Below are 115,343 nucleotides of genomic sequence, written 5' to 3' on the forward strand. Positions count from 1 at the left end.
TAAGGCGAAGTTCTATTTAGAAAAAGTAGGTTTAAAAGAACATATGCATAAAACACCGGACGAGCTATCAGGTGGACAACAGCAGCGAGTCGCAATTGCAAGAGCGTTAGTAGGCGAACCAGAATTAATTTTGGCCGATGAGCCGACCGGAAATTTGGATAGGAAAACCGGAGAAGAAATTATGAATCTACTGTTACAACTGAATGAAGAAGGACGAACAATTATTATTGTAACGCATGATATGGAAGTAGCGAATAAGTGTAATAGAATTATTGAGTTAGTTGATGGGGAAGTTGTGCGGAGTTAGTAATTTAACAATTATATCCAATTTAAGAATCCATATTGATTAATTTTTCAAGACGGATTCTTTTTATTTGTAGGATTAAAGTAAAATAAAAAATCCCCCCGTAACTTTTTATGATAGAAAATCGTTTAACAAAAGAAAGGATTTTTAATGATGAATGGGGGAGAACCATGAAATTTCTAATACTAGGTGGTACACGATTTTTAGGCAGAGCATTTGTAGAAGAGGCTTTGAACAGAGGGCATGAAGTTACATTATTTAACCGCGGAACAAACAAAGAAATCTTTCCTGAAGTGGAGCAGCTTATCGGTGACAGAAATGGTGATGTATCAAGTTTAGAAAATCGTAAATGGGACGTTGTCATAGATACATGTGGATTTTCTCCACATCACATAAGAAATGTTGGAGAAGTACTTAAAGATAATATTGAACACTATATATTCATCTCAAGCCTTTCCGTATATAAAGATTGGATTCCGCATCATATAAAAGAAGACTATATATTACAACCTGAACCAACGAAAGAGCAAATAAAGGCTGTAGAGAATGGTGAAATATCTCCTTATGAGCATTATGGTGCGCTAAAAGTATTATGCGAAAAAGAAGCAGAGAAGTATTGGCCGGGGCGTGTTTTACACGTAAGAGCAGGACTTCTATCAGGAATGTTTGATTATACAGATCGACTTCCATACTGGATTCAGCGTGTAGCAAAAGGAGGTAAAGTGTTAGTTCCAGGAAGAAAAGACCGTCCAGTGCAGATAGTTGATATAAAAGATGTTGCATACTTTGGACTCAACATGGCAGAAAAAAATAAAGCAGGTATATTCAATGTAACAGGTCCGAATGATGAATTGACGATGGAAGAGCTATTAAATACGTGTAAAAAGGTTACGAATAGTGATGCTGAATTTGTTTGGGTAGACGAATCGTTTATGAGTGAACATAATGTGCAGCCGTGGACAGAAATGCCTTTATGGATTCCAGAAACTTTTCCGTTAGAAGGGGAAACGAAGCCGTGGAAAGGCGGGTTTTCTATTAGTGTTGAGAATACTGTGAAAGAAGGGCTTACTTTTAGAAGAATAGAAGAGACAGTTACAGACGTGTATGAGTGGATGAAGAGCACAGACGAATGGGAATTAAAAGCAGGTATTTCAAGGGAAAGAGAAAAAATGTTATTGGATAAGTGGTATGAAATAAAGAGAGTTTAAATACGAATCTTGTGAAAAAAGGACTCTGTTTATTGATTAAACAGAGTCCTAATATGAATCTACCACTCAATCGGTTCTTCTCCGTACATCTCCCATAGTTTAGGAAACATCTTTTTTAAACCTTCTTCATCGTCTTCATCCCAGTCAAATTCAAAATCAACATCGTCGAATTCTTCGTTAGATAAGACATGGTAAAGTGTAAAGTAAGTATCATCATGTTTTTCTAGTGTGCAATGTGATTGTAACATATGTATATACACTTGTAATGATGAAAAATGAGAGTTTGGAAAATTCGAAAATGATTGAATGAAGTGAATAAATTTAGTAACCTTATTTGTACAGTAATTACATAATTGTTTTGTGATAATTTGATATTTATATAAAGGGGCGTTACGGATGGATCTTACGTTTAAATTAGAGGAAACATGTTTTAATTACCGAGTCGGAGCAATTTGTAAACATGATAATAAAATACTTATTCTTCAAAACAAAGGGGAAGATTATTGGTACGTACCCGGCGGTAGAGTGAAAATGCTAGAGAATAGTGAAGATGCGTTAAAACGAGAGCTTGCTGAAGAGTTAGTGGTTTCTATTGAGATAAAGAGATTATTATGGTCAGTAGAAAATTTCTTTACGCTTTCTGAGCGAAAGTTTCATGAAATTAGTTTTTATTATGAAGTAGAGCTACATGAGTTACCTGCGAATGGAGCGGATCAATATATTTTGGAAGAAGAGGGTAGAACGTATTTGTTTAGATGGGTGTCAGTAGAAGAACTGCATACATATAACTTACAGCCTGCATTTATAAAAGAGAAAGTAAAGGATATAGCAGTACATACAGAACATATCGTTTTACAAAAATAAACGTATTCGGAGGGAAAAAGGGTGAAGGGGACTAAAAAAGAGGTACATATAAATGACAAAGTAATTCGTTACACACATATCGAAAAAGGTTCTAGTACGGTTTGCTTTATGTTCTCAGGTTCAGGATATAATTACGATAAGCCGTTATTTTATTACGCGACGATGCTTATGCTTGAACATAAAATTGATGTTGTACATATTCATTACTCTTACGATGAACAGGTAATGAATAAACCAATAGAAGAACTAACGAAAGTAATGATGGATGATATTAATCCCGTAATAAATGAAGTGTTGAAAAATGAACAATACAGCAAATCGATGTTTTTAGGGAAGTCACTCGGAACAATTCCGATTGCAAATGATTTAATGAAGAGAGAAGAATTCACGCAGTCAAAAATGATAGTGCTTACACCTTTACTAACTTTTGAATCTATTTTTGATTCTATTTTACATAGTAGTCACGAAGGGCTTTTAGTTATTGGGGATAAAGATCATCAATATAATGCAGATCAAGTTAAGCAGTTATATAAAACGAATTTAACGATTGATGTTATCAAAAATGCAAATCATTCTGTAAATGTTGGGGAATTTGAAACAGAGAATTCAATTGAAGCGATAGCGAAAATAATAGAAAAACTTAAAGAAATTGTTAGGGAAAACTAACTTATCAATACATGCAAAAAGAGGTGCGAATTGCACCTCTTTTACTTTAATAAGCCTTCAACACATGAAGCAAATAATCTTTCCGGTTCAGCGGATTATAATCAACACGTTTTCGAGTAGGGAAGGGAGCCAAAATCTTTGTGAAACCAGCTGGCTTCGTTGTAAATATGCCTTCTCCTTCTGTAAAGGAATGGAGCATGCGTTTAAAATTCTCTGTTTTTGCAACAGGTAATGAACCTGTTAATTGATAAGAATCATTATTGAATATAGGCTCTGCAAAAGTTGCTGGAATGGCAGCGAGCTTATACATTGCGGTACTAATTGCCTGCTCCGGTACAGTTAATTCAAACTTATTTACTGGTTCATATACATATGTTTCAGCTTGCTTTAAAGCATCCATTAAAACGAGTGGCGTTACGTTTCTAAAGTCACTCGCTGTTGTAACAGGACTAGCATAACCTGTATGCGTTAACGTGACAGAAATGTCCGTAACTTCCCAACCGTATAAACCTTGTTTTAACGTTTGAAATACAGTATCTTCAATCGCTTTATGAAATGCTAAAGGTAGTGAGCCAAGTTCAACGCCTAATTTATATGTTATGCCAGAATTAAGTTCACCACGTTCGACTTTGAATCCAACTGTTGCGTAAAATGGATTCGTTTTTTCGCCCATTACTTCAACGGAAATCCCAATGCCAATTGGCTTCTCAATACATACAACTCGCGTATTTGAAAAAGTAACCTGCAAATTATATTTCTCAAAAAGAGTCGTTTCAATTACTTCTTTTTGTACTTGACCGAAAAGGCGAATGTATAGTTCATTATGAACATCATCTTTCCAAACTTTAATGAGTGAATCTTCTTCACATAGTTCCATAAGAGCAGCGTATAAATCATGAATTCGTTCTTTAGGTACTGCATCGATGGCAGCTTCCATTTGTGGTTCGGCAAAGTGAATATCTTTTATATAATCAGTCCGTGCACCGATAATATCACCAATTTTAATATCACTTAGTCCCCACACTTTGCAAAATTCTCCGCTAGGAACGGTAGAAGTTTGAACAGCATCTCCATTATGAAACATGCACATTTTTTTAATCTTTTCCTTATGTGGTAGAGACTGATCGCGCTGTATATCAACATATTTTCTAACGTGTAAGTTACCAGAAAAAACTCTTACATATGCAATCTTTTCTCCAGAAGGTTCACGTTCAATTTTAAAAACAATACCGGACAATTTTTCGTCTTGAGACAGATTATTAGCTGGAAGTAAGGTTGAAATATTTTCAAGTAGTTCAGATACTCCTATACCCGTCATTGCGGAACCGAAGAAAATCGGATACACATTTGCTTGCGCTATTTGTTTAATGAGTTCTTCTCTTAACATTGTGTCCGTTACGATTTCGTTATTTACATATGACTCAAGTAACGATTCATTATATGGTGCTAATCGTTCTATACAATCATCATATGATTTATATTCAATAATACGAGCTTCCTTTGTTCCTTCGTTTAGGACAGAGTAAAAGGGGAATGCTTCATTTGAAAGAATCGTTTTTATTTGCTTTACAACTTTTTCACTATTTGCACCACGACGATCAATTTTATTTACAAATAAAATAGTCGGTATGTTTAGTTTCTGTAACGTTCGCATTAAAATCTTCGTTTGTGCTTGCACACCTTCAACGGCAGAAATAACTAAAATCGCACCGTCTAAAACACGGAATGATCGCTCCACTTCAGCGATAAAATCAGCGTGTCCCGGTGTATCGATGACATTTACTTTTAAGTCATCAATAAAGAAAGAAACGACGGATGCTTTAATCGTAATTCCGCGCTGCCTTTCTAATTCCATTGAGTCTGTTTGCGTACTTCCGCCATCAACTCGGCCAATTTCTTTAATCACATTCGTTTCATAAAGAATACGTTCAGTCAAACTCGTCTTGCCAGCGTCTACATGCGCGACAATCCCTATATTTATTGTTGTCATATATCAATATCCTCATTTCATTTTCCATTTTCATTTCCTCATTTCTATTTGTGTATTGCCGCATTACAATCACTCTCCAGTCATTTAAATTATTACTATTATAATGTAATTTACATTTTTTGTAACGCTACAAAGCGCCTTAATTTGGAAAAAATAAAATGAAAACAAAATGCTTGCATTCTTAATCGATATAGATTATATTAATTGACGTATCAACTATTGATATATCAAATGTTTTTTAATTGGATGTAAAGGAGGGGTAATTTGACAAGTTCATGCTCAAAAGAAGCGATTATTTTATATAAATTACACTTTCTAAACAAGGAAGTAAGTTCGAAGTTTGAAGGGTGTACGGGTATGAGCCAATCTCGTTTAGAGCTTATACTTCAGTTATATGAAGTAGGTGAAATTAGTCAAAAAGCACTTCAGCAAGAAGTGAATATTGATAATGCGGCGATTACGAGGCATTTAAAGCAGCTTGAGGCTAATGAAATGATTGTAAGACGTAAAAATCCAGATGATAACAGAATTACGTTAGTTTCTCTAACTGAAGAGGGACGAAATAAAATTCAAGCGTTTCAAGAGGAAAAAGAACGTTTTGCAGCATCGGCATTTAAAGGATTAAGTGAAGAAGAACGCGATAATCTTTTAAATATGTTAAATCACATTCAAGAAAATATAAAAGAATTATAAAAAAGGGAGAATACAACTATGACTAACTCAGTAAAAACAAATGATTTTAACGAAATTTTAACAGGACGTCGTTCCATTCGTAAGTACGATCCTTCAGTGAAAATTAGTAAAGAAGAAATGACAGAAATTCTTACAGAAGCAACACTTGCGCCATCTTCAGTAAACATGCAACCATGGAGATTCGTAGTGATTGAAAGTGACGAAGCGAAAGCAACACTTGCACCACTTGCGAAATTTAATCAATCTCAAGTAGAAACTTCTTCAGCAATGATTGCTTTATTTGGTGATTTAAACAACTTTGATAACGCAGAAGAAATTTACGGTACAGCAGTAGAGCGCGGTTTCATGCCAGCAGAAGTAAAAGAAGACCAGATGAAAAAACTTTCAGCTTACTTCTCAATGGTTACACCAGAAGTAATGAAAGATACTGTACTTATTGACGGTGGTCTTGTAGCAATGCAATTTATGCTAGCAGCTCGTGCTCACGGTTATGATACTTGTCCAATTGGTGGTTTTGAAAAAGACCAAATCGCTGAAGCGTTCGGATTAGATAAAGAACGTTACGTACCAGTTATGTTAATTTCAATCGGAAAAGCTGCTGATAGTGGTTACCAATCAGTACGTCTTCCAGTTGAAAAAGTTGCTGAGTGGAAGTAATTTCAAAAGAAATAAGTGAAATATGAGAGGGGAAACACCATGATTATTATTCACGCAACATTTCAAGTAGATCCAGCGAAACAACAAACATTTTTAGAAGAAGTTCAACCATTACTTCATGGTTCAAGAGAAGAAAGTGGAAATGTATCTTATGATCTTTATAAAGATGTAGAAAAAGAAAATGTGTATACGATGGTAGAAGTATGGAAAGATGAAGTAGCAGTTGCGAGTCATAATACGAGTGAACACTTCACATCTTTCGTTAGCAAAGTAAAACAGTTGTTAACTGCTCCTCTTGATATAAAAGCTTATAATGGAGAGTTAGTAAAATAATGAGAAAGATGACTTTAGCTTATAGTGCTAAGGTCATCTTTTTTATTTTGACAGGAATATATTTACTTTTATCGTAATGTGTTATAATTTGGAAAATAATAATTCTTAATTTTCAGAACAAAAGAAAATGAGGGGATAAATAGATGAACACATTAAAGAAAATCACTAATAATATTTCGAAAGTTATTATAGGAAAAGATGAATCCATAGAACTTGCAGCCATTGCTCTAATAGCAAAAGGACATATTTTATTAGAAGATGTACCGGGGACAGGAAAAACAACACTTGCGAAAAGTTTGGCTAAAAGCGTGGACGCAAAATTTCAAAGAATACAATTTACAGCGGATACTTTGCCCGGAGATGTTATTGGTCTTGAATATTTTAATGTGAAGGAATCGGATTTTAAAACGAGGTTAGGTCCTATTTTTGCAAATATAGTATTAGTGGATGAAATTAATCGGGCTGTACCGAGAACGCAATCTTCATTACTGGAAGTTATGGAAGAGCGTACTGTTACGATTGCGAAACAGACACATTCATTACCAGAACCTTTTTTAGTAATTGCAACGCAAAATCCTCTTGAATCTGCGGGTACATTTCCTTTACCTGATGCTCAATTAGACCGATTTTTACTTACGATTCGCCAAGGTTATCCTACGAGAGAAGCTGAAAAGGAAATGATGAATCGGTTTCAAACGAATGATCCGTTAGAAACATTACACTCTATTATTTCAAGTGAAGAAATTATTATGATGCAAAAACGTGCAAGAGAAGTGTTAGTAGGAAATGATGTGCAAGATTATCTTCTTGAAATTATTGAAGCAACTCGTAAGCATGAGCTAATTGAAATTGGTGTAAGCCCGCGGGGAACGTTGGCATTTATGAGAGCGATTCAAGCACGGGCAATATTAAATGAAAGAGATTACTGTACGCCAGATGATATAAAACAACTTGCTGCTTCCATATGTGCTCATCGTTTAACGTTAACGATTGAGGGAGAGATGAAAACGACGAAAGAACAAATTATGAAAGAAATTCTTCATACGATTAATGTGCCAGTGGAGAATGTACGATGAATCAACAACTTGTGTATACACCTTTAGCGGAGCCTTTCGTAATAGGAGTTATGTCAGTTGCAGCCGTTATTTTAAGTGTATTTTCAAGTAATCTACTCATATTATCTCTCGTATTTTTATATGTAATTTTAATAGGTGCTATGTATGTATATATACGTAAAGTATCTCGTGTTCAATGGGAATACAGTCAAGGGAATTCGAACGTTTTTATAGGTGAAACGAACAGATGCAAAATAAAAATTTCAAACAAATCAATTTTTCCTATTTTTAATGTTGTATTTCGATTTAAATGTGAAAATAAGCTAACTTGGAATCATGATGAAATAAACAAAAATCATAGTACAGGTTCAAATTATTATATGAATTTTAATTTAAAAGGAAGGGAGTCAGTTTCATTTGATTTGCAAGTTGTAGCGTTAAAAAGAGGCATCACGAAATGGGAAGAAGTTGAAATTGTGATTACCGATCTCTTTGGATTTATAACGAACCATATCACATATAAACAAGTTGATACGCCCTCTTATTTAGTCTTACCAGCTGTTCCGAAAATACAAGTTCCGGAATTACAAGAATGGTCACGAGGATTTCGAAAAGCGATGTCTTCACCCTTATATGATGAAACGAAAGTAATGGGAGTAAAGTCTTATGAAAATGAAGATTTTCGTTCCATCCACTGGAGTGCAACGGCGAAAACGGGGACGATAACTGCGAAAAAGTATGAGCGAACGCAATCAGATAAATACGCGATTTATCTCAACTTGCAAAATAAAAGTGGTGTTTCTTTGCGAAATGATACAGAGGAACTAATCGAATTAACGGCGGGTATATGTAAACAATTGCTCATGCAAAACTGTTCATTTGAAGTATGGATCAATAGTGTAAAAGATAACGGTTTGCTACATATAAAAAATGGGGATAATCGGAAACACTTGCAAAATGTATTAAGGGTACTTGCCTCGATATCAGACCAAGATACGCCTGTATCTTCTTCTTATTTTTACACAGCAGGCTTTCGTCGAAAGGAACTGGATGCGGTTCCTTTAATTATTGGTACTTCACCAAAGAAATACAGTAGAACGAATAAATGGATTGTAATGAAAGAATAAGAAGGGGCTTATGTCATGGCGAATAAAAAGCGACATATGAAAGTGAAATTATGGGGTGTAAGAACTTTAATCATACTTTTCTTTGCGATTAGTGCGATAACGTTATCACAAGGTGTTGTGTATGTACAAGACATAGTAAAAGGGCTTTTTTCTAGTAAGACGGAGATAATATCAGAAAGAAATTATGATTTTACTAGTGTAGACGCACAGTTTGATGAATCTGAAAGAATTATAGATGAAGAAACAGGAGTTGTAGATACAAGAACGAAAATAGATAGGGAAATTCCACTTTTTGTACGAAAAAATTCATGGACTGATGTGTTTTCTGTTCTTTCAAATTCATGGATTAGTGTCATTTTTTATGTAATTATTGCAGTGGTCATTTTATATGCTGTTTATAAATTAATGAGGAAAAAGGTAACGAAATCAGAAATAGAACAGGATAAACAATCGATAACAAAAGAAAATACGGATAGAACCGAAAAGAACAAGAAAGTGATGCATCAGTTTGAACAGCCGTTACCTAAAGATACGATAAGGAAAACATTAGTTGAATGGGAAAGAACTTTACCATTTCACGAACAGAGAAGGTCCTATGAAACGATGCAACAATGGTTAAGCAGAATTTGTAGAACGAGGGATATTATTCCGATATATGAGTCTGTCCGATATGGAGAAAAGACGTATACGGAGTTAGATGTGGAAAAGACTGTGCAATGGATAGAGCGAGACGGGAAGGTTTGAAGTTAATATAAGTAAATAAAATTAACTGTAAATTAATTTTATTTACTTATATTTAATTACGTGGTAATGTATACTTACTTTTTTATATCGCTACCAATGGAAAAAGGTTACTTTAGTAGAGTATTGCTCGTTACATTTTTTGTGAGGCTATCTTCATTTCATCAATATAGAATGAAAAACAGATGAAATAATTACGAGTAGCATATAAATAAAAAATTATTATTTATGTTTAAATTTTTGTAAGGGTGTGAAAATAGAATGAAACCGGTATTGAAAAACATACTCCTTTCCTTTATTTTTTCTGCAGCAGGGATGTGTTGGTTTCTGTTTATATTAGTTAGAGGAGGCGGAGACTGGTTATTGTCTTGGGTAGGTGTATTAATGGCATTTTTATCTTTATACGTGTTAATAGATTTATATTGTAAGTATACATACGATAAAAAATTAAGTAAATTGTTTATTAAAGCAACAGTTACTACTTTTAGTTTTGCAGTATTGGGAATCACCTTTGGTATTGTACACGAGCTATTGCAGCCATGGAGTCTCAGTCTAATGGTTTGGTATTGGTTGTTAGTATTACTTTTATTTGTAATGACGATAATATTATTAGTGATTTTAGTATTTGTTAATCGTAAAAATCACCATATTCCTAGGAGATATAGAATACTTATACTGCTAAATTTATTTCTTACGTTAGGACCAGTATTATGGCCACTATTACTTTCTATTATCGGAAATGGTATGAACGCTAGTGCAGGATGGTAAAGGTGAATATAGATTAGTTGTTTAAATAAAAGAGAACGTGTTTACATAAAAAATGAAAACACGTTCTTTTTTATTCATTTTAATACGAACACAATGAAACATCTTAAAATAATTAAGATAAGGTGAAATAAAAACGGGGGAGGTTAAGGGACTTTCCTTATTTTTTATGCCCTTTTTATTTTCATACATAATTCTTTCTCAGCAGATTGTATCAAACTTTAAACGTAAGTATTTTGTAAGGAATGGATAAGAAAAAAGAGAGTTTTATCATATAGGATAAAAGTATATTTCGAATCAAAATGATATGAATAGGGGAGAGAGAATCTTATGAAAAAACGTAATCCAATGAAGTTAGCAAGTTTGGCAGTTTTATTAGCGGGTACCACTGTATTCACACCAGGTTTTACTGTAAAAGCAGAGTCTACTCAAAATATTTCTAATTCGTCAGAAGCACATGACCAAAAGAATCGGAATGGTTGGAAAAGGGTCATGCAGGAAACAATTCAAATTGGAACGCCAGGGGTATTAGCTAAGACGTCTAATAAAGGGAAAATTAGTAGTTATACTGCTGGCGTAGCAGATTTAAGCACAAAGAAACCGGTGAAATCAGATTATCGCTTTCGAATTGGTAGTGTGACGAAAACTTTTACCGCCACGACGGTTCTTCAATTAGTTGGAGAAAATCGCGTACAACTTGACGATTCAATTGAGAAGTGGTTACCGGGTCTCGTTCAAGGAAATGGGTATGATGGCAATCAAATTACGATACGCCAACTTTTGAATCATACAAGTGGTATCGCTGAATACTTAAAGTCAAAAGATGCTGACATAATGAATTCGAAAAAAACGTATACAGCTGAAGAAATAGTGAAAATAGGTCTTTCTCTACCTCCAGATTTCTCGCCGGGTAAAGACTGGTTGTATTCAAACACAGGATACGTAATACTAGGAATGCTTATTGAAAAAATAACTGGTAATAGTTATGCGGAAGAAATTGAAAAGCGAATTATTGAACCTCTGGACTTGCCAAATACGTTTTTACCAGGAAATTCACCCGTCATCCCAGGAAAGAATCATGCTCGTGGATATGTGAAAATGGACGAAGCAGGCGAGTTGAAAGACATTACGTATTATAATCCGAGTTTAGCTAATGCAGCTGGAGATATGATTTCTAATGCGGATGATTTAAACAAGTTCTTTTCATCTTTACTCGGTGGTAAGTTACTGAAGGAACGCGAGTTAAAAGAAATGCTTACTACAGTTCCTATAGAAGGAAAAGGGGTTGGTGATGGATATGGTCTTGGAATCTATGAGACTAAACTTCCAAATGGTGTCTCAATTTGGGGGCACGGAGGATCAATTCCTGGGTTTATGACTTTTGCTGGTGGAGTAATTGGAGGCAAGCATACATTTGCTGTCAATGCTAATTCTTTAGGTCCGGTTGATATTCTTACACAGTTTAATAAAATGATGCAAGTTGAATTTAATAAATAGATGAAAAGAAAGTGAATGGGAATTAACTATAGTTGGATCATATAGGGAGCTATTAACGAGGCGGAATATTTCGGTATTAATTGCTAGTGTTCGTATGATTTTAAACGACCATAATATCATTAGTTCGTCTCATATTTGTTAATCGTAAAAATCTTAATTTTACCGGAGGATATAGTATACTCATACTTCTAAATATATTGCTTACGTAAGAACCAGTATTATGGCCGCTATTTATTTAAATGGTAAGAATGCAAGTGCAGATTGGTAAAGTGAATATAAGTTATAAAATATTTGAAAGAACGTGTTTATTAATAAACACGTTCTTTTTTGATATAAATAAGAATTTAATTTCAATCGTTCTGAATGACTTTCACAACTTTTGCAGGTACTCCGGCAACGACAGTATTTTCAGGCACATCTTTCGAAACAACTGCACCTGCAGCAACAACTGAATTGTTTCCTATAGTCACACCAGGTAGTATGGTTGCACTAGAACCGATCCATATATTTTCACCAATTGTAACAGGGGAGGCGTATGTTGTGTTTCTAGTTTCTAAAGTTAGTCCGTGATTAAGTGTGGCAATTGTCACATTCATACCGATCATACAATTATCTCCTATATGAATTCCACCTCTATCTTGAAAGGAACATCCGGTATTAAAAAATACGTTTTTTCCAATCGTAATATTTTTACCGAAGTCTGTATGAAACGGCGGAAAGCACATAAAAGATGAATCAATGTTGTTACCTGTCAATTCACTAAAAAGCGCTACAATTTCTTCCTTAGGATGATGGGATGTATTTAATTTCATTGTTATCTTCTGAGCTTCATAACTACATTGAACTAGTAAATCATGTAAGTCTTTATCCTCGCCGGAAATCGGATTGCCTGCCTTACAAAAACTTATAAAATCTTTCATATCCATTATATTACTCCTCCTCTAATGAATTAATCTTTTCAATGCAATCATAAAATGATACGATTCCGATATCAAATACCTATATTAAATACATTCATATGCTTATTAGCTATATGAAAAAGGAGACTTTTGTGGAAATTCGAGTGTTACGTTATTTTATTGCTGTAGCAAATGAAGAGAGTATTTCAGCAGCTGCAAAACAATTACATTTGTCGCAGCCTACATTATCAAGGCAACTGAAAGATTTAGAAATGGAATTAGGTACAGATTTATTTATAAGGGGAAATAGAAAAATCTCATTGACAGAAGAGGGGAAATACTTATTTAAGAAGGCGAAGGAAATTGTTGATTTAGCAGACAAAACGGAAGCGAACTTAAAAGATTCAAAAGAAATGATAAGCGGGGAAGTTTATATTGGTGCTGGTGAAACGGAAGCGATGCATCTTATTGCAAAAACATTAAAAGTATTAATAAAAGACTATCCAAGTATTCGATTTCATTTGTACAGTGGAAATGCTGATGACATTAAGAATAAATTAGATAGTGGATTATTAGATTTTGGTGTCGTTATAGAGCCAACAGATAAGCAAAAATATGAATATTTACAATTGCCAGCAAAAGACACTTGGGGGGTATTAATGTGTAAAGATAGTCCTTTAGCTGATAAACAAGTTATTAGCCCAGTGGATTTAATAGATAAACCACTATTCATTTCACGACAAGCTACTGTTAGTAATGAATTAACAGGATGGTTTGGACAAAATATAGATAATTTAAATATCATCGCAACCTATAATTTGCTTTATAACGCAGCACTTATGGTTGAAAAAGGTATTGGATATGCATTATGTATAGATAAAATAATCAACACGTCAGGAAACAGCAAACTTTGCTTTAAACCATTACAACCTAAATTAGAAGCAAACTTAAATATTATTTGGAAAAAGAATCAAGTATTTTCAAATGCAGCTCATGCATTTATCAATCAGCTCCGAAATAGTATGAACTAATCATAATGTAAAATGCAAAACGTGCCATCGTAATAAGGTGACACGTTTTTGCCCTTACGAAATATTCAATATCCTTTCAAAGGTTCCAGTAAAACAACTTCACAGAAATGTTTATGTTCAAATGGGGAAGAAGTGAATAATAAAATGATGTAGATTCTGAAAATTGTAATTTTTATGATTGTTAAATATAATAGGGGTACATATCGAGTGGTCTTGAATGAAAAATAGTTTAGTTTATTAATTGTTTTTCATCTTAAATAATATAGCATTGGAGTTGAATACAGTGGAACAAAAGTATTTCAGATGGAGTAACGAGCAATTACGAGAACATGTTGAAATAATAGACGGTACAAGAAGTCCACACAAATTATTAAAGAATGCAACATACTTAAATTCCTATATACGTGAATGGATGCAAGCAAATATTTGGATCTATGATGACCGTATTATATATGTAGGTGAAAAACTACCAGAGCAACTACATGAATGTGAAGTCATTGATTGTGATGGAAAGTATGTCGTTCCTAGTTACATAGAACCGCATGCACATCCATATCAATTATATAATCCAGAGACGTTAGCGAATCATGCGATGCAATCCGGGACAACAACTTTTATTAATGATAATTTAACTCTATTTTTCACATTAAAGCGTGAGGAATCATTTCATTTATTAGATAAATTTAAAAAGCTTCCAGCTAGTATGTATTGGTGGTGCCGTTTTGATGGACAAACTGAATTGCAAAATGGGCAATCTTTATTTAATAGTGAAGAAATAATAGAATGGCTACAGCATGAAGCAGTTCTTCAAGGAGGAGAGCTAACAGCATGGCCAAAATTATTACATGGCGATGATGAAATGCTAACTTGGGTGCAGGAAACGAAACGATTACATAAAAAAGTGGAAGGACATTTTCCAGGTGCATCTGAAGCAACGTTAGTAAAATTAAAACTGTTAGGTACAGACTGTGATCATGAAGCAATGACGGGTCAAGAAGCGTTAACTCGTCTTATGCAAGGTTACACTGTTTCTCTTAGAAACTCTTCCATCCGACCAGATTTAGAAGTTTTATTAAAAGAATTACTGGAATTAGGTGTGAAGCAATTTGATAGATTCTTTTTCACAACAGATGGTTCTCATCCGTCCTTTTATGAAAACGGAATGACGAATGTAATGATTACTACTGCTATAAAGCAAGGTGTTCCAGTAATAGATGCGTATCATATGGCAAGTTATAATATTGCTCGTTATTATAATATGGAGCATATACATGGTTCAATCGCGACAGGTAGAATTGCTAATATCAATATTTTAGAAAGTAAAGAAAACCCAGTACCAGCCAGCGTTATTGCAAAGGGGAAATGGGTGAAGCGTGACGGTGTAAATACGCATGAAGGATTACATATAGACTGGGGTAAATGTAAAGTAACTCCATTATCATTAGATTGGTCCATAGAAAAAGAGGATATGATTTTCTCTAATAAAACGGGTATACACTTATTAAATAACGTTATTACAAAACCATATATTAGCGAAATCAACATAGAATGTGATGAATTGTCAACAGATCATGATGAATGTTTCCTTATGATGATTGCTCGTAATGGCAGTTGGCGAGTAAATACAGTTGTGAAAGGTTTTGCGAAAGAACTAGGTGGGATTGCTAGCTCTTATTCTGGTACGGGTGACATCATTCTTATTGGAAAGAGTAAAGGAGATATGCTTACAGCTTTTCATAGGATAAAAGAGCTTGGCGGGGGAATGGTAATAGCTGAAAAGAATGAAGTATTACACGAAATAGCATTGCCATTGCTCGGGATTATGTCTAATTTAAAAATGAGTGAATTAATACAGGAAGAGAAACAGATGGTGAAATTACTACAAGAGCGTGGCTACGCGTATGATGATCCAGCATTTACAATTTTATTCTTTTCTGCGACGCACTTGCCTTTTATACGGGTAACACCTATAGGGCTATATGATGTGAAAAGTGGAAAGGTAGTTGCTTCGCCGGTGAATTTGATAAAGTAATATTAGACGGAAAGATCCTATAAAAGATTTATTTTATAGGATCTTTCTCATTTCCAGCATAAGAATATTGTAAGCCTCAAATGATACAGTATATAAATCATTTGAGGTGATATGTAAATATGAAAAAAACATTATACATTTTAAGCGTATTTATGTTGTGTGTATCAATACAACACGTTGTACATTCCCAATCAGATGCACCAAGGTTATCTTCGGATTGTCTTGAAGAAAGGAAAATTCGAGATGAAAAGTATGTGAAGAATATAATACAGGACATTAAATCCACATTTAATTTAAATATTGATGAGCATAGTTTTTGGGAAGTAAGTAAAAGAGATCTGGAGGCTGCCCATTTGATGTATGGTGGAAAAGAAAATGATTCTTATTATAATTCGCTAACTAAAATTTATGATAGTGGTGGATTTAGCGAGGAGCCTAGCTTATTTGTGAGAGCGCAAGAAGCATTTTTACTTTATAAAGAAAAAGATAATATTAATGTAATGAAACGCCTAAAACTAGACGTTGAAAAAGGGGAATGGCTCGTTATAAAAACGAAAAAGAAGAAAGGGAAAAAAGTGAAATTTAAGCCGTTACAATGTGAAAAAGATTATTTAAAAAAGAGAAATGAGTACCATAATCTAAAATGAAATAACGGGAATTTTGAAGGAGAAAAATTTCGTTAATACTTGTAATTTCGCCATAAAAAAACGTCATTTTAATGATTAAAAATGACGTTTTTTTATATTCTCAAAGCTTTTGCATCGCACTTTCAATCTTTTTCACCAAATCAGCAGATACGTTATGAAAATACCCTAAAACGACCTTTCTAATATCATCGGATATAACTTTCAAGTCACTAGCTAAGTTTTCTGCAAGATGTTCTTTTTCTATCGGTTTTAACTTCGTATAAAATTCACCAGCCTGCGTAAAGTCATCTTGTTTCGTTATTGAAGTTCTTTCAATTTTACCTTCAACGTATCTTCCGTCACCGCTCGTTATTTGATTAGCAGGTGTCCAATTTTGTTGCTTGTTAATCGTTAATTTCCGAAATTCGGGACCAATTCTTCTTCTTTGAGAATCACTATAAATGTTCGCACGTCCTTGCAACATTTTATCATCTGATAATTCAGCACCGTCAAGTAAATTAGAAGGGGAGAAAGCGATTTTTTCTACTTGTTCCATATAATTTTCAGGATTTTTATTTAATACCATTTTGCCTACCGGTATAAGAGGATACACCTTTTCATCCCATACTTTTGTATCATCTAGGGGGTCATAATAAAGATGCGCTTCATCTTTCGGGTCCATGAGCTGGACATATAAACCATATTCCACTGGTTTACCGTTTGCAATTGCATCATATAAATCTTTGCCGCTATAATCAGGGTTTTCGGCAGCCAGTTTATTTGCTTCCTCGCTAGTAATGAATTGTACACCTTCAAATGGGTACCAATGATACTTTACATACTTTCGATTGCCTTCTGCATTTCTCCAAACATATGTATTTACACTATGTCCTGGGATGTGGCGAAGGCTTTTGGCCGTACCATTATCAGAGTACAAACGGACAACGAAATGTATGGATTCAGGTGCTCTAGCGACAAAGCTCCAAAATCTATTAGGGTCTAATAAGTTATTTTTAGGTGAAGGTGACAACGCTTGAATGGTTTCAGGGAAACGCATTGGATCGCGTACAGAAAAGACAGGAATGTGATTACATAATAGATCGAAAATACCTTCTTTTGTATAAAATTTTGTAGAAAAACCGCGTACATTTCTAGAAGTATCAGGTGTTCCTTTCGTGCTAACAGCTAATGAAAATCGCACCATAACAGGAACTTTCTCATTAGAATGTTGTAGAAAACTTAGTTTAGTATGTTCAGACATTGGATAGATCGTTTGAAAATAACCGAATGCACCAAATCCTTTTACATGAACAGGTCTTTCTAAAATTTTTTCGTGAATAAATTGTTGTAATGCCTCGTGAAGCACACTATCTTGCTCTAAAACAGGTCCACGTGAACCAACTGTTTGAGAGTGAAGGATTGCTTGTTCATTACGTTCTCCATTTTCATTAAAGTCTTTCCCTAGTAAAGATTGCCTCTGTTTATCATGGTTTTCACCCATCAATATAGCCTCCAAATCTTTTTTGTTCATTGTTACTAAATATGATTTTATAGCCTTGATTATGTATAACACGCTAAGTTCAAACTAGTTACAGACCGCTAGATGAGAAAAACGCGTATGTAGTGGACCTGTTGAAATAGAAGAAATTATGGAAAAATGAATATCGGGAAGAACATTACTATTAAAATTTCAATCTTAAAAATGAATTTATACATGACTTTATAGAAAATGAACATAAATAAAACAGGGAAAATAACTAGGAGGAATGTAACATGTCGGATTGGTTTCAATTAGATAAAGAGTATATGATGTCAACGTACTGTCGTACAAAGCTTGCGATAGAAAGAGGAGCAGGTTGTAAACTGTATGATGTGGATGGTAAAGAGTATATAGACTTATTTTCTGGTGTCGGAGTAAATGTATTAGGATACAATCACCCGAAAATCGTACAAACAACAATGGATCAAGTTACGAAGTCGTTGCATTTACCGTTTCATTTTTTAAATCCAGTTGCGATTGAATATGCAAAGAAATTAGTTGATTGCTCTTTAAAAAACGGAAAGGTCTTTTTTACAAACTCAGGTACGGAAGCGACAGAAACGACGTTGAAATTAATTGATAAATATAGAGCTATTATGCATGAAGAACGTGAAGGAATTGTAGTGTTGAAGAATAGTTTCCACGGGCGTACGTTGGGGGCACTTCATTTTACGAGACAAGAAAGTGTATATCAAAATTTCCCGAAAACATCGATCCCAGTATATGAAGTTGAGCGCGAGAATATAGAGCAATTAGAAGAGACAATAATTCATGAAAATCCAATTGCAATTATGTTAGAACCTGTATTAGGAAGCGGGGGAATTTATCCATTATCGGGTGAATTTTTACATGGTGTTCAAAATTTATGTGAGAAATATAATGTATTACTTATCGTTGATGAAGTTCAAAGTGGTATGGGGAGAACAGGAAAACTATTTGCTTATCAAAATTTCAATATTACACCACATATTATTCAAATTGGTAAAGGAGCAGGAGGCGGGATACCACTTGGCGGAATTATTGTAGGTGAAAAGTTATGTGATGTATTTGCACCAGGAGATCACGGCACAACATTTGCTCATTCATCAATGGGAACGGCTTTAGGTTTAACTGTATTAAATACATTACTTGACGATGGTTTAATGCAAGAAGCATATGAAACGTCACTATATTTGAATGACAAACTACAAGACATTCAGAAAGAAAATTCTTATTATATTCAGGAAGTGCGTCATGCGGGGATGATGTTTGGGATAAGTGTGAATGACACGAATGAAAATGTGAAGAAATTACAGATTGAGTTAATGAGTAAAGGAATGTTGGTCGATGTAACACAAGGGAATATTATTCGATTACTTCCGCCGTATATTATTACGAAAGAGGAAATTGACGCATTCATTTATGAGTTTATTTCCTGTATTCATAACATAGCTGCTACAGCAAGTATTTAAAAAAAATATAAAAAAATATAAAAAGCTGAAGAAGTCGCTATTTTAGCGGCTTCTTCAGCTTTTTAAAATAGTAAATTACTTAACCTAGAGAGCATCTCATTGGACAAATAATTAATTATGTGAAACAATAATAACAGATAAGGAGACGTTAATTTTCCTTAAGTGCTTCGAATTAATTTTATTCAATAAGAGAAGGTGTGCTTAAAGAAGTTAAATTAAATAAGGAGCTGTTTTATTATATGCAACAAAATAATGATTTAAATTTTGAACCTCAAGACGTTAATATTGTTAATCCTAAACAAGCCAGGAAAGCAGTAGTTGCTACTGGTATAGGGAACGCAATGGAGTGGTTTGACTTCGGATTATACGCGTATTTAGCGGTAATTTTAAGTCAATTATTCTTCTCAGGTGTTGATAATAGTGGATTGCAACTTGTACTTACATTCGGTACATTTGCAGCGGCCTTCCTCGTTCGACCAATCGGAGGTGTATTCTTTGGTAGAATAGGAGATAAGTACGGCCGAAAAATCGTGTTAAGTACTACTATTATTTTAATGGCACTTTCTACATTATTCATCGCATTACTACCAACCTATGAACAAATTGGTGTATGGGCACCAATACTACTTTTAGTTGCCCGAATGATTCAAGGCTTCTCTACAGGCGGCGAATATTCAGGAGCAATGGTTTATATCGCAGAATCTTCTCCAGATAAAAAGCGTGGTATACTCGGTAGTGGTCTTGAAATTGGAACACTCTCAGGTTACATTGCTGCATCGGTAATTGTTACCATTTTGACGTTATTGTTAACAGATGAACAAATGCTCAGCTGGGGCTGGCGTATTCCTTTCTTAATAGCTGCACCAATTGGTTTGGTCGGTTTATACTTACGCCGTCATTTAGATGAATCTCCCATCTTTGAAGAGATGGAAAAAGCACAAGAGGAATCTGAAGACAATGAACAATTTTCATTTATGGATATTATGAAATATCACAAAAAAGACTTCTTATTAAGCACAGTAATTGTCGCCTTCTTTAATATTACAAATTATATGATTCTTTCGTATATTCCTTCTTATCTAACTCAAGTACTTAAAGTCGAAGAAACAACAGGCTTACTAATTATTTCTATTACGATGGCACTTATGATTCCACTAGCACTATATTTCGGTAAATTAAGTGATAAAATTGGTAATAAACGCGTCGTGCAAATTGGTTTACTTGGTTTAACTGTATTTGCAATTCCAGCATTTTTACTAATAGGTAACGGGCATATTGCAGCTATATTTGCAGGTATTTTCGTATTAGGTTTCTTCCTAAGTGTATATGAAGGAACATTACCTTCATTATTACCATCACTCTTTTTCACTGATGTACGTTATCGAGCACTTTCGATCTCATTTAATATTTCTGTATCAATATTCGGTGGAACAACACCGCTCGTATGTTCATACTTAGTTCATGCAACCGGTAACCCACTTGCACCGGCATTTTATTTAACAGGTGTAAGTATTATTGGATTAGTTGTATTTAGTGTACTATTCGTTACAACATCAGGACGTGCGCTAAAAGGTTCATATCCTACAGTAGAATCGAAAAAAGAAGCACACCAAATTGCTAAAGAAGATCCTGAAGAAACACTTTGGTGGCATGAAGAGTCATTAGAGATTGAAGCAGGAAAAAACGCCTCAATTTAAAAAGTAACGTAGAAGAATAAAAAGACTCCTATGAAAATAGGAGTCTTTTTGTTGTATTATTTTTTCCTTTTCTTTAAATCCTTCTGATACATGTAAAGCTTATGAATTTCATCCTTAAATTCCTGCAAAAGTACGATGTTTTCCTCATTTGAATAACGCACAGTATTATAAGCATTAATAATAATATGACTCTGAATATTTACATCTTCTTCACTATTTATTCTATCTAACCATGCCTCAATAGTTTCTCCTCGATTTCTATTTAAAGGGGGAGTTAACTTACTTTCAAGCTTAAAAATCTCTTTTCGAATTTCGTTATGTGGCGGTTTGTTTCGTTTCAAACGTTTTTGGCTCATTCCTTCTTTATCAGTGATGATAGTAGATTCAAAGACAGGTATATTTGGTAAACTGAATTGTTTTCGTTTTTTTATTATTTTCCAAACGACATAAATAGCAATGAGTGTACAAACTAATATGGTAATGCTATTTATAAGAGTTGGATCAAAAGAACGTGGCTCCAAATCATCCTTAATTGTAGGATCTTTTAGATTTCCTTTATTCGACCAAAAATCATCTGTTTCTTTTAACACGGCTGCTGAAAATAATGGATTGATAGCGTATCCGAACCCTAATGCAACTGCTTCTATGATAAATGAAAAAACAAGCCGAATGAAAGGAAACACTTGAATAAGTACTATACTCATTACACCAATCGTAATAATAGAAGCGAAACGTAATAACTGTTGATTACGATTTGCTCCAGTTAACCAAAATGTAATCATAATGTGTATAACTAATAGTAATAGTTTCCCGAGTGGTGGAAAAGGCGCATAAAATATAGCTGAAACACCAAACCAAACAATACCACCTAACGATTTTTGAACTGGGTATCCTGGTCCGACTACATGTACGATAAAGAAGAAAAGTGGTAACATAATTGTGCCAAATAGAGAGAAAGGGAGAAAGATAGAACAACCGATTATTTGAGTCATTAACAGTATGACAAATCCAGTCGTTTTTTTCTTCATTAATTTATGAATAAGAAATACGGCAATATAGCTCGTTGCTAAAAATATAGTAATAGCTATAAGTTCGTCCCTTTCTGTTAATAACGAAAGGAGGAGCAGCAGAATAAAGTCATTAACGTGATAGAGCCAAGTTTTCAAGCTTTTCCACCATCCCTTCGTTATTTATGAGAAACGTAGGTTGCGATAGAAGAGAGAGGTCATTCTTCTGCAAGCCAATGTAAATCATTGTAGACGATCGTTCTCCTTTTCTATTTGTATAATGGAGAAATCCTTGTTTCGGAATTAGTGTGCTATCGTCTGAAATACGTGCCAATTCCTCTAAAGCTTTTGCGTAATGTGTTTGTCCTTCATTTAATGGTAAGTGCAGAGGGCCACCTTCAGCTAATACACTAATAAATAATTCAAACGGTATTTGATGCTTCGTAGCATATTGACAAATGTATGTTGCAAATGAAATAAGGTCTTCTATATTATCTTTCCAACCAAACCCGCGATCAGCAGCTAATGAAAGACAAATTGTCCAACTATAATTTTTAACAGGTTCATATTGCTTTGCTTGTAATTCCTGCATTTTGGCAGATGCTTTCCAATGAATGGAACGGAAAGACTCACGTTCGTACCGTTTCACACCGATAATAGATGTTTCATCATTGTAAAAAGAAAAATTCGTTCGATAAGATCCATTTAAAAGTTGCTGAAGTTCTTGCAAACCTGCTACTTCTTTAGGTGATGGATACACAATAATTTCAGTTCTTAATTTATCAAATACAGGTAAATGTACAGATAATAAATGAAAAGGATCTTTCAAAACACATTCGAACTGTTCAATTTGAAACACGCCACGCTTCGTTGCAGTTAATGATAAATCCCATTTTTGCGCTGAATGAGCAGGTTGTGAAAATGGGAAAGAGAATAGTGTTTTTGATATTTGTTCAATTCCTTGATCTTTATTCGGTAGTAGGGACGGGGCTAAATGAAAATAACAAACACCGTTAACGAGTGGTATGTTTGCTCCGTTTTTTAAATGAATAAAAAATTGTCCAGATTCATTAGGAAATAAACGAGTTGTTTGTTTCTCGTTTAGCACTTGAAACTGTTTTTCTATATATGCGACATATTTATAAATGAAAATCGCAAATAAATAGTAGAAGAAAAAGAAAAACATAATGATTCGTTGCGGCATAAAAAATGTAAATAGTATCGCGCCTGGAACAGATAGTTGAATAATATGAAGTTGAAAAAATAAAGGTACAGTTACAACGCGCTGTCCATTCATGTTTGCTCAATCTCCACTGGTACGTCAACCTCTTTTAAAATCTTTTGCATCATTTCATTTTTTGTCGTACGTAATGCACCTTCCATTGATAAGACGATACGGTGATTCCAAACAGAAGGAACTAACAATTGTATATCTTCTGGTGTGCAATATTCTCTCCCGCGTAAAAAGGCTAAAGCTTGAACAGCACGTACTAAAGCTAGTGTGGCACGTGGACTTACACCGTTAGCGATATAATCATGATTTCTTGTAGCATGAGCAAGTTTAATAATGTAATGTTCTAACGGTTCTGATACGAAAATCTCTTTTACTCGTTTCTGTGCCTCTAAAATATCATCTAAAGTAATAACAGATGTGACACTTTCTAGTGGTGCATCGTTACGAAAACGTCGCATCATTTGTAGTTCATCTTCAGAATTCGGATAACCTATAGAAATTGTCATTAAAAAGCGATCAAGCTGTGCATCTGGAAGAGGGAACGTTCCTTGTGATTCAATTGGATTTTGCGTCGCAATAACAAAGAACGGTTTTGGAAGAGGAGTTGACTGCTTTTCAAGCGTCACTTGTCGTTCTTCCATCGCTTCTAATAAACTAGACTGTGTTCTCGGCATTGCACGGTTAATTTCATCTGCCAGTAGAATGTTTGCCACGACTGGTCCGAGTCTTAACTCGAATTCGCTCGTTTTCGGATTGAAATATTCAATACCTGTCACATCACTCGGAAGTACATCCGGTGTAAATTGAACGCGAGAAAAATTACCACCAATACTTTTTGAAAGTGTTTTCGCAAGTAACGTTTTCCCAGTACCAGGTACATCCTCAAGAAGCACATGTCCGTCAGCAAGCAAGGAAACAATTAATAGATCTATAACATTTTCTTTACCTACAAAAACTGATCCTATATTTTCCTTCAATTTATTTATCATATGTATCATTCCTTTCAAAATATAAACGGATATTTCTATATTTTAACAAATTATTCAGAAAATTTATATGATTTTTCAATTCAAAGAAATAAATATTCAATTATTAAATTATACTCTTGCATATTTTAGAGTGTGAATATATAATATCGGTATACGATGTATCGCAAGTCGATATATCATGAGGCGATGTATCGGAGGTGGTTATAATGAATACGAAAGCGAGAAAATATATTCCGTTAACTGAGGCGACATATTACATACTGTTATCACTAGTGAAACCAATGCACGGTTATGGAATTATGCAAATGGTAGAAGAGATGACAAATGGAGAAGTAAAGCTCGGTCCTGGAACTTTATACGGGAATACGACGAAGTTATTAAAAGAGAAATTAATTGTTGAAGTTGCCTCAACAGATAGAAAGAAGTGCTATGAGTTAACGCCACTTGGTAAAGAAGTATTAGAGCTAGAGTATAACAGGTTGCAGAGATCTGTAAGGAATGGAAATAGTATATTAGGGGAGTGAATGAGAGATGGAGACAAAAAGGGTATTTAAGTTTTTTACGGCATGGAATTTAGAAAAAGAAGAAGCTTTTTTACGAAAGATGCATCAGCAAGGTTGGGCATTACAAAAATATAATTTAATGTATACGTTTCAGAAAACGGAGCCAAAAGATGTAATATACAAAGCTGATTTTAGATTGGTTTATAGAGATTCGAAAGAACAACAACAAGAGTATTTCGAAATATACGAAATGTCAGGTTGGAAACGCGTAACAAGTTTCACAAGCTGGAATTATTTTTGTAAAGAAGTAGAAGAGGTAAATGAATTGCCTGATATTTACTCAGAAAAGGAGACGAGAATACAAAAACTAAATCAGTTATTAGTATTCTTTGTTATTATGTTAGCAACTATATTACCATCAATGTACAATCTATTTATAAGCCCGATGGAATCAAAAGTGCCAATGTGGGCGAAAGCTATGACGGGTCTTACAGGTTGTATGTGGATATACTTCTTTATAAGACTCACTTGGAAAATTAAGAAATTAAAAAGTGAAATATTATAATAAAAAGTGGAGTTTAAAAGAAGTTGATTTTGTAAAGAGGTAATTGTGTGATATGGGAATCAACTTCTTTTGTTTCTATATAATCGTATTTTTGCTCACTCTTTTTTATATAATAAAAATCTATATGAAGGCACAAAATTAACAATATCAAAGCCGCAATACCCTAAAAATAATAAATGAAGAAAAAGATTCATATTGAGGATCAAAAAATAAAAGATGACTAAAAAGATGTGAGGTGTAACTTATAATAAGGAAGAAACACGTTTTTTATTAAAGTATAAAACGAAAAAATCCCTTATAGAAAAATCTATTTCTACAAGGGATAATCATGTTTTTATTAGAAAGACTGATTTTGCGCAGGTTTAATAAATTGTTCAGGATTTTCAACGAGTCCGCATACAGCACATTGGACGCGATAAGTAGGTCCTTGATAAGCCATATGAAAAGCATTCATCGTTTCATTTGTGTATTCTTCTTCTACTTGACCAGTTTGTGGATTTAACTTAACGGGTTTTACTTGTTGCTCAAGAATATTAAAGCGAGTGCGGTTCGTTTTACAACTTGGACATAGCATTGGTTCCATATGTATACACCTCCATTTGTAGCATTTCTTAAACTCATTAATTTTATGCAAGCAAAAAAACTTTCTCAATATAAATAGGTGTTTAATGTATTTAAAATTCAGAAAAAATAAAATATAATAAGAGTACGAACTGGTTATGTCCAAACCAAATCTCCTGTTTTATGCCAATAAGCTGGGAGGCCGAGAAATCGGCCTCATTTTTTTGTGCTCGTTACTATAGGAAACAAGGTTTTTATGAGACTTTTGTCGAAATTTTAGGGATGGATATAAAGGGGGATTAATAATGGATTTGAAGATGAAGTACATCATTTTATATGTAGAAAAGTTTGAGGAATGTTTAAAATTCTATAAAGATATTTTACAGTTGCCTATAAAAGCAGAGCACGGTACATATATTGAATTTAATACGGGATCTACAATATTAGCAATGAATACGCGGCAAGATGTAAAAGAATTAACAGGATTACCACTTACAGAAGGCGAGTTACAATCTTCTCATTTTGAATTAGGATTCGTTGTTGAAAATGTAGAAGAAACGATTGAGCAATTTAGAGAACAAGGTATTACGATTTTAGTTGAACCAATTGTAAAGCCGTGGGGGCAAACCATTGCATATATTGCTGATCCAGATGGGAATTATATTGAAATTTGCAGTTCATTAGAATAGAAGGAGAAAAAGTGATGGGGTTTCCGAAACTAGAAACAGAACGTTTACAATTAAGAGAATTAACGCTGTTAGATACAGAAACGATGTTCCATTATTTTTCAAAAGAATCTGTTATACGTTATTTCGGAATGGATTCTTTCGAAAATATTGAGCAAGCGAAAACAACGATTCAAACGTTTAAAAATCGTTATGAAGAGGGAAGTGTATTTCGCTGGGGAATAGAGAAAAAGGGGACGGGCCAATTAATCGGAACGTGCGGTTTTCATTTAATTAACCATCATCATAAGCGAGCTGAAATTGGTTATGAATTAGACGATACATATTGGGGACAAGGGTACGCATCGGAAGCGTTACAGGCGATTTTAGCTTACGGGTTTGAAACGTTGCAACTTATAAGAATTGCTGCTGTCGTATATGTAGAAAATAAAGCTTCTCAAAAATTATTAAGTAAAGCAGGATTTCAAGAAGAAGGATTACTTCGAAAACATATGATTCAAAATGGAGTTGCGCATGATACGATTTTATATTCTTTATTAAAAGAAGAGTGGAAGAAGTAATGAGTACAAACGAGCTTATAAATATTATGAAGAAGCATAAAGAAAATAGGTTCATTCTAGGTATTGATGGACTAAGTCGATCGGGTAAAACAACATTTGTAACAAACTTAAAAGAAAATATGAAACAAGAAAGTATTCCGTTTCATATTTTTCATATTGATGATCATATAGTGGAGCGTAATAAACGCTATGATACTGGCTATGAAGAATGGTATGAGTATTATTATTTGCAATGGGATATTGAGTGGCTTCGGCAAAAGTTTTTTCAAAAGTTACAAAATGAAACGAGACTGAAATTACCGTTCTATAATGATGAGGTAGACTCATGTGAAATGAAGAAAGTACAGATTCCCATAGTAGGCGTAATTGTAATTGAAGGTGTTTTTCTACAGCGAAAAGAATGGAGAGATTTCTTTCATTATATGGTGTACTTGGATTGTCCAAGAGAGACAAGATTTCTACGCGAGAGTAAGAAAACACAGAAAAACCTTTCAAAGTTTGAGAATAGGTATTGGAAAGCAGAGGATTATTACTTAGAAACGGAATTGCCGAAGGATTGGGCGGATTTAATCATCAAATGATTTGAAAATAGAAGGTGGGCATAATGAATATTTTATGGGATTTTGATGGTACGTTATTTGATACGTATCCAGTTTATACAAAACTTCTTTCTGAAATATTAGGTGATACAGTAGATAAACAAGAAATATACAAAAACTTAAAAACATCCTATTCTCATGCAATTCAGTATTATAATATTTCATGCGAACAGGAAGAACAGGTTAAAATTTTGAAGGGGAAAATCACTCCAAAAGATATGAAACCTTTTGGAGGTGTTGAAGAGATTTTGAAATATGCGGATAAAAATGTGATTATGACTCATAAACATAGGGCGGGGGTTATGGAAATTTTAGAATATTACGGCTGGTACAAATACTTCGTCGACATGGTTACAATTGACGATGGATTCCCCCGAAAACCGAATTCGTTAGCTTATGATCATCTGCATAAAAAGCATAATATTGATTTAGCTATTGGAGACAGGGAGTTAGATTTAATACCTGCAAAAGAGTTAGGTATTTCAACATGTATGTTTCAAGGGAGTTGTGATGTAGCAGATTATTCTTTATCGTATTACTCGGAATTTTTTCAGGTAGTGATTGATAGAGAGTTTTTTTAAAAAATAAGTGATTATTAAAGACTGTATCTTTCCATTTGAAGATACAGTCTTAATTTTTTAGAGTATTGCATCTTTATTTTCTATACACTTCAATACGTTCGTTCTCCCATGTATTCAACAAGCTTTCTATATGTACCAATTGCCATGGATTAAAAAATGATTGTCCATTTTTATTAAAGAAATAGCCGCCGCCTAGATGAAAAGAGGCATGTAGTACTTTGTTCTTTTCATTTTTCCAAACAAGGATATCGCTAGGTTGTAAAGAATCGATAGAAGCTGATTTTAATCGATACTGTTTTATTTGTAAACCTTTTAGAAAGCTATTATCATGTACCCATTTCGTAATAATCCATTTTGCCTCAGATTTTTCACTACAAATACTCGCTAAAGTAGCTGCAAGACAATTTGCTCCGTTTACACTTGAAAAACTATTAAAATAGGGAGCGATATGGGGGAAACTATTTTCGAATTTTTTGATTTGCTCTTTACTTAATGAAGTTTGATAAACAAATTGTTTTGTTAATAAAAGTAAAAATTTATATTGAAACTCTTTATGTAAGTTATCCCATAGTGATTTTTGCATACTTATATAACGCTTCGAATCATATGTAAATGAATAAGGAGATACATGTTGTAATATGGCCGTTTTACTTGAAGGAGATGGTATATCCTCTAGTACACATTCAATCATATCCCATTCATAAATAGAGCCTCTATTAACTTCAAATTGAATTCGGAAAATACTTTCGCGTGTTTCTTTGTCCCATTGCATAATCAAACTAGGGTTTGCTACACAAACAAATTGAATGTCCTTATGAATATTCCATACTTGATAACTATTTCTGCTATTAATATTGTTAAAAATGGTATGGTTAGAAAATTCCTCTTTAGGCAGTAGTAAAGTATTAGAAGTGAAATGCTTTACTACTGCTCCATACTTTTTAGGGAAAAAGAATAAATCATATTCAGGTAGAAATTGTTTAATCCATTTATTTAGTATATTTATTTCGATTTGTATACTATTCATTAAAAATCACCTCTAATCTATATTCTATACTAGTACTTTAAATGCCTTTTTAATATATAGAAAAAGCGATATTAATTATCATTGGATATGAAAATATAGGGAATATTATTCAGTATTTGTAAGTAGTCATGTTATTCTAATAATAGATTTCAATAAAGCGAGTGATTACATGAGTATTTTCATTTTAGAAGACGATGTCATACAAGCACAGCAAATGAAGCGGCTAGTTGAAGAGATTTGTGAGAAGTATAGGTTGCCTTTTGATTTTATTGAGGTGACTAGTAAAAGTGAGAATATTATTACTAATATTCCGAAGGCGAAGTATGTCCCAATCTATTTTTTAGATATAGAGATTAAAAGGGAAGAGCGTAAAGGGTTACAAGTAGCACAAGAGATACGAAAGTATGATACGCAAGGAATTATCGTGTTTGTAACGACGCATTCTGAATTTGCACCTATTTCATATCAATACATGGTATCAGCTTTAACTTTTATTGATAAAGGGTTGCCATACGAGGAGAGATATAAAGTTTTTGAACAATGTTTACTTCAATATGAAGCAAGAAATAAGCATATTATTCCGTCGGATGACTTTATCGTTGCAAATAGTAATGCCACTGTGCGGGTTCCATTTTATGAAGTTGAATATGTTATGACTGATGAACCGCACCGGTTAGCATTAGTGACGTTAGATCGAATCGTTTATTTTTATGGAGCATTAAAGGAGATAGAAATAATAGATGAACGTTTATTTCGTTGCCATCAGTCATATATCGTGAATACGAAGCAAATGTCTTCTTACGATGCGAAACAAAAAATGATAGTTTTAAAAAGCGGGAAACGCATTCCAGTGTCACGGCGTTTAGTGAGTAAAGTACGTAACATGTTAAAGGGTGAGATGTAATGTATATTTATGATTTATTTGCAATACTGCTTACTAGTATGTGTCATACGTTTTTATATATACAATTAATCCGATACAATAGATTGTCAGTTAGAATGTTAATAGCTTTAAGTACGGTATTCATTATTTTACTTGCTATTGTCGTAACAGTAACGAGATATCCAGAATTGAATAGTACGATTGTGTTATTTTTAATAAGTTTAGGATTAATGCAAAATGAATTGAAATTTAAGCATAATTTATATTTTGCACTGGTGAGTATGGTGGTTATAACGTTAGTGAAAATGTTGCTATTAGATTTAGGGATGAAAATCTTTATGTTAACGCCATTCAATTTATATTTATGGACAGGTAGTATTATTCATCTTATCGTATCAATCCTTACTTTTATCGGTATTTTAGTAGCGCGAAAAAGAATTCAAAAAATCGCTCAATATATAGTAAGTAGTCCGTTATACTATGTAACTTATATATTATTAATGATCGGGTTTATTATTGAACTAATTTTAACTCAGCCGTCAACTGAGTTTTTAGCAAAAATAAATCAACAATACAGTGAAGTAAGTTATAATTCAGCGATTATTATTTTTTTATTATTACTAATCATCGTACTAATAAGCTCACATTTATCGAAAGAAAAGTTACGAGAAGAGCATGAAAAACGTTTAGATAAAGAGTTATTAGATTATGTGGAAAAATTAGAGGATATGCATGATGAGCTTGCTAGTTTTCGTCATGATTATATGAATGTATTACTATCGTTAGAAGAAGGAATACGTACAAAAAATGTGAAAGAAATTGAGCAAGTGTACTACGATGTTATTGCTCCCACATTAAAAACAATAAATGATCATGAACTTGATATCGCAAAATTATCTCGCATACAAATTCCTGAAGTAAGAAGCGTATTAAGAGCAAAAGTTAGCACTGCTCAGCAGCAACAAATAAAAGTAATGCTTGATATACCAGAGAACATTGAAAGTGTTTCGATGACGATTATTTCATTTATTCGTATCATTTCAGTTTTAGTAGATAATGCAATTGAGGAAGCAGTATGTAGTGAGGAAAAGATATTACAAATCGCATTCTTTGAAATGGATTCACGACAATATTTTATCGTGCGTAATAGTTCAAAGGGGGAAGCGATTGATTTACAAAAAATTTATGAGAAAAACCATTCAAGTAAAGAAGGTGCTAGAGGGTACGGGCTATTTTCGTTAAAACGAATCATAAATAAAACAAATAATGCGACGTTAGAAACAACTTATGTAAGTCCTTATTTCACACAAACATTTATATTAAATGAGATGAAATGACCATCTATGATGAAAAGGAAACCGAATAAGAAATAACTACATACTTTCTTCACTCAATTTTATACACTTCAAGTAAGAGGTGAAGCGAGATGAATGGTCTTATTTTTACAACAATGATTAGCTTTGGTTTACCGCTTATAGCACTTTTATATGCTTTTTGGAAGAAACGCTATATTCCATATATGTTAGGTATATTGGCTTTTGTTGTATCACAAATATTGATTCGCATACCAATATTAAATTATTTAAATGAAACTAGCACAGATTTTCAAATGTTTTCTGTTATGCAGCCTATACTATTTGCAGTTTTGCTTAGTATATCAGCTGGAATTTTTGAAGAGATAGCTCGTTTTATCGCAATGCGTTATTTTATGAAGCAACGAGATTGGCAGTCTGGTTTTTTATTTGGAGCAGGGCATGGTGGTATTGAGGCGGTGTTGATAGTCGGTATCCCAGTAATATCCCTATTATTATCACAAACAGTCATTCAAAATGGTGACAGTTATTATCTCGGTGGTATTGAACGCATCTTTGCGATGGTATTGCATGTTGGGCTTTCTTTCATTGTATTGCAAGCTGTTGTCCAAAAGAAATTTCGTTATGTTGTATATGCAATTCTCATCCATGGGACTGTAAATGCATTAGCTGGCATTATATCGCTATATGTGCCAGGGAAAAGCGGGATTATTATGTCAGAAGTTTCAATAGCAATTTTTGCGTTACTCACTTTTAGTTATAGTTTCATTTTAAAAAGAAAGGGTGTATGAAAATGAGAAGAATGTTACTTATTATTATAAGTGCTATCGCGGCGTTCGCGCTCGCAGCATGTACCGGTAATAAAGTAGATGAAAGTACGTCAAAAAAGTTTATTCCAAAGGCGGAAGAAATTGTATCATTATTAAATGAGGCAAAGTATAAAGACGTGCGTGAAAAATTTGATAGTAAAATGAAAGCTGCATTGTCAGAAGAAAGGATGAAAGATCTTACACCTATAATAGAGAAAGCTGGTACATTTGAAAAAATTGAAAAACAATCGATTGAAGAAAAAGATGGCTTATATACTGTTATTCTTGTAGCAAAATATAGTAAAGAACAACGGACATTCATTATAACTTATAATGATAAAGAAGAAATAGCGGGTTTAGTTATTAAATAAAAAAGAGATACAGTGGAAGTTTCCGCTGTATCTCTTTTTTGTTTTAACCAAATTATGGTTATTTGTGCTAATATGAACTTATAGCTATATAGAAGGGGTGAGTTAGTATGAAAACTGAACTAGTTCCTAAAAAGAAGTACAGTATAATAAGCTACATATGTTTACTCATCGGTATTTTATGTTTTCTGTTCGTTTTTATAACGCCAACAAGGATAGCGAATGCAGGTAATATAGTGGGAGATTATATTACAGTTGCCCTGACAGTTGCAGGTATCATACTTTCTATCATTACAATGACGAAAAAAACAGAGAAGAAGGGGATTGCTATTCTTTCATTCATATTGTCCTCATCATTTTTTATATTTTGGATTATCGCAATTATCTTATTGTTTACTGGTCAAATTAGTTTTGCGCCGTAATGTGCAGTAAAAAGAGTCCTTCTCATATGAAGGACTCTTTTTATTCGCTTTCTTCCGGTTGATATTCTAAAATATCTCCAGGTTGGCATTCTAATGCTTTACATATTGCTTCTAAAGTTGAAAAACGGACTGCTTTTGCTTTTCCATTTTTCAAGATCGAAAGGTTAGCCATTGTAATTCCAACCTTCTCCGAAAGCTCTGTTACACTCATTTTTCTTTTCGCTAACATTACATCAATATTAATAATAATTGCCATATTATTCACCTCAGACCGTTAAATCATTTTCTGATTTTATATCTATCGCATCTTTTAATAGTCTTTGGAGTACGGCAGCAAAGACCGCGATTACCATTGAAGCAAAAATTATAATCATTCCAATAATAATAATGCCAGGGGCGTCATCTCTCTCTGCCACAAGATAGAAAAGTGGCATACCTAATACATATAATACACTAATTGCTAGTGCACTGTACTTAATATTTTTTAAAGCTTTAACAGACAACTCTGAGAATGCGTTGTTTTTATCAATATAGTTTAAAAGCTTAAATGTTTGGTACAGTGCGAAGTAATAAGGTATTGCTGTCGCGTATAAATTGATAAATACAAGATATTTAATATATGCCATTTCGGGATATAATTCAGCAGCGAAATTCCCTATTTTAGGGACTAAAAAAATGCACATAGCAAGAACAGGGATACCCATTAGAATCACAGCTGTCTTTAAGAAAAGTGTTGATCCTTGTTTCATAAAAAGCACCTCATTTATTTAATATCTTATTAATTTACCATGAAATTTATTGTTTAACAATAAATTTTTATTTATTTTAATTGGAGATTTGTTGTTAAGCAAGTTAATGATGGGAAATCTTCTTTATAAGATAGATGAACTATACCGACATGTAATAAATGAGAAAGTTACTATTGTTAGCTTTATAAGAATTGGGAACTAATAAAACATATATAGGTTGTGAAAAGTAAAACGAAACCAGAACTTTGTATGTAAATGAATGCGAAACAAATGGAGGCGCAATAATGTCGGAGTTAGCTTTAAAGATGAAGAGATTACTGTTAGTAGGAACAATCATACTAAGTATGTTATGTACTGAAAGTTTGATGAATTATCATACAGTGGAAGCTAAAGTGAAAAAAGTAGAACGGAAGCCTAAAAATGTAATCATAATGGTTATGGACGGAACAAGTTCTACAGCAACCACATTAGCTCGCTTGTATAAAGGGAAACCACTTGCATTAGATGAAATTGTAACAGGAGGAGTTCGTACATATTCGGCGGAATCAGCTATAACAGACTCAGCTCCAGCAGCTACAGCTTTAGCGACGGGGAATAAATCGAATTCAGGATATGTAGGGGTATTACCTACTATTGTGAGTTCACCTGGCTTAAAATCAATAAAAGAAGAGGACAAATTACGTCCAGTTGCCAATGTTTTAGAAGGTGCGAAACGTACTGGTCGCGCAACTGGAATTGTTGCTACAGCTGAAATTCAGCATGCTACTCCTGCTGGATTCTCCGCTCATCATGTGAATCGTAACAATTTCGAAGTGCTCGCGGAGCAACAAGTATATCAAAATATAGATGTCGTATTAGGCGGGGGAAAAGCAGCACTTCTACCTGAGACAGATAGTGGGATTCGAAAAGATGGTGAAGATTTAGTAAAAGTGATTCAAAATAAAGGCTACGACTTTATTGAAACGAAAGAGGCATTATTGAAATCTAAATCTAATAAAATTTGGGGCTCTTTCTCACATAATGCCTTAGCATTTGATATGGATCGTGAAGCAACAAACCCAGAGCAACCAACGCTTTCGCAAATGACGGAAAAAGCAATTGAAACGTTATCAAAAGATAAAGACGGATTCTTTTTATTTGTGGAGGGAAGCAAGCCAGACTGGGCAGCTCATGTGAATGATCCAATTGGGATGATTAGTGATGTATTGGCATTTGATAATGCAGTTGCAGAAGCATTAAGATTTGCAAAAAAAGATGGTAATACGATGCTAATAGCCGTAGCGGACCATGGTAATAGCGGTATTTCTATTGGGAATATGAATACGACAAAAGGATATAATACTACGCCGGTCTCTGCGTACATTTATCCATTGAAAAAAGCGAAGATGACACTTGAAGGGACTATCAATAATTTGAAATCTGATCTATCCAATGTAGAAGAGGTAGCTAAATTATACGGGTTGGACAATTTAACTTATGATGAAAAAGAAAGGTTAAAAGTGGTTAAAAAGAAAATAGACGTAGGTCCAATTTTCACTACATTATTGGCTAACCGTGCGAACATAGGCTTTACAACAGGAGGTCATACTGGTGAGGATGTATTTTTATATTCATACGGCCCTCAAAAGCCAGTTGGTTTGATTCAAAACACGGACGTTGCAAAGACAATAGCGAAAGCGATGGGCTTTAATTTAGAAGAAGTAACAAACAAATTATTTGTAGAGAGTGAATTAGCCTTTAAGCAGAATGGTGCAACTGTAACAATAGATAAAACTGATGTAGCGAATCCTGTACTCATAGTAAAACATAATAATGTAACAGCTCAATTATTTGTTAACAAAAATATAATTCGTATTAAGAATAAAGATTATGAACTAGGAAGTGTTGTTGTAGAAAGCAATGGTAAGTTCTATGTACCAGAAGAAGCAAGTCGTTTATTCATAAAGCATTCTCGTTAAAAAAATGCCAATTCCTTAGCTACTACTTAGGAATTGGCATTTTTGTATAGATGAGATTTCATTCGGAAAAACGAGGAAAGAGAACCACAAATTCTAGAGTGAACTTCCTGTGAATTTACCTATTTTATGTTTTTCATCCTAGAAAAAATATTTCTCAACATTTTAGTGCTTTAAAAAGATTGAATATTCGTATTATAACGAATATTATATTGCTATCGGCAAAAATCGATAATTTGCAGACACTGGGGAGGAAATACATTGAGAAAGAAAAAGAAATTAAAACCTTTAGCGGTATTAACAACAGCAGCAGTGCTAAGTAGTACGTTTGCTTTTGGAAGTCATGCAGCGTATGCTGATACGCCACCATCTCTACCAATTGATGAGCATTTAATACCAGAGGAACGCTTGGCAGAAGCGCTGAAGCAACGGGGAGTAATCGATCAATCTGCATCACAAGCTGAGACATCAAAGGCTGTCGAAAAATATGTTGAGAAAAAGAAAGGGGAAAACCCTGGAAAAGAAATCTTGACAGGAGATAATCTTACGCAAGAAGCTTCAGATTTTATGAAAAAAGTAAAAGATGCAAAAATGAAGGGAAATGAACAAGCGCAGCAGCCCGAAGTAGGACCAGTAGCTGGGCAAGGTCCAGGATTGAACCCAGGAAAATTAAATGGAAAAGTACCGACTACACCAGCGAAGCAAGCTGAGTACAATGGGGCTGTTCGAAAAGATAAAGTACTTGTATTACTCGTAGAATTTAGCGATTTTAAGCATAATAATATCGATCAAGAACCGGGGTATATGTATTCTAAGGACTTTAATCGTGAACATTATCAAAAAATGTTATTTGGTGATGAGCCATTTACGTTATTTGATGGATCGAAGATTAATACATTTAAACAATATTATGAAGAACAATCTGGCGGAAGCTACACAGTTGATGGAACTGTAACAGAATGGCTTACTGTTCCAGGAAAAGCTTCAGATTATGGTGCTGATGCGGGAACTGGTCATGACAACAAAGGTCCTTTAGGCCCAAAAGATTTTGTGAAAGAAGCATTGAAAGCAGCAGTAGCAAAAGGTATCAATTTAGCAGATTATGACCAATTTGATCAATACGATCAAGATGGTGATGGAAATAAAAATGAGCCAGATGGAATCATCGATCATTTAATGGTAGTACATGCAGGCGTGGGTCAAGAAGCTGGCGGTGGTAAATTGAAAGATGATGCAATTTGGTCTCATCGTTCAAAACTAGGGTCGAAGCCATATGCGATTGATGGTACAAAATCTTCTGTTTCGAACTGGGGCGGAAAGATGGCTGCATACGATTATACAATCGAGCCAGAAGACGGAGCGGTTGGTGTATTTGCACATGAGTATGGTCATGATTTAGGCTTGCCAGATGAATACGATACAAAGTATTCAGGACAAGGTGAACCAGTTGAATCATGGTCTCTAATGAGTGGCGGTAGCTGGGCTGGAAAAATTGCAGGTACAGAGCCAACAAGTTTCTCACCGCAAAATAAAGAGTTTTTCCAAAAAAATATGAAGGGGAACTGGGCGAATATTGTTGAGGTAGATTATGATAAACTTCGCACGGGAATCGGTACTGCAACGTATTTAGATCAAAGTGTGACAAAATCAAAACGACCAGGAATCATTCGTGTTAACTTGCCGGATAAAGATATAAAAAATATTGAGTCAGCATTTGGTAAGAAGTTTTATTACAGCACGAAAGGAAATGATATTCATACAACACTTGAGACACCAGTATTTGACTTAACGACTGCAACGGATGCCAAGTTCGATTATAAGGCATTTTACGAACTGGAAGCGAAGTATGATTTCCTTGACGTATATGCGATTGCAGAAGATGGAACGAAGACACGCATTGATCGAATGGGCGAAAAAGATGTAAAAGGCGGTATAGATACAACGGATGGTAAGTGGATTGATAAATCATATGATTTAAATCAATTCAAAGGAAAGAAAGTAAAACTGCAATTTGAGTATGTAACAGATATTGCAGTAGCATATAAAGGATTTGCGTTAGACAATGCAGCATTAACTGTAGATGGAAAAGTTGTTTTCTCTGATGACGCAGAAGGCCAGCCAGCAATGACATTAAAAGGATTTACTGTGTCTAACGGATTTGAACAGAAGAAACATAACTACTATATCGAGTGGCGTAATTACGCTGGGTCTGATACTGCATTACAATATGCACGTGGTCCAGTATTTAATACAGGAATGGTTGTATGGTATGCGGATCAAAGCTTTACAGATAACTGGGTAGGCGTTCATCCAGGTGAAGGGTTCCTTGGAGTAGTAGATTCTCATCCAGAGGCAATCGTAGGAACATTAAACGGACAACCTACTGTGAAGAGCAGTACACGTTATCAAATTGCCGATGCGGCATTCTCATTTGATCAAACGCCAGCATGGAAAGTAAATTCACCAACTCGCGGTATCTTTGACTATAAAGGATTACCAGGAGTTGCAAAATTTGATGATTCTAAGCAATACATCAACAGCGTTATTCCAGATGCGGGACGTAAGTTACCTAAACTAGGATTGAAGTTTGAAGTAGTAGGTCAAGCTGAAGACAAGTCTGCAGGTGCAGTTTGGATCCATCGATAAAATAAAATGAAATGAAGAGGAGCTGCCATAAGCCGGTGAAACTGACTTATGGCAGCTCTTTTCTGCTTGTGAAAAATTTGTAGAAGTTCATTTTATAAATAAAACGCTCCATTTGTCCAATTATAGCGCTATTTGGGGAGTAAGTAATTTGTAAGTATTGAGTAAGAAAAAAGAGATTTTTATAGTATATAATATTTATTACATCTACTTTTAACACCTGATACTAATAGTATGCTATAATATGAATTAGCAACAAAAAGGAAAGGAATTAGTAAAATGACATTAGAAAATACTAAAAATTTAAAAAAACAAGTTGCTCCATATGAAAAATCAACAATTAAAAAAAGTGTGTGGCAACTTATTAACACAGTCGTGCCATTTGTTGTTTTATGGTATCTCGCTTATAAAAGTTTGTCTGTTTCTTATCTGTTAGCATTAGTTCCATCTTTGTTAGCTGCTGGTTTTATGACGCGAATTTTCATAATTTTTCATGATTGTACCCATTATTCATTCTTTAAAAGTCGACGTGCAAATAGAATAGTAGGTACATGTATGGGTGTGTTAACGTTATTCCCATTTGATCAATGGGGGCATGAGCATGCGATTCATCACGCTACAAGTGGTAATCTAGATAAGCGAGGTACAGGAGATATTTGGACGCTTACAGTCGATGAATATGTAGCTGCACCATTTAGACTTCGTTTAGCATATCGTTTATATCGCAATCCATTCGTTATGTTTGGATTAGGTCCGATTTATGTTTTCTTGCTTAAAAATAGATTTAACCGAAAAGGTGCAAGACAGAAAGAACGTATGAATACGTATTTGACGAATATTATAATCGTTGCTGTAGTAGCTATACTTTGCTGGGCAATAGGATGGCAATCGTTTCTATTAGTACATGGTACGATATTCTTAATTGCAGGTTCAGTAGGGATTTGGCTGTTTTACGTACAGCACACTTTTGAGGATTCTTATTTTGAAGAGGATAAAGATTGGGAATATGTAAAAGCGGCAGTAGAAGGAAGTTCATTTTATAAACTTCCAAAAATCTTGCAATTCTTAACTGGTAATATTGGATTCCATCATGTTCACCATTTAAGCCCAAGAGTACCTAACTATAAACTAGAAGAGGCACACAATAATACGCTTCCTTTAAAAAATGTACCAACAATTACACTTGCTACAAGCTTACAATCACTACGTTTCCGTCTTTGGGATGAGAAAAGTAACAATTTTGTTAGCTTTAAAGATGTAAAAAATATAATTAAAAATAATGTTTCTGTTCGGGTGAAATCGGAACTATAATTTCATCGTATATAAAACTCCCCTTAATCATTTTCGATTTAAGGGGAGTTTTTGTTATATATAACGGATATTGAGGACGTGGAATACTCATATGTAGGTATAAATCCAAGAATATGATAATCATATTATATAAATAAGATAAAACATCATTATTTTTTATTATTGTGAAGGATATCATACATATATAATGGAAAGCAAAAGGTGGATGAGAGTAATGATGAGAACAGAAACAACGTAATAAAATAATTCTTTCAAAAGGAAGGGGAAATGAAAGATGTTGAAATTACAAGGAAAATACAATGAAGCGAAAGTATTTACGAATAACGTTGATGAGACTGCGACAGGGCAGATTATTGATCTTTGTAACCAAGAATTTGTAAAGGATAGTCAAATTCGTATTATGCCAGATACACATGCGGGAGCAGGGTGTACGATTGGGACAACAATGACAATACAAGATAAAATCGTTCCTAATCTTGTAGGGGTAGACATTGGTTGTGGTATGGAAGTTGTTGTAATTGATAAGAAAAAAGAAGAAATTAATTTCGATTATTTAGACGAAACAATTCGTAAATTCGTTCCAAGTGGTTTTCGTATCCGAGATAAAGAACATCGATTCTCAAAAATGATTGATTTTGATGGTGTGAGAGCACCATTTACATTACAACGCGCTCAAAAAAGTATAGGTACTCTTGGAGGAGGGAATCATTTCATCGAACTAAATGAAGACGATAAAGGGAATGTATATATTGTCATTCATAGTGGTTCTCGTAATTTAGGAAAGCAAATAGCAGAGTATTATCAGAACTTCGCATATGAACAACTCACTGATGTTACATCAATGAAAGATGAGATTATTAAGAGATTAATGAAAGAGGGGAGAGAAAAAGAAATACAAGAAACTTTACGTGGAATAAAGAAGCCTAATATTCGAAAAGAATTAGCTTATTTAGAAGGACAGGGATTCAAAGATTATATGAATGACATGAATATTGCTCAAAAGTATGCTGCGTTAAATCGTAAAGCAATGATCGATGAAATTGTTACGAAAATGGACTGGAAAGTAACCGATCAATTTACTACAATACATAACTATATAGACATAGAAAATATGATTCTACGAAAAGGTGCTATTTCAGCTCAGAAAGATGAACGAGTCATTATTCCAATTAACATGAGAGATGGTTCAATTATTGCATTTGGTAAAGGTAATCCAGACTGGAATTTTTCTGGTCCGCATGGGGCAGGACGTATCATGAGTCGTAAGAAGGCTAAAGAATTATTGAGTCTAGAGGACTTCCAAAATACGATGACAGAAGTTTGGACTACATCGGTAGCAGAGAGCACAATTGATGAGGCACCAATGGTATACAAGCCAATGAATGAAATTATCGAAAATACGAAAGAGACAATAGATATAAAGCATATTATTAAGCCGTTATATAATTTTAAAGCGAATTAGAATGATAAAAGACCGCACATAAGGTAAAAGCTATGTGCGGTCTTTTATATATAAGTATAGTATTACATAGTCTCGCTAATTTTACTTTCACTACGAGTGTTAGTAGCAAGTCTTTTCTTAACTTTAAAGTGATAGTACGTGTAGCAAAAGATGATAAATGGTACAGTGCAATAGATTCCTAGACGTTGTTCTGGGATAAAGATTAGACTGATTAATATAATGCCATACAATCCAAAACCAAGTATTGGTACAAGTGGATAAAGTGGCGTTTTGAACTTTAAGTCTTCTAATTTTCCGCCGTCTGCTACATAATGTTTACGGAAAAAGAATTGAGAGACACAAATTGACATCCAAACAATGATTGTTATAACTCCAGAAATGGAAATGAGCCATAAGTAAACCGTTTCAGCAGCTACAACGCTTGTTAAAAGAGAAAAAGCAGAAATAGCAATTGTCATAATTAAAGCGTTTAAAGGTATTCCTCGTGATGATAATTTCTTTAAAAAGGCTGGAGCCATTTCATTTTTGGATAATGACCAAAGCATACGAGTTGCCGCGTATAGTCCTGAGTTTGCGACAGAAAGAACAGCAGTAAGAATAACAAAGTTCATAATATCAGCCGCATAGGGAATACCGATATTATCAAAAACGGCAACGAACGGGCTTTTTGTTAATCCTGCTTCTTCCCAAGGAATTAAAGCAACAAGAACAAAGATTGCTAAGACGAAGAAAAACATCGTACGCCATATAATATTTCTAATAGAACGAGGTAAAGTTTTTGCTGGATCTTCACTTTCACCTGCAGCGATTCCAACAAGTTCTGTACCTTGGAAGGAATAATTGACTGTAACCATTGTTAATAGAATAGCTGCAAGTCCATTTGGAAATAAACCACCATGATTCACGAAATTTGATAATAGCGGAGCTGGTTCGTCGCCTTTTAAATCAATAAAACCGAACATAGCGGCGCCACCAAGAATAATAAAAGCGATAATGGCAGATACTTTTATACTTGAAAACCAAAATTCTGTTTCTGCATAACTACGAGCAGATAGTGCGTTAATTGTGAAGATTGTAACGCCAAATATTAAACACCAAACCCAAACAGGAATATCAGGAAACCAGCGCTGCATTGTAATGCCAGCAGTTGTAAATTCAAGGCCGGTCGTATTCGCCCAGCTTAACCAATACAACCATCCGATTGTAAAGCCAGTTGCAGGATTGATAAACTTAGTGGCATATTCCTGGAAAGACCCCGAAACAGGCATGGCTACAGCGAGTTCACCAAGACATAGCATAACGAAATACATTAATAATCCACCGGCCATAAAGGCAAGTACGGATCCACCAGGTCCAGCCTGACTTATAATAAAACCAGATCCGTTAAATAATCCCGTTCCAATCACGCCACCGAGTGCAATCATGAATAAGTGTCTACTTTTCATCGTACGTTTTAATTCATTGTTTGTATTATTTACTTGCGCCATTGTTTTCCTCACTTTCGTAGTTGATAGCATAAATTTTGATGTTTTTCCGTATTGTGGAATATATTCCGTGATGTGAAATCTTCTTATAATTTTCAGATAATTAAAAAGAAAAGTCAATATTTTTTTGTTTGCGCTTTCAAATTATTGTTCGCAACATATTTTTATTTTTAGAAAATTGAATAAATAGATTGATTTCATTTCGAATGTTTGTTAAATTGATAGGTAATTGAGCGTGCTAACATATTACAAGTGAAGTAGAGGTGAGTTATGGTACAGTCCATTGATCGAGCGATAAGTATTATAAAGTTATTAAATTCTACTAATGAAAAAGAGTATTGGGCCATTTCTGATATAGCGGACAGAACACATCTCCCAGTTAGTACAGTACATAGATTACTTAACTCTCTAATCGAGCATGGGCTAGTTACACAAATTTCAGAGACGAAACAGTACAAAATTGGACCAATGTGGATGGAAATAGGATTACGACAATTGGAGAAGGTAGACTACAGATCAGTCGCAAGAGAAGTAATGAAACGATTGGCCTATGAAGTGGAAGAAAGTGTTTATTTGAACATTCCAAATGGAACACATTCTATTATTATTGAAAGAATGGATAGCCCTTTAAAAATTCGAGTTATTGATAACTTAGGGGAACAGATTCCTCTTTCAATTGGTGCTGCAAATAAAACGATGCTTGCCAATATGAAACAGAATGAAATGGAATATATTGTTGAGCAACTACTTTCTGCTTTACCAGAACAAAAGCAAATTCTTCTTGATCAAATAAAGCAAATAAGAAACGAAGGATATGCTGTCAGTTATGGAGAAAAAACAGAAGGGACAGCTTCAGTAGCTGCACCTATTATCGGATTTAATCATAAAGTAGTAGGAGCATTAAGTGTTGGGTTAATTAGTCATCGCATTAATGATGATCGACTATCTTTTCTTATTAGTAAGGTAAAACAAGCAGCACATGAAATATCAATAAAAATCGGCAGTACATCAGAACTATAATTTTGATAACTGTCGTCATTTTTTATTCATATACTGGAATTCATTTTCATAATGCGGAAAAATAGGGGGATTTATATGTCAAAGTGGCAATCAAAAGAACAATTGATTCAATTATTAAGCGGTCTTGTTGAAATTCCTAGTATTACAGGTACAGAAGCTGAAGTGATATTGCCAGACTTCGTTGTGGAACAATTATCTGATTTACAGTACTTCAAAGAAAATTCGCACCATTTGCAAAAAAATCCGACAGGGGACGGAAGATATTTTGTTACAGCACTAGTAAAGAAAAGCGATCGTACAAAAAATACCGTAATTTTAGTAAGTCATTTTGATGTTGTAGATGTACAAGATTATGGAGTGTGGAAAGAAGATGCATTCAATCCTAAAAAGTTAACGTCTATGTTTTATTCTCATAAAGATGAATTACCAGACCATATACGTGAAGATATAGAACAAGGAGATTGGCTGTTTGGTAGAGGAACAATGGATATGAAATGCGGCCTCACGTTACAAATGGCAATGATTGAGCAAGCTTGCGAAGGAAGGTTTGATGGGAATGTTCTTTTATTGGCTGTACCAGATGAAGAAGTAAACTCTGTAGGGATGAGAGCTGCTGTCCCAAGATTATTAGATTTAGCAAGAGAACATGATTTAGATTATAAAACAGTACTAAATTCAGAGCCTATGTTTTCAAGGCATCCTGGTGACCAAAAGAAATATATTTACACTGGTTCTATTGGTAAAGTGTTACCTGGTTTTCTTTGCTATGGAAAAGAGACACATGTAGGTGAACCTTTTGCAGGTTTAAATGGGAGTTATATGGCTTCATTAATAACAGCAGAATTAGAGTTGAATACAGACCTTTGTGATATTGTAGAAGGGGAAGCGAGTCCTCCGCCAACTAACTTACTTCAAAGGGACTTAAAGGAGGAGTATTCTGTACAAATTCCGCATCGCGCAGTCACATTATTTAATTTGTTTTTACTAGAAAAATCAATGACAGATGTCGTTTCATTGCTGCGTCAAAAAGTAACGAAAGTAGCAGAAAAAATAGAAGAATCATATGAGAAGCAAGCTTATCGTTTTTCTAAATATAATCCATTTATACCACCTAACCTCAAAGTAAATGTATTAACATATGAAGAGCTTATCGCTTATGCAATTGAACAACACGGGCAAGAGAAAATAGATGATATTCAATCTAGCATTATTAAAAATAGAGAAGATAAAGATGATCGTGCGGTAACGATTGATTTAGTAGATAAACTAGCTATTTTATGTAAAGAAAAGGCGCCGATGATTGTACTTTTCTTCGCTCCGCCATATTATCCAGCTGTAAGTTCACGCAACAACCAGTTAATTAAAGAAGTAGTCGGAGAAATGGAAAGGTATGCACACTTCAATCATAATATTACATTTGAAAACCAAAACTATTTTGGAGGAATTTCAGATTTAAGCTATGTGGGCTTACAAAATCCATTACATTCAATGAGTTCACTTGTAGATAATATGCCATTATGGGATAAAGGTTACTCAATTCCACTTCAGGAACTAGAAGAATTTGACGTTCCAGTTTTAAATATGGGACCGGTAGGGAAAGATGCACATCAATGGACAGAACGTCTAGATGTAAATTACGCATTTGAAACGCTATTAGATATGTTACCGATTTGCATTGAAAAATTACTTGTTTCTAATAAAATTACACAAGCGTAGTAGGGAAGGGGAAAATGAAATTATTTTAATATAATTAACAACTAAAACGGCCAAACTCAAGTAAATTCGAGTTTGGCCGTTTATCATGTAGTGCATTTCTAATTACATTCATGTGAATTTATAGTTTTACTTTTTCGTTTGACCAGATAGTTCGACAGACTTTTGTGTACAACGTTGCATAGCTGAAATGATAGCTGTTCGTAAGCCTTTTTCCTCTAAAGTTGCTACAGCTTCTATCGTTGTTCCGCCAGGAGAACAAACCATATCTTTCAATTCACCTGGATGTATTCCTGTTTCTAGTACCATTTTTGCAGAGCCTAATACTGCTTGAGCAGCGAATTTATATGCTTGATTTCTTGGCATACCATCTAGTACAGCAGCATCTGCCATCGCTTCTATAATCATATATACGTATGCTGGTGAAGAACCACTTACAGATGTTACAACATCCATTAACTTTTCACTTACAATCTCTGATTGACCAAAACTATTGAAAATGTTTAGCACTTCTTCTAAATCTTTTTCTGTCACCATTTCATTCGGGCATAATGCAGACATTCCTTCTCCAACAAGAGCAGGAGTATTAGGCATTACTCTTACAACTTTTAATTTTTGATTAAAGGCATTTTCAGTACTTTCAATACTTTTGCCAGCAGCGATCGTAACGATGATAGTATCGTTTTTTATTACTTCTTTAATTTCGTTAATTACTAATGAGTATAAGTCTGGTTTAATTGATAAAATTAAAATATCAGCATTTTTAGCGACTTCATTGTTGTCAGTAGTTATAGTTATTCCGTACTTTGTACTAGCATTTTCTAAATTCGTCGTGTTTAAATCTGAACACATGATTTTATTTGAAGACACTATCTTTTTGTTTAGCATCCCGCCAATGATAGCCATCCCCATATTTCCGCATCCGATGAATCCAATTTGTTTATCCATAATAATTCAATCTTGCTCCTTTTTAATAAATTATATCATTTCGAAAGTATTATCTTAATATAACAATAACATCTCTGTGCAATATAAAGAAACATTCTAAGAGAATATATTCCTTTTTGCAACATGAAAAGATAAAAATTAAATTATATTCGACATTATGTAAATGTATACACTATAATGTAAGGTTTATGTTTATAAATATGAGTTGAACTTATATCGATTTGTATTTTCATTCAGTAGGGCAATAACTTCATACAAGTAACTCGCAGCTCTATGTATTTTTAAAAATACCTCTTGACACTAAATCGAACTATATCGCATAATATAAAAAAATTAAACCGAAAATCGTTGAAGGGAAATAGTACATATGTCTTCTTGCGAAAGAGAGTGGAATTCACCGGCTGAAAGATTCCTCGTATAGAATATATCGAACCTATCCCTGAGTCTTAAATGAAAGTTTAGGCGTTCGCCTGCGTTATAGGCACCAAGTGGATATCTATGTATATCAATTAAGGTGGTACCGCGGAACAATGACCGTTTCGTCCTTTTTATTTTATTAAGGGCGAAGCGGTCATTTTTATTTTGCTCTTAAATAGGCTACGTGCAGCACTTATAAGAAAGCTGTATGAATAGAAGTGTAATGTATAAAAAACTTTGATTTTAGACTTGGGGGATAAAAAAGTGAAGAAACAGCGAATAGTTGTAAAGATTGGGAGCAGTTCTTTGGCGGATAGTCATGGAGGCATTTCTAAAGAACAACTTTCAGATCATGTTGCCGCATTGGCTCGATTGAAAGAGGAAGGGCATGAAGTTTTATTAATTACATCTGGGGCCGTTGCTGCAGGTTTTTCTGCTCTAGGATACCCTAGCAGACCTGTAACAATTAAAGGAAAACAGGCTGCAGCAGCTGTCGGACAAAGTTTATTAATGCAGGCATACACGGAGGAATTCCGTAAATATGGCATCGTTACTGCGCAACTATTGCTGACGAGAAGTGATTTTTCTAGAAAAGAACAATATAGTAATGCTTACGCGACGTTAGGAGAGTTACTAAACCGTTCTGCTCTTCCAATTATTAATGAAAATGATTCCATCTCTTTAGAGGAGTTAACGTTCGGTGATAATGATATGCTGTCAGCTTTAGTAAGCGGACTTGTTTCGGCAGATATGCTGATGATTTTTACAGATGTGAACGGTTTATATGATAAAAATCCTCAAAAAAATGAGGATGCGAAAAAATATTATTTCCTTCCTGAAGTTACAGAAGAAATTGCTTCTCTTGCTGGAGATGCTGGCTCAAAACTTGGGACTGGCGGTATGAAATCAAAAATTGATGCTGCAAAGACGGCGCTATCTCTTGGGGTAAGTGTATTTATCGGTACAGGACGTGGACAAGAGAAATTTGTTGATGTTTTAAAGGGGAAAGGTGACGGGACGTATGTCGGAAATGCCCCTCAAAAAGAAATGAAGATGAACAAGCAATGGATTGCCTTGCATTCGGTTGTTAGCGGTCAAATTGAAATAGACGCCGGAGCAACTACAGCTATCATTCAGCATGGCAAGAGTCTTCTTCCTGCGGGTGTTACAAATGTGTCAGGATTTTTCAAAGTTGGCGATGTTGTAGAAGTCATGACGCAACAAGGTCGCGTAATTGGAAAAGGACAATGCACATATAGCGCAGAGGAATTAAGAGAGATAAAAGGTATGCAAAGCCAACATATTCAAGCAAGAGGCGAAAGGCATAATTATGAAGTCATCCATAGGGATCATTGGGTTTCACTTTAAGAATAGTGATGTTAAAAAGGAGGAAATAAAAATGAATGAAGTGTTAGCAAAGGGGAAAAGAGCGAAAGAGGTTGCTAGGGAACTTGTACTAAAATCTACACATCAAAAAAACGAAGCACTTGCTGCAATTGCAAATCAATTAATAAATGAAACAGCTTATATTTTAGAGGAAAACAATCGGGATATAGAAGAAGGTAAGGCAAAAGGGTTTTCTGATTCTCTCCTTGATCGCCTTATGCTGAATGAACAGCGTATTGTTGATATGACAGAAGGGATTAAGCAACTAATTGAATTACGTGATCCTGTAGGAGAATGTGTAAGTGCATGGGAAAGGCCAAATGGACTATCTATTCAGGAAATGCGTGTACCACTTGGTGTTGTTGGGATGATTTACGAGGCAAGACCGAATGTAACAGTGGATGCTGCTACAATTTGTTTGAAGACAGGAAACGCAGTCATATTACGTGGTAGTTCTTCTGCTATTCATTCTAATAAAGCCATCGTTGCCGTTATTCACAGAGCGCTCAAACAAACAAGCTTACCAGAAGAAAGTGTACAGCTTATAGAAGATACAACGCGAGATAGTGCGAAGCAGTTGTTTACAATGAATGATTATTTAGACGTTCTTATTCCAAGAGGTGGCAAGCAATTAATCGATACTGTTGTGAGGGAAGCGTCTGTCCCAGTACTTGAAACAGGTGCGGGAAATTGTCATATTTTCATTGATGAAACAGCGGATAAACAAATGGCATTTGATATTATTATAAATGCAAAAACGCAGCGTCCATCTGTATGTAATGCAATTGAAACGATTGTACTTCATGAGAAGTGGGCAGAGCAATATGGTAGCGAGTTGTTTTCTTCTTTGAAGGCAAGAGGCGTGGAGCTACGTGGTGATCAAAAAGCATTGGCAATTGATTCATCAATTGTACTTGCTTCAGAAGAAGACTGGGGGACAGAATTTTTATCTCTCACGCTAGCAGTTAAATTAGTTTCTTCTATAGAAGAAGCGATTCACCACATAAATACGTATGGATCTATGCATTCTGAAGCGATTATTTCAGAAAACGAGGAAAACGTCAGCAAATTTTTCGTATCTGTTGATGCTGCTGCGCTGTATCACAATGCATCAACTCGTTTTACTGATGGATCTGAATTCGGATTCGGAGCTGAGATTGGCATCAGTACACAAAAGCTACACGTAAGGGGACCAATGGGACTTCCTGCATTAACTTCCACAAAATATATAATTCGTGGTAATGGACAAATTCGAAAATAAAAATAAAAGACACTCAATTCGTTTGGGTGTCTTTTATTTTAAAAATTATTTACCATACAAAAAGCCCAACAAGCATAGCGCTTAATAAGGAAACAGCCATTCCGCTCACAAGAAGCTTCCAAACATTTTTCCCGATGACTGATGATTTTTCGCCGCCAAATAATGAATTGTAAGTTCCATAAATCATACCTACTGTACTAAAGTTAGCAAAAGAAGCTAGAAATGTTGTGGCAACCGCAACCGTATGCGGTTGTAAAGACTTTAAGTTTGATTTTAAATCCATCATTGCAACAAATTCATTCGTCGTTATTTTGATCCCCATTAGTTCAGCTACATACATAGCATCACTGCCCGATAAACCGAGTAAAAAAGCGAAAGGACTAAAGATAATAGAGAAGATTTTTTGAATTGTTAAACCCGTTACAAAAAATCCTAAAATCCCATTTAAACATGCTGTTAAAGCTACATATCCAATTACCATAGCTAAAATAACGATAACCATATTCATCCCGACTAACATACTGTTGGAAATAGTAGAAAAGAAATCCTTTTTTTCATGTTTGGAAGGTGAATAAACAACATCTTCTTCTTTCGAAACTTCCACAGGATTTAATACATTGGCTAAAATTAATGCGTTAATACAGTTTAATGGGATTGCGCTGAAAATATATGTTGCTGGAACCATTGATAAATAAGCACCAAGAATGGATCCGCTGACGCTACTCATACTCATAATTCCAAAAGTCAGCAGACGATTTTCTTTTAAAACAGATAATTGATCCCGAACAACAGCAAGCGCTTCAGTGTTCCCTAAAAACATCATTTGAATCGAAAAGAAGCTTTCTAACTTTGGTAAACGAGAAATCTTTGAAATAATTGCACCTACTTTATCAATAATCCAAGTTAAGATTCCAAAGTAAGAAAGAATATCAAAGAACGTGATAACAAAAATGATAGGAAGTAATGCGCTAAAGAAGAAATCAATTGTTTGATTTTCCATAGCAGAAGGAAATGCAAATCGAATTCCTTCATTCGCACATGCCAGTAGCCAACTGAAAAATGAAGCAATTTTATTAATGATAATACTGCCTAGCTTTGTGCCTAACATAAACCACGTAATAAAAAGCTCCAATATGATGAGAATTACAATTGGTCTCCATTTTATATGTTTTTTATTAGGCGAACATAAGTAAACAATTAATATGACAACGAAAATCCCTAACATATTCAATATGAAATACATGTCAACAACTCCTTGAGGCTTATTATTTGTATATAAAAAAGCTCCTATTCTCCTTAATTTAGAATGAATGTATTTCAACTAAAATTTTGTTGATTCTAAAAATATAGAAGGTAAAATTCGATAAAAATAGAATTTAATATATAGCAAACAAGGAGGGATAAAAATGGAGGTCTATCACATAACGAGTAGAAAGAGGGAAACTTATAACGTTCAAGTGAAATATTCGATACTTTTCGAATGTGCGCTTGGCATTGCAGCAATTACTCATAAGAGGTTAATTGATACACTTGAAAAGAGTCAAAATGAATGGGAAGAAATTAAGAAATCATTAACAGAAGAAATGAGAGAGCATTTACAATTTGTCAAAGAAAATAATACGTGGAAAGCATTGCTTCAGTTGTTGTATGAAGAAGATTTTCACGATGTATCGCAGTTTCACGCTAAAATTGATTCACTTTCAGAAGAAGATTTGAAGTATATATGTTTACCGTTTTTAGGAGAGAAGTACCAAAAAAAAAGAATTTTAGCGGCAAGTGGAAACGTAACTGCAATACATGAACTAATGGAACTGACACAAGAACATCAGTTTTTCTCTACGTATATTCGTTTTATATGTGATGTTGATGTACAAGTGCTAAAATCCCATTTAATTGCTGTTATGACAGGTTGGTATGAGAGCGTTATTCAGAAAGAGGAAGAAGAAATACTTTCTATATTCAAACGAGATTATGAAGCAAAGAATGAAATGAATAAAAAAATGAAACCGGAAGAGTTTGTCGAGTGGGCTACTGGTGGCGTGAACTATATGCCAGAGCCAAGTGTTCATCACGTACTTCTTATTCCGCAAATGACATACAGACCGTGGAATATTGAGGCGGATATTGAAGATACGAAAGTATTTCATTACCCAGTTGCAAACGAAAGTATCCATCCTGAAGATCCATATGAACCGAACTATTTTTTAGTTCAAAAGCATAAAGCTCTTGGAGATGAAGCGAGGTTACGCATTGTAAAAATGTTGTTCGAAAAAGAACGAACATTGCAGGAAATTACAGAAAGATTGCAACTTGGTAAATCGACTGTACACCACCATTTGAAATTGTTACGTGCAGCGAAGTTAGTGGATATACATGATGGGAAATATGTATTAAGAAAGAAAGCAGTACAATCGTTAGCGAAAGAATTAGATGCGTTTTTAAATAGATAATATACAACAAGAAGGTACATAAAGGGAGGAATATAAAAGAAAAGTTGGTGTGTGAAATTGAAACATGTATTGAAAAATCGTTCGTTCTTTTTTATGTGGATTGGTAGTGCAATCTCAGAATTAGGAGGCGGTTTCGGAACGTTATGTAATTCAATTCTAGTATATGAGTTAACAGGATCGGAAATGGCTTTAAGTAGTATGTGGCTATTATATTTCATCCCATCACTCATACTGCAATTAATCAGTGGCCCATTTATTGATAAATGGAGTCGGAAGTGGATTATGATTTTTTCACAATGGATACGAGCGTCCGTATTCTTATTACCTTTGATAATGTTAGTTTCCGGTAGTTTAGAAGTTTGGCACATTTATGTTGTTCAAATTGTAGTGGGACTTATTACACCACTTTATACACCTGCAAGTCAAGCAATTACACCGAGCATTGTAGGGAAAGAACAACTTCAAGATGCAAATGCGTACATTGATGGAATGACTCGCCTTATGATGTTTCTTGCGCCAGTATTAGGCGGAGTAGTCATTCATTTGATTGGAATAGAACTTACATTATCTTTCGTATGCATATGTTTATTTGTTAGTGGTACTGTCTTACTTTATATAAAAGAAAATAGAACGTCACAATCCATTCGGAAAACGTGGCTAGAACAATTTCTTCACGGTTTTACATATTTTTTCACAAAACCAATCATCGTTTGGCTCGGTATATTTCTAACTTTTGTTCAATTTGGAGTAGGAGTAACAATGGTCACAAACCTTCCTTATATCAAAGATGAGCTATCAGCGGGATATGCGGAATTTGGTTATTTTATGGCCGGATTCCCACTTGGCTATGTAGTTGGATCTATACTAGTCGGAAAAGTAACATATAAAAGCCGGCGTATACTTATGCTTGGAGGATTGTTTATAGGGGGGCTCACATACATTTCGCTAGGGTTCAATCATAGTATTATCATTGCAATAATAGTTGAAGTAATAGCAGGGATTTGTATTGCATTTTTCAATGTTCATAACACAACGATATGCCAACAGTCAGTTCCGAACAATATGATAGGACAAGTATTTTCAGTGCGATTATTTTTCATACGATCCGCTATGCCGTTAGGTGTGTTAGTAGGGGGAATATTGAGTGAAATGTGGGGAGTAAGAGCGCTATATTTAATCATCGGTGCAATTATATGTGTCACCTCTTTAATAGGAATGTTACTTCCGTATTTCAAGTTTTTAGATGAGGCGATAGAAGAGAAAACAGCATAATTCGAAAAATCTAAACTTTATAATTGAAAATAATTATCATAATCAACTATAATAGAAGTATAGTAGTATTCGTATTAGAATGAAGGAGTGGGATATATGTTTATCGAAACGAAAACATTTACAGTAAAAGAAGGTACATCAAATATAGTTGTAGAACGTTTTACTGGAGAAGGTATTATTGAAAAGTTTGAAGGTTTTATTGATTTAAGTGTTCTTGTGAAAAAAGTAAGACGCGGCGACGAAGAAGTAGTCGTTATGATTCGCTGGGAATCTGAAGAAGCATGGAAAAACTGGGAAACAAGTGAAGAGCATTTAGCAGGTCATAGAGCGAGCCGTGGTAAACCAAAACCAGATCATATTATTAATGTAGATCATGCAGTTTATTATGTAAAATCATCGAAAGCGGCTTATCAGCAGTCGTAATATATGTAAAGGTAGAGGATATTTGTTTAGTAATAAACAAATATCCTCTTTTATAGCCCCTTATCCAGTTTGGAAAGGGAATAAATCCCATTAAAAACGCTTTTTAATCTAACTGAATTTCAAATTTAAGCACGTTGAATATTCTTATTGAGTAACATACTTTAGTTGAGATATATCCTGTTTATATGTCTAAATGATTTAGACATATTTTTAATAGCTAGTAGTTATTTGTCCGATATAGAAACTTAATATATAGATTTTATAATTAAATGGAAGTAAAATGATAAAAGAAGTGGTTTTACTAAATGAATTTACGGCTAAAAATACATCAAAATAATTAGGAGATACGAAATGAAATTATATTGTGAAAAGGTAAATTTTAATAATAAATTAAAAACATACGATATTATATTGGATTTTAATTCAATGGCGGATTTAGAAAAGGTAGCACAACTTTTAGAGGTGCAAATTTCAAGAGAATCTTCGAAGACACTTTTGCACTTTCAAAAAATGAAATTTGAGGCATATAAAGGTCCGCGAGCAGGGAGTTGGTACGATATACCAGCTTGTATATTTGAGGAATTCAGAATTTTAAATGAAGAAGAAGGAAGGGAAAATAGACTAATCAGATTTTACCTAGAACAAAAAAGTACTGCAAAACTAAATTTTCAACAATTTCTAACGACAAAAGAGATTATTAGGGAAATTGAAATGATTGAAAAATTTACTGAATCTAAGTTATATAAAGACATGAAGAAAAAAGAGAAATTTGGTAATTTGGAGTTAATTGTTAAAGATGTTGGATGCGGAAATTGGAACGAGATAGTTGAAAGAAGACGATGTTATTGTGATGGGGATTTGAAATGCGAGTTTTTTGATTGGTTTTTTAGATATAGTATGTTTCGTTTAATTTATGATTTAGGTGGAGATGTAAAGTTTAGTAATGAAGAAATGAATGAAATCCTTAATAAAGTAAATATAGATAGACCATATTACGCCGTTATTAGTCATTGGGATTTGGATCATTATAGAGGTATATTAGATTTAAATGATGTAGAATTGAAATTAATGAAGAATTTAGTTGCCCCATCTAAAATTCCGAATACTCTACAAGCTAATAAAGCTTTAAATCGTTTAAAATCATCAGGTATAAGAATTGATATCATTAAACCTTCTCCTAAAACGGGAAGAAGGATAGATTTGATCTCTCAAGGAAAGATAAATAATTTTGAGTTATTTCGTTCAACTGATGGAAGTAATATAAATCAAAGTGGTATTGTGCTTTCTGTTGAAGGAAATGATTCTATAGGTTTATTAACAGGAGATCATTCTTATCGACAAATCTATAAAGTAATTTCAAATTCAAAGATAGAAAAACCGTATGTAATGGTTGTTCCGCACCATGGAGGTAATGCTGGGAAATTTGATGAAGCTCTTTGGAGCACTGTTTCATTGGCATCAGGGTGTATATCAACTAAGTCAGCTCGTTATACGAATTTACCACAAAATAAAATACATAATTTCTTTATGAATCAAAAATCATTTCATTGTACGGAATGTCATAAAAGAGATTATGAACAGATGTTGTAAATAAGTACACTCTATCAGCAATGAGTTTTAAGTGTTATACATCAGATTAATTAGTGAAAACGAAGAGACACTTGTTTATGAAAGTTGTAAAGGGACAAACTAATATATAGTCTGTCCCTTTACATTAGTTCTTTACATCATTATAAAGTTCGAACGCCTCTTTCACATTCAACCCATTTTTCACAATACCATGTATCGCTTGAATCATCGCAGCTGGATGTTCGGATTGCCATATGTTGCGGCCCATATCTACGCCAATTGCCCCTTCTTGCAGTGCGTTGTACGTAATGTTTAATGCGTCTTCAATTGAATCTAGTTTTGGTCCACCAGCAATGACGACTGGGGCAGGGCAAGTGCTTGTTATTTTTTCGAATCCTTCGCAGTAGTACGTTTTAATAATGTCAGCACCCATTTCAACGCATACACGAGAAGCAAGTGCTAGGAAGCGTGCTTCTCGTTTTTGTAGTTCTTTGGCAACTGCGGTAATGCCGAGTACTGGCAGACCATAATCGTGAGCTTCTGAAACTACATTTGCGAGATTTGTAACTGTTTGTGTTTCATAGTCTGATCCGACGAAAACAGAAACGCCGACGCCAATTGCATTTTGTTTTACTGCTTCTTTTACAGGTGTAACAATTGTTTCATTCGCTAAGTCTTTACCGACGACAGTAGCTCCGCCTGATACACGCATAACCATCGGTGTGCTGCAGTTTTCAGGAATGCAGGAGCTAAGTACACCTCGCGTTAAAAAGAGGGAATCTGTGTAAGGAAGCAAGTTTTTAACTGTTTCAAGTGGTTGTTCAAGCCCGTGAATTGGTCCTAAAAAGTAGCCGTGATCTATCGCTAACATAACTGCTCTACCATCAGGTAAAATTGTATTTAATCGATTTTTAAATCCCCAAGTCATTCAAAATCACTCCTTCGTTAATGTTGGATTTTCCGTTTGAACAGTATCTTTATTTGGTAAATGTGGTGACTTTATAAAAACCGCTTTAAAAGGTTTGTCAGAATGGTTAATAAGATAGTGAGATTCATGAGGACGAACTTGCAGGACATCACCTTGTTTCATTGGAACTCTTTCGTTATTTACATAGAAATCTATTTCACCTTCTAATGCATAAAAGACCTCTTCGCACGTCGTATGATAATGGTTTTGAAACTCCTGCCCAGGCTGAATGACAACAAGGCCAAGATCAATATTGGGACCTTGTATTAAATATTTTGGCCCGTTATCACCGAAGCGATAGGAGAAGTCATTTTCATTCGCTTTTAGCATACAGTTCACTCCTTTATGTAATGTGTTACAGTGCACCAGGCGCAATCCACATATGTGAGGTGAGCCCGTTATCAGCTAAAGTGAGCTGACTGTCATATACAGTTTTCCATGTTTCATAGAATTCTTTATATAGTTCGTGATTTTCAGTAACTGGTTCGAATGTTTGCTCCCACTGTACAAATTCTTCGGCAGTCTCTTCCATAGATGCATATATGCCAGCACCAACTCCTGCAGCAATTGCAGTTCCTAAAGCAGCTGCTTCTTTCACAACAGGTACTTTTACAGGAATACCAAGGACGTCTGATAGAATTTGTGGCCATAGTTTTCCTTTAGCGGCACCACCAGCAAAAACGACTTCAGAAGGGAATATACCAGTTAGATTTTCTATTAATTGTAAGTTTCCAAGTGTTACGAAGGCGGCATTTTCTTCAATAGCACGGAACAGTTCTTTTTTTCCGCATTTGTCAGCATCTAAACTTAAATTTAAAAAAGAAGGTGCGGCATGACGCCAAGAAATGTAGTTCATAACGTTTGAAAAAGTAGGGATAATACCATGTGAGCCGACAGGTACGTCCTTCGCTTGTTCTTCAAGTAATTCATAGGCATCTACACCGAGTTTGTCAGCAAGTTTCTTTTCCTCTTGGCAAAAAGCGTCTCGAAACCAGCGCATAACGAGGCCAGGGAAAAAGGCAATCGTTTCATATTGCCAAAGGTTCGGAACGACGTGACAATTTATACGTATCGCAGCATGCGGATCCGCTATTGGCTCAGTAACATTCACTTCTTGTTGCCAAAAACTACCTCCGCATATTAATGTTTGATTCGGTTTCACAACTCCAGTTCCGAGCGATGCCATTTGAGCATCTCCGCCCCCGGCTACAACAGGAATTCCTTCTCGTAATCCAGTTAATGCTGCACATTCTTTTGTAACATTACCAATCACAGTGCCAGCTTCATTTACTTTTGGTGAAAATGGCAAAGTTATACCACACTCTTTAGCTACATCGTTATCCCAATTTCTATTTTGTAAATCAAAGATTCCAGACGTACAACCGTTTGAAGGATCAATTTGCAGCACGCCGCTTAGTTTATATAAAATCCAATCGTTTAACATTGTAAAAGAGTGAATAGAATTATAGACGTCGGGTTCATGTTTTTTTATCCAAAGTAGGCGAGGTAAAGCACCTAATGAAAAAGTTTGACCAGACTTTGTATATAAATCTTTTTCAAGATGTGACCGAATTTCTTTTAGTTCACTAACCTCCGCGGATGCACGCCCATCAACATTTGCGCACGCCCATATTTCTTGCCCATCTTGATTATATAAAACAAATCCTTCCCGCATACTTGTAGCGCTAATAGCAAGAATAGAAGAGGCAGGGGTATTGCTTTTTTGAAGAACCTCTTTCGTGCATTCTTGTACTAGCTTCCAATTTTCTATTACATCAAAGTTCATAGAGCCTGGATAACGAGGGTCAGATTTGTGAATCCATTCTTTTTGACTTACTGCAGTTTGATTCCCATGTAAATCAAAAAGAACTGCTCGAATGCTTCCTGTACCAGCATCGAAAGCTAATAAATGGGACATTAACAATCACCATCCTTTCGTAATAAGGAGAGGGCAGTTTCCTCATCGGTAATTAATGTATGAATAAACTTTCCTTTTAAGGCACCATAAATTGCATCTATCTTTTCTATACCTCCAGCAACACCGACGACATGCTTCATATTGCGCAAAACAGAGAGGGGTGTGCCAATTAGACGATTGTGATGCGAGAGCTCTAATAAATCGCCATTTGTATCATAAAACTGTCCTAAAATATCGCCAGCACCGTTTTGACTACGAATATATGTCATCTCACGTAAAGTTAATTTTTCTTCTTTTACAATCGTAGCGTCTTGAGATAATCCTCCAATACCGACAACAGCTGTATGAGCAAGTGAAGCGACATGAAGCATATCTTTTACACTCGGTTCTGATAGAATACTTTGTGCCATTTCGGTTGTAGACGCTAGAAACGGCGTAGGGATAATGTGAAGGTCGCCATGCATGTAGTGTAAATAGTTTTGTTTTCTCGGGAGATAGTGGTTTACTCCGCCTGTTAACGTTACGATTGAAAGATTAATAGAGCTTTCAAAATGAATGTTTTCTAGCATTTTACTAATGGTTTCACCCCAGCCAATGCCAAGTAAATCACCTTGTTGAAGCTGAGTTTCTAAATATTGCGCAGCAGCTTTTCCGAGAGAAGTAGCATAATTGTCTGTTGGAGTAGGGATAATGAATGCATCTTTTAAATGGAATTTTTTTATTAAGTCACGCTCAATACTTAAACAGTGTAAACCAGTCCCTTTTACATGAAATGTAACGATGCCTTCACTCCGCGCCTTATCTAATAACCGGACGACTTTATTTCTTGAAATATGAAGAAGTGAAGCGATTTCCTGTTGTGTTAATTGGTCTTTATAATAGTACCAAGCTACTTTCGTTAATAAATTCTCTTCAAAGTTCAGCTGTGTCATACTCTTCATCCCTTTCAACAATTGACCACTGTTTAAACATATGTGCTGTATATTTTGTTTATTCCAGTTGAAACGATTAATAGTGCCTAGAAAAAAGTGTTCTAGATATAAAAAAAGGAATATACAATGCTACAAAACAAGTAGAACAAATAATCATTTTCTCAAAAAATGTTCTGTATAAAGGCAGGTGACATCATGTGGAGAACGTACCTTTATTACAAGTAAAGAAAATGAGTAAGGCGTTTTTAAATCAACTTGTATTAAAAGAAGTGAACTTACAAGTAGAGCGCGGAAATATATACGCTTTAGTGGGGGGAAATGGCGCCGGGAAATCAACATTAATGAAAATATTAACGGGGTTATATTCGTATGATGATGGAGAGATGTATGTAAAAGGAATGAAGCAACAGTTTTCAAATCCATCAGAAGCACACCGAAAAGGTATGTATTTAATACCGCAAGAACCGCTCATTTTTCCGCATATGACTATTGAAGAAAATATATGTATCGGGTTAAAAGAAAAGAAAAAGAAATTAAGAGTACAGATTGAGCAATTGATTAACAGTCTAGGGTGGGATATTGACCTTAATGAACTAGGAGGATCATTATCGATTGCGCAACAACAGTTAGTAGAAATTGTGAGAGGATTAATACGAGAAGCCGAGATTCTTATTCTAGATGAGCCAACATCGACATTAACAACTCACGAAATTAAGAGTCTTTTTGGGTTGATGAAAAGTTTACAAGAAAAAGGAATAGGGATGATTTATATTACGCATCGTTTTCCAGAAATCTTTGAAATTGCCAACAAAGTAGCAATATTACGAGATGGAATGATTGTAAGTCAAGGAGATGTATGTGACTATACATATGACATGCTGATGGAGGGACTATTGCCAAAAGGGTATAAACAGAAAGAGAAAATAGAAGTAGTTCAAGAGACCACAAGGATGAAAAAAATATTAGAAGTGATTGATATAAATGGTCACGCATTCGAAAATATTTCATTCACTGTACATGCTGGTGAGATTGTAGGTATTGCTGGCGTTGTTGGATCGGGCAGAACGGAATTAGCAGAAGCGATATTTGGATTGAAAACTGTAAAAACAGGGTCTATTTTATTAGATGGGAAATCAATTGATACATGTTCTTTGCATAAAAGGCTAGACGAAGGACTAGTTTATGTGCCGGAGGATAGGGCGAGGAATGGCATTTTCTCAATTGCTTCTGTTAAAGAAAATATTGCAGCAGCAAGTTTACAGCAAAATAATCGCTTTTTTATAAACCAAGAAAAAGAAAGCGCTTTAGTTAATTCGTTTATAGAACAGTTCCGAATTGTTGTACAGGATATGAATGAAGAACTGGCATCTTTATCAGGAGGTAATCAGCAGAAGGTCGTGCTTGCAAAGTATCTCGCATGCAATCCTAAAGTTATTATTCTGGATGAGCCGACTCGTGGAATTGATGCGAAAGCAAGGCTTGAAGTGTATGAGACGATCGAAAAAATGAAAAGGGAAGGACTCGCAATTTTATTAATCTCTTCAGATGTTGAAGAAATTGTTCAATTAGTAAACCGTGTATATGTAATGAGAAATGGACGATTTGTTTCTCATATGGAAAAAGAACAACTGAGTGTGAATGAAGTTACACGCCTTGCATACGGAGGTGTAGCGGAATGAAACGCATGCTAAAAATGCACGAAACGTCTATCATAACGTTACTACTAATTTATATAGCTATTGTAGGAATGATAAATCCTAGTTTTATTCAATTTAACTCGTTATCTTTAATGGTGAAATCAAGCGTTATTTTAGTCGTGTTAGCAATTGGCCAGTCGTTCGTCTTATTTACGAAAAATATAGATGTATCAGTTGGTTCAAGCATGGGGTTAAGTGCAGCAGTTTGCGGAATGTTGTTAACTGATGGATATCATGCATCTCTGTCCATACTTGCTGCTATTATACTTGGCGCTATTCTCGGTTTTATAAATGGAATTGGTGTTGCAAAGTTTCGGGTACCGGCCATTATTATGACATTAGGCATGTTAGGAATTATTAGGGGTGCCATGTTAATTTTTACAGGCGGGAAGTGGATTGAAGATATTCCAAACGATTTTAAGCAGCTGTCATCTATCTTCATTTTTGGTTTACCTATAACTGTATGGTTCGTTCTTATTATTTTACTACTACTATATTTCTTTTTAAGGAAAGTGCCATTTGGAAGATACTTTTATGCGGTAGGTGATAATGAAGATGGCGCGAGACTTATTGGTATACCTGTTAATAAAGTGAAAATATGTGCGTTTATGATTTCAGGCATAAGTGCTGCGCTCGCTGGTTGCATATTTGTTATGAATATCGGGTTCGTTCCGAATCAAACAGGTACAGGATTAGAATTACAAGTAATCGCAGCCGCTGTACTAGGAGGCATTCATCTAAAAGGCGGAACAGGATCTATATTTGGAGCTGCATTAGGAGCATTATTTTTAGAAACAATAAGCAGCTCACTCGTCTTTTTAAAAATACCAGCATTTTGGAATAATGCTATTTCAGGTTTTTTATTATTGCTAATCGTCATATTAGATAGTGTTATGAAAAAGTGGAAGGCAGAAAGGAGGATGAATCTATGAAGTATGTATACAGATGGGAAGGAGTTCTAATTGTATTACTTCTTATAGAATTCATCCTTTTTAGTTTGATAAATAGTGATTTCTTAAATATAAGTAATCTCCTTTTTAGCACAAATGATTTCCTATTTATCGCAATTGCGGCGATACCAATGACTTTTGTTATTGTAACAGGAGGAATTGATGTATCGGTCGGCTCAATAATGGGGCTCACTTCGATCTTGATCGGTGTACTTTGGATGAACGGAATATCTATTTTGTTTGCTGTCATAATAGTCCTAATAATTAGTTGTTTAGCAGGCGCTTTAAACGGACTTATTATAAAAATGACAGATGTAGAACCACTCATCGTTACACTTGGAACAATGTTTTTATACGGAGGAATTGCACTCGTCATTTCAGGAGGGGCAGGTGCTTCTGGGTACGAAGGAATAAGCGGTTTACCTGACGCATTTGTCCAACTGGCAAACGGTAGTTTTGTAGGAATACCAAATTTATTATGGCTACTGATTGTATTAACAGTTTTATGTGCTATATTATTTCACCGAACTATATACGGACGCCATGTAAAATTAACAGGTGCGAATGAAAATGCAGCAAAATACACCGGAATTAAGACGAAGAAAGTAGTCATCATCGCTTACATGCTTTCCGGGTTAGGAGGTGGATTAGGGGGGACTTTCTTAACTGCCTATTTCGGTTCTGCACGTGCTGATATGGGAAGTGAAACAATTTTACCAATCATTACAGCAGTCGTATTAGGCGGGACACTTATTACAGGGGGAAAAGGAAGCATTATCGGTACTGTACTAGCGAGTATTTTTATTGGGCTCATGCAGTATGGTTTGCAAATGACGGGTTTAACAAATGAACAATCCAACGTAGTAATTGGTATGATTCTTATTCTTTCAGTTATTATGAGACATTTCAAATTACATCAATTCACACTGGGGAAAAGAAAGAATTTGCATAAGGGGGAAATGTCATGAAGAGAAAACTAGGGATTGTATTCATTGTATGTATTTGTTTAATCGGTTTAATCGCTTGTTCTAGTCAAACCGCAGATAAGAAAAAAGCTGATGATGTGAAATTTGCATTTATCCCAAAATTAACTGGAGTTGGCTTTTTTACATCAGGTGGTGAAGGAGCAAAAGAGATGGGGGATAAACTAGGCGTACAAGTGAAATATGATGGACCGTCTGAAGCAAGCGTATCTGGGCAAGTGAAATATATAAACAATTTCATTAATCAAAACTATGATGCACTTATGGTTTCTTCAACGTCAGTTGATGGTTTATCGCAATCACTGCAACGTGCTAAGAAAAAAGGGATGACGGTGTTAACATGGGATTCCGATGTGAATCCGAAAGATCGTTCCTTTTATATAAGTCAAGGAACACCAGACCAACTTGCTAACTTATTAATAGAAATGACTTCCAAGCAAATTGGAGATAAAGGGAAAGTAGCATTTTTTTATTCTAGCCCAACAGTAACAGATCAAAACCAATGGGTAACGAAAGCGAAAGAAATTATTAAAGAGAAATATCCGAACTGGGAAATTGTAACGACGCAGTACGGTGAAAATAATGCGCAAAAGTCTCTGTCAGTAGGGGAGAATATTTTAAAAACGTATCCTGATATTAATGCGGTCATTTGTCCAGATGCAACGGCACTTCCGGCAATGGCACAAGCAGCTGAAAATTTAAAAATGGATAAAAAGGTAGTCGTAACTGGCTTCTCTACACCAAACGTTATGCGTGATTACGTAAAACGAGGAACAGTAGCACAATTTGGTTTATGGGATGTAAAACAACAAGGTGCACTCGCAACGTATGTTGCAAATGAAATTGTTGTAAAAGGGAAGAAGTTAAAAGTAGGGGATAGCTTCGAAGTAAAAGGAATTGGAAAAGTGAAAGTAGAGCCAAACTCCATTCAAGGATATGATTATGAGGCAGAAGGAAACGGAATTATCGTATTGCCAGAGCGAGTTGTATTTACAAAGGATAATATTGAAAAATATAATTTCTAGTAACGAAAAAACGTCCGAATGTATCGGACGTTTTTATTTCTTCATTAATTATGAACTGTTTCTTTTTCATTTAATCCAAGGGTACGACCTGTAGAAGTGTGAAGGTCTTGGAATAATCTTGGATTTTCTGTTAATGAAATGCCGTAAGAAGGAATCATTTCTTTTATTTTTCCTTCCCATTCTACCATTCGACTTGGGAAACATTTTTCTAATACTTCAAGCATAACATGAACGGCAGTAGAAGCACCCGGTGAAGCACCTAGTAATGCTGCGATTGATCCATCAGCCGCACTAACAACTTCTGTACCGAATTGAAGTGTTCCTTTACCGCCAGCATCAGTATCTTTAATTACTTGTACACGCTGACCAGCAACTACAATATCCCAATCTTCACTTTTCGCGTTCGGAATGAATTCGCGTAATTCTTCCATACGTTTTTCGTGTGATAACATAACTTGCTGAATTAAGTATTTTGTTAGTCCCATTTCTTTTACACCAGCAGCTAACATCGTTAAGACGTTATTTGGTTTTACAGAACCAATTAAGTCAAGGTTTGAACCGGTTTTTAAGAATTTAGGTGAGAAGCCTGCGAATGGCCCAAACAGTAATGCTTTTTTGTTGTCTATATATCTCGTATCTAGATGAGGTACAGACATTGGCGGAGCCCCAACTTTTGCTTTACCGTACACTTTCGCATGATGCTGCTCTACAACTTTTTGGTTTTTACATACCATAAATAGTCCACTTACCGGGAATCCACCAATATGTTTTGATTCAGGGATACCAGTCTTTTGAAGTAGAGGTAGGCTACCGCCACCGCCGCCGATAAAGACGAATTTAGCAGTGTGATGCTCAATTTTACCACTATTCATATCGTGTACTTTCACTTCCCACAAACCATTTTTCGTGCGTTTAATGTTTTCAACACTATGTTTGTAGTTTAGCTCGACATTTTTCGTTTTTAAGTAATCAAACAACATTCGTGTTAATGCACCAAAGTTAACATCTGTTCCAGAGTCAATTTTCGTTGCCGCCATAGGCTCATTAGATGTACGACCTTCCATAATGAGTGGAAGCCATTTTTTTAATGTTTCAGGAGAATCGGAAAACTCCATTCCTTGAAACAGTGGATTTTTTGAAAGCGCTTCAAAACGGTTTTTTAGAAACTGCACATTTTTTTCACCTTGTACTAAACTCATATGAGGTAGAGGCATAATAAAATCTTGTGGATTACGAATTAATTTGCTTTTTACAAGATATGCCCAAAATTGTCTTGAAAGCTGGAATTGCTCATTCACTTTTACAGCCTTACTAATATCTATAGATCCGTCAGATTTTTCGGAAGTATAGTTCAGTTCGCATAGCGCAGAATGCCCTGTACCTGCATTATTCCATTCATTAGAGCTTTCTTCCCCGGCACTTGCGAGTTTTTCAAAAACTTTAATTTCCCATTCAGGTGCTAATTCTTTTAGTAATGAGCCTAACGTTGCACTCATAATTCCTGCACCAATTAAGATAACGTCTGTTTTTTGCTGCATGTTGCTCATGATAATCTCTCCATCCCCTATATTGGCAAAAAAGAGTAGGTGTTTTCTATGTCTAAGCCGTAAAAGAGAAACACCGCCTAGGCCCCACCTAGGTGTATACCTTTTTTGTCTCAATTATATAACCATCTCATACTCTATTATAATAATTAATAGACTAAAATATCTAGTGTTATCTGATAATTTTAAAATATTTAACGCTTTATTTGCCAAAATTCTTATTTAACAAGCACTTTTCAGTTAATGAATAGAAAAAAATTACAGTTTGAAATTATCTCGAAAAAGCTTACGTATCCAAAAGTGGGTAGAAAGGATACCTTTTTATGGGACTTTTTGAAAATCTATTGTATGATTATTCTGGATATTAAAAAGGGGGATACACATGCGTACACAAGAACAAATCGCAAACTTATTTCGAAATTTTTCAATAAAGGAATGTAAAGGGTCAAGTGACTTATATGAATATTTAGCAATGAAAATTGCTGAAGATGAGGAAGTACTTACACTATCGTCCTATGCTCAGGTAGGTCAACCAGTCCCAAACTTATTATTAGGTGCAGTACATTATTTATTGTTAACAGGGAAAGAACATCATGTGAAAACGTATTATAGTAGCTTAGTTGAACATGCCAATACGGATTTAGATCAAGCTTTTGATCATTTTAAAGATTTCTGTAAAATGTACAGAGAAGAAATGATTAATTTATTACAAACGAAACTCGTGCAAACGAATGAAGTAAGACGATGTGCGTACTTATATCCAAGTTTCAGTTACATATTTAACAAAGTGAATAAACCGTTAGCGTTAATAGAAATTGGGACAAGTTCTGGATTACAACTATTTTGGGACCAATATAGCTATTCGTACGGTACAGATGAAACATACGGAAATATAAACTCGAATGTACATGTAACTTCTGAAATAAGAGGGGAGAATGTGCCTCAACTTTTAAAAGAAAGTCCACCTGTCGTAGAAAGAATCGGACTAGATTTACATGTAAATGATTTACATAGTGATGAAGATTATTTATGGCTACGTGCACTCATTTGGCCAGAACATAAAGAAAGGCTTGAACTGTTTGACAAAGCTGCATCTTTAGTAAAAAATAAATCTGTTCAATTAATAGAAGGAGACGGTGTGGCGTTATTACCATCTATTATTGAACGAATAAGTGAAGATGCGGTTATCTGCATTTTTCATACACACGTCGCAAATCAAATACCTGAACAAGTAAAACGTAAGTTAGAAAAACAAATCCAAGAAATCGGTGCAAAACGTGATGTATTCCACCTATATAACAACATGTGGGACCGGGACCTTCATATTGATTATTATATTAACGGAAACGAATATCGTGAAACGGTTGGAGAAACGGAAGGGCATGGGAGATGGTTTAGCTGGAAGCTTGGGAATGAGACGCTTATTTAGATTAATAGGGGAGCCCTCACTTGTAAAAGGTGAGGGTATAGGTTCAAGCATTGATTAAATGACTAATGAATAAATTTATTAGTACTATACAAAAAACTCTTGGGAGAAATTCTAAGCATTTTTTGTATTACATTTAAACCCCATAATGGATCATGTACTTTTGTTCTGCTGTAGCTTGTGCAATTTTTGAAGCTAACTCATTCAGCTCATCAGAACTTTTGAAGAATTTTGAAGATGTAACTGTTTCATAGAATATTGCTAATGATTCAGGTGGAATAATTGTAATACCGTAATAGATTAAACCGTATTCCTGATTTTTGACTGTATGGAAGGAGGTTTTCATAATTGATAAATTTTGATTTAAACTACTGATAATATCATCATCAACAGAAATACAATGATATTTCTCTGGTGTATAATCCTCGTAATTTTTTCGAGAAGTAAAATCATCAATTATTCCAAAATCATGGACACATGCCATCAATATCATCCTTTCAGCTTTAATAAAGTGAGTTCTATTCAAGTAAAATAGTCATTTTGTTTACGTGTAATAGAAATAGTTATGTAGTTCATTAGTATAGTACTTCATAAAATATCTTCGGTTCTTCTTCGTGAAACCAGTTTATTTATCGATAAACTCATCGGGAGTCCAAGTGGTGATTTCATTCCCAGGTGCAGCAACTACAAGCCATTGCTCATATTGGACACCAGCTTGCCAACATTCATAATAATCATGAAAACCATTTACAAAAATAATTTGTCCACTCTCTAATGTAACAATTAAATAAGGGCTTTCTAAGCCGAGTTGTATATCGGTAACTTTTTGTCTTCTTATCTCAAATATTCTCCCATATTCTTCTTCCTCAGAATAATCTTCAAATTCATTTTCATGTAATGGATATCTTTTTGGAGGTTTATTAAATAAACACCATTTTGATTCGATATTGATATATAATTGTCCGTCATAATCAACGGAGTCGTGAAAGTTTGTGAAATGAATCTTTATAGCGCCTGGAGAAATACCAAATTGTAATCCATCAACTTGTGATCCGATGAATAGATTTTTCAACACTTTCTCAGCGTGAATTTTATCCTCTTTATTCATTCTTGAAATCCTCCTTTTAAAAAAATATATCTTATATTCTTATTGTAATAAATAAATTTTTATGTAAAATGAACTTTTTGCAAAAAACGAGCGAATGTAGTGTGAAAGATCATGAGGGGACTATAGTCGCTCGTAAGTTTATTTTGGTGGGAATTGTGACAACTATTTAGTGTGAAGACGGATATGAAACGTTTATAGAAGATAAGGAGACTTATAATATATAGAATTAGAAATAAGAATTTGATAGTATTGGAGTAAGGAGTTTTAATAACAGTATATTAAGTCGTATTAATATATCTGTTGCGAATGCTTTCATTAAATCTCTTATTTTAATGGGAGTATTTGATAGAATTCAAAAAATATAATGGAGGTTAATATGAAAAAAGTAATTGGCGCAGCAACAGCAACTGTTTTCGGATTGGGAGCATTTACTACAACTGCTACTGCAGAAACGATCGTAACAGCAGATGTACTCAACGTACGTGAAAAACCGACTACAGAATCAAAAGTGGTCGAAAAAGTAAAAAATGGGGAAGAGTTAAAAGTCATCAATACCGAAGATGGCTGGTCAAAAATTGAGTTAAATGGTAAAGAAGTATTTGTAAGCTCGGAGTTTACTAAAGATATTTACCATGTAACAGCAGATTTGTTAAATGTACGTTCTGAATCAAACACAGAATCAAAAATTCTTGGCAGACTGAAAAAAGATGATGTAATTGAATCAACGAAGCAAGTAAAAGACGGATGGCTACAATTTGAGTATAAGGGAAAAACAGCTTATGTAAATGTTTCTTTCTTATCAAGTAAAGCACCAATTGAAAAAAAGGCTGACGAGAAAAAGAAGCAAGTAGCGAAAGTACAAAAATCGGTGAAAGCTAAGGAAGAAGCTAAAACACAGAAGATAACAAAGGCAAAAGAAACAATAAAACCTAAGGAAGAAGTGAAAGTGCAAGAAGTAGCGAAACCTAAGGAAGAAGTGAAAGTCCGAGAAGTAGCGAAACCTAAGGAAGAAGTGAAAGTGCAAGAAGTAGCGAAACCTAAGGAAGAAGTGAAAGTGCAAGAAGTAGCGAAACCTAAGGAAGAAGTGAAAGTGCAAGAAGTAGCAAAGGCTAAGGAAGAAGTGAAAGTGCAAGAAGTAGCAAAGGCTAAGGAAGAAGTGAAAGTGCAAGAAGTAGCAAAACCTAAGGAAGAAGCGAAAGTACAGGAAATAGCAAAGGCTAAGGAAGAAGCGAAAGCGCAAGAGATAGCCAAAGCTAAGGAAGAGGCGAAAGCACGAGAAATAGCAAAGGCTAAAGAAGAAGCAAAAGCACGAGAAATAGCCAAAGCTAAAGAAGAAGCAAAAGCGCAAGAAATAGCCAAAGCTAAGGAAGAGGCGAAAGCACGAGAAATAGCAAAGGCTAAGGAAGAGGCGAAAGCACGAGAAATAGCAAAGGCTAAGGAAGAAGCGAAAGCACGAGAAATAGCCAAAGCCAAGGAAGAGGCAAAAGCACGAGAAGCACTAAAGGCAAAAGAAGAGTCTAAAAATAACGCGCAGTCTGCTAAACGTGAATTAACGGTGGTGGCGACAGCATATACTGCTGATCCGAGTGAGAATGGTACATATGGTGGACGCGTTTTAACTGCGATGGGGCATGATTTAACGGCTAATCCAAATATGAGAATTATCGCAGTAGATCCGAAAGTAATCCCATTAGGATCTAAAGTATGGGTAGAAGGTTATGGAGAAGCAATCGCTGGAGATACCGGAAGTGCAATTAAAGGTAATCGCATTGATGTATTAATGGGTTCAAAAAGTAAAGCGATGAATTGGGGAAGACAAACAGTTAAAGTGAAGATTTTATAATAAATCTAGAATATAACATAATGAAAATAAGACTGACATATTCTGTCGGTCTTATTTTCGTACCATCACATCATTAAGAATTGCATCAAATATATCTTTTTGTGTGAAGTTATCTGTAAAAATAGTTTCTTTAGTAACTTCAATTGTATCGTGCGGATTATACCATTTTTGTAGGGAATCCTCACCAAATTCATGCCGCTTTTCTCTTGTGTTATGTCGTCGAATCGTTTCTTTTAACGATAAATCAAAGTAATATGTATACACGTTTCCTTCAAAAAAATGTATTAATTCTTTCAGCATATCACCGTATCTACGACTGTTTAAAATACCTTCTAAAATAACAAACTCACATTTCCCTTTTCCGTACTTTGTAATTTCAAATAGTAAATCGTGTGATAAATTACCGATCGTGTCGTGTACTCTAAGCATATCTCTACGTACAACATCCTGTGATACTAAAAGTGTGCCTTGTCCGAAATGTTCTTGTAGTTGCTTTGCGATTGTTGTTTTACCACTTGCGGAGTTTCCTCTAAGGATGATTAATGTTGATTTTATAGGATTAGACATAATGTATTCCCCCAACGTGAATGATTATATAGAAAATTTTAACAAATGAAACGTAGAAAGTGTATAATTAATATGATGTAAATAAAAAAGGTGGGGGCGAAATGGAAGCGAATTTAAATAAGGCGCAACCAATTTGGAAACGAACATGGTTTCGCTATCTTGGGGTATTTATAATTGTACAATTGTTGTTTATTATTTGTGAAGTAACTGCATGGGCACCAAACTTTAGACCTGGCGGAGAATTCTTTAATAGAGTATTAAATTCTCAATTTTTCACAGAATGGTTCACGCCATATAAAATTCCTCATTTTAATGTGTTTACAGCATTTTTTGCCATTACATTGTTACCATACGCACTAATAGGGGCAATGAAAGATTTCACTACAAGAAAAAATATAAAGAATTAAAAAGAGGTACTATATGCTATTTCAAAAAGATAATGTATCGGTTAGGTATGTAGTAGAAGAGGATGCACCAATCATTTCAAAATGGTTAACAGACCAAGAAGTACTGCAGTATTACGAAGGACGAGATAATCCGCAATCAGTAGAAATGGTACTGAATCATTTTATACATAATCCAAATAGTCCTGAAAAAAGATGCTTAATAGAGTTTGATGATGTGCCAATTGGTTATATTCAAATGTATCCAGTTGATTCGGAGTGGAAAACATTATATGGCTATGAAGAATCGCATAATGTATGGGGGATGGATCAATTTATTGGAGAACCCGCCTATTGGGAAAAGGGAATTGGAACGAAACTTGTTCAGGCAGCAATTACATATATTATGGAGAACACGGGAGCAGAAGCAATTGCAATGGACCCGAAAGTAAATAATGAACGTGCAATAAAGTGTTATGAAAAATGCGGATTTAAAAAGGTGAAGATTTTAAAGGAACATGAACTGCATGAAGGGGTATTAGAAGATTGTTGGATGATGGAATATAAATAAAAGGGAGCTGCGCGATATGAAAAAAGCATTAATAGTAATCGATGTGCAAGTAGGTATGTATACAGCAGGAATGCCAGTACATAATGGGGAAAAGTTTTTAGAAATATTGCAAGAGCTTATTGGAGAATGCCGTTCAAATGATATTCCGGTAATTTACGTGCAACATAATGGACCGAAAGACCATCCGTTAGAAAAGGGTACAGACGGGTGGAAGATCCATGCAGCAATTGCTCCACTAGAAGGGGAGTGTGTGGTTGAAAAAACGACTCCAGATTCATTCCACAAGACGAACCTAAAAGAAGTATTGCAAGACAAGGGAATCGATCATGTTATCATTTCAGGAATGCAAACGGAGTACTGTGTGGATACGACAACGCGAAGAGCGTTTAGTGAAGGGTATAAAGTAACGTTAGTGAGCGATGCACATAGTACGTTTGATACAGAGGTGTTACGTGCTGAAGACATTGTGAAGCATCATAATGTAGTGTTTGGAGCGTTTGCTAATGTTGTTACGTTAAAAGATTTGAAAGAAACTGTCTCTAAATAAGAGGCAGTTTTTTATTAGAGGAAATCGTGTCAAATAATGTCGGTAAGTCGATATCCTTTGTCGAAATGTCGATATATTGAAATAATCGTTGATATATTTGAAAAATCGTTGATATAATTTCACGTACCATAATGAAAACACAAAAAAGGAGCACCACATAATTAAAAAGGGCGCTCCTGTATCAAAATATTACTTCTTCTTATCTTTATCCAATATATTCTGTTCTTCCGCAAACTCCGTACCATATGCGAAGCGACGATTAATACGAATATTATCGTTGTGGTGCCTTGTGTGAGAGTTAGAGAAGCGATGAACGATTACTTCTGATAATGTGAAGACAATTGCGGAAAGGATGCTTCCCCATGCAATTTGCATATAGTTGTCTAATAAAATATTACCGAAAATCCATACGCTTAAATACGTTAGTAAGAAATCCGACATAATGGCACCGGTATTACCGATTCGATTTAATATGATTTTATCAACGAACATATAAGATACGATTGTAACAAAGAGACTGAACGAAATAATTTGGACGAACGTTGCTGGGAAAAATAAAGCGAGTCCGATACTAAATGCGATAATGCACGATATAAACTTGATAAGCACTACTGTGAAATCATTCAAAATTTACACCTCCGTTTTATCCATAGTTTTGCAATAAATATAGGAGTTCATACATTGTAACGGATATATTTTACATAAAACTTTTTCATGTCGATTATTTGTCTAAATATTTAAAAAAACAAAGGGGAAATGTTATAGTAAAATGAGAGTATATGACATTTTTAGGTAAGGGGGGAATCCTCGGTGTGGATTACTTCAGAAGTAGAAATTCCAGACGAGTTAATTGATCATCTTGAAAAAGGAAAGTTAGTGCTATTTGTTGGAGCGGGAGTTTCTATGAAAGGGAAATCAAACTTACCGAATTTTGATGATTTAGTTGATGAAATTGCAAAAACGTTATATGTCGAAAAACGTGAAATTACAGAACCGCATGATTATTATCTTGGTAAAATTGCGAAAACAAAAGATGTACACCAAGTTGCAAGAGATTTAGTTCATATTGAAAAGTCAAAGCCGAATCCGCTTCATTATGCGATTCCGAGGTTGTTTCCTTTAGATACAGAAGTCCGTATTGTAACAACAAATTTTGATCGACATTTTACAACTGCAATGAAAGAAATGAATAGAGAATTAAACGTATATTACGCACCTGCGTTACCTACAGGTAGAGCGTTTAAAGGACTCGCTTACATACATGGCAATATAGAACAAGAAAAAGAAGCGTTAATTTTAACAGATGGTGATTTTGGAAGGGCTTACTTGACAGAAGGATGGGCAAGAAGATTTTTAGTTGATTTATTCTCGAATTATACCGTTTTATTCGTTGGATATAGCCATAATGACCCAGTAATGAAATATTTAGCAACTGGTTTACCACCAAGTACAAGACGTTATGCATTTGTCGCACAAGGGGAAAATACGTACCACTGGGAGCATTTAGGAATACGGCCGATTGTATATCCGAATAAAGGTAATAATCATCAATCTCTCGTTAAAGCAGTAAAACGATGGGCGGAGTTAATGGGGGATAATTATATTACAAAACGAATGCGAATTCGTGACATAGTAACAGTACCGCCGTCAGTAGAGCAGGAACAATTATCATACATAAAACAATCTATAAAAAAAATTGAAACAGTCCGCTACTTCGTTGAATTTGCTCACGATTATGAATGGGTGGAATGGCTTGAAGCGGAAGGGAAATTACAAAATTTATTTTTAATTACATCAAACTATAATGAGGTAGATGAATTACTTGCAAAATGGTTAGTGGAACAATTTCTTTTTAGTCATCAAAAAGAATTATTTCAATTAATTTTTAAAAATCATTCTAAACTATCTCCGTTATTATGGAGAACAATTTGTAGCTACTTAAACGAAACGAAAATGAAAATGGACCCGTTGTTGTTTGCAAGGTGGACACTGCTTTTATTAGAAACAGCTGAAAAAGATAGTAAATCGATCGAAACAATTTCTTACTTACTGCAAAAATGTTCTTTTCCTGAGCATAAAGAAATCGCTTTATTGTTACTAACGTTTATTTTGGACGGCAAACTTAAGTTGAAGCGTGAAAGAAAGTGGGGAAATGATACCGGGGAATCAATAGAACTTGAGGAATCGAGTCGTTTACCCGTGTCTACATTTTCTTTTGTGGAGCAAATTTGGAATGAAAAGATGAAACCGCATATTTCCTATTATGCCGTTCCAATTATGATGATGGGAATAGAGAAGATGCGGATGTTATCACTAAGGCAAGCGGCGCTGAAAAAAAGGGATAAGGAAAATGTGGAAAAAGAGTTTCAGCAAAATGATCTAGCGTTTTTAATTCAAACTGTAAAAGAATGTTTAACCTATCTATGTGAAAACGATGAGAAAAAAGCAAATTATTATATTACAGAAATGATAGAAGCAAACAGCGTACTTCAAAATCGAATTGCAATTGATGCGATGAATAAAAATGTATTTGTTAGCGCCGATGAGAAAATGAAATGGTTGTTACAGGAAGGAATTCTTTTAGACGTCACGTATAAACAAGAAGTTTTTCAACTTATAAAAAATCATTACGCACTCTCTTTAGAAAAAACAAAGGAAGAAGTCATTCAAATTGTATTAAAGGACCTTGCGGAGGAAAGAGCATTTGATGTTTGTTTCGTGTTGGATTTATTATTCACTTGTGATTCGAATAGTCCATCTACGGCAAAAGGTTACGAGTTAATGAAGCAAAAACATCCTCATTTTCATTCTGAGCGATACAGTGTACAAAAGAAAGAGGCGGCAGAACAAAGTATTACTTGTAATGTGACAGCTGATGGATTATTGCAACTAAAAGACGATGAAATTATGAAGCAAGTTCAGCAATTTTCTCAAGATGGTGTTTTTGAACAACGTCATTTTTTAGAGATGTTATCGAAAGCATGTAAATTGAATACAGAATGGAGTATTTCATTTGCATATCAATTAGTTGGAATGCACGAAATAAGTAATGAAGTATGGTTTGTTTGTATTAGGGAGTGGCGAAATAACCGAGGACTGACAAATGAACAAATACAAAAAGTTATTCCTCTATTACAGAAATTCGTTAGAAATACAGCTTTTCATTGGTTAATTAGTAGCTTTCTATATGAAATTAGTAATCGATTAGAAGAGTTAGAGGAAAATAGTATACGCAATGTAAAGCGGTTTGCTTTTTCGGTATTCCCTCAAGTAATGAAAAGTGACACGGATTTTAAGCTTGGAAAACAAGATTTTTACAATGAATCGATTCAGCATCCTGTTGGGAAAATGACAGCTGTACTATTAAAACTGTTATCATATGATCATTTATACGATCGCAATGTGTATGAATATTTATTTTTATTTGAAGAACAAGTAAGAATTAGTACAGAACGAACAAATTTTATGATAGCTCGTTTAGTAGCAGATATTACATTTCTTTATCATATTGAGAAGCAATGGTGCCGAAAATATTTGTTACCGTACTTAGAGTTAAAGAAGGAAAATGAAATCACGAAATATGCATGGGCCGGCTTGTGTTACACACAAATCAATTTACCTTTATTTACAGAAATGAAGCAATTTATTAAGTATGCAGTAGAACATTTGGAAGTATTACATCCGCATACGAGGGAAGCTTTCTTAAAATGGCTCAGTTTTGTATTTATTAAATGTGTACTGTATTGGGAACAAAAAACAGACTGGTTATACCCTTTACTTATACGAGAAAATGAAGAAAATAAAATTAAGTTTATGCAGTTTTTATGCTATTACGTCAAAACGTTAAGCGCAAAAGAGCAACAAAAATTTTGGGCAGCTTGGCTTAGTATATTTTTGCGAGAACGACCGAAAATGGGTGAAATCACAGCTAGAGAATATGTAATGCTTTTACGTATTATTTTATTTATGGATGAAATAGTAGAAAGAGGGTTATCGATAATTTGTAAATCATTTTCGGACGTAGGTGGAAAGGGAAATCAAACGGAGTTAAAACAGTTATTTAATGAAATACTTGAGAAGACAGAAAGTATAAAAATGTATAAAGAGTTGTATGCAAACGTATTTTTTACTTTACTGCAAACGCTTCAGGAAGCGGATTTACTTGAAACGGAAATCATTCAAATAAAAGAATTATTAATCGGGTATAGAGTAGAAAAATGTGTAATAAATGCAATAGATAATGAGATAATTCGCATCGGAATTGTTATGGAGAATTTACAAGAAGAAATGTAGGGCGAAAGTGGAATTTTAAAAAATATATAAAAAGTTGTTGACAGTGTTTTGAAAAGCGTTCTATAATACGAATCATACTTATTCAATTTCAAAAAACATTTGAATAAACAAAGTGCAATGAAGAGATCACAGTAGTGGTTAGTCTTACTGTAACAGAGAGCTGGTGGTTGGTGTGAACCAGTACAGAGATAATCATGAATTACAGTCTTGGAGCATCTTTTTCGTAGTAAAGATAGTATTGTCTTTATGAAGAAAAAGCGGTCAATTGATCGTTAACAGTGAAGAGAGGTAGACAGAAATTTAGTCTACAACTAGGGTGGTACCGCGATAAATATCGTCCCTACTGATTTATTCAGTAGGGACTTTTTGTATTTTAGTGGCCCAACTTGAAAATTAAATATGTATGCGTTGAAAGGAAAAGCAGTAGTTGTTGTTTCCCTGTAACAGAGAGCTGGTGGTCGGTGTGAACCAGTACAAAAACAAGAGCGAATTACAGTCCTAGAGCATCTTTTTCGTAGTAAAGATAGTATTTATCTTTATGAAGGGAAAGACGGTCAGATGATCGTTAACAATGAAGAGAGGTAGACGAAAGAAGTCTACAACTAGGGTGGTACCGCGATAAATATCGTCCCTACTGATTGCATCAGTAGGGATTTTTTGTACAAAAAAAGTGGGTTTTTAACTAGTAGAGAGTGTCTTTGTACGAATTATTAGTTTAAAATAAGAAGAGGTATCGATTCCACTTTAAATTTGTATAATTGACCAGTTCAGAAAATAGAGAATTTTTCATTCTCTTACTATACTTTTAAAACATTAGAGGAGGATTTCCAAATGGCAAATCATGAATTAGATCAATTACGTAAACAGGTAGATGAAATTAACTTACAACTATTACACCTTTTAAACAAACGTGGTGAAATCGTTCAAAAAATTGGGGAGCAAAAGCAAGTACAAGGTACGAAACGTTTTGATCCAGTACGTGAGCGTGAAGTACTTGATATGATCGCAGAGAATAACGAAGGACCATTCGAAACGTCAACGGTTCAACATATTTTCAAAACAATCTTCAAAGCTAGCTTAGAATTACAAGAAGATGATAACCGTAAAGCATTACTAGTATCACGTAAAAAGAAACAAGAAAACACAATCGTTGATGTAAAAGGTGAATTGATTGGTAACGGCACACAAACGTTCATCATGGGACCTTGTGCGGTAGAAAGCTTAGAACAAGTTCGTCAAGTAGGGCAAGCGATGAAAGACCAAGGCTTAAAATTAATGCGCGGTGGTGCTTTCAAACCGAGAACATCGCCATACGATTTCCAAGGTTTAGGAGTAGAAGGATTACAAATTTTACGCCAAGTAGCAGATGAATTCGACTTAGCAATCATTAGTGAAATTTTAAATCCAAATGATGTTGAAATGGCATTAGACTACGTTGATGTAATTCAAGTTGGTGCACGTAACATGCAAAACTTCGATTTACTACGAGCTGTAGGTAAAGTTAACAAGCCAGTATTATTAAAACGTGGATTAGCAGCAACAATTGATGAGTTCATTAATGCAGCAGAATACATCATTGCACAAGGTAACGACCAAATTATTCTTTGTGAGCGTGGTATCCGCACATACGAAAGAGCAACACGTAACACATTAGACATTTCAGCAGTACCGATTTTAAAGAAAGAAACACATTTACCAGTTGTTGTTGACGTAACGCATTCAACTGGACGTAGAGATTTATTATTACCAACAGCGAAAGCAGCACTTGCAATTGGCGCAGATGCAGTAATGGCTGAAGTACATCCAGACCCTGCAGTTGCATTATCAGATTCTGCACAACAAATGGATATTCCAGAATTCCATAAATTCATGGAAGAGTTAAAAGGATTCAAAAATAAATTATCTTAATTCCATATCATATATGCGCTGAAGAGGAAACAGTAGTGCTTATCTCACTGTTAAAGAGAGCTGATGGTTGGTGTGAATCAGTACAAAGGTAAGCATGAATTACAGCCTTGGAGCATCTTTTTCGTCAAGTTTTGATGGGAAAGACGGTCTAATGATCGTTAAAGAAGAAGAGAGGTAGACGAAAGAAGTCTACAACTAGGGTGGTACCGCGATGAACATCGTCCCTACTGAGCGCTCAGTAGGGACTTTTTTGTACAAAAAAATAGTAAAGGGGCAAGAGAAATGAGATACATTACAGCTGGAGAATCACATGGACCGCAGTTAACAGTTATTTTAGAAGGTGTACCAGCAGGTTTAACGCTGGCGGCGGAACATATTAATAAAGAATTATTAAGAAGACAAAAAGGGCACGGACGCGGAAGACGTATGCAAATTGAAACAGATACAGTTGAAATTGTAAGTGGTGTTCGTCATGGGATGACACTTGGCTCACCCATTACGTTAATCGTAAAAAATGATGATTTCAAACATTGGACGAAAGTAATGGGTGCAGAGCCAATTTCGGAAAAAGAAAGTAAAGAAATGAAACGTACAATTACGAAACCACGTCCAGGACATGCGGATTTAAACGGGGCAATTAAATACGGTCACCGTGATATAAGAAACGTACTAGAGCGCTCATCTGCAAGAGAAACGACAGTTCGTGTAGCTGCTGGTGCAGTTGCGAAACAAATTTTAAAAGAATTAGGCGTAGAAATAGCAGGGCATGTACTTGAAATTGGTGGAGTAAAAGCAAAACATATTTCAAACTTGTCAATTGAAGAAATTCAAACAATTACTGAAAATTCACCAGTTCGATGTTTAGATAAAGAAGTAGAACAAGAGATGATGGATGCGATTGATAACGCAAAAAGTAGCGGAGATTCAATCGGTGGTATAGTTGAAGTTATTGCAGAAGGTATGCCAATTGGCGTCGGTAGTTACGTTCATTACGATCGTAAATTAGATGCAAAACTTGCTGGTGCGATTATGAGTATTAATGCATTTAAAGGTGCTGAAATTGGCGTTGGTTTTGAAGCGGCAAGACAGCCAGGAAGTAAAGTGCATGATGAAATTTTATGGGATGAAGAACAAGGATACACGAGAAAAACGAATAATGCCGGCGGTTTAGAAGGCGGTATGACAACGGGAATGCCAATTGTCGTAAGAGGTGTAATGAAACCAATACCTACATTATACAAACCGTTAGCAAGCGTTGACATTGATACGAAAGAAGCATTCCAAGCGAGTATTGAAAGATCTGATAGCTGTGCAGTACCAGCAGCAGGTGTAGTAGCTGAATCTGTTGTAGCATGGGAACTTGCACATGCACTAGTCGAACAATTCGGAAAAGATCGTATGGAATTAATTCAACAAAACATTACGCAACATAATAAATACGCAAAAGAATTTTAATAAAAAGGTGGTTTTAACATGCAAGTAAAAGATCAACTATCATCATTACAACCATATAAACCAGGTAAATCACCTGAACAAATGAAAGAAGTGTACGGAGATCATTCGTTTGTTAAATTAGCATCGAATGAAAATCCATTCGGCTGTTCACCACGAGTTTTAGATGAGTTGCAAAAATCGTGGTTGGATCATGCTTTATATCCTGACGGAGGTGCTACAACGCTCCGTCAAACAATTGCAAATAAGTTACATGTGCAAATGGAACAAGTACTTTGCGGTAGTGGCTTAGATGAAGTCATTCAAATCATAAGCCGTGCAGTACTTAAAGCAGGAGATAACATCGTAACGGCTGGGGCAACATTCCCGCAGTACCGTCATCATGCAATTATAGAAGGTTGCGAAGTGAAGGAAGTTGCGTTAAATAACGGTGTATACGATTTAGACGAAATTTCTTCAGTAGTAGATAACAATACAAAAATTGTATGGATTTGTAATCCCAACAATCCAACAGGCACATATGTGAATGACCGAAAATTGACTCAATTCATTGAAGGGATTAGTGAAAATACGTTAATTGTCATTGATGAAGCGTACTATGAATACGTAACAGCAAAAGATTTCCCAGAGACATTACCGCTTTTACAAAAACATAAAAACATTCTTGTACTTAGAACGTTTTCTAAAGCGTACGGATTAGCTTCTTTCCGCGTAGGATATGCAATTGGACAGGAAGAGTTAATCGAGAAATTAAATGTCGTACGTTTGCCATTTAACGTATCTTCATTAGCGCAAAAAGCAGCGACGATTGCTTTTGGTGATGAGGAGTTTATTGAGGAAATAGTTCGTGTAAATACAGAGGGATTACAACAATACGAGAGCTTTTGTAAGGAACATGATATTCCATTTTATCCATCGCAAACAAATTTCATCTTTTTGCCAGTGGAGAATGCTGGAGAGATTTATGAAGCTTGTGCACACGCAGGATTTATTATTCGTCCGTTCCCAAATGGCGTCCGTATTACAGTCGGAACAAGGGAGCAAAATGAAGGAGTGATTTCAGTGTTACAACAACACTTTGAAAATAAAAAAAGAAAGTCTCGAGATGAGGCAAATGCATAAGAAGGTAGTATTAATTGGAACTGGTTTAATCGGAGGCTCTCTCGCATTAGCAATTAAGAAAGAGCACGATGTAACGATAACAGGTTATGATATATTTCAAGAACAAGTAGAGCGTGCAAAAGAATTACACGTAGTAGATGAAATAGCAGTAAATTTACAACATGCATGTGAAGAGGCACATTTAATTGTTTTTGCTTCACCAGTTGAAGAAACGAAGAAGTTATTACACAAATTAGCGTCATTTCGTTTACGAAAAGATGTTATTGTAACCGATGTTGGTAGCACAAAAGGAACAATTATGAATGAAGCGGAAGCTTTATTTTCAAAGGAAATTTCTTTCATTGGTGGACATCCGATGGCAGGTTCTCATAAAACGGGAGTTGAAAGTGCAAAAGCGCATTTATTTGAAAATGCATTTTATATTTTAACGCCAATGAATCATGTGCCAAATGAACCTGTGGAAGAGTTAAAAGATTGGTTAAAAGGAACAGGGTCACATTTCCTTGTTTTAAATACAGAAGAACATGATTATGTAACAGGGATTGTAAGCCATTTCCCGCATCTTATTGCCGCTGGATTAGTAAAGCAAGTGGAGAAACATGCAGGAGATAATCCACTTATTCATCAGCTAGCTGCTGGAGGTTTCAAAGACATTACACGTATCGCATCTAGTAGTCCGAAAATGTGGAGTGATATTGTTAAGCAAAATCGAGAGCATTTAATGGTATTATTAAAAGAGTGGATCTCTGAAATGGAAGATTTATATGATACAGTTTCTAGCGGAGATGCAGGCGAGATTCAAAACTATTTTGCGGATGCGAAAGAATACCGTGACTCTTTACCAGTACGAAAGAGAGGGGCAATTCCTGCCTATCACGACTTATACGTCGATGTTTTAGATAAAGTTGGGGCATTGGCTCATATTACGAGTATTTTGGCTCGCGAGGAAATTAGTATTACGAACTTGCAAATATTAGAAGCACGTGAAGGATTGCTTGGGGTATTACGTATTAGCTTCCAACGAGAAGAAGATCGTATGAAAGCAAAGCTAGCGCTTGGAGAAGAAAAATACCAAACGTATGAAACAATTTAAATGAGAAGGTGAAAACGTGAAGGAAAGAACGATACAACCTGTTAATAACGGATTAAATGGCAACATTACAATTCCGGGAGATAAATCGATTTCTCACCGCGCTGTTATGTTCGGCGCGATTGCAGAAGGGAAAACAACTATTAAAGGTTTCTTGCCTGGCGCAGATTGTTTAAGTACAATTTCTTGTTTTAAAGAAATGGGAGTAGACATCGTGCAAAACGGTGATGAAGTCACTGTAGTTGGTAAAGGATTAGAAGGTTTACAAGAACCGAAAGCTGTATTAGATGTTGGTAATTCTGGTACAACTATACGTTTAATGTCAGGAATTTTGGCAAATACACCATTTTTCTCTTGCGTACAAGGTGATGCATCTATTGCAAAAAGACCGATGAAACGTGTAACAAATCCATTAAAACAAATGGGTGCAAACATTGATGGCCGCGAAGAAGGAACGTTTACACCGCTAACAATACGTGGTGGGGATTTAAAAGCAATTGAATACACTTCCCCGGTAGCAAGCGCACAAGTGAAATCAGCTATTTTACTTGCAGGACTTCGTGCAGAAGGTGTAACAGCTGTTACAGAACCACATATTTCTCGCGATCATACGGAAAGAATGCTTGAAGCATTTGGCGTCAAAGTAACTCGCGAAGGGAAAACAGTGAAACTAGCAGGTGGACAAAAGTTAACAGCGACAGATGTTCAAGTACCAGGTGACGTATCATCAGCTGCCTTTTTCTTAGTAGCAGGTGCAATTATTCCAAATAGTAAACTAGTATTACAAAATGTAGGTATGAATCCAACACGTACAGGTATTATTGATGTTTTAGAGAAAATGGGTGCTACGTTTACTGTAGAGCCAATTAACGAAGGAGCATCAGAACCAGCTGCAAACATTACAATTGAAACATCTTCATTAAAAGGAATCGAAATCGGCGGAGATATTATCCCTAGATTAATTGATGAAATTCCTGTAATCGCATTAGCGGCAACGCAAGCAGAAGGAATTACAGTAATTAAAGATGCACACGAATTAAAAGTAAAAGAAACAAACCGTATTGATACAGTCGTTGCTGAGTTAACGAAACTAGGAGCTCGAATAGAAGCAACTGATGACGGTATGATCATTTACGGAAAATCAGCTCTAAAAGGCAATACAGTAAATAGTTATGGTGATCACCGCATCGGAATGATGCTTGCGATTGCCGGCTGTCTAGCAGAAGGAAAAACAACAATTGAAGACGCAGAAGCAGTAGGTGTATCATACCCTACATTCTTCGAAGAACTTCAAAAGTTAGCTAAATAAAGTGAAACTTTAATCAGTGGGGGGTTCTTCATCCCCCACTGATTATTAGTTGAACCAATCGGACTTTAACGGGCAGTTGATCCCCTACCTAAATTCTTTGCTTTCGCTGAATTTTGAGGTGGGGGTCTTACTGCCCGTTAAAGCGGGATAAAGTTATGAGAAGCAGGTACGGGATGTATCTGCTTTTTTATTATGGACTCGTGTCGTTAAGTCTCTATAATTTCATTCACCGTACTGTAATATTGAGAATTATGATACAATTCAAATAAGGAATGGAGGAGAAATATATGAACGTTATACGATTAAAAGAAGATAAATTTAGAGAAGCATTACGCTTATCAGAATACGCTTTCCAATATAAAGTAGAAGAAGAACGAATGCAGCAACAACTTACAAAAATGAAAGAAAGTCATGAAGTATACGGTATTATGGAAGGGGAGGAGTTAGCAGCAAAACTACACCTTATTCCGTTTCATATTTACATAGGAAAAGAAAAATTTAAAATGGGTGGCGTTGCAGGGGTAGCAACGTATCCAGAATACAGAAGAAGCGGTTATGTGAAAGAATTGCTTCAACATTCACTTCAAACGATGAAAAAAGATGGATATACAGTATCGATGCTACATCCATTTGCTGTTGCATTTTACCGTAAATATGGCTGGGAACTTTGTGCGAATCTTCTCGTATGTCATTTGACAAAGAGTGATTTAGTTATGAAAAAACAAGTGAATGGTACTGTGAAACGTTTCAATAAAGAAAATCACTCAGAAGAAGTCGAGAAGCTTTATGAAACATTTGCAGAACGTTTTTCTGGTATGCTAGTTCGAAATGAAAAATGGTGGTTACAAGCAGTTTATGATGATTTAACATTAGCAATTTACTACGATGAAAATAAAACTGCAGCAGGTTACATGTTATATAAAATAGAAAAATCTAAAATGACTGTAGAAGAATTTGTACCACTGCATAATGAAGCACGAAATGGTCTATGGAACTTTATTTGCCAGCATGATTCTATGATTAAAGAACTTGAAATGACAGTAAATGAAAACGAACCGTTGTTATATACATTGCAAGAGCCACGTGTGAAGACAGAAATAAAACCATATTTTATGGGAAGAATTGTAGATGTAGAGCAGTTCTTAAAACAATATGAGTTAAACTGGAACAATGTACAACAAGAAGTCATTTTACATATTACAGATTCATTTGCACCGTGGAATAATGTATCGGTGAGACTTGCAAATTATGAAATAACAATTGTAGAAGAAACAACGGAAAAAGGAATTAAACTGGATATAAATGCGCTATCGGCAATAATGCTTGGATATAAACGTCCATTAGAACTAAATGAATTAGAATTAATTAGCGGAAGCGAAGAGGAAATACGGGCATTTGAGAATGTAGTACCAGTGCACAAGCCGTTTATTTATGATTTCTTTTAATTTGCATATAAGATGGAGTTGTTTCGAACAAAATTTTGGGATAGCTCCATCTCATCTTATTAATTTTTGTCGGTAAGTCGATATATCCTGAAAATCGCTGATATAATTGTATTCACAAACAAGGGAATAAAATCGCAACTATACATTGTCATGCACTTGACTTTTATTCCCTGTAATTTATAATTGAAAACGGAATGAATTTTCATTCCTGAAAATAGAGGTGAAAAAATGGCTAAAAATAAACAAGAAGACATTTTTGATGCTGCGATGCAACTTTTTGCAGAACGTGGTTACGATGGTACGACAATTCCAATGATCGCTGAAAAAGCAAATGTCGGTGCGGGTACTATTTATCGCTATTTTGAAAATAAAGAGGCGCTTGTTAACTCATTATTTTCAAAAAGTATGTTACAGCTTTCTGAAATGATAAAAACGGATTTTCCTGTTGAAGCAAATATTCGTGAACAGTTTAGTCATACGTATAACCGTTTATTTGAATTTGCGAGAAACAATGTGGATGCTTTTTTATTTACAAATTCTCACTGTGATAGTTATTTTCTTGATGAACAAAGTAAGAAAATATTTGACGATTTTATAGGCTTCTTTATGAATATTATTGAAGATGGAATCGCAAAAGGTTTTCTTCGTCCATTGCCTCCAGTTGCTTTAATTATTATTGTATATCAACCGTTAGAAAAATTAACGAAAGTAATTGCAACAGGGCAATTAGAATACTCGAAAGAGTTAGTAAAAGAATTGGAAGAAAGCTCTTGGAACGCTATTAGAATCATTTGATTCTATAGCTTTATAAGGACAGGAATGAATATTCATTCCGGAAATACTAGTTTAATAGAGTTTGCAAAATAATGTAATAAAATGATAGGAATGAATATTCATTCCGTAACTAACGTAAAATTTTAATCGCGGGAGATGATGCAAATGAGCAAGCTAAAAAATTGGAGAAGTTTATCTTTTCTATTATGGATAGTTATTACTATTACAATGATCGTAACGATGCCTAATATGGATAAATTAGTGAAAGAAAAAGGGCACATTACGATTCCTAATACAGAGCAAAGTAGTATTGCTGACAAAATGATAAAAGAAATGGATAAAGGCGGAACTGAAAAGTATGACATTATAGCTGTTTTTAATAGTGGTAGTAAAACAGCTTTAACGACTGAGCAAAAAGAGGAAATAACAAAAACAATCAATGCTTTGCAAAATGAAAAAGAACAATTAGGAATTAAAGAAGTTGTTTCACATTTAGATAATAAAGAATTAGAGAACCAATTCGTTTCTAAAGATAATACGACTATTTTAACGCAAATATCAATAGAAAAAAAGCATGGCGAAATATCAAAAGTTACAAATAATCTTCATAAAAAGGTACAAACGAAAGGGGTAAAAACGTACTTAACAGGAAGTGACTTAGTAGCAGGTGATTTTCTTAAATCCTCTCAAGAGGGAGTGAAAAAGACTGAAGTTATTTCTATCATTTTCATTCTTGTAGTATTAATCATTGTATTCCGTTCACCTGTTGTTCCGATTATTTCACTTCTTACCGTTGGTGTATCGTACTTAGTTTCAATGGGGGTTATTGCCCATCTTGTAGATCAATTTAATTTCCCGTTTTCAAACTTTACGCAAGTCTTTGTAGTTGTCGTTTTGTTTGGAGTGGGAACAGACTATAACATTTTACTATTTACAAGATTTAAAGAAGAATTAAGTAAACAAGAAAACGCATTTTTAGCTACGAAAGAAACCTTTAAATCAGCAGGTAAAACCGTATTATATAGCGGTATAGCAGTGCTAATTGGTTTTGCATCACTTGCTTTAGCAAGTTTTAAACTATATCAATCTACTTCAGCGGTAGCAATTGGTGTTTTCGTATTATTACTCGTTTTAACCACATTAAATCCATTTTTCATGGTGCTATTTGGAAAAGGAATGTTTTATCCCGTTAAAACATTTAAAGGTCATGAAGACAGTCGTCTATGGGGATTCTTTGCGAAAAACTCAGTAGTGAGACCATTTGTAGCTTTAATTATTGTATTCGTGATATCGATTCCTTTCATATTAAAGTATTCTAATACACTTAATTACAACGATTTATTTGAAGTAGACAATAAATATGAGTCGAAAATGGGGATTAACGTAATAGAAGAACATTTTCCACCTGGTTTTTCTTCACCAAGTACGTTAGTCATTCAATCGAATAACAAGTTAGATGAGGCGAGTTCGCTTCAAACTTTAGATGAACTAACTGATAAGATTTTGAAAGTGAAAGGTGTTTCAGAAGTATATTCACCGACACGTCCAACTGGTGATAGGATTAAAGAACTATATATAAATAAACAAGCGGGTGAACTAAATACAGGTTTAGGAGATGCCAATGGTGGTATAAAGGAAATTAATGATGGATTAACTACTGCGAAAGATAAGATGGGTAATAAGGACTCAAATAGTCTTGCAAACGTTCAAAAGTTAATTGATGGAACAAATGAAGCGAAAACTGGTGTATCGGCATTAGGAACAGCTTTAAATCAACTATCAAATGGCATAAATGACGGAGCAAAAGGTGCGCAGCAAATTGAGAGTGGGTTAACTTCAGTAAATGAAAATATAAGTGTATTATCTCATGCAACTTCACAACTTCATGCTGGCTATACGCAGTTAGAAAAAGGTTTAAGTTCTTACGATCAATACTTCGGAAGTATTTCTCAAGCGATTGACGGTGCGAAGAAAGGTTATGAACAAATTGAAATGTTAATGACCAATTTCATTCAAACGAAACCAGAATTAGCAAATGATCCTAACATTCTGCAGACGATAGGAATTGCTAAAGAGGCTCAAAAGCAATTAGGTGGGCTGTCAAATGAATTAAATAAATTGAAAGCGCAGCACAATGCGGCGATGGGATCATTTAAAGAAGCGAATCAATCGTTATTGAAAGTGGATAACGGCTTAAAAGAAATGAGCAATGGAGTTACTAAGTTACAAAAAGGAGCAGCTGATCTTAAAAATGGATTAAATGAAGGAGCAACAGGTTCAAAACAAATTGCAAACAAGTCATCTGAGTTACAAACCGGATTAACGAAAATAAACGATGGGCAAGGTCAGCTATTAACAGGACTGAAAGACTTGCAAGAACAGATGGGACAATTACAATCAGGACTATCTAAAAGTACAGAAGGCCTTGAAAAGGTAAGTAACGGCCTAGGGGATGCTCAGAAATATTTAGGAGAACTAAATGAATCAAAAAGCTCTGAGAAATTTTATATTCCAAAAGAAATTTTGGAGGGAGAAGATTTCCAAAAAGCTTTGAATACGTACATGTCACATGATAGAAAGACTGCTAAAATGACAATCATTTTAGACGTAAATCCGTATTCAAAAGAAGCCATGCCAATTATTCAAGAAATCAATAAAACGATAGATGGTACTTTGAAGGGGACGGAATTAAATCATGCGAAAACAGCAATTGGAGGAACAACAGCTAGAAACGTTGATCTAAAAGAAGTAACAGGTCAAGATTTCTTACGTACAGCTACAATTATGTTAATTGGAATTGCGATCGTACTAATCGTCATTACACGTTCATTATTAAACACCATCTTTATTATTGGATCGTTACTATTAGCGTACTTTGCATCATTAGGGATAAGTGAACAAATTAGTACGCATATTTTACATGTAGATTCATTAAGCTGGAATGTTCCGTTCTTTAGTTTCATAATGATAGTCGCTTTAGGAGTGGATTATAGTATTTTTGTAATGATGAGATACAATGAGTTAGAAGGGGACCCAGCGACGAAAATTGTAACTGCTTCTCGTCATATTGGAGGAGTCGTATTATCAGCAGCACTAATTTTAGGTGGTACATTTGCTGCATTGATCCCTTCAGGTGTATTAACGCTTATACAAGTAGCATCCGTAGTTGGTGTTGCACTGTTACTATTAGCTATTATTGTGATGCCGATATTGCTACCTGCTTTAATAGGTTTAACGAGTAAAATGAAGAATTATGCAAAGAAATTAAGTGAAAGGAAATAAAAGAATCCCCTTTTAAAAGTAACTGTTTCAGTTATGGGAGAGAACATATAAAATAACACACAAATTAGGGATGTAAATCACATATGATTTAGCATCCCTTTTTTAATTGGTATTACATTGTTTAAGTACTTTTATATAGTTAAATTGCAAAGAAAGAGAAAAAGGAAACAGTAAAAACAGCAGCGCAACGATTGGGGATTACTGACAAAGTATTTGATTTAAAAGATATAATTTACTTTAGATAGTTCACTCAAATAATGGTGGACTACCTTTTTTAAAAGATAAATGGAAAATTTATGTTAAAATAATGAGAGAGATTGTGAAAAAATATTATTAAACTAACGGTCAAGTTATTTTAATATTGAAGGGGTGATTGCAGTGGAGTAAGTAATTTTTTAAATCTTGGTTCATTACTTTGAGGGAAGGGATTTATAACTATGAACACAAAACTAATAATAGTAGAAGGTTTACCTGGATTTGGAAAGTCGACCACTGCAAAGCTAATAAATGAAATTCTAAGCCAAAATAAAATTGAAGTTGAACTATTTTTAGAGGGAAATTTGAACCATCCAGCCGACTATGATGGTGTATCTTGTTTTAATAAATTTGAATTCGATAGATTATTATCTAGGAGTGGAGATTTTAAAGAAGTGCTTCTTAAAAGAGTTATAAAAAAAGGAAGCAATTATTTATTACCATACAGAAAGATAAAAAATGAGTTTGGTGACCAGTTTTCGGATGAATTATTTAACGCTATTTCTAAAAATGATATATACGAATTACCATTCGATAAAAATGTTGAATTAATTGCTGATAAATGGAATGATTTTGCTGAAATTGCTCTAGAAGATAATAAGGTTTATATTTTTGAATGTTGTTTCATACAAAATCCATTAACGATTGGGATGATGAAATATGGTGAACAAAAAGAAAAAATAATAAATTATGTAATGAAAGTTGCAAAAATCATAGAGAATTTAAATCCAATGTTATTGTATGTAGAACAAGATAATCTTGAACTTTCATTTAGGAAGGCATTAAAAGAAAGAACTCCAGAATGGTCTACAGGATTTGTCGACTATTACACGAACCAAGGCTATGGGAAAGAACATAACCATTCAGGGGTAGAAGGAGCGATAAAAGTTCTTGAAGCTAGAAGGAATTTAGAGTTAGAAATATTCGATATGTTAAAAATGAAAAAAGAAAAAATCAATAATACAAAATATGAAATTGACTCATATAGGTCAATGTTAAAAGATAAGTTAACAATACAAATGGTGAAATAGCTTTTTACACTAACTGGTGCTTTAGTTGAAGAAAGAAATAAAAACGCTCAGAATATTTTCTGAGCGTTTTAGTTTGCTATTTATAATGCGAAATGCATACAAATTATTGTATTATTTCAATTGATAAACACAATGCTCCAATTATAAATGTTTTTTCAAAATGAATCCTCTTTAAAACGTGTATGTAACTTTAATATAATTAAAAACAAAGGTTTTATTCAAGTTTGGAAAGAAAGGAATAGCAATCAACCGTTGCTATTCATCCAGCTTCTACTATATAATAACTATAGTCTACAATAATTGAGTCGTAATATGCGATTTTTTAAGACAATCGGTGAGAAAACGCTGAAATAAGCGGTATTAGTAGGAGGACACAAATGATTACAGTAAGTAACGTTAGTTTGCGTTTCGCGGATCGCAAATTGTTTGACTCCTCTATAAAACCTATATAAACCCAGTTATAACAACCTCTAGTTTGCGGTTCTGCTTTATTGAATCGTAAACTGGGGGTTTTTTTATGGCTAAAAAAAGTAAAACGAAAAGAAATTTCAGATTGTCTATGGAAGAATTAGATGTTCTCGGAGAATTGGAAGCAGCCGAGGAATATATCGAGAGTTGGGAGGAGGCTTTTGAACTTTTTCATAAAGCGGGCATTTTAAAAGGATTGAGGGAAGCAACTTTATTTCACTATCAAGCCCAATTGAAATCACTTTTAAGGGCATTACCTGTTGGAATTAAGCCATGCGAGGTAACGAAAGAACATATAGAGGATGCTATTGTATTCTGTAAAGAAAAAAGAAATTTGCAGCCTTCAACAATCAACATTGTAATTAGGGCAAACAAAACATTTTTTAAATTTCTATTTGAGAACAAACACATTCCCATAAATCCAATAAAAGATATTAAAAAATTAAAGGCTCGTACAAAAGAAGTTGAAGTCCTTACACCAAAACAACTTAAAACTTTACTTTCTAAGGTAGACAAAAAAACTTGGAATGGTGTTAGAGATTATGCGATTTTATTAGTTTTAATAGAGACAGGATTAAGACAAAATGAAATATTGAACCTTAGCGTATTAGATGTAGTATGGGAACAAGATTTACTATTAGTGAAACACACTAAAACTTTTCATCAAAGAAAAGTACCGATCACAGATAATACTAAAACCGCACTAAAGCGATGGTTACTAATCAGAGGGGAAGTACATACAAAAAGATTGTTTTGCGGAATATCGGGAAGTGCTTTTACAAATAGTGGATTAAGACAAATGATTTATAAGTACGCCAAACTAGCAAACATTCAATCTAGGTGTAGTCCTCATATTTTTAGACATACATTTGCATCCATATATTTAAGGAACGGTGGAGATTTATTTTCACTACAACAAATAATGGGGCATAGCGATATTACGATGACAAGGAGATACACGCATTTTATGTTTGACGATATAACAGAATTACATAAAAAATACAGTCCATTAAGGAAATTAAGAGATTAATTAAAAAGAAAAAAGTCCCCAGCGCCAACTGGAGACTCAAAACATTCAACATTAAAATTTAAAACTAAATAACGGACATTCCGTGTACCTAGCACTTGTATTATACCATTTTTCAAAAATGGATAGCAAGAGGTTTAGTTTCTTATTGTCTTTTACATGCATAAAGAGGTGTAGGTCACGGTAATTTCCGAACGAGGAACGACCTAACACTCGTAAAACTTGAACAGGTGAGCCTAGCCGATGTCGGAAAGTAAGGCGCTACACATTCGACGCATAACCCTTCCATGCGTGTGTAGGCTAGGTGATTGCGACCATTAACGGCAAGGAGAGGACGTACGTTGTCATTACGGTGACAGGGTGTAACGTCAGAATTAACGCATTGTGGGACGTACTGCGATGTAGAAAGACGTTATAGGCGAAAGTCTAAAGTCGGAAGGGGCATGCTTGGAAACCTCAGCTAACGCCTGACGCTAGTATTTGCGCTTTACCTTCTATTCGCACTGATAGTTTTTATCTTTGTGAGTAGGGGTGAAGCCTGCGCCATGTTTCCTAGACCTTCCTCCATCTGCTAGTAAATACGTCATCATAAATCAAGCGTAAATTCGAATATATTAGCCATTGGCGAAAAGTTGCGGAACGATCGGCGTAGGTAAACATAATACGCAGTAAGGAGAAGCGACACAATGGTAATCGAAAGACTAAACGCAGCAGCTATCGAAGCAAAAACAAATGAGGCGGTATTGTGGGAGGTTATAGGACATTACGTACCGCTGATCGAACGGCTAGCATTTGAAAATTGGCACAAGATGAATAACGAAACGCATTTCATTGACGATTGTTACCGCAAAGTTAAATACGCAGTAAGGTCGTTTGATATAAATAAAGGAAATTTAGATAAGAGAGTTAAGGTACTACTATATCAGAGTGTACGACATTATTGTGGGAGTAGAGGAAAGGATCGAGATGTTTTAACGCTGATCGGAGATGTTAGTGGATTGGAAATACTAGGGGATTGTATAGAAAATATAGAAGAGAAGGCGATCTATAATGTAATTACATACGAAGAGTTACATGCAAAGCTATGTGAGAAAGAGGCGGATATTTTGGTATTGGATGCAATGATCTATGTAGCAGAGAATTACGATAAAGTTTCCGAGAGAGCGGTTTCCAGACTGTTATCTGAAAAGACTGGGCGCTCGTTTGATAGCGCTAGAAATATGATAAGAAGCTTTAAGAAGAGACTGCGTAAAAGGAACGTCAGAAGGGAGAATATAGCATGAAAAATAATCGTAAAGTAACGTACCTAATCGTATTCGCATTTTTATTTATGTCCGCAGCGAAGGCATTCGGTAATCTATACGTAGCAGCGTTCGGCGTAGCGTTTGGATTATCGGTAGGTTTGGCGTGTTTAACTGACATCATATTGAGAAGAAGAGGTAAAGATACTCGCAAGTGATCGGATTAATAATTTTAATGTGTGAATGAAAGTGGGGTAATTATGAACGAAGATAAAGTAACTCTAATCATGATAGCGGTTTTGACAGTAGCTTTAATTTTCGTAGGAATCTCATATAAATTTAATAGCCTAGTTGTTGACATTATCGCCGTACTATTCTTATTGATATCTACTACGATAGGTGCAGCGATTCTAACAGAACGTAGGCGACGTAAGAAGAGTGAAAGATAAGTGAGATAAAGAAATACGTTTGTAATGGCGGTAGCCGCTTCGGGTATTACTGCAATGATTGGCGGTTTTATACGCAAGAAGAAAGAAGAAGAGGACGCGTGAAGATTTTACGCGAAGAAAATAAAATTAGGGGATATACAGACGACGCTTGATACATATATCTATGTGCTGCAGACAATGCAGTGTGAGGTGGCGGAGAAGCCTGATGAAATATTTGGGTGACAAAATACCATTATATGCTAAGATGAATATATAGATGCTTGTAATGGGGTGGCTAGAGAATGGATACTATTTTTAAAACAATCAAAGAATACTTAGGCTTACATAAAACAAATTATGCTATTCAACTAAACGGTCCATGGGGAGTCGGTAAAACGTATTACGTAACCGAAATATTAAAACCTGAAATAGAAAACTTACCTGTTCCAGATAGTGATAAGAACTATAAATTTATTTACATATCACTAAATGGGATAAAAAGTGTGGATGAAATCGATGAGATTTTATTTTTAAATTCAATTGATGGAGTTCTAAATGTAGGATACAGGTCTGCAAAATGGGGACTAAGGATTGCATCGAAAATCTCACCTTTGGGGGTAGGACAAGGTGTTGAAGGTGAACTTTCTAATGTAGCAAAAAAATTTACTAATCTAAAGAATACGGTTTTATGTTTTGATGATTTAGAAAGAATTGATAAATCGCTTTCTATTCAACATATTTTGGGTTATATTAATTCGAATTATGTTGAGCATGAAAATATAAAAACAATATTTATATCTAACCAAGAAAAATTAGAAGAAGAAAATTATTTTTATAAAATCAAGGAGAAAATTATTGGACGGACAATACAATATAATAAATCCATTGATGAAGTACTCCCTGATTTTATATACAATAATTATCAGGAAAGCGAAAAAATTCGCGATTTTTATGAGAAAAATAGTCAAATCATACTGCATATAATTAAATTTATGTCTGAAGGTGTTAACTTAAGAACATTAAGATTTATCTTTGATAGCTTTTTACAGGTAATAAATAATTGTGAGTTGGCGGGAAGAAATAATAGAATCAGTTTATCTATTTTTATTAATATATTGTTAATTTCTGAAGATTTTAAAAATGGTCTAGTTAATGAACCTAAAGAATTAGAACTATTATATGATTTAGATACTCTTGGATTTTTAAGTTTTTCATCTAAAGAGGAAACAAAACAAGAAAAATACGCAAAAACTTTTCGGGATAAGTATTTGCAAAATAGTATGATTAGTGAATTATTCAAGATGCATAAATCGATTGGTATATATATTTTAACAGGGCATTTAAATGCAGAAGTGTTAGAAGAAGAGATAAAAAAAATATATTTGAAACAGGAGAATAAAGAACAAAAAGCCCTAAGGGTTCTTTACCTTTATTTTGAATACGAGTTAGATGAATTGCAAAGTAACATAGAAATAGTAATCAACGGAATTGAAAAAGGAAGTTATAAAACTGGAATATATCTTGAAGTATATAGATCATTATTTCACTTTAAGAATGAAAATATTATTCAACTAGATTTAGAACAGTTACAAGGAAAATTTAATATTGGATTACAGAAATCTTTCGAGTTACATGGAATTGAGATAGAGGACCATAGGCTTGAGCGTCATTTTTATTACGCAATTGAAGATCAGTACTATACAGAACTAGTAAATAAAATTAAAAAGAAAAAAGATGAGAAAATAAGAGAAAAAGACCATTTTTTAATTGAGGAATTTATGTGCTCAATAAAAGAAGTGGATATGGATAAGTTTCGGATGCATTATTCTGAGATTAAAGATAAAGATAGTTTTTTTGCAAGTGTGGATCAGGAGAGATTATGTAACGAAATTTTTGATTTTCCGAATAAAGGAATTGGTATGTTTTCTACATTCATAAAAGAGAAATACTTGTATATAAGTAATGCGAATAAAGTTTATAAACATGAAGTAGAATTTATTGAAAATCTCATTTTATCTTTACGCAGTAAAATTGGGGAAGTATTTATAGATTCTTTAAAGAAAAGTATAGTTTTAGAGTTAATAGCTTGCTTAGAGAAAGTTAAAGAGCATATTTCAAAGTAATTATAACCGTAAGAAAGTCGTATGGGCTTTATTGTGTGTTTCAGTAACCTAACGCTCGTTATACGTCCGCCCTCCGAAACTCACTCCTCAAGTAGTTTATATCGTATACATTATCTTATCATGCAAGCGATGCATAAACCGCATAGAATCGACGTTTACTAACTATGTATAAACGTTGATATGACGGTGCCATGACTGCGGTGCGTTTGCTTGTTAGGCGAAAGAGGGCGGTATATAGCGGGGTATTAGGGAGATTGACGAACTGAGGGGATCAGTATAAAATGCGGGAAAGGTCGGAAAATGTTAGCGAACGGAACCCGACGAAACCATCTGCCGTATTATAAAAAGATACATCGAATTAAATGGCGCTAGGACTAACCATCTTAGCGTCTTTTTTATGACGGCTACACATTCATTGTACCTATTCACGCAAAAATCGGAAATGACGGCGGGAATTGGAATTAAAGTAGAGAACGACACGCAGCGAATAGAGGTGGTATCAACCGAGGAATACGGAACTATGATGCGAGGAAAGAAAGCAGATCAGCTTATCGAAGATGCGGAGTATGCTACGAAGTTTTGAGGACAGTTACGACACTTTTATAAGGATGCAATACTTTCTCTCTCTAATTAAAGAATTCTAAATATGCATTAATCAAACTTAAATTTTATTTAAAAGAAAGGAGGAATATGTATATTTTTGTCGAATTTAAATTGCGAGGGAGGAGTAAACATGATAGACGATCCTAATTTAATTAAGGCAAGTACAGAATTAGCAACCTATTTAGCTAAAAATACTACTCAAAAAGTAATGGATAAGATAAGGGTTTCGAAGGAAGCTAAAGACGATAAGAAGACTATTAATGCACTAGAGGAAATTATTAATGATCTAATTGCAGAGAAAAACAAACTAATTCAGATTGCACAAACCTATGATGAACAGTTAGTTGCACAAAAGATATCTGAAGAAGAAGTTAATTATATTACCGATAATATACTTCCGTTATTAGAAAATTTAATTGATAATAGTCAAAATTCTCAGGAAAACAAGAAAAAAATTGAGATGTTGAAACCGATTCTTTCGAAAGAAACCTTCAATATTTTACAACTTTTAGGTTTTAACTTCAAACGAGCAATTGGAGAGCCTTTAACTGATCTAGTAAATGGATCGATTGCTTCTAACACCCCACCATCGCAAGAAAAAAAGTGGGAAGTTGAAACTTTAATTGTGGAACGTGAAATAGAATACTATAGGATGTTGCAAGATGATGAAGCTTATCAAAGACACAAGGAACTAACGGGCAAAACTTCATAAGTTTAAAGGAATTTATGACTTACTATGCTTTGAAGCGTGCGAAATGATATAATAGTTTTCTAACACTTCTAATAGCGTTTGTACGTCTAGCAGAAGCGGTCTATGTGGTTGTGGAAATTCTGCATAGGCTATGGAGTTGTGTTCCAGCGTTCTCTCACGTTGGATATATCGCAACTCCTTTTTTTATACATTATACTGACATGGCTGCGGTATCAGTATTGATAAGATAGGCGCAAAAAATAAGCGCACGTGACGAAAAAGGGGCCATCTTATATTTGTTTTTATTTTGCGGAATTATTGAAAAGATGGAATTTAATACGGCCGTAGACATCTAGAGGAGCGACTAGTTAACAATAATCAATTGCTAGGTTTTCATGTAGTATCTTCGACTAGTTAACGATAACGGCTGCAATGTTAACGAATGTAAACTGACTATATGGACGTAATATGTCCTGACATCGTTGGGATAACAGTGTACATCGTGTTTGTTGAATATTTACGAAAGTATACAAAAATACGAATATAGGGCGGTATGTAATCGTCAGAAAGGCGCCAGGATTTCGAAGGATAAGCGCAGATATAGTTATATGATAAGGCGGTATGTGATCGGATATGTTTCCGATAGGCCATTTCGTTAGCTGGAAAGCGTCGAAGGAAAAGGACTTCTTAAAACCAATGGGTCGAAATCATTCGTTTTCTGCGCACAAAAAAGACACCGACTTATTTCGCCGCTGCCTCGTACTCTTTAACCTTCTTATAAAACGTTGCTTTCTTCATATTCACTGCGGCCATGAATTCGACGGCCATTATCTTTTTCGCTCTCCAATCGCAGTATAAGCGATCCCAATCCGCAGGAAGTTCCATAACAGGGCGACCGAGGTGTTTTCCTTTTGATGCTGCTGCGTTGATTCCTTCGCGTTGACGCTCTTTGATCGTTCTTCTTTCTTGTTCTGCGATCGATGTATAAACCTCAATTATTATGTTGTTAATCATATCGATTACCCAATCTTGTCCAGCAGGAACATCGGTCATTGTCGTAGGAAGATCGATAATTTTAACACGGATCTTTTCTCGCTTGAAATATTCGAGATACTCTTTTATCTGCGATTTGTTACGGCCCAGACGGTCGATCGATTTAATGTATAGCGTGTCTCCTTCTCTCATCGCTTTAAGCAGGTTCTGAAAGCCTTCGCGATCCATATCTTTTCCACTGGCCTTATCACTATATATGTATTTTTCGTCTGTTACATATGATTCTAATGCCTTGTATTGTCTGTCCAGGTTTTGATCCTTTGATGATACGCGGATATAACCGAAGTTGATTGCCATAATGAAAACCCCGTTTCCTTTTATCGTTAACTTAAATATACACCGTAAGTCTATAAAGGTCAATTGTTTAATAGACGTTCACAAAGGTTTATTTATAACGATTGATAGACGCATATCTGATTGTTTTCCAGGCGTCTACAAACGTGTACCTTTATAGACTGCGACCAGGATGCGCATTGTATTACAAGATAGACGGCTATATATCTGCGCATTACCAACGGACCAGGGACCACGATCATATATAACCAGGGCCGTATATACTCACATAATCAGGCGGCACCATACCAGCGAACCAGGCCAGCATATCCCGACGTATATCCCCGACATATAACAAGGCGTTATGCAAGGCCGTGTATAGGCTGCATGTGAGTCGCTATATACTTCGAATACTTATTTCATTGCTAAACGTTTAGAAAGTATTGTCGAAGAGATACGAAAGCCTGGTGGATATCTGTCGCAGTCTATCATATATAAGTAGCGTGCCTTATGTCTGTATGCTATCGTGTCGGCTGCGACTGTCTATCGATGTTAGCTGCTGCGATCTTTCTTTGATCGTTCTTCTTTCTTTCTTCTTATTTATATTATCGAATCGAATTGTAATTGTTCTTCGTTTGTTTGTTGCAATCTTCTTTGATCGGAAAGTCTTCGAAGTTGTTGCGCTCTTTCTTTCCTATTAAAAAGAATCGTTGATCAATCGTAACTGAATCGAAGTCAATCGAATTGAATCGAACTTCTTTTTGTTTAATTGAATTCATTGATTCTTTTCGTTGTTAATTCTTCAATCAAAAGTCTTTCTTGTTTTGTTGTCGCATTCGAATTGAATCGGATCAGAATCGAAGCAGCGAACAAGCCAGGCCGATCCAAGCAAGCGAAAAAGTCCAAACCCCCTAAGGGCGGGGCCTATATCCTATCAGCAAGCATATTTCAAAAGTCAGCACCAATTTCGAACTAGGGGTGTAATATCTCACGAAGTCCAGCCGCAGTTGCATCGCCTTTCCTTCGAAGATCCTTCCTTATCCTTGTGAGTATCTTTCCGTTAATCCTTCGCCTATCATACGTATACCAGTTTAAATGCGTCTGACGCTTCGTACGCGTTGTTATGTCGTTTTCTAATGTATTTGTATTAAATTGTAGGTTAACGTGCAGTATCGTCCAATCTGGTGTGCCATTTTACCCAGGGATGCCGTTTTGTGAATATCGTTAACCGTATAAAATTTTCTGCGCAGAAATTTAAAGTCGGGGCGTATTTTTTATATTTTCTTTGCCCAGGTGAGCGGATCGGGGCGCCTATGTTTTTGTAAGGCAAGTTCATAACACTACGAAGAAGGCAACGGGGAAACCTTTTGGAAGGGGTTCTTTTCTTCTCTTTCTATCACAGAACTACGCATCTATTAAATGTTTAGTACAGGCGCACGATCTTCCTATTAATCATTATCTTAGCTTGCGTATATCCCGTGAGAATACGAGTTTTGTATTCGATTCGGAATATTATCTTTTTAAAACAGTCTTTTTAATACCGTCTTTTTTACGTATGATTCGCACCACTAACGAACGTGGATCGATTCAACTAACGTACACGGATAAATCAAACTAACACTAAGGAGAGTGCAAAATTATGGCATTAACAGAAGCGCAATTAATCGCACAACAGGAAAGCCGAGAACGAAAGAAACAGATGATTAAGGATCTCGAAGCGATCACGAAGAAACACGCCGAGCAGCCTTTTTATAATAAGCACGAAGAAGCGAGGGACGGATTCATCAAAGTACCGCGAAATATCATGCATTACATGAATTTGCAGCCGTACGGATTCACGACAGAAACGATATTTATATATCAGGTCATCATCCAATATACGAATAAGGACACGGGCTGCGCCTATCCTTCGCAATATGCACTGGCGAAACTACTCAAGAAAACGACATCGACAGTTAAAAAACACGTGGCACTGCTGAAAAAAGTCGGCCTTGTACGTGTAGAGCGTATCAATCAAACGAACGCAAATCGATATATACCATTGGCACCACTATCAGAGGCGGAATTATTAGAGCGCTATCCGCTTGCAAAAGAATATCATGACGAATTCGAACAAAGCATGATTGATTTTAGCGCGGCGGAAACTCAAAGAATGAGAGATTACCGAGCGAAGAAGAAGGAAGAAGCGGCGAATTAAATCGAAAAGCATTCGATCTTCCTTAGACTTCTATCAATATATATTTTTCCGTTTTCCGCAAAATAAAAATAAATAATTCGAAAAGGCGGCCGAAATATGACGCAAAACACGGAACGGCCTGCGGAACAAGAATCGATCTATATCGAAATCCCGCGGCTAAACGAAGTAATAGAAGCGCGAGAAAAGGCGAAGCCCAATGCAAAGCCCAAGACGAGGAAGCCACGAAAGCCGCGAAAGAAACCGAAGGTCAAAGCGAAGCTCAAACCGCAGCAGCGATGTAGCAGCAAAGTCGAGAAAAAGCTGATCGTTATCGAATGGAATGGCGGAAAGGATCTCGGCAATTGGGATTATACGAAAAATACAAAACTATAAAAATATACGAATCATACGGAGGAATTCAAATGAACACAAATACAAAAACAGACGTAAACGAAAATATCATCCATGAAAAGGCACTGCGCGACGAGATCGGAAAGCATCGCGACCATGCGTTCAATATTATAAATCAAGCTGGTGGACTAATGTTGCTAGATAACGATAGTTTAGCACCTCTTAATGATGTCGCCAGATTCTACAAAGTAACGAGAAGGACAATTCAAATGCTTATTAGGAATAACAAAGAAGAATTCCAAAAAACAGGAGTCAAATCCATATCAAGTAAAGAGTTCTTTGGTTTAGGCGGTAAAAATAATTTACCTCCTAAAATCGAAAGTAAGAAAGGTTACAAGTTAATCACAATCGGCGAACACTCTACAAAAGTATCAAACTGGAGAAATACAGTACTCACAAAAGATTCGATTATCCGTGTCGGAATGCTGCTTCGAGATTCAGAGGTTGCTAAAGAGTTCCGTGACCAAGTAACAAAAATTCTAAATAGAGCCGATGTTAATACGATCGTAGAAGTGAGAGACGAGCAACTGCGCCAAAAAGCCGAATTGTACGATAAAATGACCGACGGTGTACCGAAGATGGCGCAAGAATCGCTATTAACTACAATTGAGCACTATCAAGCTACGATCAAGGAACTAGAACGAAAAGCCGAACAAGAACTACAGGAAGAGAGGCAAAGAACGCAAGAAGCGAAGGCAGCACGGAAGAAAGCCGAAGAAAATACAAAGCTATTCCAGCAGCTAGCAACCGAAACTGGTGAAAAACTCGAAGATGTAGTCAAAGGTTTAGAAAAATCACGTAGAAAGTCGGATCTATTTGATCGTTATATCGATAGTGGTTTAAATATGACGCTGCAAGAATTCTGCAAACAATATCTTGACGACTTAAAAACGAAATCGTTTATCGCATGGTTACAAGCGGACGGGATTTTATATGAAAATAGAAATACAAACGGAGTGTATCGAACTAGAAAAGGATTCGAACAGTGGCTTGTTAACGTACCAGTTAAACAGTACAACGGTGCAATGAAACGTACGTTGATGATTACGCCGAAAGGGTCTATTAAGTTAGCACAAAAATACGTAGATGATCCACGTTTAAAAGAATCGTGGATAGACTTCGGGAACTAATCAAAAACGGCTTCTCTTATCGCGGCACGACTATTTTTCCTAGACGTGTGATTCTAAAACTAGGGATGACGCTACGAAAAGGAAAAGTTGCGGAGGCGATTCGTGATCAGATGCTTAATTTTTAAAAATTCACATACTGCAATGAAAATATAAAAATCGGAGGAAATCAAAATGCAAAATAATAAAAAACAATGTGCGTACTGTCGAAAAATGAAAGAAAGAACGGAATTCCACGAAATGCAAGCGAGTCCAGACGGGCTGCAATACCGCTGCAAACCTTGCAACAATCAAACGAAGAATACAAACACGCGTATTTTAATTGTACCTATCGAAACCGATGGCGAAACAATCGATCATAGATATTGCAAAGCCTGCGAAGAATTGAAACCACTCGATAATTTTACGGAAAATGGCCGCGGTGGAAAAAGGGCGTTATGTAAGACGTGTATTCGATCAAAAAGCCGAAGATCAAGGGCGATGAAAAAGGCGCTTATTGAAGCCAATACAACAAAATCATAAAAAAATATAGAAATATGCGTGTTTTACGGAAATCTGATAGGGGTTGGAAATACATATGTAATACAGGAAAGTTAGTTCTTTCTTTTCTGGATCTGTTTTCTTTCTTTCTCATATGAAGGGGAGGTTTTCCAGCCTTCCCGATTTCCCAAAATACATAAATCATTTATGACGGCTCGCGAAGTCCGTCAACGGTTATATACAATTTGTATGTTTTTCGCATTCTTCCATCTCTTATTTTAGGATCAGCAGCGCTGCACGGTTTGGTGTTGCTGGATCTCTTTTATAGGACATGAATTTTATAGAAAGGTGGTCCGATCATTTTAGTATAAACCACTTAGCGGGAAAATCCCGCAAAATAAAAAATAATTCGATGTTTCTTTATCGAAGTTATTGAGATTTTTCTTTGAACAACAATTCTTCGAATATTCAAGGCGCTTTGTGTATGTCAGCCGTGAAGCCACACGGCGGCATACGTCGCATAATACGTCAATGTGCAGTGGTAGCGAGCTAGGCGGGGTGGGTCCCGCCGTAACTTTTATTTATAAATACGATACACCGATATCATACCAATATGTACAAAACAGGATACACGAAAGATACATACGAAAGGAAGCGATATAATGCACGATAAACAATATCATCTAACAGGCGACAAACTACGATTGATACGCAGTTTCGCCAATATCTCACAAACTCAATTCGCAGACTTGCTAGGAATTGAACGAAAATCGATTTCGAGGTGGGAAAGCGGCCAATCCAATCCAACTGCGACAAGTGCTGCGAAGGTCGTCAGCTTCGTTGGAAAAGAAACTTTTCAACGTATAGAGGCGATCTTGTACGATCTTGGCAACGTTGAAATGATGGACAAGCTACGAACAAAAGTTAATAACAGATTGTAAAAATATAAATCATACGGGGGAATTCAAATGAAAAATAGTACAAAAGAACTAATGCAGCAAGCGAGAGAAATTCAAGACTCACTAAGCGGAGATATTTTAGGACTGGCAACCTATTTCCGAAGCGCAAAAGAAAATCTAAACAAAGACGGAATTTTATCAGATAAAGGCGTAATGGAAAAAGAAGCGGGCCTAAAACGAAAAATGGAAGTCGCTGCAATGCAGATGATTGTCGATAAACACCGAGAATATAAAGAACTTTTAAGCAAGGCGAAGGCATCGGCCCAGGCGGAATTGTTGCGAGAAGTGCCAGCAGTTGACGCACAGACAAAGGCAATCTTTGACGCGGATCTTATCCAACTTCGCGGCAATATTATGTTTGGAACTACGCCAGAACGATCAGCGAAACACCTGGCTGAACTAGTCGAAAAGGCGTCAGTACATCCGAGCCTAGCGAAACAAGTACAGGAAGAATACTTGCAACTAGGCGCAGTGATTGCACAACGTGTCGGCCATAGTGAACAAGGCATGAAACTGCGAAATGAATTATTAAACGGACATAACAAGCTAAACAAGGCCACAAAGGCGGACGGCTACGAAGAAGCACAACGAAGCCTGGCAGATATCGCGGAAATGGAAAACGTGCAGTTTATCAGCAATGCCAAGTATGATCGAGTATTTAGCGAAATCAGCGGCGATAATATCCTAAAACAATTCGCAAATGATAGCGAAAGATATTTTGATGTACATCGTGAAAGAGTGTTGCGCGTACAGATGCAAAATCCAGACATGCAAGGCGCGGCAATCACTGAATGATAGTTATATATTTGTGTCATGTGCTAGCGGTAGCGACTTTTATCGTTGCTGCTGCACTTGGTCACGTAGAACATAAACGAGCAGAACAAAACCGCACAGAGTCAAAACGTGCGGTTAAAAAACGGGGGAAATCGAAAATGAAAACAAACTACGATCCAAATAACGGTGAACAAATCGAAGGGAAATCGATACATGATGTAATGGCGGCCGCACGCGTAAGGTTTGGCGGGAATTATCTTGTAATGAATACACAATCGTACAACGATCCGCACTGGAAAGCGGTCTATAACATGGCGAAGGGCGACGGGGGTCTGTCTTCACATGAACGAAGAAAGAATGCGCCGCGAAGTCTATCAGAGGGTGGGAAAATTCTAATGTAGAACAATTTCACATACTACATTATAAACTGTTGCGATGACCGTTTATTTTATACAACGAAGGAGGCCGCAGCAAATGCAGATCAGGTACCACGGCCAGCACGTAACGATCACAGGTGACGAAGATATTTTGCAGCGGGCAGGAATTGAGTTGAACCCGTCACCACTGCGAAAAGGTGAATTGCCGACTACATACAAAGAATTACGCTATTTCTACGAACGTGCATACAGGACGAAAACGAAAAATGATGCAATTCTGTACGTAATAGCGCGCGAAAATTACGTCTCACAAAACGATCACAGAGACGAAAATAAAAGAAAAGGAAAGGTGTACTAATATGAAAACACTGCACGAAATCTATCTAGAGGAACAAAAGCTACACAAGGAGAAACAGGACCGAATAAAAGCGCAGGAACAGGCTGAAAAAGAATGGCAGGAAGCCATCATGCGCGTACAAGACGAAAAGGCACGTGTACTAGAGGCTATGAAATGTGAAGGCGAAGGTGCGGGCAACTAGTCAGAAGATTGTCGGATAGTGACGAAGTGGGGCGGTGCCTTATCGGTATCGCTCTTTTTTATTTAACTATCGAAGGAGGCCGAGACATATGCAAATCAGATACCACGGGCAACACGTAACGATAACGTGTGAAATAAATAATGCAACTTGACGGAGATCCTACGGGGTTTCCATCTCTTTTTGTATGCAACAGGAAATGTCGCCGAAAAATTACTTTGTTAGATACTTTAATGGCAGCAATTCTTGTGATTATATTGCTAGGTGTTTAGTGGCTTGAATTATTAATGGATTTTAGAGGGGATTTTTAAATAATTCTTTAAAAAAAGTAATAAAATTACTTATATCATAATTATAAGTTGTAATGATTAGGATGTTCTAGTAGAATTGTTTACAGATGAAAATAAAGGAATCGTAAATTATGGATTTCTGTTAAAATTGGAGAAGGGTTGAGAAACCCTAGGTATTAGTAGGAGGACACAAATGATTACAGTAAGTAACGTTAGTTTGCGTTTCGCGGATCGCAAATTGTTTGAAGATGTTAACATAAAATTCACGCCAGGTAACTGCTACGGTTTAATCGGAGCAAACGGTGCTGGTAAATCAACATTTCTAAAGATTTTATCTGGAGAAATCGAACCATCAACAGGTGACATACATATTACGCCAGGTGAGCGTCTAGCAGTATTAAAACAGAACCACTTCGAATACGAAGAGTTCCCAGTATTAGAAACAGTAATTATGGGTCACACGCAACTTTATAAAGTAATGCAAGAGAAAAATGCCATTTACATGAAAGAAGACTTTAGTGATGAAGATGGTATGCGTGCTGCTGAACTTGAAGGTGAGTTCGCTGAGCTGAACGGTTGGGAAGCTGAGTCAGAAGCTGCAATCTTACTAAAAGGACTTGGTATTGGTGAAGATCTTCATGATAAGAAATTGTCAGAATTAACTGGGGCAGAGAAAGTAAAAGTATTACTTGCTCAAGCATTATTCGGTAAACCTGACATTCTATTACTAGATGAGCCTACCAACCACTTGGACTTAAAGGCGATCCAATGGTTAGAAAACTTCTTAATGAACTTTGAAAATACAGTTATCGTTGTATCCCATGACCGTCACTTCTTAAATAAAGTATGTACGCACATGGCTGATCTTGATTTCGGTAAAATTCAACTTTATGTTGGTAACTATGACTTCTGGTATGAGTCAAGCCAATTAGCTTTAAAATTAACACAAGATGCTAATAAGAAAAAAGAAGAGAAAGTAAAAGAGTTACAAAACTTCATTGCGCGCTTTAGCTCAAACGCATCTAAAGCGAAACAAGCAACTTCTCGTAAAAAATTATTAGATAAAATTACTTTAGATGATATTAGACCATCATCTCGTCGTTACCCATTCGTTGGCTTCACACCTGAGCGTGAAGTAGGAAATGACTTATTAACTGTTGAAGGTCTTTCTAAAACAATTGATGGCGAAAAAGTGTTAGATAATGTGTACTTCACTTTAAATAAAGGTGATAAAGTTGCATTTATCGGTCGTAACGATATTGCAATGACAACATTATTTAAAATTCTTATGGGTGAAATGGAGCCAGATAGCGGTTCATTCAAATGGGGCGTTACAACTTCTCAATCGTACTTCCCAAGAGATAACTCTAAGTACTTTGAGAACAGTGACCTCAACTTAGTTGAATGGTTACGCCAGTTCTCTCCACAAGATGAGTCAGAAAGCTTCTTACGTGGTTTCTTAGGCCGTATGTTATTCTCAGGTGAAGAAGTTAAGAAGAACGTTTCTGTATTATCTGGAGGCGAAAAAGTTCGTTGTATGTTATCTAAAATGATGTTAAGTGGTGCGAACGTAATTACACTTGACGACCCAACGAACCATTTAGACCTTGAGTCTATTACAGCACTAAACAACGGTTTAATCGCATTCAAAGGTACAATGTTATTCACATCTCATGACCATCAGTTCGTACAAACAATCGCAAACCGCATTATCGAAGTAACGCCAAACGGTGTAATCGATAAAGAGGCTACTTACGATGAGTTCTTAGAAAATGAAGAACTTCAAAAACAAGTAGATGCAATGTACAAAGGTCAATAATAAATGATGAAAACCCTCGCTTTCGTTTTGAGAGCGAGGGTTTTTATAAATTTTATTTTTATGGATTGTGAATAATTATTCAAGAATAATTTTCTTGAAGGAAAGAGATTTGGATGTTCCACATAGAAGAGTGGCTGAAGCATAAATAAATGAATAAAGAAATAATGTACATTAAAAAAATAAATGCTATCTATTGTGAATTGAATTATATTACATTAATGTTCCAGAACTGGAGACATATTTATTTGCGAAGTAGTGAATAAAGGTATATAGTATGTGATGTCATAATTAGTGGATGAATCTTAGGAGAAAACAGGAAATGTTACAAATTTATTTTGTTAAATAGAAACCAAGGTCAAAATCTCTAGAAAGAAATAGTTGAATAAATAATAGCTTCAAATTATAATTACTAGTATTCTTCATATAGTTAAATAAATAGAATCTATTTGAAGATGAAAAATTGAATAGAGAGACAGACTTATAAAAAAATAAGCCTTGGATGATCAAAAGAGGTGGAGAAATGAAACAATTCTTATTAAAGAGCAAAAGTGTGCTAAGCAATCATTTTGGATTCTTTCTGTTTGCCGTTATTTTATTCTGGCTCAAAACATATGCAGCTTATGTAACAGAATTTAATTTAGGGATTTCAAACACGATCCAAAAATTCTTGCTGTTTTTCAACCCGCTTAGTTCAGCAGTTCTATTTTTAGGGCTTGCATTATTTGCAAAAGGGAAACGATCTTATATTTGGTTAATTGTTATCAACTTGTTATTGTCGATTCTTTTGTACGCAAACGTCGTATATTATCGCTTTTTCAGTGACTTTATTACGTTCCCGACATTAACACAAACGAATAACTTTGGAGATTTAGGTGGTAGTATTGTTGCGTTGCTACATCTTTATGATCCGTTATACTTCTTAGATACAATTATTTTAATTGTGTTAGTAGCAACTAAATTTGCAAATCCAAAACCAATTCGTGTTGCGAAACATAAAGTATCACTAGTATTTGTAGCAGGTATTTTATTATTCAGTGTTAACTTAGGACTTGCAGAATCTGACCGTCCTGAATTATTAACAAGAACGTTTGACCGAAATTATATTGTGAAATATTTAGGGGCGTATAACTACACAATTTATGATGGAATTCAAAGTGCGAAAGCATCAACGGAAAGAGCGTTAGCTGATGGAGATAATATGACAGAAGTAAGAAATTATTTAACATCAACTTATGCTAGTCCGAATCCTGAGTATTTCGGTAAAGGTAAGGGAATGAACGTAATTTATATTCATTTAGAGTCATTCCAAAACTTCTTAATTGATTATAAATTAAACGGTCAAGAAGTTACGCCGTTCTTAAACTCATTTACAAAAGATGCGAATACGCTTTATTTTGATAACTTCTTCCATCAAACAGGACAAGGGAAAACGTCTGATGCGGAGTTTATGTTAGAGAATTCTATGTTTGGTTTACCACAAGGTTCTGTCTTTACAACGAAATCTCATAATACGTATCAATCAGCACCAGCTATTTTAGGGCAACAAGGATACACATCAGCAGTATTCCACGGTAACTATAAAACATTCTGGAACCGTGACGATATTTATAAATCATTTGGTTTTAATAAATTCTTTGATGCTTCATACTATGATATGAACGAAAAAGATGTAGTAAACTATGGATTAAAAGATAAACCATTCTTTAATGAATCCATTCCGTTATTAGAAACATTGAAACAACCGTTCTATACGAAGTTTATTACGTTATCGAATCACTTCCCGTATCCAATTGAAAAAGAGGAAGCGACAATTGAACCAGCGAACACAGGTGACTCGTCTGTAGATACGTATTTCCAAACAGCTCGTTATTTAGACGAATCTGTAAAAGGTTTCATCGATTACTTGAAACAATCTGGTTTATACGATAATTCTATTATCGTTATGTACGGAGACCATTACGGTATTTCAGATAATCATAACGCAGCGATGTCAAAAGTAATGGGTAAAGAAATTAACTCGTTTGAAAATGCACAGTTACAACGTGTACCTTTAATCGTTCGTGTACCAGGTGTGAAAGGTGGCGTACAACATCAATACGGTGGTGAAATTGATGTTCTTCCAACTCTTTTACACTTACTAGGAACAGATACAAAAAATTATGTTCAATTCGGTTCAGATTTATTATCACCAGATCATAAACAAGTTGTTGCGTTCCGAAATGGTAACTACGTAAGCCCAACAGTTACTGCATTAAATGGCAAATACTATGATACAACGACTGGAAAACCAGTAGAATTTACAGATGAAATAAAACAAAATGAACAAATGGTTCAAAACTCGTTAAAATACTCTGACCAAGTCGTAAATGGTGACTTATTACGATTCTACACACCGGAAGGATTTACACCGATAGATCGTTCGAAGTATAACTATAACAATCGTGATAAAAACAAAACGAAAGTAAAAACGACTCCGGAAGGGGAAGCTAAATAAATAACAAAAGGCACTATTCCTATGAATAGTGCCTTTTGTTTGTAAATAAAACATCATCATGAGATAGAACCATCTGTTGCTTTCTGTTTTGCCTTTCCGAAGAAAACTACACTGGCAATGATGATAATGATGAATGCCCATTTTATGAAAGGATTACTTTCGAAAAATGCAGCGAACCATTTCTCGTCTACAATCATTTTCGCAGCGGTATAAGCTAAAACAGCTGCTCCAATCGTAATGATGATAGGATAACGGTCAACCCATTTTAAAATTAATGTACTGCCCCAAACTACTACTGGAATTGAAACTAATAGCCCGATGATTACTAAAGAAAAGTTGCCATGCGCAGCTCCAGCAACAGCGAGAACGTTATCAATTCCCATCAATGCATCAGCAATGATAATGGTTTTAATAGCAGACCAGAAACCTTCTTCCGCCTTAATATCGTGATCTTTGCCTTCAGCAATTAATTTGTAAGCGATCCATATAAGGAGTACACCACCAATTAGAAGTAGCCCTGGTATTTTTAACAACCAAACGACAACTAAAGTAGCGAGGGCTCTAATCGCGATTGCCCCGATAGTTCCCCATATAATAACTTTCTTTTGTTGATCTTTCGGTAATCGTCTTGCTGCTAACCCAATTACAATGGCATTATCACCTGCTAACACTAAATCAATTACAATAATGGCAAGTAAGGCTGACAAATATTCAGCTGAAAGGAAATCCATATACATATCACTCCTTAAGAGTAATATGTGCTAAAGTGTTGATAATATAAAAAATAGGATTGACTTTGTATATTCAATCCATAATTTCTTACTGTATTTTGATAAATCTGTTTTAATTTCGTATCAATCGCCTTTGCAATCTCTTTTGCTTTTCGATTCATCTTTTTAATACGGTTTTTTCTTCTACTATCCAAGTTTTTACTTCTGATTTCATGAATAGATCTATCTTCCTTAGCACGAAAACGTCGTATTTTTTTACGAAGGAGAGAGGGGGAATTGAGTCGAATATACGAGGAGTAATTCCAAAAACGATAAAAAGACTTGATTCCTAGTTAAAGGAAATCAAGTCTTTTTATTACATACGATTATCGTGCCAGAAGTTTAATGGGAAGTGTTCGTTCTCACTATAGGCTTCTAATTCATATCCTTTTTCTTTCAGCCCTTTAATAATACCAGGTACTGCTTTTACGGACTGTGGATGAATGTCGTGCATAAGGATAACTTCTGTTGGCTTGTTTGCACCATTAATAACGTTTTCTACAATTTTAGCTGATGCAGCGTCAACCGGCATTTTGTTATATCTCCAGTCTAATGAATCAATTGTCCAATCCCAAACTTTTAATCCATTTTCAACAACTTTGTTTCGAAGAGCCTCATTTAATCCTGGCATTGAGCCGTAAGAAGGACGAGTTAATACTGGTGATTTACCTAGAACGCCAGCGATTAATCCTTGATCTTCTTTCATCTCATCTACGTAATGACCCTCTGTGTAAAGTTTCTTGTAGTTATGAGTCATACTGTGCATCCCAACGTAGTGGCCTTCAGCATCTTCACGCTTTACAAGATCAGGAAAAGCTTTTACATTTGAACCAATAAGGAAGAATGTTGCTTTTGCATTTTCTTTCTTTAACATATCTAAAAGCTCAGCTGTGTATTTTCCAGGACCATCATCAAATGTTAAATAAGCTACTTTTCTAACTTGCCCATTGTATTGTTTTGGAGCTTCTTTCGGTGCAAGAGACGATTGAATTTCACTTACAAGTTGAACAGACTTTGCTTCATCCTCTGTACTTGCTAGAGCAGTATGTGTTGATCCTAAAGCCGCTTCGTATGTAAATAATACCCCCGCGCAAATCAAAATAGCCCTTTTCACTAAAGTTGTCATTCGAATTCCATTGTGCATAATTTTCCTTCTCTCTATAAAAGTTCTACTCTACTATATTAGCAATTATAGGGAGGTAATTGCAAAAAAACTTTTTTACAAGTGCAAAAAAGTTTGTCCAAAAGTATGCAAGATTTCATACTTTCGTATCACTTCATTTTCGTTCCAATTATTGATTCGAATATTTTTGTTTTTTATTAAGATATTGGTAAAGAAACAATTAAATGAAAAGAGAGGGGGAATATGGCTAATTATATTTGCAATACATGTGGAGTACAGTATTCCTAAAATGAAGAAGCACCTTCTCGTTGGAAAATTTGTAATGAAGAAAGACAATATGTGAATCCAATTGGACAGTCATGGACAACATTAGAAACTATGCAAAATAGCAATTTATACAAAAAGGAAGAAATGTTTATTTTATCTTGATATCCATATAATTAATTTTATATGAATTTAATACTAAAGTCCTACTATTTATAAACTAATAGGTCTTTCAACTTAAGTAGTTCTCACACTAATGAGGGATGTTAAAGGAAATATATGTTACCTATAATAATGACTGTAAAGCTTTGGAAAATGAAAAGGAGGAGATTTGCATGAAGAATTGGGTTCAATTTAGAATTGCAAGACCAACAGATAAATTTGAAGAAGTTATAAGTTTTTATGAGACGGGGTTAGGATTAAAGCGTATAGGAGAATTTCACAATCATGAAGGATATGATGGAGTTATGTTTGGAGTACCGGATGCCGAGTATCATTTGGAGTTTACAACGCATGTTAACGGAAGTCCCTGTCCGGCACCGACAAAAGATAATTTACTAGTTTTTTATATGCCTAATAAAGATGAAATTGAAAAAATAGTGAATCGATTAAGCAATATGGGCTATCATGAGGTGGAACCAGAAAATCCGTATTGGATAGAGAAAGGAATCACAATAGAGGATCCAGATGGTTGGAGAATTGTGCTAATGAACGCATTTGAATAAAGAAGCTCTTTTCGTATGTAATGAAGTGTAACAAAATGATTGAGTCATAAATCCCTACAGCATTTGTAGGGATTTTTATATAAGAAGATTTAGTTAAGGGAGTTATTAAAAAGTAGAGAGTATTAAGTCATATAGAAGGTACAGGCCAAGAAATTATTGTACAAATGAATGGGAAACCAATTCATGCATGGGTAGCATCTGCTGGTACTGGTGGAACTCTAATGGGGGGGATAAAGCAGTAAAGAATTATACAAAAAAATTGAGCTACATTTAGTAATGCCTGCTGAATTGCCTTATGGTTCTGAACAACCACCAAATGATTTAAAGAAATATGCTGGATCAGGTGGGTTCGGCTTAGGAAGGAAACAGGAAGACAATTTGATAGAAAAACAATGGACTTATTCATATGAAGAGACCTTGTATGAAATGGCGCGTTTTTATAATGAAAATAGGAACGTCTGCGGCAGCGAATTTATTAGCCGCTAAACAAATTGGGAGAGAAAAAGGTTCGGATTTTAATGTAGTTACAGTTTTTCCATACGCAGGGTCCATAGAAGAGTGGTCAGATGTAAAGAGCTTACCAAAAATAAGGAGAGAATCAAACCATTAAAAGTTCTTTCATATTCTATTTCTTACACTATAGGAAATCGATGAAACGAAAACCTGTATATGTAAAATGTACAGGTTTTTCGTAGTGGTTTTAGATGTTTGTAGCAATTAAAAAATTTCACATACCGTATTTAAAAAATAAATATAGGAAAACCAAAAAGTAATGTAGAATATATCGTACATACATATATGAAGTCAACATAAAAAATAAAGAGGTGGGTATATGTTACTTGAAGAAGTAATGCAGCAACTAGAGGAATATGGAACAGAACAAAATCGTAAAACGTATAAAAACCATGGGGCGAAAGAGCCTCTATTCGGAGTTAGTTTTGCCAATTTAAAATTGTTAAAAAAGAAGATAAAAAAAGATCATGATTTAGCAATTTTATTATGGGAAACAAAAAATATGGATGCAATGACTTTAGCAACAATGATATTAGATCCAAAAAAAGTTACGACAGAACTACTAAATAAATGGGTACAGGAAGTTGATTATTATTGTTTAATGGATGTTTTAATGACGGCTATTTGTACGTCGCCAATCGCGATAGAAAGAATGGAAGACTGGACAAAGCCTGATGATGAATGGATTGGAAGAGCAGGCTGGTCTTTATTAGCAAATATAGCGATTAAAAATAAAACGTTACAAGATGATTTCTTCTCTCCTTATCTAGAAGAAATTAAAGTAAATATACATAATGAAAAAAATAGAAAAAAAGAAGCGATGAATAGTGCATTAATCGCGATAGGAATTCGTAATGAAGACTTAGAGCAAACAGCGATTGAAATTGCACGTAAAATTGGAAAGGTACAGGTTGATCACGGAGCAACGTCATGCAAAACACCAGACGCAGAGTCGTATATAAAAAAAGCGAGAGAAAGAGCTGCAAAAAAGAAAGTGAAATAAGAAAAGGGGAACGGTTATGAAAGCAATGGAAGCGGCACAAAGCATCATTACATCACAATTTCCGGATTGTGATGTAGCTTTACTTGGAGGAAGCGTTGCAAGAGGAGAAGCGACAAAAACATCTGATCTGGACATTGTAATAATAGATCCTAGTTTGTCATCTTGTTATAGAGAATCTTTCTATAGTAATGGATGGCCAGTTGAGGTATTTGTACATAATTTTGAAACGTTAAAAACCTTTTTTAAAATGGATTGTGACCGCGGAAGACCTTCGTTACCACAATTAGTTGCAGAAGGTGTTGTATTAAAAGGGGAAGATGAAATTGTTGAGCAATTAAAAAGCGAAGCGAATGAGTTACTAACTAAAGGACCAGCTAAATGGACAGAAGAAATGATGGAGCAGAAGCGTTATTTTATTACAGATACTTTGGATGATTTTATTGGTGCATCAAAAAGAGAAGAAGAGTTGTTTATCGCGAATTTATTAGCTGATTTATTACATGAATATGTATTAAGAGTAAATGGGAAATGGCTTGGAAGTTCAAAATGGTTTATAAGGGTACTTAGAAGATATGATGAACAATACGCAGATCAATTTGTAGTGGCGTTCGATCATTTTTATACAACGGGAGAGAAAATGAAATTAATTACTTTTGTAGAAAAAACGTTAGAACAGTATGGAGGAAGAATGTTTGAAGGGTTTTCTATAGGAAAATAAAAAGGGGATAGCATAATGAATGTACCATTTGTTCAATTAAGAGAACTGACATTAGATGATGTAGAAGATCGATATCAATGGTCATTAGATACACAAGTAACGAAACATTTAGTTGTACCAGATCAATATCCACCGTTCACTCGTGAAGATACAAAAAAATGGATTGAAGCATGTATAAATCGAAAAAATGGTTACGAACAAAGAGCTATCACTGCGGAGAACGGCATACATATTGGATGGGTAGATCTTAAAAACTTTGATAAAACAAATAAAAATGCAGAATTGGGAATCGCGATTGGTAATAAAGAATACTGGGGTAAAGGGTATGGAATAGCCGCCCTATATAGTATGTTACATGTAGCATTCTTTGAGTTTGAATTAGAAAAAGTATGGCTACGTGTAGATGAAGATAATTTACAAGCTAGAAAGAGCTATGAAAAGGCTGGTTTTGTATGCGAAGGGTTAATGAGAAATGATCGATTACGTAAAGGTCAGTTCATTCATCGCTATCGTTATAGTATGTTAAGAGAAGAATATCAATCTTTAATTAGTAGTTTGTAAAAATATTATGTTAACTAAAAGGAGATAGAGAAATATGATTCGATTACTTACGAAAGAAGATGCAAAAAAATATTGGGACTTACGTTTACAAGCATTACAAGTAAATCCAGAGGCATTTGTAACAACTTATGAAGAGGCGATTCACCAAGAAAATCCGATTAAGCGAGTGGAAAGTAATTTAACAGCTGCTACTAGTTGTACATTTGGTGCTTTTAATGAAGATCATCAATTAGTTGGAGTTGTTACTTTACTAACAGAAGAGAAAGAGGCGTATAAACATAAAGGCCATATCGTTGCGATGTATGTAGATGCAAGCAATCGAAGAAGTGGCCTTGCACGTGAGTTAATACGTAAGGCAATCGAAAAAGCAAGAGAAATGAACTTGGAACAATTGACATTAGGTGTTGTATCCACTAACGAGCCAGCAAAAAGGTTGTATGAATCAATGGGCTTTAAAACGTATGGGATTGAAAAGAGAGCTATAAAGATGAATGGTGTGTATAGTGATGATGAACATATGGTTTTGTTCCTTTAAAAGAGGGAGTTTA

Annotated in this window: 108 protein-coding genes, 5 pseudogenes and 4 other annotated features; of the genes and pseudogenes, 85 read left to right on the top strand and 28 right to left on the bottom strand. The window is 35.1% G+C overall.

The window, feature by feature from the left end:
- The coding region (locus ACTFNE_RS05140; protein WP_439997964.1) for an ABC transporter ATP-binding protein at positions 1 to 307 on the top strand (307 nt) is incomplete at its 5' end.
- Positions 308 to 474: 167 nt separating this feature from the next.
- Entirely contained in the window at positions 475 to 1,512 is a 1,038-nt protein-coding gene (locus tag ACTFNE_RS05145; protein WP_074533385.1) for an SDR family oxidoreductase, read from the top strand.
- 59 nt (positions 1,513 to 1,571) lie between these two features.
- Here the strand turns inward: ACTFNE_RS05145 and ACTFNE_RS05150 are convergent.
- Positions 1,572 to 1,730 (bottom strand): annotated as a pseudogene (locus tag ACTFNE_RS05150) (DUF4240 domain-containing protein); the annotation flags it as partial.
- A 178-nt stretch (positions 1,731 to 1,908) separates the two neighbouring features.
- Here ACTFNE_RS05150 and ACTFNE_RS05155 point away from each other — a divergent pair.
- Positions 1,909 to 2,376, top strand: a complete 468-nt coding sequence (locus tag ACTFNE_RS05155; protein WP_270705861.1) for an NUDIX hydrolase — start codon at positions 1,909 to 1,911, stop codon at positions 2,374 to 2,376.
- A gap of 21 nt (positions 2,377 to 2,397) precedes the next feature.
- Complete coding sequence (locus tag ACTFNE_RS05160) at positions 2,398 to 3,042, top strand: alpha/beta family hydrolase (RefSeq protein WP_000679149.1); 645 nt, start codon at positions 2,398 to 2,400, stop codon at positions 3,040 to 3,042.
- Positions 3,043 to 3,088: 46 nt separating this feature from the next.
- On the opposite strand, the gene ACTFNE_RS05165 is transcribed toward ACTFNE_RS05160, so the two are convergent.
- Complete coding sequence (locus ACTFNE_RS05165; protein WP_270705860.1) at positions 3,089 to 5,032, bottom strand: GTP-binding protein; 1,944 nt, start codon at positions 5,030 to 5,032, stop codon at positions 3,089 to 3,091.
- A gap of 264 nt (positions 5,033 to 5,296) precedes the next feature.
- Here ACTFNE_RS05165 and ACTFNE_RS05170 point away from each other — a divergent pair, with 264 nt between their 5' ends.
- From ACTFNE_RS05170 to ACTFNE_RS05210, 9 genes and pseudogenes are all read left to right on the top strand, one after another.
- Entirely contained in the window at positions 5,297 to 5,725 is a 429-nt protein-coding gene (locus ACTFNE_RS05170; protein WP_000204172.1) for a MarR family winged helix-turn-helix transcriptional regulator, read from the top strand.
- Positions 5,726 to 5,743: 18 nt separating this feature from the next.
- On the top strand, positions 5,744 to 6,382 hold the full coding sequence (locus ACTFNE_RS05175; protein WP_000185384.1) for a nitroreductase family protein: 639 nt from the start codon (positions 5,744 to 5,746) through the stop codon (positions 6,380 to 6,382).
- Positions 6,383 to 6,421: 39 nt separating this feature from the next.
- Positions 6,422 to 6,715 (top strand): putative quinol monooxygenase, encoded by a 294-nt coding sequence (locus ACTFNE_RS05180; protein ID WP_000583838.1) that lies wholly within the window; start codon positions 6,422 to 6,424, stop codon positions 6,713 to 6,715.
- A gap of 143 nt (positions 6,716 to 6,858) precedes the next feature.
- Complete coding sequence (locus tag ACTFNE_RS05185; RefSeq protein WP_046199294.1) at positions 6,859 to 7,791, top strand: AAA family ATPase; 933 nt, start codon at positions 6,859 to 6,861, stop codon at positions 7,789 to 7,791.
- Positions 7,788 to 8,897, top strand: coding sequence for a DUF58 domain-containing protein (locus tag ACTFNE_RS05190; RefSeq protein WP_270705858.1), 1,110 nt, complete (start codon positions 7,788 to 7,790; stop codon positions 8,895 to 8,897). Before ACTFNE_RS05185 ends, ACTFNE_RS05190 begins: the two co-directional genes overlap by 4 nt.
- A 15-nt stretch (positions 8,898 to 8,912) precedes the next feature.
- Entirely contained in the window at positions 8,913 to 9,641 is a 729-nt protein-coding gene (locus ACTFNE_RS05195; RefSeq protein WP_220779256.1) for a signal peptidase II, read from the top strand.
- A 258-nt stretch (positions 9,642 to 9,899) separates the two neighbouring features.
- Positions 9,900 to 10,406 carry a DUF3902 family protein gene (locus ACTFNE_RS05200; protein ID WP_000805739.1) on the top strand — a complete coding sequence of 169 codons (507 nt, stop codon included), beginning with the start codon at positions 9,900 to 9,902 and terminating at the stop codon, positions 10,404 to 10,406.
- 327 nt (positions 10,407 to 10,733) lie between these two features.
- Positions 10,734 to 11,900 carry a serine hydrolase domain-containing protein gene (locus ACTFNE_RS05205; protein WP_270705857.1) on the top strand — a complete coding sequence of 389 codons (1,167 nt, stop codon included), beginning with the start codon at positions 10,734 to 10,736 and terminating at the stop codon, positions 11,898 to 11,900.
- 104 nt (positions 11,901 to 12,004) lie between these two features.
- A pseudogene (locus ACTFNE_RS05210) lies at positions 12,005 to 12,106 on the top strand (DUF3902 family protein); the annotation flags it as partial.
- A 144-nt stretch (positions 12,107 to 12,250) separates the two neighbouring features.
- On the opposite strand, the gene ACTFNE_RS05215 reads toward ACTFNE_RS05210, so the two are convergent.
- Positions 12,251 to 12,826, bottom strand: coding sequence for a sugar O-acetyltransferase (locus tag ACTFNE_RS05215; RefSeq protein ID WP_270705855.1), 576 nt, complete (start codon positions 12,824 to 12,826; stop codon positions 12,251 to 12,253).
- A 125-nt stretch (positions 12,827 to 12,951) separates the two neighbouring features.
- On the opposite strand from ACTFNE_RS05215, the gene ACTFNE_RS05220 reads away from it, so the two are divergent.
- The 3 genes from ACTFNE_RS05220 (at position 12,952) to ACTFNE_RS05230 (ending at position 16,509) form a co-directional block, all read left to right on the top strand.
- Positions 12,952 to 13,830 carry a LysR family transcriptional regulator gene (locus ACTFNE_RS05220; RefSeq protein WP_270705854.1) on the top strand — a complete coding sequence of 293 codons (879 nt, stop codon included), beginning with the start codon at positions 12,952 to 12,954 and terminating at the stop codon, positions 13,828 to 13,830.
- Between the two features lie 283 nt (positions 13,831 to 14,113).
- Entirely contained in the window at positions 14,114 to 15,862 is a 1,749-nt protein-coding gene (locus ACTFNE_RS05225; protein WP_270705853.1) for an adenine deaminase C-terminal domain-containing protein, read from the top strand.
- Positions 15,863 to 15,981: 119 nt separating this feature from the next.
- Positions 15,982 to 16,509 carry a hypothetical protein gene (locus tag ACTFNE_RS05230; protein ID WP_042514921.1) on the top strand — a complete coding sequence of 176 codons (528 nt, stop codon included), beginning with the start codon at positions 15,982 to 15,984 and terminating at the stop codon, positions 16,507 to 16,509.
- 100 nt (positions 16,510 to 16,609) lie between these two features.
- Here ACTFNE_RS05230 and ACTFNE_RS05235 read toward each other — a convergent pair whose 3' ends face one another.
- Complete coding sequence (locus ACTFNE_RS05235) at positions 16,610 to 17,989, bottom strand: catalase (RefSeq protein ID WP_270705852.1); 1,380 nt, start codon at positions 17,987 to 17,989, stop codon at positions 16,610 to 16,612.
- Positions 17,990 to 18,261: 272 nt separating this feature from the next.
- On the opposite strand from ACTFNE_RS05235, the gene ACTFNE_RS05240 reads away from it, so the two are divergent.
- Positions 18,262 to 19,479: an aspartate aminotransferase family protein gene (locus ACTFNE_RS05240; protein WP_270705851.1), complete on the top strand. Its 1,218-nt coding sequence runs from the start codon at positions 18,262 to 18,264 to the stop codon at positions 19,477 to 19,479.
- A gap of 239 nt (positions 19,480 to 19,718) precedes the next feature.
- Positions 19,719 to 21,176, top strand: a complete 1,458-nt coding sequence (locus ACTFNE_RS05245) for an MFS transporter (RefSeq protein WP_001186942.1) — start codon at positions 19,719 to 19,721, stop codon at positions 21,174 to 21,176.
- Between the two features lie 56 nt (positions 21,177 to 21,232).
- On the opposite strand, the gene ACTFNE_RS05250 is transcribed toward ACTFNE_RS05245, so the two are convergent.
- From ACTFNE_RS05250 to ACTFNE_RS05260, 3 genes are read right to left on the bottom strand one after another with little or no spacing between them, the layout of a single operon-like run.
- Positions 21,233 to 22,342: a DUF4018 domain-containing protein gene (locus ACTFNE_RS05250; RefSeq protein ID WP_046199284.1), complete on the bottom strand. Its 1,110-nt coding sequence runs from the start codon at positions 22,340 to 22,342 to the stop codon at positions 21,233 to 21,235.
- A complete protein-coding gene (locus tag ACTFNE_RS05255) occupies positions 22,317 to 23,480 on the bottom strand; it encodes a DUF58 domain-containing protein (RefSeq protein WP_046199283.1) in 1,164 nt (387 codons plus the stop codon). The genes ACTFNE_RS05250 and ACTFNE_RS05255 overlap by 26 nt, the downstream gene beginning before the upstream one ends.
- A complete protein-coding gene (locus ACTFNE_RS05260; protein WP_046199282.1) occupies positions 23,477 to 24,406 on the bottom strand; it encodes an AAA family ATPase in 930 nt (309 codons plus the stop codon). Before ACTFNE_RS05260 ends, ACTFNE_RS05255 begins: the two co-directional genes overlap by 4 nt.
- Before the next feature lie 206 nt (positions 24,407 to 24,612).
- Here ACTFNE_RS05260 and ACTFNE_RS05265 point away from each other — a divergent pair, with 206 nt between their 5' ends.
- The gene (locus tag ACTFNE_RS05265) at positions 24,613 to 24,930 is read left to right on the top strand and encodes a PadR family transcriptional regulator (RefSeq protein ID WP_001092642.1); all 318 of its coding nucleotides are present in this window, start codon (positions 24,613 to 24,615) and stop codon (positions 24,928 to 24,930) included.
- A 7-nt stretch (positions 24,931 to 24,937) separates the two neighbouring features.
- The gene (locus ACTFNE_RS05270; protein WP_000448686.1) at positions 24,938 to 25,474 is read left to right on the top strand and encodes a DUF2812 domain-containing protein; all 537 of its coding nucleotides are present in this window, start codon (positions 24,938 to 24,940) and stop codon (positions 25,472 to 25,474) included.
- Positions 25,475 to 25,811: 337 nt separating this feature from the next.
- Here the strand turns inward: ACTFNE_RS05270 and ACTFNE_RS05275 are convergent, their stop codons facing one another.
- Positions 25,812 to 26,057, bottom strand: coding sequence for a hypothetical protein (locus ACTFNE_RS05275; RefSeq protein ID WP_000433609.1), 246 nt, complete (start codon positions 26,055 to 26,057; stop codon positions 25,812 to 25,814).
- A 283-nt stretch (positions 26,058 to 26,340) separates the two neighbouring features.
- On the opposite strand from ACTFNE_RS05275, the gene ACTFNE_RS05280 reads away from it, so the two are divergent.
- From ACTFNE_RS05280 to ACTFNE_RS05295, 4 genes are read left to right on the top strand one after another with little or no spacing between them, the layout of a single operon-like run.
- Positions 26,341 to 26,724 (top strand): VOC family protein, encoded by a 384-nt coding sequence (locus ACTFNE_RS05280; protein WP_270705850.1) that lies wholly within the window; start codon positions 26,341 to 26,343, stop codon positions 26,722 to 26,724.
- A 14-nt stretch (positions 26,725 to 26,738) separates the two neighbouring features.
- Positions 26,739 to 27,281, top strand: coding sequence for a GNAT family N-acetyltransferase (locus tag ACTFNE_RS05285; RefSeq protein ID WP_000506674.1), 543 nt, complete (start codon positions 26,739 to 26,741; stop codon positions 27,279 to 27,281).
- Positions 27,281 to 27,862, top strand: a complete 582-nt coding sequence (locus ACTFNE_RS05290; protein ID WP_270705847.1) for a kinase — start codon at positions 27,281 to 27,283, stop codon at positions 27,860 to 27,862. Before ACTFNE_RS05285 ends, ACTFNE_RS05290 begins: the two co-directional genes overlap by 1 nt.
- A gap of 23 nt (positions 27,863 to 27,885) precedes the next feature.
- Positions 27,886 to 28,461: an HAD-IA family hydrolase gene (locus ACTFNE_RS05295; protein ID WP_046199279.1), complete on the top strand. Its 576-nt coding sequence runs from the start codon at positions 27,886 to 27,888 to the stop codon at positions 28,459 to 28,461.
- Positions 28,462 to 28,534: 73 nt separating this feature from the next.
- Here the strand turns inward: ACTFNE_RS05295 and ACTFNE_RS05300 are convergent, their stop codons facing one another.
- A complete protein-coding gene (locus tag ACTFNE_RS05300) occupies positions 28,535 to 29,488 on the bottom strand; it encodes a hypothetical protein (protein WP_270705846.1) in 954 nt (317 codons plus the stop codon).
- Positions 29,489 to 29,657: 169 nt separating this feature from the next.
- On the opposite strand from ACTFNE_RS05300, the gene ACTFNE_RS05305 reads away from it, so the two are divergent.
- From ACTFNE_RS05305 to ACTFNE_RS05325, 5 genes are all read left to right on the top strand, one after another.
- Positions 29,658 to 30,392: a response regulator transcription factor gene (locus ACTFNE_RS05305; RefSeq protein ID WP_270705845.1), complete on the top strand. Its 735-nt coding sequence runs from the start codon at positions 29,658 to 29,660 to the stop codon at positions 30,390 to 30,392.
- Positions 30,392 to 31,708, top strand: a complete 1,317-nt coding sequence (locus ACTFNE_RS05310) for a GHKL domain-containing protein (protein WP_270705844.1) — start codon at positions 30,392 to 30,394, stop codon at positions 31,706 to 31,708. Before ACTFNE_RS05305 ends, ACTFNE_RS05310 begins: the two co-directional genes overlap by 1 nt.
- An 89-nt stretch (positions 31,709 to 31,797) precedes the next feature.
- Positions 31,798 to 32,475 (top strand): YhfC family glutamic-type intramembrane protease, encoded by a 678-nt coding sequence (locus ACTFNE_RS05315; RefSeq protein ID WP_270705843.1) that lies wholly within the window; start codon positions 31,798 to 31,800, stop codon positions 32,473 to 32,475.
- 2 nt (positions 32,476 to 32,477) lie between these two features.
- Positions 32,478 to 32,864 (top strand): DUF3887 domain-containing protein, encoded by a 387-nt coding sequence (locus tag ACTFNE_RS05320; RefSeq protein WP_270705842.1) that lies wholly within the window; start codon positions 32,478 to 32,480, stop codon positions 32,862 to 32,864.
- Between the two features lie 107 nt (positions 32,865 to 32,971).
- The gene (locus ACTFNE_RS05325; RefSeq protein WP_000845971.1) at positions 32,972 to 33,283 is read left to right on the top strand and encodes a hypothetical protein; all 312 of its coding nucleotides are present in this window, start codon (positions 32,972 to 32,974) and stop codon (positions 33,281 to 33,283) included.
- A gap of 40 nt (positions 33,284 to 33,323) precedes the next feature.
- Here the strand turns inward: ACTFNE_RS05325 and ACTFNE_RS05330 are convergent, their stop codons facing one another.
- Entirely contained in the window at positions 33,324 to 33,539 is a 216-nt protein-coding gene (locus tag ACTFNE_RS05330; protein WP_000974621.1) for a helix-turn-helix domain-containing protein, read from the bottom strand.
- Positions 33,540 to 33,549: 10 nt separating this feature from the next.
- Complete coding sequence (locus ACTFNE_RS05335) at positions 33,550 to 34,032, bottom strand: DUF2975 domain-containing protein (RefSeq protein WP_000809102.1); 483 nt, start codon at positions 34,030 to 34,032, stop codon at positions 33,550 to 33,552.
- A 284-nt stretch (positions 34,033 to 34,316) separates the two neighbouring features.
- Here ACTFNE_RS05335 and ACTFNE_RS05340 point away from each other — a divergent pair, with 284 nt between their 5' ends.
- The 4 genes from ACTFNE_RS05340 (at position 34,317) to ACTFNE_RS05355 (ending at position 41,403) form a co-directional block, all read left to right on the top strand.
- Positions 34,317 to 35,990: an alkaline phosphatase gene (locus ACTFNE_RS05340; RefSeq protein WP_270705841.1), complete on the top strand. Its 1,674-nt coding sequence runs from the start codon at positions 34,317 to 34,319 to the stop codon at positions 35,988 to 35,990.
- 258 nt (positions 35,991 to 36,248) lie between these two features.
- On the top strand, positions 36,249 to 38,633 hold the full coding sequence (locus ACTFNE_RS05345) for an immune inhibitor A domain-containing protein (RefSeq protein WP_270705840.1): 2,385 nt from the start codon (positions 36,249 to 36,251) through the stop codon (positions 38,631 to 38,633).
- Between the two features lie 276 nt (positions 38,634 to 38,909).
- Entirely contained in the window at positions 38,910 to 39,941 is a 1,032-nt protein-coding gene (locus ACTFNE_RS05350; RefSeq protein WP_000171516.1) for a fatty acid desaturase, read from the top strand.
- 274 nt (positions 39,942 to 40,215) lie between these two features.
- Positions 40,216 to 41,403, top strand: coding sequence for an RtcB family protein (locus ACTFNE_RS05355; RefSeq protein ID WP_270705838.1), 1,188 nt, complete (start codon positions 40,216 to 40,218; stop codon positions 41,401 to 41,403).
- A 62-nt stretch (positions 41,404 to 41,465) separates the two neighbouring features.
- On the opposite strand, the gene ACTFNE_RS05360 is transcribed toward ACTFNE_RS05355, so the two are convergent.
- The gene (locus ACTFNE_RS05360) at positions 41,466 to 42,890 is read right to left on the bottom strand and encodes an amino acid permease (RefSeq protein ID WP_000079973.1); all 1,425 of its coding nucleotides are present in this window, start codon (positions 42,888 to 42,890) and stop codon (positions 41,466 to 41,468) included.
- 267 nt (positions 42,891 to 43,157) lie between these two features.
- On the opposite strand from ACTFNE_RS05360, the gene ACTFNE_RS05365 reads away from it, so the two are divergent.
- Both ACTFNE_RS05365 and ACTFNE_RS05370 read left to right on the top strand, forming a co-directional pair.
- A complete protein-coding gene (locus tag ACTFNE_RS05365) occupies positions 43,158 to 43,907 on the top strand; it encodes an IclR family transcriptional regulator (RefSeq protein ID WP_000250772.1) in 750 nt (249 codons plus the stop codon).
- 75 nt (positions 43,908 to 43,982) lie between these two features.
- Positions 43,983 to 45,623 (top strand): M20 family metallopeptidase, encoded by a 1,641-nt coding sequence (locus ACTFNE_RS05370; RefSeq protein ID WP_270705837.1) that lies wholly within the window; start codon positions 43,983 to 43,985, stop codon positions 45,621 to 45,623.
- A gap of 126 nt (positions 45,624 to 45,749) precedes the next feature.
- Here the strand turns inward: ACTFNE_RS05370 and proC are convergent, their stop codons facing one another.
- Positions 45,750 to 46,568, bottom strand: coding sequence for a pyrroline-5-carboxylate reductase (proC, locus tag ACTFNE_RS05375; RefSeq protein WP_270705836.1), 819 nt, complete (start codon positions 46,566 to 46,568; stop codon positions 45,750 to 45,752).
- 339 nt (positions 46,569 to 46,907) lie between these two features.
- Positions 46,908 to 47,118, top strand: a binding site (T-box leader).
- A 131-nt stretch (positions 47,119 to 47,249) separates the two neighbouring features.
- On the opposite strand from proC, the gene proB reads away from it, so the two are divergent.
- Both proB and proA read left to right on the top strand, forming a co-directional pair.
- Positions 47,250 to 48,353: a glutamate 5-kinase gene (proB, locus tag ACTFNE_RS05380; RefSeq protein WP_000744724.1), complete on the top strand. Its 1,104-nt coding sequence runs from the start codon at positions 47,250 to 47,252 to the stop codon at positions 48,351 to 48,353.
- A gap of 31 nt (positions 48,354 to 48,384) precedes the next feature.
- Complete coding sequence (gene proA, locus ACTFNE_RS05385; protein WP_074542216.1) at positions 48,385 to 49,632, top strand: gamma-glutamyl phosphate reductase; 1,248 nt, start codon at positions 48,385 to 48,387, stop codon at positions 49,630 to 49,632.
- 49 nt (positions 49,633 to 49,681) lie between these two features.
- Here proA and ACTFNE_RS05390 read toward each other — a convergent pair whose 3' ends face one another.
- Positions 49,682 to 50,875, bottom strand: a complete 1,194-nt coding sequence (locus ACTFNE_RS05390) for a NupC/NupG family nucleoside CNT transporter (protein WP_000273608.1) — start codon at positions 50,873 to 50,875, stop codon at positions 49,682 to 49,684.
- 163 nt (positions 50,876 to 51,038) lie between these two features.
- Here ACTFNE_RS05390 and ACTFNE_RS05395 point away from each other — a divergent pair, with 163 nt between their 5' ends.
- From ACTFNE_RS05395 to ACTFNE_RS05410, 4 genes are all read left to right on the top strand, one after another.
- Entirely contained in the window at positions 51,039 to 52,082 is a 1,044-nt protein-coding gene (locus ACTFNE_RS05395; RefSeq protein ID WP_270705834.1) for an ArsR/SmtB family transcription factor, read from the top strand.
- Between the two features lie 51 nt (positions 52,083 to 52,133).
- Positions 52,134 to 53,354 (top strand): MFS transporter, encoded by a 1,221-nt coding sequence (locus ACTFNE_RS05400; RefSeq protein ID WP_270705833.1) that lies wholly within the window; start codon positions 52,134 to 52,136, stop codon positions 53,352 to 53,354.
- A gap of 96 nt (positions 53,355 to 53,450) precedes the next feature.
- Complete coding sequence (hmoA, locus tag ACTFNE_RS05405) at positions 53,451 to 53,777, top strand: heme-degrading monooxygenase HmoA (RefSeq protein WP_000469503.1); 327 nt, start codon at positions 53,451 to 53,453, stop codon at positions 53,775 to 53,777.
- Positions 53,778 to 54,128: 351 nt separating this feature from the next.
- Positions 54,129 to 55,367 carry an aldolase gene (locus tag ACTFNE_RS05410; protein WP_270705832.1) on the top strand — a complete coding sequence of 413 codons (1,239 nt, stop codon included), beginning with the start codon at positions 54,129 to 54,131 and terminating at the stop codon, positions 55,365 to 55,367.
- A 124-nt stretch (positions 55,368 to 55,491) separates the two neighbouring features.
- Here the strand turns inward: ACTFNE_RS05410 and lsrF are convergent, their stop codons facing one another.
- The 4 genes from lsrF to ACTFNE_RS05430 are packed head-to-tail and all read right to left on the bottom strand — an operon-like array spanning position 55,492 to position 59,181.
- Positions 55,492 to 56,274 carry a 3-hydroxy-5-phosphonooxypentane-2,4-dione thiolase gene (lsrF, locus tag ACTFNE_RS05415; RefSeq protein ID WP_270705831.1) on the bottom strand — a complete coding sequence of 261 codons (783 nt, stop codon included), beginning with the start codon at positions 56,272 to 56,274 and terminating at the stop codon, positions 55,492 to 55,494.
- A gap of 6 nt (positions 56,275 to 56,280) precedes the next feature.
- Positions 56,281 to 56,643 (bottom strand): cupin domain-containing protein, encoded by a 363-nt coding sequence (locus ACTFNE_RS05420; RefSeq protein WP_000909989.1) that lies wholly within the window; start codon positions 56,641 to 56,643, stop codon positions 56,281 to 56,283.
- 25 nt (positions 56,644 to 56,668) lie between these two features.
- On the bottom strand, positions 56,669 to 58,231 hold the full coding sequence (gene lsrK / locus ACTFNE_RS05425) for an autoinducer-2 kinase (protein ID WP_270705830.1): 1,563 nt from the start codon (positions 58,229 to 58,231) through the stop codon (positions 56,669 to 56,671).
- Positions 58,231 to 59,181: a sugar-binding transcriptional regulator gene (locus ACTFNE_RS05430; protein ID WP_141108626.1), complete on the bottom strand. Its 951-nt coding sequence runs from the start codon at positions 59,179 to 59,181 to the stop codon at positions 58,231 to 58,233. The genes lsrK and ACTFNE_RS05430 overlap by 1 nt, the downstream gene beginning before the upstream one ends.
- Positions 59,182 to 59,360: 179 nt before the next feature.
- Here ACTFNE_RS05430 and ACTFNE_RS05435 point away from each other — a divergent pair, with 179 nt between their 5' ends.
- From ACTFNE_RS05435 to lsrB, 4 genes are read left to right on the top strand one after another with little or no spacing between them, the layout of a single operon-like run.
- Positions 59,361 to 60,842 carry a sugar ABC transporter ATP-binding protein gene (locus tag ACTFNE_RS05435; RefSeq protein WP_270705829.1) on the top strand — a complete coding sequence of 494 codons (1,482 nt, stop codon included), beginning with the start codon at positions 59,361 to 59,363 and terminating at the stop codon, positions 60,840 to 60,842.
- A complete protein-coding gene (locus ACTFNE_RS05440; protein WP_046199260.1) occupies positions 60,839 to 61,792 on the top strand; it encodes an ABC transporter permease subunit in 954 nt (317 codons plus the stop codon). Before ACTFNE_RS05435 ends, ACTFNE_RS05440 begins: the two co-directional genes overlap by 4 nt.
- Positions 61,789 to 62,778 (top strand): ABC transporter permease, encoded by a 990-nt coding sequence (locus tag ACTFNE_RS05445; RefSeq protein WP_270705828.1) that lies wholly within the window; start codon positions 61,789 to 61,791, stop codon positions 62,776 to 62,778. The genes ACTFNE_RS05440 and ACTFNE_RS05445 overlap by 4 nt, the downstream gene beginning before the upstream one ends.
- Positions 62,775 to 63,818 (top strand): autoinducer 2 ABC transporter substrate-binding protein LsrB, encoded by a 1,044-nt coding sequence (gene lsrB, locus ACTFNE_RS05450; protein ID WP_046199258.1) that lies wholly within the window; start codon positions 62,775 to 62,777, stop codon positions 63,816 to 63,818. The genes ACTFNE_RS05445 and lsrB overlap by 4 nt, the downstream gene beginning before the upstream one ends.
- Positions 63,819 to 63,862: 44 nt before the next feature.
- Here lsrB and ACTFNE_RS05455 read toward each other — a convergent pair whose 3' ends face one another.
- Positions 63,863 to 65,365: a malate:quinone oxidoreductase gene (locus ACTFNE_RS05455; protein WP_000069168.1), complete on the bottom strand. Its 1,503-nt coding sequence runs from the start codon at positions 65,363 to 65,365 to the stop codon at positions 63,863 to 63,865.
- 379 nt (positions 65,366 to 65,744) lie between these two features.
- Between ACTFNE_RS05455 and ACTFNE_RS05460 the strand changes: the two genes are divergently transcribed.
- On the top strand, positions 65,745 to 66,791 hold the full coding sequence (locus ACTFNE_RS05460) for a DUF2332 domain-containing protein (RefSeq protein WP_270705827.1): 1,047 nt from the start codon (positions 65,745 to 65,747) through the stop codon (positions 66,789 to 66,791).
- Between the two features lie 133 nt (positions 66,792 to 66,924).
- On the opposite strand, the gene ACTFNE_RS05465 is transcribed toward ACTFNE_RS05460, so the two are convergent.
- Complete coding sequence (locus ACTFNE_RS05465) at positions 66,925 to 67,272, bottom strand: hypothetical protein (protein ID WP_046199256.1); 348 nt, start codon at positions 67,270 to 67,272, stop codon at positions 66,925 to 66,927.
- Positions 67,273 to 67,413: 141 nt separating this feature from the next.
- Positions 67,414 to 67,896: a hypothetical protein gene (locus ACTFNE_RS05470; protein WP_046199255.1), complete on the bottom strand. Its 483-nt coding sequence runs from the start codon at positions 67,894 to 67,896 to the stop codon at positions 67,414 to 67,416.
- Between the two features lie 376 nt (positions 67,897 to 68,272).
- Here ACTFNE_RS05470 and entB point away from each other — a divergent pair, with 376 nt between their 5' ends.
- A complete protein-coding gene (gene entB / locus ACTFNE_RS05475) occupies positions 68,273 to 69,739 on the top strand; it encodes a cell wall-binding protein EntB (protein WP_439997965.1) in 1,467 nt (488 codons plus the stop codon).
- A gap of 51 nt (positions 69,740 to 69,790) precedes the next feature.
- Here the strand turns inward: entB and ACTFNE_RS05480 are convergent, their stop codons facing one another.
- Positions 69,791 to 70,306: a kinase gene (locus ACTFNE_RS05480; protein WP_270704951.1), complete on the bottom strand. Its 516-nt coding sequence runs from the start codon at positions 70,304 to 70,306 to the stop codon at positions 69,791 to 69,793.
- A 101-nt stretch (positions 70,307 to 70,407) separates the two neighbouring features.
- Here ACTFNE_RS05480 and ACTFNE_RS05485 point away from each other — a divergent pair, with 101 nt between their 5' ends.
- Genes ACTFNE_RS05485 through ACTFNE_RS05495 form a run of 3 tightly spaced genes read left to right on the top strand, consistent with a single transcriptional unit; the run spans position 70,408 to position 71,807 of the window.
- Positions 70,408 to 70,713: a YfzA family protein gene (locus tag ACTFNE_RS05485; protein ID WP_270704950.1), complete on the top strand. Its 306-nt coding sequence runs from the start codon at positions 70,408 to 70,410 to the stop codon at positions 70,711 to 70,713.
- 13 nt (positions 70,714 to 70,726) lie between these two features.
- A complete protein-coding gene (locus ACTFNE_RS05490) occupies positions 70,727 to 71,260 on the top strand; it encodes a GNAT family N-acetyltransferase (protein WP_270704949.1) in 534 nt (177 codons plus the stop codon).
- A gap of 16 nt (positions 71,261 to 71,276) precedes the next feature.
- A complete protein-coding gene (locus ACTFNE_RS05495) occupies positions 71,277 to 71,807 on the top strand; it encodes a cysteine hydrolase family protein (RefSeq protein WP_270704948.1) in 531 nt (176 codons plus the stop codon).
- A 189-nt stretch (positions 71,808 to 71,996) separates the two neighbouring features.
- Here ACTFNE_RS05495 and ACTFNE_RS05500 read toward each other — a convergent pair whose 3' ends face one another.
- On the bottom strand, positions 71,997 to 72,434 hold the full coding sequence (locus ACTFNE_RS05500; RefSeq protein ID WP_046199249.1) for a YndM family protein: 438 nt from the start codon (positions 72,432 to 72,434) through the stop codon (positions 71,997 to 71,999).
- A 183-nt stretch (positions 72,435 to 72,617) separates the two neighbouring features.
- Between ACTFNE_RS05500 and ACTFNE_RS05505 the strand changes: the two genes are divergently transcribed.
- From ACTFNE_RS05505 to ACTFNE_RS05585, 17 genes are all read left to right on the top strand, one after another.
- Positions 72,618 to 76,100, top strand: coding sequence for a DUF4020 domain-containing protein (locus ACTFNE_RS05505; protein ID WP_270704947.1), 3,483 nt, complete (start codon positions 72,618 to 72,620; stop codon positions 76,098 to 76,100).
- A 108-nt stretch (positions 76,101 to 76,208) separates the two neighbouring features.
- Positions 76,209 to 76,445, top strand: a binding site (T-box leader).
- Between the two features lie 54 nt (positions 76,446 to 76,499).
- Positions 76,500 to 76,736: a binding site (T-box leader), on the top strand.
- A gap of 195 nt (positions 76,737 to 76,931) precedes the next feature.
- The gene (locus tag ACTFNE_RS05510) at positions 76,932 to 78,008 is read left to right on the top strand and encodes a bifunctional 3-deoxy-7-phosphoheptulonate synthase/chorismate mutase (RefSeq protein WP_001273581.1); all 1,077 of its coding nucleotides are present in this window, start codon (positions 76,932 to 76,934) and stop codon (positions 78,006 to 78,008) included.
- 9 nt (positions 78,009 to 78,017) lie between these two features.
- Positions 78,018 to 78,237, top strand: a binding site (T-box leader).
- A 53-nt stretch (positions 78,238 to 78,290) separates the two neighbouring features.
- On the top strand, positions 78,291 to 79,463 hold the full coding sequence (aroC, locus tag ACTFNE_RS05515; protein WP_001269406.1) for a chorismate synthase: 1,173 nt from the start codon (positions 78,291 to 78,293) through the stop codon (positions 79,461 to 79,463).
- Between the two features lie 18 nt (positions 79,464 to 79,481).
- Positions 79,482 to 80,582: a histidinol-phosphate transaminase gene (gene hisC / locus ACTFNE_RS05520; protein WP_270704946.1), complete on the top strand. Its 1,101-nt coding sequence runs from the start codon at positions 79,482 to 79,484 to the stop codon at positions 80,580 to 80,582.
- On the top strand, positions 80,575 to 81,675 hold the full coding sequence (gene tyrA, locus ACTFNE_RS05525; protein ID WP_000549201.1) for a prephenate dehydrogenase: 1,101 nt from the start codon (positions 80,575 to 80,577) through the stop codon (positions 81,673 to 81,675). Before hisC ends, tyrA begins: the two co-directional genes overlap by 8 nt.
- A gap of 16 nt (positions 81,676 to 81,691) precedes the next feature.
- Positions 81,692 to 82,981 carry a 3-phosphoshikimate 1-carboxyvinyltransferase gene (gene aroA / locus ACTFNE_RS05530; RefSeq protein ID WP_001992162.1) on the top strand — a complete coding sequence of 430 codons (1,290 nt, stop codon included), beginning with the start codon at positions 81,692 to 81,694 and terminating at the stop codon, positions 82,979 to 82,981.
- A 287-nt stretch (positions 82,982 to 83,268) separates the two neighbouring features.
- On the top strand, positions 83,269 to 84,426 hold the full coding sequence (locus tag ACTFNE_RS05535; RefSeq protein WP_270704945.1) for a GNAT family N-acetyltransferase: 1,158 nt from the start codon (positions 83,269 to 83,271) through the stop codon (positions 84,424 to 84,426).
- A gap of 228 nt (positions 84,427 to 84,654) precedes the next feature.
- Positions 84,655 to 85,221, top strand: coding sequence for a TetR/AcrR family transcriptional regulator (locus tag ACTFNE_RS05540; RefSeq protein WP_001107307.1), 567 nt, complete (start codon positions 84,655 to 84,657; stop codon positions 85,219 to 85,221).
- Positions 85,222 to 85,365: 144 nt separating this feature from the next.
- Positions 85,366 to 88,482: an MMPL family transporter gene (locus ACTFNE_RS05545; protein ID WP_270704944.1), complete on the top strand. Its 3,117-nt coding sequence runs from the start codon at positions 85,366 to 85,368 to the stop codon at positions 88,480 to 88,482.
- Positions 88,483 to 88,919: 437 nt separating this feature from the next.
- Complete coding sequence (locus ACTFNE_RS05550) at positions 88,920 to 89,768, top strand: hypothetical protein (protein WP_270704943.1); 849 nt, start codon at positions 88,920 to 88,922, stop codon at positions 89,766 to 89,768.
- Between the two features lie 517 nt (positions 89,769 to 90,285).
- Positions 90,286 to 91,266 carry a tyrosine-type recombinase/integrase gene (locus ACTFNE_RS05555; protein ID WP_270704942.1) on the top strand — a complete coding sequence of 327 codons (981 nt, stop codon included), beginning with the start codon at positions 90,286 to 90,288 and terminating at the stop codon, positions 91,264 to 91,266.
- A 683-nt stretch (positions 91,267 to 91,949) separates the two neighbouring features.
- Entirely contained in the window at positions 91,950 to 92,546 is a 597-nt protein-coding gene (locus tag ACTFNE_RS05560) for a hypothetical protein (RefSeq protein ID WP_270704941.1), read from the top strand.
- Positions 92,543 to 92,722 carry a hypothetical protein gene (locus ACTFNE_RS05565; protein ID WP_270704939.1) on the top strand — a complete coding sequence of 60 codons (180 nt, stop codon included), beginning with the start codon at positions 92,543 to 92,545 and terminating at the stop codon, positions 92,720 to 92,722. Before ACTFNE_RS05560 ends, ACTFNE_RS05565 begins: the two co-directional genes overlap by 4 nt.
- A gap of 39 nt (positions 92,723 to 92,761) precedes the next feature.
- Positions 92,762 to 92,953, top strand: coding sequence for a hypothetical protein (locus ACTFNE_RS05570; RefSeq protein WP_270704959.1), 192 nt, complete (start codon positions 92,762 to 92,764; stop codon positions 92,951 to 92,953).
- Positions 92,954 to 93,234: 281 nt separating this feature from the next.
- Positions 93,235 to 95,055 carry a P-loop NTPase fold protein gene (locus ACTFNE_RS05575; protein ID WP_270704938.1) on the top strand — a complete coding sequence of 607 codons (1,821 nt, stop codon included), beginning with the start codon at positions 93,235 to 93,237 and terminating at the stop codon, positions 95,053 to 95,055.
- A gap of 397 nt (positions 95,056 to 95,452) precedes the next feature.
- The gene (locus ACTFNE_RS05580; protein WP_270704937.1) at positions 95,453 to 95,638 is read left to right on the top strand and encodes a hypothetical protein; all 186 of its coding nucleotides are present in this window, start codon (positions 95,453 to 95,455) and stop codon (positions 95,636 to 95,638) included.
- 150 nt (positions 95,639 to 95,788) lie between these two features.
- Positions 95,789 to 96,370 (top strand): hypothetical protein, encoded by a 582-nt coding sequence (locus tag ACTFNE_RS05585; RefSeq protein WP_270704936.1) that lies wholly within the window; start codon positions 95,789 to 95,791, stop codon positions 96,368 to 96,370.
- A 720-nt stretch (positions 96,371 to 97,090) separates the two neighbouring features.
- On the opposite strand, the gene ACTFNE_RS05590 is transcribed toward ACTFNE_RS05585, so the two are convergent.
- A complete protein-coding gene (locus ACTFNE_RS05590; RefSeq protein WP_270704935.1) occupies positions 97,091 to 97,699 on the bottom strand; it encodes a recombinase family protein in 609 nt (202 codons plus the stop codon).
- A gap of 581 nt (positions 97,700 to 98,280) precedes the next feature.
- Positions 98,281 to 98,454, bottom strand: coding sequence for a hypothetical protein (locus tag ACTFNE_RS05595; protein WP_270704934.1), 174 nt, complete (start codon positions 98,452 to 98,454; stop codon positions 98,281 to 98,283).
- 860 nt (positions 98,455 to 99,314) lie between these two features.
- Here ACTFNE_RS05595 and ACTFNE_RS05600 point away from each other — a divergent pair.
- The 11 genes from ACTFNE_RS05600 to ACTFNE_RS05650 all read left to right on the top strand — a co-directional run bounded on the left by ACTFNE_RS05600 (position 99,315) and on the right by ACTFNE_RS05650 (position 109,118).
- Positions 99,315 to 99,872 carry a helix-turn-helix domain-containing protein gene (locus tag ACTFNE_RS05600; protein WP_270704933.1) on the top strand — a complete coding sequence of 186 codons (558 nt, stop codon included), beginning with the start codon at positions 99,315 to 99,317 and terminating at the stop codon, positions 99,870 to 99,872.
- 96 nt (positions 99,873 to 99,968) lie between these two features.
- Positions 99,969 to 100,244 carry a hypothetical protein gene (locus ACTFNE_RS05605; RefSeq protein ID WP_270704932.1) on the top strand — a complete coding sequence of 92 codons (276 nt, stop codon included), beginning with the start codon at positions 99,969 to 99,971 and terminating at the stop codon, positions 100,242 to 100,244.
- Positions 100,245 to 100,273: 29 nt separating this feature from the next.
- Positions 100,274 to 101,392 carry a phage antirepressor KilAC domain-containing protein gene (locus tag ACTFNE_RS05610; RefSeq protein ID WP_270704931.1) on the top strand — a complete coding sequence of 373 codons (1,119 nt, stop codon included), beginning with the start codon at positions 100,274 to 100,276 and terminating at the stop codon, positions 101,390 to 101,392.
- Positions 101,393 to 101,563: 171 nt separating this feature from the next.
- Positions 101,564 to 101,911 (top strand): hypothetical protein, encoded by a 348-nt coding sequence (locus tag ACTFNE_RS05615; protein WP_270704930.1) that lies wholly within the window; start codon positions 101,564 to 101,566, stop codon positions 101,909 to 101,911.
- A 620-nt stretch (positions 101,912 to 102,531) separates the two neighbouring features.
- Positions 102,532 to 102,810 (top strand): helix-turn-helix transcriptional regulator, encoded by a 279-nt coding sequence (locus ACTFNE_RS05620; RefSeq protein WP_270704929.1) that lies wholly within the window; start codon positions 102,532 to 102,534, stop codon positions 102,808 to 102,810.
- A gap of 27 nt (positions 102,811 to 102,837) precedes the next feature.
- Complete coding sequence (locus ACTFNE_RS05625; protein WP_270704928.1) at positions 102,838 to 103,623, top strand: hypothetical protein; 786 nt, start codon at positions 102,838 to 102,840, stop codon at positions 103,621 to 103,623.
- 20 nt (positions 103,624 to 103,643) lie between these two features.
- On the top strand, positions 103,644 to 104,003 hold the full coding sequence (locus ACTFNE_RS05630; protein WP_270704958.1) for a hypothetical protein: 360 nt from the start codon (positions 103,644 to 103,646) through the stop codon (positions 104,001 to 104,003).
- A 73-nt stretch (positions 104,004 to 104,076) separates the two neighbouring features.
- Positions 104,077 to 104,337, top strand: a complete 261-nt coding sequence (locus ACTFNE_RS05635) for a hypothetical protein (RefSeq protein ID WP_270704927.1) — start codon at positions 104,077 to 104,079, stop codon at positions 104,335 to 104,337.
- 1 nt (position 104,338) lies between these two features.
- Positions 104,339 to 104,518, top strand: coding sequence for a hypothetical protein (locus ACTFNE_RS05640; RefSeq protein WP_270704926.1), 180 nt, complete (start codon positions 104,339 to 104,341; stop codon positions 104,516 to 104,518).
- A gap of 480 nt (positions 104,519 to 104,998) precedes the next feature.
- A complete protein-coding gene (locus ACTFNE_RS05645) occupies positions 104,999 to 106,624 on the top strand; it encodes an ABC-F family ATP-binding cassette domain-containing protein (RefSeq protein WP_000633862.1) in 1,626 nt (541 codons plus the stop codon).
- 520 nt (positions 106,625 to 107,144) lie between these two features.
- Entirely contained in the window at positions 107,145 to 109,118 is a 1,974-nt protein-coding gene (locus tag ACTFNE_RS05650) for an LTA synthase family protein (protein WP_000808756.1), read from the top strand.
- A gap of 56 nt (positions 109,119 to 109,174) precedes the next feature.
- Here the strand turns inward: ACTFNE_RS05650 and ACTFNE_RS05655 are convergent, their stop codons facing one another.
- The 3 genes and pseudogenes from ACTFNE_RS05655 to ACTFNE_RS05665 all read right to left on the bottom strand — a co-directional run bounded on the left by ACTFNE_RS05655 (position 109,175) and on the right by ACTFNE_RS05665 (position 111,032).
- Positions 109,175 to 109,849, bottom strand: a complete 675-nt coding sequence (locus ACTFNE_RS05655) for a TerC family protein (RefSeq protein WP_270704925.1) — start codon at positions 109,847 to 109,849, stop codon at positions 109,175 to 109,177.
- 112 nt (positions 109,850 to 109,961) lie between these two features.
- Positions 109,962 to 110,124: pseudogene (locus tag ACTFNE_RS05660) on the bottom strand (DUF3841 domain-containing protein); the annotation flags it as partial.
- 80 nt (positions 110,125 to 110,204) lie between these two features.
- Positions 110,205 to 111,032 carry a peptidoglycan-N-acetylglucosamine deacetylase gene (locus ACTFNE_RS05665; RefSeq protein WP_000551424.1) on the bottom strand — a complete coding sequence of 276 codons (828 nt, stop codon included), beginning with the start codon at positions 111,030 to 111,032 and terminating at the stop codon, positions 110,205 to 110,207.
- Positions 111,033 to 111,254: 222 nt separating this feature from the next.
- Between ACTFNE_RS05665 and ACTFNE_RS05670 the strand changes: the two are divergent.
- The 7 genes and pseudogenes from ACTFNE_RS05670 to ACTFNE_RS05700 all read left to right on the top strand — a co-directional run.
- Positions 111,255 to 111,419, top strand: a pseudogene (locus ACTFNE_RS05670) (hydrolase); the annotation flags it as partial.
- A 191-nt stretch (positions 111,420 to 111,610) separates the two neighbouring features.
- Positions 111,611 to 112,000, top strand: a complete 390-nt coding sequence (locus ACTFNE_RS05675; RefSeq protein ID WP_000800674.1) for a VOC family protein — start codon at positions 111,611 to 111,613, stop codon at positions 111,998 to 112,000.
- A 119-nt stretch (positions 112,001 to 112,119) separates the two neighbouring features.
- Positions 112,120 to 112,610: pseudogene (locus ACTFNE_RS05680) on the top strand (cysteine synthase family protein); the annotation flags it as partial.
- Between the two features lie 222 nt (positions 112,611 to 112,832).
- Positions 112,833 to 113,516, top strand: coding sequence for a DNA alkylation repair protein (locus ACTFNE_RS05685; RefSeq protein WP_270704924.1), 684 nt, complete (start codon positions 112,833 to 112,835; stop codon positions 113,514 to 113,516).
- Between the two features lie 16 nt (positions 113,517 to 113,532).
- On the top strand, positions 113,533 to 114,234 hold the full coding sequence (locus ACTFNE_RS05690; RefSeq protein ID WP_270704923.1) for a nucleotidyltransferase domain-containing protein: 702 nt from the start codon (positions 113,533 to 113,535) through the stop codon (positions 114,232 to 114,234).
- 15 nt (positions 114,235 to 114,249) lie between these two features.
- Positions 114,250 to 114,795, top strand: coding sequence for a GNAT family N-acetyltransferase (locus ACTFNE_RS05695; RefSeq protein WP_001102434.1), 546 nt, complete (start codon positions 114,250 to 114,252; stop codon positions 114,793 to 114,795).
- Between the two features lie 34 nt (positions 114,796 to 114,829).
- Positions 114,830 to 115,330: a GNAT family N-acetyltransferase gene (locus ACTFNE_RS05700; protein ID WP_000620334.1), complete on the top strand. Its 501-nt coding sequence runs from the start codon at positions 114,830 to 114,832 to the stop codon at positions 115,328 to 115,330.
- The last annotated feature ends 13 nt before the right edge of the window (positions 115,331 to 115,343 follow it).

The organism is Bacillus cereus group sp. MYBKT111-2 (assembly GCF_051915205.1).
GTDB lineage: Bacteria > Bacillota > Bacilli > Bacillales > Bacillaceae_G > Bacillus_A > Bacillus_A paranthracis.

Bases quoted from the DNA above. Each gene is read 5' to 3' on its own strand.
- ACTFNE_RS05145 (WP_074533385.1), top strand. From the start codon at position 475: ATGAAATTTCTAATACTAGGTGGTACACGATTTTTAGGCAGAGCATTT.
- ACTFNE_RS05155 (WP_270705861.1), top strand. From the start codon at position 1,909: ATGGATCTTACGTTTAAATTAGAGGAAACATGTTTTAATTACCGAGTC.
- ACTFNE_RS05165 (WP_270705860.1), bottom strand. From the start codon at position 5,032: ATGACAACAATAAATATAGGGATTGTCGCGCATGTAGACGCTGGCAAG.
- ACTFNE_RS05175 (WP_000185384.1), top strand. From the start codon at position 5,744: ATGACTAACTCAGTAAAAACAAATGATTTTAACGAAATTTTAACAGGA.
- ACTFNE_RS05180 (WP_000583838.1), top strand. From the start codon at position 6,422: ATGATTATTATTCACGCAACATTTCAAGTAGATCCAGCGAAACAACAA.
- ACTFNE_RS05185 (WP_046199294.1), top strand. From the start codon at position 6,859: ATGAACACATTAAAGAAAATCACTAATAATATTTCGAAAGTTATTATA.
- ACTFNE_RS05190 (WP_270705858.1), top strand. From the start codon at position 7,788: ATGAATCAACAACTTGTGTATACACCTTTAGCGGAGCCTTTCGTAATA.
- ACTFNE_RS05195 (WP_220779256.1), top strand. From the start codon at position 8,913: ATGGCGAATAAAAAGCGACATATGAAAGTGAAATTATGGGGTGTAAGA.
- ACTFNE_RS05200 (WP_000805739.1), top strand. From the start codon at position 9,900: ATGAAACCGGTATTGAAAAACATACTCCTTTCCTTTATTTTTTCTGCA.
- ACTFNE_RS05205 (WP_270705857.1), top strand. From the start codon at position 10,734: ATGAAAAAACGTAATCCAATGAAGTTAGCAAGTTTGGCAGTTTTATTA.
- ACTFNE_RS05215 (WP_270705855.1), bottom strand. From the start codon at position 12,826: ATGGATATGAAAGATTTTATAAGTTTTTGTAAGGCAGGCAATCCGATT.
- ACTFNE_RS05230 (WP_042514921.1), top strand. From the start codon at position 15,982: ATGAAAAAAACATTATACATTTTAAGCGTATTTATGTTGTGTGTATCA.
- ACTFNE_RS05235 (WP_270705852.1), bottom strand. From the start codon at position 17,989: ATGGGTGAAAACCATGATAAACAGAGGCAATCTTTACTAGGGAAAGAC.
- ACTFNE_RS05240 (WP_270705851.1), top strand. From the start codon at position 18,262: ATGTCGGATTGGTTTCAATTAGATAAAGAGTATATGATGTCAACGTAC.
- ACTFNE_RS05245 (WP_001186942.1), top strand. From the start codon at position 19,719: ATGCAACAAAATAATGATTTAAATTTTGAACCTCAAGACGTTAATATT.
- ACTFNE_RS05255 (WP_046199283.1), bottom strand. From the start codon at position 23,480: ATGAATGGACAGCGCGTTGTAACTGTACCTTTATTTTTTCAACTTCAT.
- ACTFNE_RS05260 (WP_046199282.1), bottom strand. From the start codon at position 24,406: ATGATAAATAAATTGAAGGAAAATATAGGATCAGTTTTTGTAGGTAAA.
- ACTFNE_RS05265 (WP_001092642.1), top strand. From the start codon at position 24,613: ATGAATACGAAAGCGAGAAAATATATTCCGTTAACTGAGGCGACATAT.
- ACTFNE_RS05270 (WP_000448686.1), top strand. From the start codon at position 24,938: ATGGAGACAAAAAGGGTATTTAAGTTTTTTACGGCATGGAATTTAGAA.
- ACTFNE_RS05275 (WP_000433609.1), bottom strand. From the start codon at position 26,057: ATGGAACCAATGCTATGTCCAAGTTGTAAAACGAACCGCACTCGCTTT.
- ACTFNE_RS05280 (WP_270705850.1), top strand. From the start codon at position 26,341: ATGGATTTGAAGATGAAGTACATCATTTTATATGTAGAAAAGTTTGAG.
- ACTFNE_RS05285 (WP_000506674.1), top strand. From the start codon at position 26,739: ATGGGGTTTCCGAAACTAGAAACAGAACGTTTACAATTAAGAGAATTA.
- ACTFNE_RS05290 (WP_270705847.1), top strand. From the start codon at position 27,281: ATGAGTACAAACGAGCTTATAAATATTATGAAGAAGCATAAAGAAAAT.
- ACTFNE_RS05295 (WP_046199279.1), top strand. From the start codon at position 27,886: ATGAATATTTTATGGGATTTTGATGGTACGTTATTTGATACGTATCCA.
- ACTFNE_RS05300 (WP_270705846.1), bottom strand. From the start codon at position 29,488: ATGAATAGTATACAAATCGAAATAAATATACTAAATAAATGGATTAAA.
- ACTFNE_RS05305 (WP_270705845.1), top strand. From the start codon at position 29,658: ATGAGTATTTTCATTTTAGAAGACGATGTCATACAAGCACAGCAAATG.
- ACTFNE_RS05310 (WP_270705844.1), top strand. From the start codon at position 30,392: ATGTATATTTATGATTTATTTGCAATACTGCTTACTAGTATGTGTCAT.
- ACTFNE_RS05315 (WP_270705843.1), top strand. From the start codon at position 31,798: ATGAATGGTCTTATTTTTACAACAATGATTAGCTTTGGTTTACCGCTT.
- ACTFNE_RS05320 (WP_270705842.1), top strand. From the start codon at position 32,478: ATGAGAAGAATGTTACTTATTATTATAAGTGCTATCGCGGCGTTCGCG.
- ACTFNE_RS05325 (WP_000845971.1), top strand. From the start codon at position 32,972: ATGAAAACTGAACTAGTTCCTAAAAAGAAGTACAGTATAATAAGCTAC.
- ACTFNE_RS05330 (WP_000974621.1), bottom strand. From the start codon at position 33,539: ATGGCAATTATTATTAATATTGATGTAATGTTAGCGAAAAGAAAAATG.
- ACTFNE_RS05335 (WP_000809102.1), bottom strand. From the start codon at position 34,032: ATGAAACAAGGATCAACACTTTTCTTAAAGACAGCTGTGATTCTAATG.
- ACTFNE_RS05340 (WP_270705841.1), top strand. From the start codon at position 34,317: ATGTCGGAGTTAGCTTTAAAGATGAAGAGATTACTGTTAGTAGGAACA.
- ACTFNE_RS05350 (WP_000171516.1), top strand. From the start codon at position 38,910: ATGACATTAGAAAATACTAAAAATTTAAAAAAACAAGTTGCTCCATAT.
- ACTFNE_RS05355 (WP_270705838.1), top strand. From the start codon at position 40,216: ATGTTGAAATTACAAGGAAAATACAATGAAGCGAAAGTATTTACGAAT.
- ACTFNE_RS05360 (WP_000079973.1), bottom strand. From the start codon at position 42,890: ATGGCGCAAGTAAATAATACAAACAATGAATTAAAACGTACGATGAAA.
- ACTFNE_RS05365 (WP_000250772.1), top strand. From the start codon at position 43,158: ATGGTACAGTCCATTGATCGAGCGATAAGTATTATAAAGTTATTAAAT.
- ACTFNE_RS05370 (WP_270705837.1), top strand. From the start codon at position 43,983: ATGTCAAAGTGGCAATCAAAAGAACAATTGATTCAATTATTAAGCGGT.
- proC (WP_270705836.1), bottom strand. From the start codon at position 46,568: ATGGATAAACAAATTGGATTCATCGGATGCGGAAATATGGGGATGGCT.
- proA (WP_074542216.1), top strand. From the start codon at position 48,385: ATGAATGAAGTGTTAGCAAAGGGGAAAAGAGCGAAAGAGGTTGCTAGG.
- ACTFNE_RS05390 (WP_000273608.1), bottom strand. From the start codon at position 50,875: ATGTATTTCATATTGAATATGTTAGGGATTTTCGTTGTCATATTAATT.
- ACTFNE_RS05395 (WP_270705834.1), top strand. From the start codon at position 51,039: ATGGAGGTCTATCACATAACGAGTAGAAAGAGGGAAACTTATAACGTT.
- hmoA (WP_000469503.1), top strand. From the start codon at position 53,451: ATGTTTATCGAAACGAAAACATTTACAGTAAAAGAAGGTACATCAAAT.
- ACTFNE_RS05410 (WP_270705832.1), top strand. From the start codon at position 54,129: ATGAAATTATATTGTGAAAAGGTAAATTTTAATAATAAATTAAAAACA.
- lsrF (WP_270705831.1), bottom strand. From the start codon at position 56,274: ATGACTTGGGGATTTAAAAATCGATTAAATACAATTTTACCTGATGGT.
- ACTFNE_RS05420 (WP_000909989.1), bottom strand. From the start codon at position 56,643: ATGCTAAAAGCGAATGAAAATGACTTCTCCTATCGCTTCGGTGATAAC.
- lsrK (WP_270705830.1), bottom strand. From the start codon at position 58,231: ATGTCCCATTTATTAGCTTTCGATGCTGGTACAGGAAGCATTCGAGCA.
- ACTFNE_RS05440 (WP_046199260.1), top strand. From the start codon at position 60,839: ATGAAACGCATGCTAAAAATGCACGAAACGTCTATCATAACGTTACTA.
- ACTFNE_RS05445 (WP_270705828.1), top strand. From the start codon at position 61,789: ATGAAGTATGTATACAGATGGGAAGGAGTTCTAATTGTATTACTTCTT.
- lsrB (WP_046199258.1), top strand. From the start codon at position 62,775: ATGAAGAGAAAACTAGGGATTGTATTCATTGTATGTATTTGTTTAATC.
- ACTFNE_RS05455 (WP_000069168.1), bottom strand. From the start codon at position 65,365: ATGAGCAACATGCAGCAAAAAACAGACGTTATCTTAATTGGTGCAGGA.
- ACTFNE_RS05460 (WP_270705827.1), top strand. From the start codon at position 65,745: ATGCGTACACAAGAACAAATCGCAAACTTATTTCGAAATTTTTCAATA.
- ACTFNE_RS05465 (WP_046199256.1), bottom strand. From the start codon at position 67,272: ATGGCATGTGTCCATGATTTTGGAATAATTGATGATTTTACTTCTCGA.
- ACTFNE_RS05470 (WP_046199255.1), bottom strand. From the start codon at position 67,896: ATGAATAAAGAGGATAAAATTCACGCTGAGAAAGTGTTGAAAAATCTA.
- entB (WP_439997965.1), top strand. From the start codon at position 68,273: ATGAAAAAAGTAATTGGCGCAGCAACAGCAACTGTTTTCGGATTGGGA.
- ACTFNE_RS05480 (WP_270704951.1), bottom strand. From the start codon at position 70,306: ATGTCTAATCCTATAAAATCAACATTAATCATCCTTAGAGGAAACTCC.
- ACTFNE_RS05485 (WP_270704950.1), top strand. From the start codon at position 70,408: ATGGAAGCGAATTTAAATAAGGCGCAACCAATTTGGAAACGAACATGG.
- ACTFNE_RS05490 (WP_270704949.1), top strand. From the start codon at position 70,727: ATGCTATTTCAAAAAGATAATGTATCGGTTAGGTATGTAGTAGAAGAG.
- ACTFNE_RS05495 (WP_270704948.1), top strand. From the start codon at position 71,277: ATGAAAAAAGCATTAATAGTAATCGATGTGCAAGTAGGTATGTATACA.
- ACTFNE_RS05510 (WP_001273581.1), top strand. From the start codon at position 76,932: ATGGCAAATCATGAATTAGATCAATTACGTAAACAGGTAGATGAAATT.
- aroC (WP_001269406.1), top strand. From the start codon at position 78,291: ATGAGATACATTACAGCTGGAGAATCACATGGACCGCAGTTAACAGTT.
- hisC (WP_270704946.1), top strand. From the start codon at position 79,482: ATGCAAGTAAAAGATCAACTATCATCATTACAACCATATAAACCAGGT.
- tyrA (WP_000549201.1), top strand. From the start codon at position 80,575: ATGCATAAGAAGGTAGTATTAATTGGAACTGGTTTAATCGGAGGCTCT.
- ACTFNE_RS05535 (WP_270704945.1), top strand. From the start codon at position 83,269: ATGAACGTTATACGATTAAAAGAAGATAAATTTAGAGAAGCATTACGC.
- ACTFNE_RS05540 (WP_001107307.1), top strand. From the start codon at position 84,655: ATGGCTAAAAATAAACAAGAAGACATTTTTGATGCTGCGATGCAACTT.
- ACTFNE_RS05545 (WP_270704944.1), top strand. From the start codon at position 85,366: ATGAGCAAGCTAAAAAATTGGAGAAGTTTATCTTTTCTATTATGGATA.
- ACTFNE_RS05550 (WP_270704943.1), top strand. From the start codon at position 88,920: ATGAACACAAAACTAATAATAGTAGAAGGTTTACCTGGATTTGGAAAG.
- ACTFNE_RS05555 (WP_270704942.1), top strand. From the start codon at position 90,286: ATGGCTAAAAAAAGTAAAACGAAAAGAAATTTCAGATTGTCTATGGAA.
- ACTFNE_RS05560 (WP_270704941.1), top strand. From the start codon at position 91,950: ATGGTAATCGAAAGACTAAACGCAGCAGCTATCGAAGCAAAAACAAAT.
- ACTFNE_RS05565 (WP_270704939.1), top strand. From the start codon at position 92,543: ATGAAAAATAATCGTAAAGTAACGTACCTAATCGTATTCGCATTTTTA.
- ACTFNE_RS05575 (WP_270704938.1), top strand. From the start codon at position 93,235: ATGGATACTATTTTTAAAACAATCAAAGAATACTTAGGCTTACATAAA.
- ACTFNE_RS05580 (WP_270704937.1), top strand. From the start codon at position 95,453: ATGACGGCTACACATTCATTGTACCTATTCACGCAAAAATCGGAAATG.
- ACTFNE_RS05585 (WP_270704936.1), top strand. From the start codon at position 95,789: ATGATAGACGATCCTAATTTAATTAAGGCAAGTACAGAATTAGCAACC.
- ACTFNE_RS05590 (WP_270704935.1), bottom strand. From the start codon at position 97,699: ATGGCAATCAACTTCGGTTATATCCGCGTATCATCAAAGGATCAAAAC.
- ACTFNE_RS05595 (WP_270704934.1), bottom strand. From the start codon at position 98,454: ATGAATTCAATTAAACAAAAAGAAGTTCGATTCAATTCGATTGACTTC.
- ACTFNE_RS05600 (WP_270704933.1), top strand. From the start codon at position 99,315: ATGGCATTAACAGAAGCGCAATTAATCGCACAACAGGAAAGCCGAGAA.
- ACTFNE_RS05605 (WP_270704932.1), top strand. From the start codon at position 99,969: ATGACGCAAAACACGGAACGGCCTGCGGAACAAGAATCGATCTATATC.
- ACTFNE_RS05610 (WP_270704931.1), top strand. From the start codon at position 100,274: ATGAACACAAATACAAAAACAGACGTAAACGAAAATATCATCCATGAA.
- ACTFNE_RS05615 (WP_270704930.1), top strand. From the start codon at position 101,564: ATGCAAAATAATAAAAAACAATGTGCGTACTGTCGAAAAATGAAAGAA.
- ACTFNE_RS05620 (WP_270704929.1), top strand. From the start codon at position 102,532: ATGCACGATAAACAATATCATCTAACAGGCGACAAACTACGATTGATA.
- ACTFNE_RS05625 (WP_270704928.1), top strand. From the start codon at position 102,838: ATGAAAAATAGTACAAAAGAACTAATGCAGCAAGCGAGAGAAATTCAA.
- ACTFNE_RS05635 (WP_270704927.1), top strand. From the start codon at position 104,077: ATGCAGATCAGGTACCACGGCCAGCACGTAACGATCACAGGTGACGAA.
- ACTFNE_RS05640 (WP_270704926.1), top strand. From the start codon at position 104,339: ATGAAAACACTGCACGAAATCTATCTAGAGGAACAAAAGCTACACAAG.
- ACTFNE_RS05645 (WP_000633862.1), top strand. From the start codon at position 104,999: ATGATTACAGTAAGTAACGTTAGTTTGCGTTTCGCGGATCGCAAATTG.
- ACTFNE_RS05650 (WP_000808756.1), top strand. From the start codon at position 107,145: ATGAAACAATTCTTATTAAAGAGCAAAAGTGTGCTAAGCAATCATTTT.
- ACTFNE_RS05655 (WP_270704925.1), bottom strand. From the start codon at position 109,849: ATGGATTTCCTTTCAGCTGAATATTTGTCAGCCTTACTTGCCATTATT.
- ACTFNE_RS05665 (WP_000551424.1), bottom strand. From the start codon at position 111,032: ATGCACAATGGAATTCGAATGACAACTTTAGTGAAAAGGGCTATTTTG.
- ACTFNE_RS05675 (WP_000800674.1), top strand. From the start codon at position 111,611: ATGAAGAATTGGGTTCAATTTAGAATTGCAAGACCAACAGATAAATTT.
- ACTFNE_RS05685 (WP_270704924.1), top strand. From the start codon at position 112,833: ATGTTACTTGAAGAAGTAATGCAGCAACTAGAGGAATATGGAACAGAA.
- ACTFNE_RS05690 (WP_270704923.1), top strand. From the start codon at position 113,533: ATGAAAGCAATGGAAGCGGCACAAAGCATCATTACATCACAATTTCCG.
- ACTFNE_RS05695 (WP_001102434.1), top strand. From the start codon at position 114,250: ATGAATGTACCATTTGTTCAATTAAGAGAACTGACATTAGATGATGTA.
- ACTFNE_RS05700 (WP_000620334.1), top strand. From the start codon at position 114,830: ATGATTCGATTACTTACGAAAGAAGATGCAAAAAAATATTGGGACTTA.